Here is a 112,684-nt window from a genome sequence, read left to right on the forward strand (position 1 = left end):
GACTGGCCGGGATTGAGGAATTCGGCCTTTCCCAGGATCGTGCAGCCGGTCTCCTCGGAGGCGCGCTTGAGCTTGATCAGGGGCGTGTTGCCGATGAGATCGATGATCGAGGCATGCATGGAACTGGGGACTCCCGTCTTTGGGCGGAAGGCTAAAGGCGGCCCATCGGCGGGGCAAGGCAATTATGCTGCGCAAACAAGGTGGTTGACGAATTGTTTGCCATGACCAAATGACTATCGAAAACCGCATTCGCCGGTGATCCGGTCCGTGTCTCGTCGCGTAGACGTTTCAGAAATGTGACACTGGGCGGCAGGGACCGCCATTTGGGGATGACCATGTATCAGGGACAGTTCGGCACACTCGATGCGCTGGTAAGCGGATATGTTGCGGGCAGCCTGCCAAGGCCGCTGCATGTTCTGATGGACGCGCATCTGGAGCTTTCGCCGGCCAATCGTCCCATCGTCGCCGGGCTCGAGGGCGTGGCGGGGGATGCGCTCGAACAGCTCGACCCGATGGAACTGGGCGATCGCGACGGCGCGCTGTCGGCGATCTTCGCCAGCACGACATCGGCCGAAACCGACCCGGTCAAGCGGTGCGGGACGATGCCGCGTGCGCTCGCCGACTTCGTCGGCCACTCGGTCGACGACATTCCGTGGAAGACCAAGATGCCCGGTTTCCGCGAGTATGACATGGAAGATGTCGACGGCTGCCATGTCTCGATGTTCTGGATCAAGCCGGGGCGCACGGTTCCCTCGCACACCCATGAAGGCATGGAACTGTCGCTGATCATCGACGGGGCCTTCCGCGACGAGCGCGGCCGTTTCGGGCGCGGCGACATCTCGATCGCCGACCCCTCGGTCGACCACCGTCCGGTGGCGGAAAGGGACGTGCCCTGCATCGGATTTGCGGTGACCGACGCGCCCTTGCGCCTGACCGGCTCGCTGCGCCAGCGCCTGAGCGACATTCTGGCGATCTGACCGCTTCCGCCTCCCGATTTCACAGCACGCAACCAACTCCGGCCCCGGTGCGTACCGCAACCGGGGTCTTTCTTGTCGGCCGGACCGGCCCATATCCAACCGCAAGCCAGAAGAAGGGGTGCATCGATGGACCTTTACAGGATCAAGGCCGGCGACGGGGTCGTCTGGATCACCGGCGCCAGCGCCGGCATCGGGCGCGCGGTCGCACTGAAGTTCGCCGAGAAGGGCTATGACGTCGTCGCCAGCGCGCGCAGCAAGGACAAGCTTGCCGCGCTCGCCGAGGAAAGCGGTCCGATGCTCGGCTCGATCGAGCCGTTCGCATGCGACGTGACCGACCGCGAGGGCATGAAGAAGGCGGTCGCCGAGATCGAGGCGGCGCACGGGCCCATCTGCCTTGCCATCTTCAACGCCGGCAATTACTGGCCGACGCGCGGCGAGGCGCTCGATATCGAGGCCTTCGACAAGACCTTCGGCATCAACTTCTTCGGCGTCCTGAACGGGCTGGTGCCCGCCGTCGAGCGCATGAAGGCGCACGGTAAAGGCCAGATCGTCATGGTCGGCTCGGTTTCGGGCTATTCGGGCCTGCCGGCGGCGGCGGCCTATGGCGCGTCGAAGGCGGCGATCAACAATTTCGGCGAGTCGCTCAAGTTCGACTTCGACAAGCTCAACATTCGCGTCCAGGTGGTCAATCCCGGCTTCATCGACACGCCGCTGACCGAAAAGAACCGGTTCGAGATGCCCGCGCTCATGCCCGTCGACAAGGCCGCGGCCGCGATGGTCGCCGGCATCGAGAATGGCGGTTTCGAGATCACCTTCCCGCGCCGCTTCACCTGGCTGCTGAAGATCATGCGGATGATGCCGCACCCGGTCTATTTCTTCGTGATGAAACGGGCGATGCGCTGGGACAAGCAGGAACTGAAGTTCGGCGATACGACACCGGCCTCCGTGGTCAGGGAAAGCTAGCTTTCAGCCCCGCGCAGGCGCCTCGATCGTGCGGCGCAGCGCGCCCTGTTCGGAGGCGTCGAGCGGGAAGTTCCACATCAGCGCGATGGCGCCCAGCTTCAGTCCGACGGGCACCAGCGAATAGATCACGGCCAGCGCGGTCAGTGCCGTCGCGCTCTGGTCAGGCCCGCCGCCGGTCTCAAAGCCGAACCAGCCGAGCACCGGAAACGCCAGACCGACCGCCAGCGCCAGCGAGAGCTTGGTCGCAAGGCTCCATGCCGCGAAATAGACCCCCGAGCGCTGCTCACCTGAGGCCGCCGTGTCGACATCGATCACGTCCGCCTGGATCGCCGGCGGAATGGCGAGATCGAAACCGACAAGCAGGCCGGTCGCCGCGCAGATGACGGCGAAGGCCGCGATGTCGCCCTCCGACAGCAGCGGCACCGGCGCGAAGATGATGCAGGCGGCGATCATGCCGAGCGACCAGGCGCGGTGCTTGCCGATCCGTTTGGAGGCGAACGCGGCGAGAGGCACGCCGGCGACACCGCACGCGAAGTAGAGGAACAGAAGCGGCCCCTGCAGGTCGGTCGCGCCCAGATAGTCTCCGACGAAGAAGAGGAACAGCGTGGCCGGGATGCCGTTGGCGAGCCCGTTGACGAAGAAGGCCACGATCAACCGCAGGAACGGGCCGTTTTCGCGCAGGTGCCGCAGGCCTTCGCGCCAGCCGACCGGGGCCTTGGTGTGTTCGGCGGGCTCGGGCACGGCGACCACGGCCACCGCGCCGAAGACGGGCAGGGTCGCGGCGATGATCAGGCCGAGCAGCGCCAGCCCGTGAAAGCCCGCCGCGTCGTCGAAGCCCAGCGAGAAGGGCAGGGCGATGGCGATCAGCGTGCCGGTCAGCGTCAACCCCTCGCGCCAGCCGGTGATCGTCGACCGCGCGCCATAGTCGCCGGCCATCTCGGCGCCCCAGGCATAGAACGGGATGATCGCCGCCGTATAGCCGAGCGACAGGGCCATGCCCCATCCTGCCAGATAGAGAGGGCCCGCCCCTTCCGGCGGCCAGAACAGCATGAAGGCGGCCAGGGCGCAGATCGGCAGGGCGAGGGCGAACAGCCGGCGCCTGCGGCCGAACTTGCCGCGCCAGCGGTCGGCGACGATGCCGATGAACGGATCGTTGAAGGCGTCGAACAGGCGAACAGCCAGCAAAGCCGCGCCCGTGGCGCCGAGCGACAGGCCGACCGGGCCCGAATAGAAGGCCGGCAGCAGGATGTAGAGCGGCAGCGTCAGGGCCGCCAGCGGCAGCGCCGGCAGCGCATAGGCGATGATGCGCGACAGGCGGGGCAGGTCGGAACTGGCCGTCGGAAGCGGCGCGCGCATCAGGATGCTTTCGGCTTGAGGGACATGCGCCTTCAATACGCGGGCGCACGGCGAACGGTTCAGCCGACGGGACGCCCGTTCAGCCGTTGCGGGCGAAGGTCAGCTGCCGGACGTCGATGAACTCGGCGCGGAAGCCCGCCTCGCAATAGTATAGGTAGAACTCCCAGAGCCGCTTGAAGCGCTCGTCGAATCCCATCGCGTTGATCTGCGGCCAGGCCTGCCAGAACCGGTCGCGCCATTCCGACAGCGTGCGGGCGTAGTCCTGCGGGAAGATGCGTTCGCCGATCAGCTGGAGCGCGTGGCGGGTGCCAAGATCGTGCAGTGCCGACGGCGGCGGCAGCATGCCGCCGGGGAACACGTAGCGCTGGATGAAGTCGGGCTGCTTGCGATAGATCGGGAAGGCCTTCTCGTCGATCGTGATGATCTGGAGGCCCGCCTTGCCGCCCGGCTTGAGGACGTCGCGGACCTTGGCGAAGTAGGTTTCCCAGTATTCTTCCCCGACCGCCTCGAACATCTCGATCGACACGACCTTGTCGTAGCGCTCGGTCTCGTCGCGATAGTCCTGGAACTTGATCGTGACCTTGTCGTTCAGGCCGGCGAGCCGGATGCGCTCGCGCGCGAAGTCGAACTGCTCGCGGCTGATCGTCAGTCCGGTCACGCGGCAGCCGATCTCGCGGGCGGCGAACTCGGCAAAACCGCCCCAGCCGCACCCGATCTCCAGAACATGGTCGTCCCGGGTGATGCCCGCCGCCTCGGCGAGCGCGCGATACTTGGCCGCCTGGGCGCTTTCGAGGCTGTTGGCGCCGGTCTCGTAGAGCGCCGACGAATAGGTCATCGAGGGGTCGAGCCAGAGCGCGTAGAAATCATTGCCGAGGTCGTAGTGGGCGGCGATGTTCTTCTGGGCGCGCGTCTTGGTGTTGCGATTGAACCAGTGCCGGATGCGCGAGACGAACTTGACCGTCGCGCCCGCCCTTGCCAGCCGTTCCGACAGTTCCTCGTTGACGACGAACAGTTCGAGGAACGTCGTCACGTCCGGGCTCTCCCAGTCGCCGTCCATGTAGCTCTCGGCAACCCCGATCGTGCCGCCGGAGATCGCCTTCCGGGCCAGATTCCAGTTGTGCAGGATCAGGACGCCGTCCGGGCCCGGCGCGTGACCGTCGATGCGGACCGTGCGGCGGTCGGGCAGCCGGATCGTCAGCGATCCCTGCGGCAGGTGCAGCGCCGCGCGCAGCGCCAGCTTTGCCTTGAACGGAAGACCGCGCAGATAGCGGCCGATATTGTTCTTTGTCAGCGGTTCTGCGGCGGCGATCACCTCGCGCACCACGTCGCCCGAACCACGCATCATATTCGTTGAGGCCATCTTACCCGTCCGCCTGCCTGTTCCGGTCCCGGGGCGCGCGGCAGCCATACGCGCCTTGCCGTTTATTCGGCGGGGCCGGGCGCAGCGTCGTCATAGGAGACCGGTTGCGGCGGCTTGCCCCGCGAGATGAATTTTGCGCCCTTGATCCATAATTTCAAGGCTTCCCAATGGATTCCGGCGACAACCTTAAGCGTCATGAAGGGCAGGCGCCCCACCTGACCGGCGAGTGAGGCGCTCGTCAGGGGCCGCGCCGTGCCCGAGAAGGTGGCCGACAGAACCGGGTCGGCGCCTTCGGTTTCGAGGATGCGCAGGCGCACCGTCTCGCCCGGCGGCACGATGCGGAAATGATATCGCATGCCCATCTCGATGAACGGGGAGACGTAGAAGATCTTGGTGCGCTCCTGGCGCAGTCCTGCGGGGCCGAGCTCGCCTCGTTCGACCTTGCACACATAGGTGTGCCGCTCGCCGAACGTGTTGCGAACCTCGTAGATGACCGTCGTCAGCGCCTCGGCACGATCATAGCAGAAATAGACCGACAGCGGGTTGAAGACGAAGCCCATCAGGCGCGGATAGGCCAGCAGCAGGATGCGTTCCGGCCGCCCAGCGCCCGCTTCCTCGGCCAGCCTCGCCGCATGGTCGCGCAGGCGCGCATGCCCGCCATCCGCCGGCAGATGATCGCCCTCGTGAAACGAGACCAGATTGCGCCGGTTGACGGAGAACAGCGCCGAGGCGCGGTCGGCTTCCTCCAGCCGGTCGAGGTCGAACAGGCCGGTGAACACCCGGTACGTGAACCGGTGTCCGAACGGTTTGAGGCGCGCATGCATGACCTTGCCCGGATAGAGCAGGGCGGCCGCGTCCGGCGGCGCGAACAGCGCAACGCCGTCCGTCGCAGGACCATGGCCGGAAACTGTCACATGCGCGGTCATCTCGGCAGCCTACTCCGCCGCCACCGGCAGCGGCAAATCGACCGGCCGTGCGGCCGGCTCTTCGGACCGCCACGGAATGTGCCCGCCCAGGGCCTCCGCCGCCGCAAGACCCGAGCGCAGCCCGTCCTCATGGAAGCCGAAGCCGGTCCAGGCCCCGGCGAACCAGGTGTCGCGGCGCCCCTGGATCAGCGGCAGGCGCGCCTGCGCGGCGAGCGCGCCGGCGTCATATTGCGGGTGGTCGAACGTCCACTCGCCGAAGACGGTCCCCGGCGCGGGCTCGCGGGTCGGATTGAGCGTGACGAAAAGCGGATAGCGCTGGTCGATGTTCTGCAGCCGGTTCATCCAGTAGGTCAGACAGATCTCGCTGTCATCGCCCGTGCCGCTGCTGCGCAGATAGTTCCACGCCGCCCACGCCGCGCGCCGGCAGGGCATGAAGCTGGGGTCGCGATGCAGCACGACCCGGTTGGGCTTGTAGGGAATGGCGGACAGGATGTCCGCTTCGTTGGCATCGGCATCGCCCAGCATGGCGAGCGCCTGGTCCGAGTGGCCGGCGATGACGACGGCGTCGAAATGCTCGCGTCCGTGCGCGGTCTCCACCACCGCGCCGCCCGTTGCGGGCCGCTCGATGCGCGTCACCGGCGCGCCGCAACGGATGTCGCCGATCGGCGCGAGCAGCTTCGCAAGGTAGTTGCGCGAGCCGCCCGAGACCGTGCGCCAAAGCGGCGGGCGGGTTTCCATCAGCCGGTGGTTCTCGAAGAACTGGATGAAGGAGCGGGCGGGAAAGTCGAGCATCTTGACGCGCGGGGTCGACCAGATCGCCGCGGCCATCGGGATCAGATAGTCGTCGCGGAAGCGCTTCGAGAAGCGGCGTTCGGCCAGATAGTCGCCGATCGACAGCCGGTCCAGCATGCCGCTGTCGCGGTCGCGCCGCGCCTGTCGGTTGAACCGCAGGATCTCGCGCAGCATCCACAGAAAGCCCGGCGAGACGAGGTTCCGCTTCTGCGCGAACACGGTCAGGTAGTTCTGGCCGCACCATTCGCGCACGCCGCCGTCGAGCGACATCGAAAAGCTCATGTTGGTCGTCTCGCACGCAATGTCGAGATGATCGAACAGGGCGCACAGTTCGGGATAGTTGCGTTCGTTGAAGACGATGAAGCCCACATCGACCGGAATGTGCCTGCCGTCATAATCGACATCGACCGTGCGCGTATGCCCGCCGGGCCGGTCGTCGGCCTCGTAGAGCGCGACCTGATGTCGGCGGGACAGCGACCAGGCCGCCGATGCGCCCGAAATTCCGCTGCCGATCACGGCCACACGCTTGCTCTGGCCGGACACGGCGAACTGCCCCGGCCCCGGTTTGATGTTCACGCGGCTTGCCCCCTCATCTCGTTGTAGGCGTCGAGCGCACGTTCGCGCGCCCGCTTGTGTTCGACCATAGGTTCCGGATAGGTGCTGCCAAGGCTAACCTTCGCTTTTTCCAGCACTTTTCGCGGCGCTTCCCACGGCTTGTGGATGTACTTGTCCGGCAGATCGGAAAGTTCCGGCACGAACCGGCGCACATATGCGCCGTCCGGATCGAACTTCTCGCCCTGCAGGATCGGATTGAAGATGCGGAAATAGGGCGCCGCATCGGCGCCCGATCCGGCGACCCATTGCCAGCTTGCCGCGTTCGAGGCCGGATCGCCGTCGACGAGCGTGTCCCAGAACCAGTCCTCGCCCCGGCGCCAGTCGATCATCAGATGCTTGATCAGGAACGATGCCGTGATCATCCGCACCCGGTTGTGCATCCACCCCGTCTGCCAGAGTTGGCGCATGCCCGCATCGACGATCGGATAGCCGGTTCGGCCCTTATGCCATGCCTCGAGCGCGTCCTCCGACCCCTCCCAGGGAAAGGCGTCGAACGTGTCGTTGAAATTGGCCGTGCGCAGGTCCGGAAAGTTGACGAGGAGGTGATAGGAGAACTCGCGCCAGGCGAGTTCCTTGTGGAATTTCTCCAGTTGCTTCTTCGCCACGCCCTCGGCCGCCGCGGCCGCGTACCAGATGTCCGATGGCGTGATTTCGCCGAACGCCAGATGTGGCGACAGGCGCGAGGTGCCGTCGACCCCGGGCAGGTCGCGCTTCCTGCCGTAGTCGGCCAGCGCGTCGGCGCAGAACGCCTTCAGCCGTTCATGCGCGCCCTTTTCGCCCGGCGTCCAGGTCGCCGCGATGCCACCCGACCAGTCCGGCCCGGTCGGCAGCAGGTCCCAGTCAGCCAGGTCGTCGCTTTCGATCGTGCCGTCGTAAGCGGTCGCCGTTCCAGGCGCCGGATCAGGCCTGCGCGGCTCGCCTTCGCCGATAAAGGCCCGCCAGAAGGGAGAATAGACCTTGTAATAGCCGCCCGAGCCGGTCTTCAGCTTCGTCGGCTCGTGCATCAGCGCGCCGGCAAAGCTCTTCACTGTCAGGCCGCGATCGGCGAGCGATGCCTTGATCTCGCTGTCGAGTGCGATCGCCTCGGGCCCGTAGCGGCGGTTCCACACCACGCTCTGCGCGCCGGTTCGGTTGATGATGTCGTCGAGCACGGCGCGCGGGTCGCCCCGGCGCAGGATCAGCGTCAGGCCGATACCGCCGAGCGCCGACCCGAGCGCGGTCAGCGAATGATGCAGCCACCAGCGCTGCGCGCCGCCGGGCGGCCGGCCGCTCGCGCCGGTCTCGTCCAGCACGAACAGGGCGATCACCGGCCTGCCCGACGCGGCGGCCGCCGACAACGCGCCATTGTCACGCAGACGCAGGTCGGCGCGAAACCAGACGATGACGGGCGCGTCGGGCAGGTCCGTCGGTCGCGTGCGGTCTTGGTCAGGCATCAAGCGGAAGGAAATCCGGATCGGAATGTGGAATCGTCGGGCGGGTCATCGAACGTGCTACGCCCGCCGCGGGCGTGTGGATCAGCGCCGATGACGATTGCATTACACGGGCCCGGTTGTCGCGACCGCATTCTTGCGCCTTTGGTCGCAGCCTGTAGGCTGCCGGCCTATCGGCAAATCGGGAGCACGAATAATGAAGATCGGTATCGTCGGCACGGGCATGGTGGGCAGTTCGGCGGCTTTCGCCATGGCGCTGCGCGGCACGGCGAGCGAGATCGTTCTGGTCGACCGCAACGCCGACCTTGCCTCCGCCCATGCCCAGGACATCTCGCACGCGGTGCCGTTCGCAAGGGCCGTCACGGTCAGGGCCGGCGACTATGCGGATCTCGCCGGCGCCCGGATCGTCGTGCTGGCCGCCGGTGTCGGCCAGAAGCCCGGCGAGACGCGCCTTGCGCTTCTCGGTCGCAACGCCGCCGTCTTCCGGCAGGTGGTCGAGCAACTCATGCCGGTCGTCCCCGACGCGCTGTTCCTGATCGCCTCCAACCCCGTCGATCTGATGACCTACGCCGTGCGGCGTTTCTCGGGCCTGCCGGCAAGCCGGGTGATCGGCTCGGGCACGATCCTCGACACGGCCCGGTTCCGCGTGCTGGTCGGCGAGCACCTGGGCATCGCGCCGCGCTCGGTGCACGCCTATGTGCTCGGCGAACATGGCGACAGCGAGGTCGCCGTCTGGTCGAGCGCGATGGCCGGCAACGTGCCGCTCGAGGCGTTCGCCGCCCAGACCGGCCGGACGCTCACCGCCGACAAGCGCGCCGAGATCTCTGATGCCGTGCGCAACGCCGCCTACACGATCATCTCGGGCAAGGGCTCGACCTATTACGGCATCGGCGCCGGGCTTGCGCGGATCGCCGAGGCGATCGGTGCCGACGAACGCGCCGTTCTCAGCGTCTCGACCGTTACCGCGGACGTGGAAGGCATCGAGGATGTGCCGCTGTCGCTGCCGCGCATCGTCGGCGCCGAGGGGGTGACGGCCGAACTGCGCCCCGATCTCGATGCGGACGAACGCGCCGCCCTGCGCAAGAGCGCCGAAACGATCGCCGCGCTCAAGCCGGCGATCGACGAGGCGTAAGCCGCCGTGCCCGTGCGGCGATCAGCGTGGCGAATGCGTTGGAAGGATGGCTCCCCAGGCAGGATTCGAACCTGCGACCGATCGATTAACAGTCGAGCGCTCTACCGCTGAGCTACTGGGGAAAACTCGATTGCCGGCGGCCTATAACAGGCCCGGCACCGATTTGAAAAGGGCAAAGATGCCCGAGCGCGGGCCGCGCGCCGTTTTTGTCGTGTGCGCTCTTGAAGTCGTGTCCGCGACCGCTCACGTCAAGGCCGGTGCCCGCGGCGGGCAAGCACGAGACCCCGATGGACAATCGCAGCGACACGACCGGCCGGGTCGACCCGGTCGAAGAGCCCGCATCCGGCCCGTCAAAATCCGGCGAAACGCCGTCCCGCGCGGGTGTCGATGCGGTCTCGCCGGGTCGCCCGGTCTATCGGTTCTTCGGCCGCGAAATCCCCAAGCCGGCCTCGCGCCCGGTGCGGATCGCGCTCGGTATCGTCCTGACGGTGCTCGGCATTTTCGGCTTCCTGCCGATTCTCGGCTTCTGGATGATCCCGCTCGGCCTGCTCGTGCTGTCGCACGAACTGCACCCCTTGCGCCGGCTGCGCCGGCGTCTCGCGGTCCGGCGGGCGCGCAAGGCCGGCAACGGCCGCAACCGGCGCTGACGGGCCCCGTGCGCTTTCCTGCGGCTTTGCCGCAAAGCCTGCTTGTCGCCACAAAAACGCTCTGTTAACAGGGCGCGCGATAGGCACGTGAGCCGGCCTCGTGGCGGAGTGGTTACGCAGAGGACTGCAAATCCTTTTACCCCGGTTCGATTCCGGGCGAGGCCTCCAGCTCACAATGCGCCTTCGGGCACCGGGCAGACCGCCCGGAGGCCCGGCGTGTGCCGGTCTTTCGTGCCAACGGGGCGGATCTCGACATGGGCCAGGATTTCACCGAATTGCGGCGCGCGATGGTCGACAGCCAGGTGCGCACCAGTGACGTGACCGACCTCGCCATCATCGAATCCATGCTGACCGTGCCGCGCGAGGCGTTCGTGCCGTCCGCCATGCGCCCGTTCGCCTACATCGACGACGACATCCTGCTCAACGACGGCGCCGACGAGCCGCGCTTCCTGATGGAGCCGGCGCCGTTCGCGCGCCTGGTGCAGCTTGCCGACGTGCAGCCCTCGGACCTCGTCCTCGATGTCGGCTGCGGCATGGGCTACTCCTCGGCGATCCTGTCGCGGCTGGGCGGCGCGGTGATCGCGCTCGAGAGCGATGACGGTCTCGCCGGCCGCGCCAACGACATTCTCGTGCGGCAGGGCTTTGACAGCGTCGCCGTCGTCAACGGCCCGCTCGACAGGGGGTTGCCCGGCGAGGGACCCTACGACGTGATCTTCATGGGCGGCGCCGTCGACGAGGTGCCGCAGACCATGCTCGACCAGCTCAAGCCCGGCGGCCGGCTGGTCGTCGTCGAGGGGCATGGGCTGACCGGCTTCGCGGTGCTGCACTTGCGCGACGACGAGGGCGTGCTGTCCCGGCGCCGCGCCTTCAATCTCTCCGTCAAGCCATTGCCGGGCTTCGAAAAAGCGCCCGAGTTCGTCTTCTGACGCGACGGCGCGTGCTGCGTTGCCCTTTGGCAACAAAGGCGGCAAAAGCCGGCCGGTCCCGCTGTGGCACCTTGCTGCCCGGAGCCGCCTGTCCTTTATTGCCCGCAGCGTGACGCTCGATCAGCGTCGGCCGGGCCGCACGGTTTCGAACAGCCAGGGGAAAGAGATGCGTTGCGTATTGATGGTGGGTGTTGCGGTCCTGGCCTCGGCCGCAATGCTCGGCTCGCCTGCGGCGGCGGCCGAGACGATCCACGGCGCGCTCGCGCGTGCCTATGAATACAATTCCGAGCTCAATTCCGCCCGCGCCGGCGTGCGTGTGGCCGACGAGCGCGTGCCGCTCGCCAAGTCCGGCTGGCGGCCGCGCGTGACCGGCACTTCCGGCATCGTCAACTCGTCCAACTCGACCGGCGGCGCCGGCACGGGGCTGGGGCGCACCTCGCTGAGCTTCGGCGTCGAGATCAACCAGTCCATCTTCGACGGTTTCCAGACCCGCAACAACGTCCAGGCGGCCGAGGCCGGCGTGCGCGCCGAGCGCCAGAACCTGCGCAACACCGAACAGAACGTGCTGTTCGACACCGCCCAGGCCTACATGGATGTGCTGCAGAACCGGCAGATCGCCAATCTGCGCGCCCGCAACCTTGAGTTTCTCCGCGAGCAGCTGCGCGCCGCGCGGGCCCGCTTCGAGGTCGGCGAGGGCACCCGCACCGACGTCGCCCAGGCCGAGGCGAGCCTTGCCGGCGCCTCCGCCCAGCTTACCGCTGCGCGCGCCGCGGTCGCCTCCTCGGAGGCGGTCTTCCGCCAACTCACCGGCATGGCGCCCGGCGCCCTGCAGCAGGCAAGACCGCTGCAGAAGCTGCTGCCCCACACGATCGATTCGGCCTATGCGATCGCATTTGCCGAGCACCCGGCGATCGCGGTGCGCAACGCGCTGGTCGATTCGAGCCTGTTCAGCGTCAAGGCGGCCGAGGGAGCGTTCCTGCCGCAGGTCGGTCTGAACGCGTCGGTCTCCCAGTCCTCGACCTACACGAGCCGGGGCAACACGTCGGGCACCTCGGCTTCGATCGGCGCCCAGGTCACCGTGCCGATCTATCAGGGCGGTCAGGCGAGCGCGACGGTGCGCCAGCGCAAGGAGGAACTGGGCCAGGCGCGCGTCGACACGGCCGTCGCCCGCGATCAGGTGCGCGCGGCGGTGACGTCGGCCTGGACGCAGCTCGAGGCATCGCGCGCCGCGGTCCGCGCCAACGAGGAATCGGTGCGCGCCTCGCAGCTGGCGCTGAACGGCGTCATTGAGGAACGCAATGTCGGCCAGCGCACCACGCTCGATGTCCTGAACGCGCAGGCGACCGTGCTCAACGCGCAGATCGCGCTTGTCGAGGCGCAGCGGAACCTGGTGGTTTCCTCCTATGCGGTGGTTTCCGCCGTCGGCCGGCTCAGCGCCTCGCGCCTGGGCCTGGGCGTCGAACCCTACGAACCCGAAGAGCATTACGAGGCCGTCAAGGATATGTGGTACGGCCTGCGCACGCCGGACGGACGCTGAACGCCCAATCCTGTGAACCCACGCCGAAACCGGCCGGCCGGGATTCTCATTCCGCCCGTGCTTGGTTAGGGTGGGGCACCGATTCGCAACCGAACCGCAGTACGGACAGACAATGGGCCAGCCCAACCCTTCCAACGATCAGCCCTCGATGGACGAGATCCTGTCCTCGATACGCCGCATCATCGAACGCAGTGACGTCGAGGCGGCGCGCGGGTCGACGCCTGCGGCGAGCCCGCAGGCCTCCGCGCCCGAAGCTCGGGACGATGCCGAGGGCACACCAAGCGGCTTTGAGGGCGACCACGACGGGCCTTCGGCCCATGATGACCGGCCGCCGATGAGCCGTTCGGAACTGGAGACCTTCGCCGAGGCGCTCGACGCGCGCGTTGCGGCCGGAAGCCGCGAGCGCGAGACGGTCTTCGATGCCAACGGCATCCTGACGGCCCGCGCACCGGACCGCGCCCTCGCAGGCCGCTACGAGGGCCGGCTTTCCGAGGACGACAGCCGCGCCTTCGCCGAGGTGGCGAGCGTTCTGTCGGCCACCGCAGGCGATCTGCGCAGCGCCGCCGCCGCGCCGCTGCCGTCTGAACCGGAGCCGGAGCCCGACGCTGCGGAGACCGAGGCCGAGGACACGATCGCCCAATTGTCGCCGCTGGACCTGCCCGCGGCCGAGCCGCCGGCGCACGACGAGCCCTCCGCCGACGACCGGAGGCCCGCACCCGGCCCGGACATGTTGCCCGAACCGCTCGTCTCGCACGATGTCAGCCGGTCGGTGGGCATGTCGTTCGAGGCGCTTTCGGACACGCTGCGTCAGCAGGCCGGCCGCGATCTCGCCGAGGTCACCGAGGAGATGCTGCGCCCGATGCTGGCCGACTGGCTCGACAACAATCTGCCCTCGATGGTCGAGCGTCTCGTCCGCGCCGAGATCGAGCGCATCGCCCGCGGCGAACCGCGCCGGGACTGACCCGGGCCCGAAGGCCGCGCCGGCCGCTTTGTTGACTTCATCGGGTGCATCCGGTTTACAGCGGAACGGCCAATTCCGCCGTCCCGGAACGGATCATTTTCATGCTGGACAAGACCTTTGACGCGGCCCGCGTCGAGCCGCGCATTGCCGAAACGTGGGACGCCGCCAACGCCTTTGCGGCGGGCGCCGGTGCGCGCGAGGGTGCCAAGCCCTATTGCATCGTCATCCCGCCGCCCAACGTCACCGGCTCGCTGCACATGGGCCATGCGCTCAACAACACGCTTCAGGACGTGCTGATCCGGCACCAGAGGATGCTCGGCAACAATGTGCTGTGGCAGCCGGGCATGGACCATGCCGGCATCGCCACGCAAATGGTGGTCGAGCGACAGCTCGCCGAGAGCGGCGAGAACATGACCCGCCGCCAAATGGGACGCGACAAGTTCATCGAGCGCGTCTGGCAGTGGAAGGACGAGTCCGGCGGCCAGATCTTCAACCAGCTCAAGCGGCTGGGCGCTTCGTGCGACTGGTCGCGCGAGCGCTTCACCATGGACGACGGCCTGTCCGAGGCGGTGCTGGAAGTCTTCGTCCGGCTCTACAAGGAAGGGCTGATCTATCGCGGCAAGCGGCTGGTCAACTGGGACCCCAAGTTCGAGACCGCGATTTCCGACCTCGAGGTCGAGAACATCGAGGTCGACGGCCATATGTGGCACTTCAAATATCCGCTCGCGGACGGTGCGACGTACGAATATGTCGAACGGGACGCGGACGGCACGGTCACGCTGCGCGAGACGCGTGATTACATCTCGATCGCCACGACCCGGCCCGAGACGATGCTCGGTGATGGTGCCGTTGCGGTGCATCCGTCCGACGAGCGCTATGCGCCGATCGTCGGCAAGCTGTGCGAGATTCCGGTCGGCCCGAAGGAACATCGTCGCCTGATCCCGATCATCACCGACGACTATCCCGATCCCGACTTCGGTTCCGGTGCGGTGAAGATCACCGGCGCGCACGATTTCAACGACTATGAAGTGGCAAAGCGCGGCTCCATCCCGATGTACCGGCTGATGGACACCAAGGCGGCCATGCGCGACGACGGCGCGCCCTATGCCGAGGCGGCGACGATCGCGCAGGCGGTCGCGCGCGGCGAGCGCACGCTCAACGAGGCCGAAGCCGACGCGCTCAACCTGGTCCCCGACGATCTGCGCGGGCTCGACCGGTTCGAGGCGCGCAAGCGCGTCGTCGAGCAGATCACCGGCGAGGGGCTGGCCGTGATGACGACCGACGATCAGGGCAATGCGATCCCCCTGGTCGAGGCCAAGCGCATCATGCAGCCCTTCGGCGACCGCTCCCACGTGGTCATCGAGCCGATGCTGACCGACCAGTGGTTCGTCGACGCAAAGACCCTGGCCGAACCGGCGATCGCCTCGGTGCGCGAGGGACGCACGCAATTCGTCCCCCGCAACTGGGAGAAGACCTATTTCGAGTGGATGGAGAACATCCAGCCCTGGTGCGTGTCGCGCCAGCTCTGGTGGGGCCACCGGATACCGGCGTGGTACGGGCCGGATGGCACGGTCTTCGTCGCCAAGACCCCCGATGAGGCCGAGGCCGAAGCGCGCGCCCATTATGGCGACGATGTCGACCTGACGCGCGACGAGGACGTCCTCGACACCTGGTTCTCGTCCGCCCTGTGGCCGTTCTCGACGCTCGGCTGGCCCGACAAGACCGAGGCGCTCGACACCTGGTATCCGACCTCGGTGCTGGTCACCGGCTTCGACATCATCTTCTTCTGGGTCGCCCGGATGATGATGATGGGCCTGCACTTCATGAAGGACGATCAGGGCAGGGGCGTCGAGCCCTTCCACACCGTCTACGTGCATGCGCTGGTACGCGACAAGCACGGCGCCAAGATGTCGAAATCCAAGGGCAACGTCATCGATCCGCTCGAACTGATCGACGATTACGGCGCCGACGCCCTGCGCTTCACGCTTGCCATCATGGCTGCCCAGGGGCGCGACGTGAAGCTCGATCCGGCGCGCATCGCCGGCTACCGCAACTTCGGCACGAAACTGTGGAACGCGACGCGTTTCGCGCAGATGAACGGCGTCGCCCACGATGCCGGCTTCCGGCCCGAAGACACGAAGCTCACCATCAACCGCTGGATCCTGACAGAATTTGGCCGCACCGTCACCGAGGTAACCGAAGCGATCGCGGCCTACCGGTTCAACGAGGCCGCCGGCGCGCTCTACAGGTTCGTCTGGAACACATTCTGCGACTGGTATCTGGAACTGCTCAAGCCGGTCTTTGGCGGCGAGGACGAGAGCGCCAAGGCCGAGGCGCGCGCCTGCGCCGCCTTCGCGCTCGACGAGATCTACAAGCTGCTGCACCCGTTCATGCCGTTCATCACCGAGGAACTGTGGGCGCTGACGGGCAAGCGCGAGGGGCTGATCTGCCATGCGGTCTGGCCCGAACCGGTCCTTGCCGACGAGGCCGCCGCCGACGAGATCAACTGGCTGGTCGAGCTCGTTTCCGGCGTGCGCTCGGTGCGTGCCGAGATGAACGTGCCGCCCTCGGCGACCGGACCGCTCGTCGTCGTCGGCGCCGACGAGACGACGACGGCATGGCTGCTGCGCCACGATCCGGCGATCAAGCAGCTTGCCCGCGCCGACGATGTGGTGGTGGCGGGCGAAGCGCCCAGGGGCGCCGCACAGATCGTGGTGCGCGAGGCGACGGTCTGCCTGCCGCTTGGCGGGCTGATCGACATCGCCGCCGAGAAGGCGCGGCTGGAAAAGGCGATCGCGAAGGCGCGCGAGGAGATCGTCCGGCTCGAAAAGAAGCTGGCGAACGACAAGTTCGTCGCCAACGCCAAGCCCGAAGTGGTGCAGGCCGAGCGCGACAAGCTGGCCGAAGCCGTGCCGGCGCTCGAGAAGCTTCAGGCGGCGCACGCGCGAATCGTTGAAATGTGAAGCTTTTCCCCTGCCGTTGACGTTTGCGTTAACCCCGCGTCAGCAAAAAGGGCGAAGTTGTGACGGTTTTGCAACAGTCGCCCTTTTCGGCCGGTTTCGGTCGCGTGCGGCGCGGTTTGACTTGAAAATCCTCGGTTTTTCGACCGCTCGGGCGAGCATCGCAGAGCCCGCCGCGCCACCGCCGCGCGATTGGGTTTTGGCGATGCTTGCGCGTAGCTTGTCGCTCCCCGGCCGGCCCGCAATTGTGCTTGATCTGCGCGCGCCGTTTCGGCGAAAACGGGCTAAGCACACAAGGTGGAGGGGACCCATGACGGGTACATTCAAGGCTCTTATCGCAGGCGTTGCCGGCGCGACCGTTCTGGTCGGCGCGGCCCAGGCCGGCGGCTTCTCGCGCGGCACGGCCGATACCGACATCCTCTTTGAAGAGGGCAATTTCAGCATGCGTGCGGGCGCGACGATCGTCTCGCCGCAGCGTGGCTATGCGACGATCGGCGGCGTGGCGGCGACCGATCCAGACTATACGAACACATACATCGTGCCCAACGCCGCCGTTAAGCTGAACATTACGGACTATGCCCGTTGCGCCGGCACGTACGCCCAACCCTATGGCGCCAGCTCGACCTACGGCCCGCAGGCGATCGCTGCCGGCCTGGTCGACGGCACAGGTCTCGTCCGCCGCCAGTTTTCCACCGACGAATTCGGGCTGACTTGCGCGGCCATGATCAACAATGTCGGCTCGTTCGGCGACATGGGCTCCGGTCGCCTGTCGCTGATCGGCGGCGTGTTCCTTGAAAACTTCAGCTATGCCGAAACGGTCCAGTTCCAGGGCGCCATCATCACCGGCGGCCTTCTGGCGGCCGGACAGCCAGCCCCGGTGGCTGGCGCCGTCGGCGGTACGCTGAACGGCACCCAGGGCACGCTCTCGTTCAATGGCGGTTACAATCCGGGCTACCGCATCGGCATTGCCTATGAGGTTCCCGAGATTGCCGCGCGCGTCCAGCTTCTCTATCGCAGCCAGGTCACTCACACGCCGACCGGCACTTTCGTGACCGCGGCCGACGCGCTGGCCGGTGGAGCCGGCACCACACGCGCAGCCGGCACGTTGCCGCAGTCGGTGGAGCTGCGCGCCCAGACCGGCGTCGCGCCGGGCACGCTGGTGTTCGGCTCGGTCAAGTGGACCGACTGGAGCGTGCTGCAGACGCTGAATTACACGGTCACGGGCGGTCCGCTGCCCGGCGTGCGCAACCTCGAATTCTTCTGGAAGGACGGCTGGACCGTCTCCGGTGGTGTCGGACGGCAGGTGACCGACTGGCTCGCCGCGTCGGCAACGGTCACCTGGGATCAGGGCGTGTCGACCACCGAGGATGTGTTCACCGACACCTGGACGTTTGCCGCGGGCATCGAGATGTCCAACGAGCGCGCATCGCTGCAGCTCGGCGGCGCGATCAGCTACCTGACGGCCGGTTCGGTTGCCGCCGAAGCGGCGGTCGGTGCGGGCGGTCCGGGCGACACCTTCGCCTACACCGTCGGCAGCGACTGGTCCTACGCGCTCGGCGGCCGCTTCTCGGTCGACTGGTAAGCAGAACCCCGGAAATCGGGTCCGGAGACAGACCCCGCGCCCTGGCGCGGGGTTTTTTGTTGGCCGGCCGCTCCGGCTTGCGGCGTGCGCGTTTACTGCGGGTGTTTCCGTGCCACCTCTTCCTGAGCCGCCCTCTTTCACCTCATCCTGAGCCTGTCGAAGGACGAGGTGGAACCGCACCCTTCGACAGGCTCAGGGTGACGTCGGCAGGCTCACGATGAGGGCTTGCGGGGCGCGGGTGCCTCCCTCTCCCCGCATGCGGGGAGAGGGATACGAGACCGCGCGATGCGCCGCGAGCGCTGGTCGCAGTCGGGTGAGGGGGCTTCCACGCCGGGCCCGGCCGCATCGTGCCGATACGCCTCCCGCGCCGTCCCCCTCACCGGTCGCGTCGTCGCAATGCGCCGCCGCGCCCACCTCTCCCCGGCGGGGAGAGGAACCAGCGGGGCCGGCATTGGCGCCCGTCATCTTCCGCTGGCTGAGCGCCGACAAAGGCGCATAAACCACCACCGTCATCCTTGGGTCTGACCCAAGGATCCATTCTGTTCTGGTGGTGAAGACTGCTGGCATCGACGAACGCGACCCGTTCCTCGTCAGCGACCGTGCGCCGCCGCCATCACGGAATGGATCCTCGGCTCAAGGCCGAGGATGGCGGGCGGAGGAGATGGCATCTTTTTGTGCCCCCGAGCCGTTCCGTTGCACTTCATCCTGAGAGCCCCCACCCACCTCACCCTGAGCCTGTCGAAGGACGAGGTGGAACCGCAAGCCCGCCCCTTCGACAGGCTCAGGGTGAGGGCTTGCGGGGTGAGGGGCTTGTCGCCGTGTCCGGCAGCTTGGCGCCGATAACCCACCCCGTGCCGTCATTCCGGGGCTCGACCCCGGAATCCATTCCGTTCTGGCGGTGAAGACTGCCTGCATCGACGAACGCGGCCCGTTCTTCACCGGTGGGCGGATGTCGCTGCCATCACGGAATGGATCCTCGGCTCAAGGCCGAGGATGACGGGGGTGAGGTTGGCGATGCGCCCAGAACAGCGTCGTCATTCAGGGGCTTGGCCCCGGAATCCATTCCTGAGGCCTTGGCCGGCGTGATGCTGGTGAAATCACAGTCGCCAGGCCGGGCCATCACGCTCCGTCCGTCCACATCACGGAATGGATCCCTGTGACAAGCACAGGGATGACGGAGGAGGAGATGCTTTGGCGCCTAAACGGCGGCATCGGCGACGATCCTCTGCGGTTTGGGGATCGGCAGACCGTCCTCGGCGAGTCATTCAATATGGAAGCGGACGGTACGGCGATCTCGGTTTGCGCATCATCCTAGCGTAGAGGCAGATTATGCTAACTTGGGAAATAGCTCCAGCCCAATAAGTGAGCTGAGAAGTTATAGATCAAGATAATTCCAGCGGAAAATCCGGAAAGAAGAGAGACGGGAAAAAAGATAAGCCAAACGCTAATCAAGCCAATCGAGGCGGTTCTTACATTTCTTTGATATGCAAGTGTCATCATTTTTGTTTGATCTATGTATTCGTGTATTCGGGAAAAATCTGTTGGTATGTCCCGATTGGCGAGCTTCTTAACGTGCTGCGCCGCCGCATACTGGAGATATACGATCTGGAATATTTCATACGTAATAAAAGTTAGTATCGAAATCGCAATTAATAGACCCGTTGCAATCTGAGCATTTTCCGGTAAGTAAGATCTTGAAAATGCCCAAACAGCAAAGAAGCCCGCATATCCGACTGAGGTTAGGAGTGTGTAATAGTTCCTTGCATTTTCAAAAATCTTTGCAGACGTCGCGTCAATGCTGTCTTGGCAGTGCTGCAACTCTGATTGCCAATCATGTATAGGCATACCGCGAAGCAGGCTCTGACCACCCAATATCGGCTGTGGAATTGAGCCTTGCTCCCCAGTGTATTTCGGCCCTCCACCCATCAACTACACCCGCTCGTCGCGCCGCACGTGTCACACTTCAGGCACGTCCCGTTCCTCACCATGGTGAAGTTCGAGCATTCGCCGCACATGTCGCCGGTGTAGCCCTGCATCATCGCCTGCATGCGCCGTTCGGCCTCGATCTGCTTGGCGTCGTCCGCGTCGGCCGATGTGTGCGTGGCCGAAGGCGACAGGCCGGTGGCGGCGGCCGCTGCCGCCTGGGCCTCCGCCTGCGCGTCCGCTTCGGCTTCGGTGGCGCTGTCGGCCCGGTTGTCGGCCTGGAAGGCCGCGTTCCGGTCGGCATAGTCGCGGTGGAAGGCCGAGGCTTCTTCCTGCAACTGAAGGACGGGCGCGGTGGCCGCACGGGCCGAACCGCCCGCGCCCGGCGAGATCGCCGTCACGTTCGTGTTGGCCGCGCCCGCCGGCGTGCCAGAGGCGGGGCCGGACGAGGAGACGACCGACAGCTTGTGCCCGCGCGTCCAGCCCGTCGAGACCGGCTGGGTCTTGCCCTCCTCGATGCCGCGGCCAAGCGGGGTCGAGGAGAATTCGGACTGGTCGACATGGGCCAGATCGTGCCGCCCCAGATAGGAGATCGCCAGCTCGCGGAACACATAGTCGAGGATCGAAGTGGCGTTCTTGATCGCGTCGTTGCCCTGCACCATGCCGGCCGGCTCGAACTTGGTGAAGACGAACGCGTCGACATATTCCTCAAGCGGCACGCCCCATTGCAGGCCGAGCGAAACGGAAATGGCGAAATTGTTGATCAGCGCGCGCAGGGTCGAGCCTTCCTTGTTCATGTCCAGGAAGATTTCGCCCAGCCGGCCATCGTCATATTCGCCGGTGCGCAGGAACACGGTATGCCCGCCGATCTTGGCCTTCTGGGTGTAGCCCTTGCGGCGCGTGGGCAGCTTTTCCTGGGCGCGCTCGCGGATCACCTTCTCTATGACGCGCTCGACGATCTTCTCGGAGACCTGGGCGGCGCGCGCGGCGGCCGGGGCCTCGACCAGCGCGTCGAGCGTCTCGTCGTCCTCGTCCTCTTCATCCTCGATGATCGAGGCGTTGAGCGGCTGGCTGAGCTTGGAGCCGTCGCGATAGAGCGCGTTCGCTTTCAGGGCCAGCTTCCAGGACAGCATGTAGGCGTTCTTGCAGTCCTCGACGGTCGCCGCATTGGGCATGTTGATCGTCTTGGAGATGGCGCCCGAGATGAAGGGCTGGGCGGCGGCCATCATGCGGATGTGGCTTTCGACCGAAAGGTAGCGCTTGCCGATCTTGCCGCACGGGTTGGCGCAGTCGAAGACGGGCAGGTGCTCGTCCTTGATGAAGGGCGCGCCTTCCAGCGTCATCGCGCCGCAAATGTGGATGTTGGCGGCCTCGATGTCCTTCTTCGAAAAGCCCAGATGGGCCAGAAGATCGAAGGAGAAATCGGCCATCTGCTCGTCGGTGACGCCGAGCGCATCGCGCAGGAAGTCCTCGCCGAGCGTGAACTTGTTGAAGGCGAACTTGATGTCGAAGGCGCTCTTCAGCGCGGCGTTGACCGTCTCGATCTTTTCGTCGTCGAAGCCCTTTGCCCGCAGGCTTGTCGGGTTGATCGCCGGGGCCTGGTTCAGATTGCCGTGGCCGACCGCATAGGCCTCGATCTCGGCGATCTGGCTTTCCGAATAGCCGAGCGTGCGCAGCGCGGCGGGCACCGAGCGGTTGATGATCTTGAAATAGCCGCCGCCGGCGAGCTTCTTGAACTTGACCAGCGCGAAGTCCGGCTCGATGCCGGTCGTGTCGCAGTCCATGACAAGGCCGATCGTGCCGGTGGGCGCGATGACGGTCGCCTGCGCGTTGCGGTAGCCGTGCTGCTCGCCCAGTTCCAGCGCCCGGTCCCAGGCGGCGCGGGCGTGCTTGATCAGGTCGGCGTCGGGGCACTCGTCCGCCTTCAGCGCGACCGGATTGACCGCCAGATCCTCATAACCCTGGGTTTCGCCATGGGCGGCGCGGCGATGGTTGCGCATCACGCGCAGCATGTTTTTGGCGTTCGGCTTGTAGCCGGGGAAGGGGCCCAGCTCGCCCGCCATCTCCGCCGAGGTGGCGTAGGAAACGCCGGTCATGATCGCGGTCAGCGCGCCGGCGATGGCCCGGCCCTCGTCGGAATCGTAGGGAATGCCCGAGGACATCAGCAGCCCGCCAATGTTGGCGTAGCCAAGGCCCAGCGTGCGGTACTTGTAGGACAGTTCGGCGATCTGTCTCGACGGGAACTGCGCCATCATCACCGAGATTTCGAGCACCACCGTCCACAGCCGCACCGCGTGCTCGTAGGCTGCGATGTCGATCTTGTGGCCGTTGGCCGGATCGGCGAACTGCATCAGGTTGAGCGACGCCAGGTTGCAGGCCGTGTCGTCCAGGAACATGTATTCCGAGCACGGGTTCGAGCCGCGGATGCGGCCGCCGGCGGGGCAGGTGTGCCAGTCGTTCATGGTCGTGTTGAAGTGCAGGCCCGGATCGGCCGAGGCCCAGGCGGCATAGCCGATCTTCTCCCACAGATCGCGGGCCGGCACGGTCTTCGCCACCTTGCCGTCGATGCGGTTGATCAGGTTCCATTCGCCGTCGTTCTCGACGGTGCGGAGGAACTCGTCCGACAGCGAGACGGAGTTGTTGGAGTTCTGGCCCGAAACGGTCAGATAGGCCTCCGAATCCCAGTCCGTGTCGTAGGTCCGGAACTCGAGCTCGGAATAGCCCTGCCGCGCGAACTGGATGACGCGCTGGATGTAGTTCTCCGGCACCATCGCCTTCTTGGCGGCCTTGACCTCGCGCTTGAGGGCCGGGTTCTTGTTCGGGTCGAAGCAGTCCTCGCCATGGCCCTCGCAATTGACGCAGGCGCGCATGATCGCGTTCATGTGCCTGGCGACGGTCTTGGAGCCGGTGACGAGCGCGGCCACCTTCTGCTCCTCGCGCACCTTCCAGTCGATGTACTGCTCGATGTCGGGATGGTCGATGTCGACGACGACCATCTTGGCGGCGCGGCGTGTGGTGCCGCCCGACTTGATGGCGCCGGCCGCGCGGTCGCCGATCTTCAGAAAGCTCATCAGGCCCGACGACTTGCCGCCGCCCGACAGCCGTTCGCCCTCGCCGCGAAGCTGCGAGAAGTTGGTGCCGGTACCCGAGCCGTACTTGAACAGGCGCGCCTCGCGCACCCAAAGGTCCATGATGCCGCCCTCATTGACCAGATCGTCGCCGACCGACTGGATGAAGCAGGCATGCGGCTGGGGATGCTCGTAGGCCGACTTCGATTTCGTCAGCTTGCCAGTGAACGGGTCGACATAGAAATGGCCCTGGCCGGGGCCGTCGATGCCGTAGGCCCAGTAGAGGCCCGTGTTGAACCATTGCGGCGAATTGGGCGCCACGCGCTGGGTGGCGAGCATGAAGGCCAGTTCGTCCATGAAGGCGCGGGCGTCGTCCTCGCTGTCGAAATAGCCGCCCTTCCAGCCCCAGTAGGTCCAGGTGCCGGCGAGCCGCGTGAAGACCTGGCGCGCGTCGGTTTCAGGGCCGTAACGCTCGTCCTCGGGCAATTCGGCCAGAGCGTCCTCGTCGGCGACCGAGCGCCACAGGAAGGGCGGGACGGAGTTTTCCTCGACACGCTTGAGCCGGGCGGGCACGCCGGCCTTGCGGAAATATTTCTGGGCGAGGATGTCGGCCGCGACCTGGCTGAACTGCTCGGGCACGTCGATGTTCTCGAGCCGGAAGACGATCGAACCGTCCGGGTTCCTGATCTCGCTGGTCGCCTGGCGGAACGCGATGTCCGCATAAGGGGATTGGCCGTCCTTGGTGTAGTGGCGCTCGATATGCATGTCGTCCCTTTCGCCCTCTATATATAGTGTCTTATCCACAGGCCGTCACCCGACCCGCACCCTCATGCAACCCGCGCGCGCCGGCCGCTTGCCCGACGCACGCACCGAGCCTGTTCCGCCATGGCGTGACCATGGCCGGCAAAGCTTCGGTCTGACTTGTGAACCTGTTCGACGCCCCGTCCGGGAGTAGTGTCGACCCTGGCGGCCGCCTACCTTATCTAGTGGTTAGCAAGGCTGTAAACCTCTAAATATTGAGTTAACAGCCTGGTCTGATCCCCTCTCGATGATCCCCCGTACCGCACGCAAGACGCAGGAACCCGTGCCCGGATGTGACGGATTGACCGTCAATGCCGCGCTGAAACGCCAACATGAACGCTGAAGTGGACCGGCGATCCGAGCCGCCGGACGTGCGCTCAACGTCGCACAACCGTCATAAAAAGCGACTCGGCGGAGCCGGTCAAGAGCTTGGTTGGCGCAAACGCAAATCCACTATATCTGGTAGGGCCTCTGGCGGGGATAGCGGGGATAGGGCTTAAATTTCGGTAAAGGCCCTTGCGGGAACGAAAGAAGCCAAGCAGCCATGGCGCACATCCCGCAAATCCGGGCCCGCAGGCGCATCGTCGCGGCCGCGATCGCCGTGCCGACCGCGATGTTCGTGCTGCCGATGCCCGATCCGGACGACGCGATCGGGGCGAATCGCCTTTTTTCGGCGTCAACCATGGCTTCCGACGTTTCATCGGGAAAACGGGCCGGTCTGCCCGTCCTGCCGGTCGCCGACGCCCGTACCATCACCGTCGATTCGGACTTCGAGGATCGCTTCGGCTTCCTCGTCCCGCAGCCTTTCTCCCTCGATCTGCCCGATCCCGGCGACGGCGAGATCAAATTGGCCTATCCGGACACCGCTGGCGGGGTCTATCTCCGCATCAGCATCTCGACGCTGGAAGGCGTCGGCATCTATACCCTGTCCGGCACCCACGCCGTGGTGCTGAACGGCACCTATCGGGATCCGCGGGCCGGCGACATCGCCGTGCGCATCTACGGCATCATGCACAAGCGTGGCGTGAACGGTCTGATCTTCTATGAACGCCGTTATGTCGAGCGGGCGCCGGCGTCCGCCCGCTTCAGCGAACAGATCGTCCGCAGCGTGGTGTTCCAATAGGGTCGGGGTCGGCGAGGTTTCGCCGGCGGCTCAGGCGGCCAGCTTCTTCCAGTCCGTGTCGAAAGCTTGAAGCAGCGCCCGCAGTCCGGGCTCGTCGACCCGTTCGGCCGCCTCGGCGGCGGGCAGCCATTGCCGTTCGCGTTCGCCGCGCTCGGGCCAGTCCGCCTGCTGGCGCACCATGGCGAGCGCGTGCACGGTGACGCGGCACGGTTGGATGTGGCCATCATCGACCTTGACGTAATCGTAGCTGCCAAGCGGGCTTTCGCTGACCGTGCCTTCGATCCCGGCCTCTTCCCAGGCTTCGCGGGCCGCGGCCTGGGCGACGTCCTCGCCGCCGTCGAGCCAGCCCTTGGGCAGGACCCAGCGGCCGGTGCCCCGGCTGGTGATCAGCAGTACCTCGACCTTGCCCTTGCCGGCGCGGCGCCAGACCAGCGCCCCCGCCTGCATGCCGACCGACGCGTCTTCCTGTCCGAATGCGCGCTTGAGTTGCCGGATGATGCGGGTAAGCGTGTTGTCGTCGGCCATGGGCGCTCCGTTGTGTTCTTATTGCGCGCGGAGAGTTACGTGCGGATCGTGGCAGATTCGCAACATGAAGGACATGTGCCTTGCTGGGCCGTCATTCAAGCTGTGGATTGCGGGAAAGGCTCACGAAGGGCGCGGAGCGGCACGGATCGTCAAACCGACGGACAGAGCGAACACGAGCGCGCCGCCGATGAACCAGAGCCCCGGCACGTCGACCAGCGGGTCGGGCGCGGAGACGTGGGCCAGCACCAGCGAGGCGAGCAGCGGACCGAAGATGATCGCCAGCGCGTTGATCGCCTGCAGCGTGCCCTGAAGCTGGCCCTGCCGGTCGCCATCGACGCTTTTCGAGCAGATCGCGGTCAGCGCCGGCGAGCCCAGCCCGTTGCCGATGACGTATAGCGCGATCAGCGGGTAGACCATCCAGCCGGTCTCGGCGAGCCCGTAGAGCGCCAGCGACAGGCACGAGACGGCGAAGCCGGCGATCACCGTCGGCCAGTCGCCGATCGCACGGACGATCGGCCCGACCAGAAAGCCCTGCACGATCACATACATGACGCCGACGAAGGCCAGCGACCAGGCCGCCTCGCGCAGGCCCCAGCCGAAGCGGAACTCGGTGTAGAGCACCCATGTACCCTCGAGCCCGCGCTGGGCCGTCGCGGTCAGCAGAAGCGCGACCAGAAGCGGGGTGAGCGCCGGGAACGAGGCGATCTTTCCGAGCGAGGAAAGCGGGTTGGCCTCGCGCCAGTCCGGCGTGCGGCGACGGTTCACCTCGTCGAGCGATTCGGGCAGGAAGGCGAAGGCAAAACCCAGATTGACCGCGCCGAGCACGGCGGCGGCGATGAAGGGCAGGCGGATGTCGATCTCGCCGAGCAGGCCGCCCAGCAGCGGGCCGAGGATGAAGCCGGCGCCGAACGCCGCGCCGATCAGCCCGAAGATGCGGGCCCGCTCGGCCGGTTCGGAAATGTCGGTGACATAGGCGTTCGCCGTGGTCACCGTGGCGCCGAAAATGCCGCCGACGAGACGCGCGAAGGCGAGCCAGACGAGCGTCGGCGCGAGCGCGGCGAAGATGTAGTCGACCGTCAGGCCGGCGAGCGAGACCAGCATGACCGGTCGGCGGCCATACTTGTCGGAGACGATGCCGATCAGTGGCGAGAAGAGGAACTGCGCGACCGCGTAGATCGTGCCGATCACCGCATAGGCCGCGGCCGCGTCGCTGACCGAGCCCGAGCCCATCGTCTGGACAAGCTTGGGCAGGATCGGCCAGGCGAGCCCGACGCCGATCATGTTCATGACGACAGTGCCTAGGATCACCGCCAGCGCGCGCCGCCGTGCCGCCTCGGTCAGGGCCGGCCGGGGCGCGGGCGCGTCCATCGTTCGGTCAGCCCTTGCCGGCGCCGGCGATCGGCTCCTGATAGGTGAAGCCCATGTCCCAGGGGAAGAATATCCAGGTGTCCTGGCTGACCTCGGTGATGAAGGTGTCGACCTGCGGCATGCCCTTGGGCTTGGCGTAGACGGTGGCGAAATGGGCCTTCGGCATCATCGCGCGCACCAGTTCGGCGGTCTTTCCGGTGTCGGTCAGATCGTCGATGATCAGCACGCCCTCGCCATCGTTTTCGAGCAGGGCCGGGCTGATGTCCTTGAGGACCTTGATGTCCCCTTGCATGTCGTAGTCGTGATAGGAGGCGATGCACACGGTCTCGATGACGCGGATTTCCAGTTCGCGGCTGACGATCGCCGCCGGCACCAGCCCGCCGCGCGTGATCGTGACGATCCCGCGCCATTCCTTGGAGACCGAAGCGACGCGCCAGGCCAGCGCCCTCGCATCGCGATGGAACTGGTCCCAGGAGACCGGAAAGGACTTGTCGGGCAGGGCCATGGATCGCTCCGTCGATGCAGGTTGGCGTGCGATAGCGGCGCAGGCCGGCGATGGCAAGACAGGGCCTCGGTGAATGGTGAAGTGGTGAGGTCGTGAAATGGTGCAATGGCGAATGGTGCGAGCCCGCGCGCCTTCCTCAGCGATATCTTAGGATCAGATCAGGGCAAGGCCATCCACCATTTACTGTTCACCATTCACTACTCACCGTGCTTGACCTCCAGTTCCTCCAGCATCGCCCGGACCGCGTCCGCCGCCGCCTCGAGCGCGTCCGCATCGGCCGAGCGCACCACGATCTCGGCCCAGTGCCGGCCGTCCTCGTAGCGTGGATAGGAGCCGATGACGGTCTTTGGGTGATCGTTCTGGATCGCGCCAAGCGGTGCGCCGATCACGCCTTCGCCGAACCGGCAGAAAATCGCCTGCGAAGCCAGCTTGCGCCCGGCGCGCAGGGTCGGCAGCACCTGGTCCAGCATCGCCTGGAAGATCGCCGGTACGCCGGCCATTACATGCACGTTTCCGACGATGAAGCCCGGTGCGGCCGAGATCGGGTTGTCGATCAGGATCGCGCCTTCGGGCACGCGGGCCATCCGCTGGCGCGCCTCGGTGAACGGCTGTCCGCTCTTCTCATAATGCGAAGTCAGGATCTCCATGGCCCGCGCATCCTTGTCGACGGGCAGGCCGAGCGCCACGCCGATCGCATCGGCGGTGATGTCGTCATGGGTCGGGCCGATGCCGCCGGAGGTGAACAGGTAGGTGTTGCGGGCGCGCAGCGCATTGACGGCTTCGACGATCGCCGGCTGGTCGTCGGCGACCACGCGCACCTCGCGCAGATCGATCCCCGCTTCGGTGAGCATGCGCGCCAGATGATGCGCATTGCCCTCACGGGTCCGGCCGGACAGGATCTCGTCGCCGATGACCACCATGGCGGCGGTGATGATGTCTTCGCTCATGCGCGCTGTCCGAAACCTCTGCCTGCTCCATACCGCGCCGCGTCAAGGGCATCAATCGAGACGGCCGGGTGAACACTGTGTCGTGCAATCGCACGCTTACGCCTGCTGCCGCATCCATTAAGTGCGCAGTCGGAATTCAACACGGAGAACACCGATGACCAAGGTGCTGGTGCTTTACTATTCGAGCTGGGGCCACATGGAAGCCATGGCGCAGTCGGCCGCCGAGGGCGCGCGTGCCGCCGGTGCGGACGTGACGATCAAGCGGGTGCCCGAACTGGTGCCCGAGGATGTCGCCAAGGCGTCCGGCTACAAGCTGGATCAGGAAGCCGCGATCGCCGATCCGCTCGAACTGGCCGACTACGACGCGATCATCGTCGGCGTTTCGACGCGCTACGGCATGATGGCTGCGCAGCTGAAGAACTTCTTCGACCAGACCGGTCCGCTCTGGGCCGAAGGCAAGCTGATCAACAAGGTCGCCTCGGTCATGTCCTCGACCGCGACCCAGCACGGCGGCGCCGAACTGGCGATCCTGACGACCCAGGCCGCCCTGCAGCACCACGGCATGATCATCGTGCCGCTGTCCTATGCCTATCAGGGCCAGACCGGCAACGATGTCGTGCGCGGCGGCTCGCCCTACGGCATGACCACCACCTCCAACTCCGACGGCTCGCGCATGCCCTCCGACCAGGAACTGGAAGGCGCCAGGTTCCAGGGCCAGCGGGTCGCGGAGATCGCCGCCAAGCTCGCCGGCTGATCCGGCCGCGTTCACCAAGTCGACGGCCCGCCCGCGTGGCGGGCCGTGTGTTTTTCCGCCAGCCGATGGACTTTGAAGCACGGCTGGTGCATGGCACGGCGACCATTCGCTTTGCCCTTCCCGAAGACCGCCGCCATGTCGTCCCATCAGGACCGCCTCGACTTCGCCCTCGACCTTGCCCGTCAGGCCGGCCAGTTCGCGCTCGGCCACTTCCGGGCGATCGACACGCTCGCCATCGAGAGCAAGGGTCATCAGGATCTTGTCTCCAATGCCGACCGCGACACCGAAACGCTGGTGCGCGATGCCATCGCGGCCCGCTTTCCCGATGACGGCATTGTCGGTGAGGAGCACGGCCGCGTTCATGGCACGTCCGGTTTCGACTGGGTGATCGACCCGATCGACGGCACCGCCAACTTCGTGCGCGGCATCCCGCAATGGTGCGTCGCGCTCGCCTGCGCGCAGGATGGCGAGCCGGTCGTCGGCGTCATCTACGAGCCGGCCTCGGGCGAGATGTTTTCGGCCCTGCGCGGCGGCGGCGCCTTCGTCAACGGCAAGCCGATGCGCGCCAGCACGGCCGCTTCGCTCACCGAAGGCTCGGTCATGGTCGGTGTGTCCGGCCGCACCGATCCGAAGGTCGCCGTCGCTCTCGTCGAGGCGATCGTCAGCCAGGGCGGCATGTTCTTCCGCAACGCCTCGGGCGCGCTGGGGCTCGCCTATGCTGCGTCCGGCCGCCTGCTCGGCTATGTCGAGGAGCACATGAACTCCTGGGACTGTCTCGCCGGCCTGCTGATGGTCGAAGAGGCGGGCGGGGCAACCCTGCCGATCGATCCGGGCACCGCGCTCGACCATGGCACCCGCGTCGTTGCCGGCGGCGCGGCCATCTATCCGGCCCTTTCGGCGATCGCAGAGCACGCGTTCCCGCCACGCTGACCGGCCGGCGTGGACACTGGCGCACGGCTTTCCTACACAGAAGCCGGAGCGGGCGTGATGGAACCGGTAGACATACCGGACTTAAAATCCGGAGGCCTTTGCGCCGTGCGGGTTCGAGTCCCGCCGCCCGCACCACTGCCATGAGACCGACTGCAGGCCGCAACGCAAACGGGCCGCGCGATGGCGGCCCGTCTGGAACGCTCCGTCGTGCACCGGTCAGCTCAGCGGCACGAGCTCGATTTCCACCCGGCGGTTCTGCGCCCGGCCGGCCTCGGTTGAATTGTCGGCGATCGGCCGGCTCTCGCCGAAGCCGCTGACGAGGAACCGCTGCGGGTTGACGCCGCGGCCTCCCAGATAGTTGGCGACCGACTGGGCGCGACGCTGCGAGAGCGCCTGGTTGTAGCTGTCATCGCCGGTCGAATCGGTGTGGCCGTAGACGTTGATCAGCGTCTGGTTGTAGCGCTGCAGCACCAGCGCGACCGAATCGAGGGTCGGGAAAAAGGCCGGCACCACCTGGTCCTGGTCGGTCGCAAACGTGATGTTGGACGGCATGTTGAGGATGATGTTGTTGCCCACGCGCGTCACCGAAACGCCGGTGCCCTGAAGCTGTGCCCGCAGTTCGGCCTGCTGCCGGTCCATGTAGTTGCCGACCGCGCCGCCCGCGATGGCGCCGATGCCCGCGCCGATCAGTGCGTTGCGGCGGTCGTCGCCGCCGGCGAGCAGACCAAGGCCCGCGCCCGCCGCCGCGCCGAGCGCCGCGCCACCTGCGGTGTTGGACACGCGCTGCTGGCCGGTGAACGGATCGGTGGTGGTGCACGCGGCGGTGAAGACGAGCACGCTCGCGAGCGCCGTCAATGTTTTGGCTTTCATTCTGTTTCCCGTCCCTTGTCGATCATGGGGCTCCCTTCGCATCGCGCCTTGAGGCGAAAAAACGGCCAAAATGCGTTGCGTGAGACTACTGCAAGAAGGCGGCAATGCCATAGGCCCGTGCCGTTAACGAATTCTGTCAGCGTGTCGCATCAAGATGTCTGCGCGCCAGATAGAGCGCCAGCACCGCCGCATTGGACACGTTCAGCGAGCGGATCGCGCCGGGCATGTCGAGCCGGGCCAGATCGGCGACCGTCGCGCGTGTCTTCTCGCGCAGCCCCTTGCCTTCGGCGCCGAGCACGATGGCGATGCGATCGCCGTCGAACGCCTGCTCGATCGGGTGCGGCCCTTCCGAATCGAGCCCGATCGTCTGGAAGCCACGATTGTTCAGTTCACCGAGGGCGTTGGCGAGATTGCGCACATGGATCAGCGGAAGGTGTTCGAGCGCGCCCGAGGCAGCCTTGGCGAGCACGCCCGATTCGGCCGGACTGTGGCGCGCCGTCGTGATCAGCGCGTCCGCGGCCATGGCGACCGCCGAGCGCATCAGCGCGCCGACATTGTGCGGATCGGTGACCTGGTCGAGCACGACGACCAGCCGCGCCGCGCCGAGATCCTCGAGCGTCAGCGGGCTCAGCGCGTCCGCTTCGACCAGAACACCCTGATGGACCGCGTCGGCGCCGGTCAGCGCGTCGATCGCCGGCGGGCGCACGATCTCGACCGGAAAAGGCAGGGCGGACGGGTCCGCGATCCCAAGGCGCGACAGCGCGTTCTCGGTCGCCAGCAGCCGGTGGATGGTCCGGCCCGGATTGTCGAGCGCGGCGCGCACCGTATGAAGGCCGTAAAGGTGGACGCGGCCCTCGGGTGGTGCCGCCGGATCGATCGTCTCGCCCCGCGCGCGCTTCCGGTCGCGATGGTCGCGCCTGAGGCGCGCATAATGGGCGTCCTTGCGCCCTGGCTTGTCGTGCTGGCTCATGCCGGCTCTATAGCGGTGCCGAAGCGCCATTGCGACCGCAACGGTTGGCACGGCGGCTTTTCGCACCAATATCAAGTCTGGCGGCTCGGCGCGTGTTGACAGCGCTTTTGGCCCGCCTCATAAGACGCGCCGATGCGGCCGGGCCGTATCGACCGGCACCCGCCGTCATGGAGGAGTGTCCGAGTGGTTAAAGGAGACGGACTGTAAATCCGTTGGCTAAGCCTACGCTGGTTCGAATCCAGCCTCCTCCACCATCGGCGGGCCGGACGGGCAGGGCACAACCCTGCCACGCGGGCATGGTGAAATGGTATCACACGAGCCTTCCAAGCTCTTGGTGCGGGTTCGATTCCCGCTGCCCGCTCCAGCCTTCCGGCATCGTCTCTGACAGAACGCTTCAGTCGCCCAGCTTGCCGATCCGCGCCAGCGCGCGCTTGAGCACCGCCTGTTCCTCTGCGGAGAACGGCGCCATCAGGCGTGCGTCATAGTCGCGGGCCCGCGCGCTCAGATCGGCATAGGCGCGGCTGCCCGCGGGTGTCAGCGCCAGCATCTCCCGACGCCGGTCCGTCTCGACGCGCTCGCGCGTCAGGAACCGCTTCTTCTCGAGCGCGGCCACCGCGCGGCTGATCTTGGTCTTGTGCATCTTGGCGCGCGCGCCGATCTCGTTGGCGGTCATCGCGCCATAGCGGCCCAGATGGAACAGCACCCGCCATTCGGTGCGCAGCATGCCGTAGCGGCCCTTATAGTGATGCTGGAAATCGAGGCTCGCCTCCTCGGCCGCCTGGTTGAGCAGATAGGGCAGGAAGGCACGCAGATCGAAGTCGGGCTGGTCGGTCATGAAACCGACCATGATGGTTGTTAGTTACAAATTCAACTATTACCACCGGCCAAATTCGATGACAGGGAGGCGACCATGAACCGCCAGACATCGACCCGGACCATGCAGTCCGGCGCAACGCCCGTCGGCACGCACGAGGGCTACATGCCCGGTTTCGGCAACGATTTCGAGACCGAGGCGCTGCCCGGCGCGCTGCCGCAGGGCCAGAACTCGCCGCAGAAATGCAATTACGGCCTTTACGCCGAACAGCTTTCGGGCACCGCCTTCACCGCGCCGCGCGGGCAGAACGAGCGCACCTGGTGCTACCGCATCCGGCCCTCGGTCAAGCACACGACGCGCTTTGAAAAGATCGACCTGCCTTACTGGCGCTCGGCCCCGCATGTCGTCGATGACGTGATCTCGCTCGGCCAGTATCGCTGGGACCCGGTGCCGCTGCCGGACGATGGCGAGGCGCTGACCTGGCTGACCGGCATGCGCACGATGACGACGGCCGGCGACGTCAACACCCAGGTCGGCATGGCCAGCCACATCTATCTGATCAACATGTCGATGGAGGACGAGTATTTCTACTCGGCCGATTCGGAGCTGCTCGTCGTGCCGCAGGAGGGCCGGCTGCGCTTTTGCACCGAGCTTGGCGTGATCGACCTCGAGCCCAAGGAGATCGCCATCCTGCCGCGCGGGCTGGTCTACCGGGTCGAACTGATCGAGGGACCGGCGCGGGGGTTCGTCTGCGAGAACTACGGCCAGAAGTTCGATCTGCCGAGCCGCGGGCCGATCGGCGCCAACTGCCTGGCCAATCCGCGCGATTTCAAGTGCCCTGTCGCCGCCTTCGAGGACCGCGAGGTGCCGTCCACGCTGGTGGTCAAGTGGTGTGGCCAGTTCCATCGCACCGAGATCGGCCATTCGCCGCTCGATGTCGTCGCCTGGCACGGCAACTATGCCGCCTACAAATATGATCTCAGGACCTATTCGCCGGTCGGCGCGATCCTGTTCGACCATCCCGATCCGTCGATCTTCACCGTCCTGACCGCGCCGTCGGGCCAGCCGGGAACGGCGAACATCGACTTCGTCCTGTTCCGCGAGCGCTGGATGGTGGCCGAGCACACGTTCCGGCCGCCCTGGTACCACAAGAACATCATGAGCGAACTGATGGGCAACATCTACGGCATCTACGATGCCAAGCCGCAGGGCTTCGTGCCGGGCGGGGTGAGCCTGCACAACATGATGCTGCCGCACGGCCCCGACCGTGACGCGTTCGAGGGCGCCTCAAACGCGGAGCTGAAGGCCGAAAAGCTCGACAACACGATGAGCTTCATGTTCGAGACGCGCTTTCCGCAGCATCTGACCGCCTTCGCCGCCAACGAGATGCCGCTGCAGGACGACTATATCGACTGCTGGTCGGACATCGAGAAGAAGTTCGACGGCACGCCGGGCGAGAAGTAGGCTAAACTCGCGATGATCGATGTCGTCAAGGTATTGTGGGTGCAACCGGCCGGTGCTCGTCGGCTCCGCGTGCGCTTCTCGAATGGCCGCGAGGGCATATGCGATCTGTCGGAGATGATCGGCCGGGACACGCCGATGCTCGCGCCGCTGGCCGATCCCGGCTTCTTTGCTCGCGCCTTCGTGCAGATGGGTACGATCGCCTGGCCGAACGGTTTCGACATCGACGCCATCGCACTGCACGACGAGATGCTGGACGCAGGCCGGCTTGAACCGGCGCTCGGCGGGACTTGAGCTTTCAGGAAGAGTTGGGACACCATGAAACTTGCCACCATCAAGGACGGCACGCGGGACGGACGCCTCGTCGTCGTCTCGGACGATCTGACGCAATGCTCGGACGTGGGCCATATCGCGCGCACGTTGCAGGCCGCACTCGACGATTGGGAGACGGTCGCGCCGCGGCTCGAACGGGTCGCCGAGGGCATTGCCGGCGGCTGGCAGCCGGTGCAGCGCTTTCACGAGCATGAATGCGAAAGCCCGCTGCCGCGCGCCTACCAGTGGGCGGACGGCTCGGCCTACGTCAATCACGTCGAACTCGTGCGCAAGGCGCGCGGCGCCGAAATGCCCGAGAGCTTCTGGCACGATCCGCTGATGTATCAGGGCGGCTCGGACGCCTTTCTCGGCCCGCGCGCGCCGATCCGCTTTCCGAAGAACGCCACCGAATGGGGCATCGACATGGAAGGCGAGGTGGCCGTGATCACCGGTGACGTGCCGATGGGCGCATCGCGCGAGGAAGCGCTCGGCGCGATCCGCCTTGTCATGCTGGTCAACGATGTCAGCCTGCGCGGGCTGATCCCCGGCGAACTGGCCAAGGGCTTCGGCTTCTTCCAGTCCAAGCCGTCAAGCGCGTTCTCGCCGTGCGCGGTCACGCCGGACCAACTCGGTGACGCGTGGAAGGACGGCAGGCTGCACCTGCCGCTCGACGTCGATCTGAACGGCAAGCCCTTCGGCCGGGCCGAGGCGGGCGAAGACATGGTGTTCGATTTCGGCACGCTGATCGCCCATGCCGCAAGGACGCGCGCGCTCACCGCCGGCACCATCATCGGCTCGGGCACGGTCTCCAACAAGGATCCTGACGGCTCGCCCGGCCGGCCCGTATCCGACGGCGGCAGGGGCTATTCCTGCATCGCCGAGATCCGCATGATCGAGACGATCAACGAGGGTTCGCCCAAGACGCCCTTCATGGGCGATGGCGACACGGTGCGCATCGCCATGAAGGACGCATCGGGCCATTCGATCTTCGGCGCGATCGACCAGACCGTGGAGCTTGGCTGATCATGGCCGGCGCGGGCGATACGCTGGTCAAGCAGGGCGAGGGTGCCGATGCGGCGGCCGCCTTCTCGCTGACCGCGCCGCCGGCCGGCTTCGTCGACGATCCGTTCCCCGTCTATCGCGCGCTGCGCGAGAACGCGCCGGTCAAGCCGATCGGCGACAATGCGTGGCTGCTCAGCCACCATGCGGACCTCGAACGCACCTACAAGGACACGACGCTCTTTTCGTCCGACAAGAAGGTCGAGTTCGCGCCCAAGTTCGGCGACGGCTATCTGTTCGAACACCACACCACCAGCCTGGTGTTCAATGATCCGCCGCTGCACACGCGCGTGCGGCGCATCCTTGCCGGCGCGCTCAATCCGCGCGCGGTCTCGGCGCTCGAGCCCGATGTGATCGCGCTGGTCGACCGTCTGCTCGACGCGATGGAACAAAAGGGCGGCACGGTGGACCTGATCGAGGACTTCGCCGCCGCGATCCCGATCGAGGTGATCGGCAATCTGCTCGAGGTGCCGCATGACGAGCGCGGCCCGTTGCGCGACTGGTCGCTGGCGATCCTCGGCGCGCTCGAGCCGGCGCTGACCGAGGCGCAGTTCCGGCGCGGCGAGGAGGCCGTGCGCGATTTCCTCGCCTATCTGGAAACGCTGGTCGCGCGCCGTCGCGCCCGTCCCGGCGATCCGGACAGGGACATGCTGACGCGGCTGATCGCCGGCGAGCGCAACGGCGGCAAGCTCAGCGAAGCCGAACTGCTGCACAATTGCGTCTTCATCCTCAATGCCGGCCACGAGACGACGACCAACCTGATCGGCAACGCGCTCGAACTGCTCGACCGGTTCGAGGACGAGCGCGCCCGGCTGATCGCCGACCCCGCGCTGATCGCCCCCGCCATCGAGGAGGTGCTGCGCTATGAGAGCCCCAATCAGCTCGGCAACCGGCGCACCACCGCGCCCGTCGAGATCGGCGGCGTCGCCATGCCCGAGGGCAGCGGATTGACGCTGTGCATCGGCGCGGCGAATCGCGACCCGGCCGCCTTCGATGATCCCGAGCGGTTCGACATCGCGCGCAAGCCCAACCGGCATCTGGCGTTCGCCTCCGGCCCGCACCAGTGCACCGGCATGAACGTGGCGCGGCTGGAAGGCCGCATCGCCATCGCCCGTTTCCTCGCCCGGTTTCCGCACTACCGGCTTCACGGCGCTGCCACGCGCTCGCAACGCATCCGTTTTCGCGGCTTCACCGCCATTCCCGCACGACTTGAAGGGTAGACCATGACCAAGCAATTCGCCTCCGCCGGCGACATGACCGAAAAGCAGATCTCGTTCTCCGAGATCGGCCGCGACCTGTGGGCCTTCACGGCCGAGGGCGACCCGAATTCAGGCGTCATCATCGGCGAGGACAGCGTCATGGTGATCGAGGCGCAGGCGACGCCGCAACTCGCCCGCAAGGTGATCGAGCGGGTGCGCGCGGTCACCGACAAGCCGATCAGCCATCTGGTGCTGACGCATTATCACGCCGTGCGCGTGCTCGGCGCGTCGGCCTATCAGGCGCCGCAGGTCATCATGTCGGACACCGCCCGCGCCATGGTCGCCGAGCGCGGCGCCGAGGATTGGGCGAGCGAGTTCGAGCGTTTCCCGCGCCTGTTCGACGGCCATGACGAAATCCCCGGCCTGACATGGCCAACGACGACCTTTTCGGACCGGATGACGGTCTATCTGGGCAATCGCCGCGTCGATCTGATGAAGCTCGGCCGCGCCCACACCGCCGGCGATGTCGTCGTCCACGTCCCCGACGAGAACGTCATGTTCACCGGCGACATCGTCGAATACCATTCGGCCTGCTATTGCGGCGACGGCCACTTCAACGACTGGCCGCAAACCCTTGAGAAGATTCGGAGCTTCGACCTCGCCGCCATCGCGCCGGGGCGGGGCGATGCCCTTGTCGGCGCCGAGATGGTCAATGCCGCGCTGACCAACACCGCCGACTTCGTGTGCTCCACCTACGATCCGGTCGCAAGGGTCGCCGCGCGCGGCGGTTCGCTCAAGCAAGCCTGGGACGCCTGCCGGGCGGTCTGCGATCCGAAGTTCGCCGACTACGCCATCTACGAGCACTGCCTGCCGTTCAACGTCGCGCGAGCCTATGACGAGGCGCAGGGCATCGACACGCCGCGCATCTGGACCGCCGCGCGCGACAAGGACATGTGGAACGCCCTTCAGGGCTGACGGGATCGGGGGAGGAGCCCGCCATGAATAAGATCTTTGAAGTCCCGCTCTATCCCTATGCAAGGGTCGCCGATCAGGACGCGCAGACGCCGGTCAAGCACGCGGTGATCGTCATCGGCGCCGGGCCGATCGGCCTTGCGGCGGCGATCGATCTCGCCCAGGCCGGTCACGAGGTCGTCGTGCTCGACGACAATGACAAGGTGAGCTGGGGCAGCCGCGCGGTCTGCTATGCCAAGCGGCCGCTCGAGATCCTCGACCGGCTCGGCTGCGGCGAGCCGATGGTGAAGAAGGGCGTGGTCTGGCAGCGCGGCCGCGTCTTCTACGACGATCGCGAGGTCTATGATTTCGACCTGTTGCCCGAGAAGGGCCACCGCCGTCCCGCCTTCATCAATCTCCAGCAATACTATTTCGAGCGCTACATGGTCGACCGCGTGCGCGAACTCGAGCAGGAGGGGGCGCCGATCGAACTGCGCGGCAGCAACAAGGTGCTGTCTGTCGACGCCGACGACGATGGCGTGACGGTTCAGGTCGAAACGCCCGAGGGCACATACGCCGCCCGCGCCGACTGGCTGATCGCCTGCGACGGCGCGGCCTCGCCGACCCGGGCCATGATGGGCCTCGATTTCGTCGGCCGCGTCTTCGAGGACAATTTCCTGATCGCCGATGTGGTCATGGAGGCCGGCTTTCCGACCGAGCGCTGGTTCTGGTTCGATCCGCCCTTCAACCGGGGCCAGTCGGCGCTTCTGCACAAGCAGCCCGACAATGTCTGGCGCATCGATTTGCAGCTTGGCTGGGACATCGACAAGGACGAGGAGAAAAAGCCCGAAAACGTCATCCCGCGCCTCAAGGCGATGCTCGGTGAGGATGCGCGCTTCGAGCTCGAATGGGTGTCGATCTACACTTTCCAGTGCCGGCGCATGGAGAAGTTCCGCCATGGCCGGGTGCTTTTTGCGGGCGATGCCGCCCACCAGGTCTCGCCGTTCGGCGCGCGCGGGGCCAATTCGGGCCTGCAGGACACCGACAATCTGTGCTGGAAGCTGGCCCTGGTCATGGAGGGCAGGGCGCCCGAAAGCCTGCTCGACAGCTACGATGTCGAGCGCATCCACGGCGCCGACGAGAACATCCTCAATTCGACCCGATCGACCGACTTCATCACGCCGAAGTCGGAGATGAGCCGCATCTTCCGCAATGCGGTGCTCGACCTGTCCGAGCACTACGGGTTCGCAAGGCCGCTGGTCAATTCTGGCCGGCTGTCGGTGCCCTGCGTCTATGACGGCTCGCCGCTGAACACCGCGGACGGGCTCGACGCCGGCCCGGCGCGCACGCGGCCCGGCGCGCCATGTCCGGACGCGCCGCTTGGCGATGGTTTTTTGCTGGACCGGCTCGGCGGGGCGTTCACGCTGCTGACGATCGACGCCGATGCGCCCGAGAGCGTCGAATCCGGGGGCGTTGCGGCCACGCGTCTCGCGCTTTCGGCGGCGGACGATCCGACCGGCGCGCTGGCCGAGCGATATCTGGGCGAAGCGGAGGCGGCCGTCTATCTGATCCGGCCCGATCAGCATGTCGCCGCCCGCTGGCCGAGGTTCGACGCACCGGCCGTTGAGGCGGCGATCGACCGCGCGACGGGGAGGGGATGACAATGACCGGACTGAACACCGCGCCCGCCATCGACGCGCCCGACGACCTTTATGCCGAGCTTCTGGCCATGCACGAAGGGCTTTCCAAGGACGAGAGCGATGCGGTCAATGCGCGGCTGATCCTGATCCTGATGAACCATATCGCCGATCGCGACGTGCTCCGGCAGGCCATGGCGGCCGCCCGTTCGCCCGGCGCCGACAAGGAGGGCTGAGCCCATGTTGAAGATCGAGCAGATCCACCACGTCGCCTACCGCTGCAAGGACGCCAAGCAGACGGTCGAATGGTACCGCGACATGCTGAACATGGATTTCATCCTGGCCATCGCCGAGGATCGCGTGCCCTCGACGCATGAGCCCGACCCCTACATGCACCTGTTCCTCGACGCCGGAAACGGCAACGTCCTGGCCTTCTTCGAACTGCCGACCAAGCCGGAGATGGGCAGGGACCCCAACACCCCCGAATGGGTCCAGCACATTGCCTTCAAGGTCAAGGACCGCGACACGCTGCTCGAATACAAGGCGCATCTGGAGAGCAAGGGCGTGGAAGTGCTCGGCGTCACCGACCACTCGATCTTCCATTCGATCTACTTCTTCGACCCCAGCGGTCACCGCATCGAACTGGCGTGCCCCGATCCGCAGGAGGAGGCGATGCTGGCGCGCCTCGATGCCGTCAAATGGGACATGCTGGAGGAGTGGAGCCGGACCAGGAAGGCGCCCCGGCATGCCGACTGGCTGCACGCCAAGGAATTTCAGGGCGCATGACCGAGGCGGTCCTTTACGACTACTGGCGCTCGTCGGCGAGCTACCGGCTGCGCATCGCGCTCAACCTGGCGGGCGTCGCCTACCGGACCGAACAGGTGGATCTGCGCGCCGGCGAACAGGTGGCCGATGCGCACATGGCCCGCAATCCGCAGGGGTTCGTGCCGGTGCTGGAACTCGACGGGCTGCGCCTGACCCAGTCCATGGCGATCATCGAATATCTCGACGAGACGCGCGGCTGCGGTTTCCTGCCCGACGATGCGCCCGGCCGGACGCGGGTGCGCGCGCTCGCCTATGTGATCGCGATGGACATCCATCCGATCTGCAATCTTTCGGTCGCTAAGCACGTCGTCGATCTGACCGGCGGCGACAAGGCGGTGATGGGCGACTGGATGCGCCATTTCATCCGGCGCGGGCTCGTCGCGTTCGAGGCGCTGCTCGACGATCCGGGCACCGGCGCCTTCTGCCACGGTGACCGGCCGGGACTGGCCGACATCTGCCTGATGCCGCAACTCTACAACGCTGAACGGTGGGGCGTGGAGTTGGCCGATCTCGTCCGCATCGGCGCGATCGCCGAACGCTGTCGCGGAGAGCAGGGCTTTGCGGCGGCGATTCCGGCGCCCCCGCCCGATTGACGAGGACGGCCGGGGCAACGCGGAACGACGCCGTCGACCGGCAAGCGGCGATTGCCGGCTTGTCGGCATTCTTCACATGGTGGTATCGGGCGTTCCGGCATCGACGGTCAGGCCGATCGTCGCCGCCGCCTCGTCCGTGTCGCCCCGGCGATGAACGAAAGCTGGTCCCCGCATGAGCGCCCGACCGATCCTTGGCTACTATCATCAGGTCCGGCCGGAGCAATCCGACCCGGAACTGAACGGTCTCGGTGTGGCGCCGCAATCGGTGGTCGGTCATGCCCGGATGCTGATGAAGGCCGGCTACCGGCTTCGGACCGTCTCCGAGACCGTCGCCGGCGGTGATGCGAATTGCGCTGCGCTGACATTCGATGACGGCTATGCCGACAATCTCGAATACGCCCTGCCGGCTCTTGCCGAGATCGGCGCGGTGGGCACGATCTATGTCGTCGCCTCCGAGATCGGCAGGAACGGCCCGAGCTGGATGGCCGACACGTCAGGCCGGAACCGACTGCTCACCGCCGCGGAACTGTCCGAACTGAGCGCAACCGGATGGGAGATCGGCTCCCACTGCAACACGCACCAGCGCCTGCCCACCCTGTCCGAAAAGGATCAGCGCGAGGAATTACGCGTTTCGAAGGAACGGCTCGAGGACCTGCTCGCCGGACCGGTCAGATCCCTGTCCTATCCGTACGGGTCCTATTCGGAGATCACCGTGCGGCTGGCCGAGGAACTGGGCTACGACAACGCGGTGACCACGGCCAGGCGCGGCGGCAACGGGAGCCGATACGCCATCGTCCGGCTCAGCCTTGGCGGCTACGGATTTCGTGCGGTCAAGCAGAACACCAAGCTGGGCCTTGCCATCGCGCGCCGCCGGTGGCTCGGTTGACCCGGAAGCCGCCTGTGATGACACTTGGGGACCATGCCGGCACGCCGGCGCCCGATCCGGCCCGCACGGGCGATCCCGCCGTCATCATCACCTGTCTGAAGCGACGCCATTCGGGTGTCTCGACCACGATCAGCGCGCTTCTGCCGATCCAGGCCGGTCGACGGGCGATCGGCTATGTCGGCCCCGATCTCCCCGGCGTCGAGCAGGCCCGCGCGGTGGCACCCGACGCTTTCACAAGGCTCACGCTCGCCGAGGCGATCCGGCTTTCGCTTCGTCCGCTGGCCGACGGCCGGCCGCGGATCTGGCATGTCCGCCGCGACGTCGAGATGATGCTGGGCCTCGTTCTCCGCGACGTGTTGCGCCGCCCGATCCGTCTCGTCTTCACCTCGTCGGCGATCCGGAAGCACTCGCCCGCCCTCAATTGGCTGATCGGCCGCATGGACCGGATCGTCGCGACTTCGCCGGCCGCCGCCCGGTTCTTTCCGGGCGCGGACATCATCGGCCACGGCGTGGACGTCGAGCACTTTCGGCCCGCGCGGCAACAGGGCGACCTGGCCGGAGACGCCCCGCCGACCGGCCCGCGCATGATCGGGATCTTCGGCCGTGTGCGCGAGGAAAAGGGGATCCACATCTTCGTCCGCGCGCTGCTGCCGCTTCTGCCGCGCTACCCCGACGTGACGGCGGTTATCGGAGGCCTGTGCCAGAGCGATGACGCGCCCTATGCCGAAGGGCTCAAGCGCGAGATCCGCATGGCGGGCCTCGAAGACCGCTTCGTCTGGGTCGGCGAGATCCCGCCCGGCGAGATGCCCGAGTGGTACCGGCGCGTCGCGATCACCGTCTGCTGCCCGCTCTACGAGGGGTACGGCCTGACCGCGATCGAGGCGATGGCGAGCGGCTGCGCGGTGGTCGCGACCCGGACCGGCGCCTTCGCCTCGATGGTCGAGGAGGGCCGGACCGGATATATCATTCCGAAGGACGACCACCCCGCCCTTTCCGGGGCGCTCGAGAAGCTCCTCACCGATCCGGCCCTGTGCGCGCAGATGGGGCGTTTGGGGCGCGAACGCGCCTGCGCGCTCTTTTCGATCGAGACGGAAGCCGACGGTCTGGAACGGGTCTACGAAAGCGTTTGGCGCGAGCGGGACGCCGCGCGAACCTGACCGGCTTCTGAGGACCCTCCGCACTCCATATACGTCAAGCCGTCACCAGCCCGATGCGTAGACAGCGCGAAACGCCAGGAGCGTATAGGACGGCGGCCCTCCCGCACCGGGAACGGCCGGCACCTCGGCCGTTCCGAGGGGCTCGACGCGCCAGTTGGCATCGCTTTGCCACGGTTCGATGCAGGTCTCGGCCGGCCAGCCGCAGATGACCAGCACGCCCGAGCGCGTCAGTGTCTCGCCTTGCGCCCAAGGCTGCCGGGCGATGTCCGGCCCTTCGAGGAAATGCGGGCGGGAGGGCAGGTAGAAGCTCGCCGCCATCGCGTAGAAGCGGTGGCCCGCGACGAAAGCGATGTCGTCGTTCACGCTCTCGGTCCAAAGCGTGCCCGATGCCTCGGCAAGCGCCCTGAGCGGCAGCGCGTTGTTGGCGTGCGCCCGTTCCAGAATCTGGCCGCGGATCAGGGGCGACAGGGCAAGCATGAGGACCATGAAACCGACCGACAGACCGATCGTCCATCCGCGCATGCGTTCGGCGACGGGCCGCGGCAGCAGCAGCGTGAGAAGGATCGGAACCACCGAGAAGATCGGAAGCGACCAGTTGCTGGTCAGCGGCACCTGAAGGGCCAAGGCCAGTGCCATTGTCAGCGGTACCGTGGCGAGTCCGGCCCAAAGAAGGACCTTGCCGCGCGTCGATCCGAATGCGGCGGCGATCGCCCTGCGGTCGAACCACGGGGCACCGTCGTCCGGCCGGCGCAGCAGGCCCAGAATGGCAAGCCCGGGCAGCGCGTAAAGCGGTTGGGCGATCAGGAACTCGATCTGCGAGCGCATGAGCGCGACGATCGAGGCATCGCCCTGTTTTCTAGTGGCGAACACGACGGACGAAAAGCCGTTGCCGAAGAGCCAGAGCAGATGCGGCCCGACCACAAGGAGGAAGACGATCGCGGCGACAACGGGGATCGGCGTCGCGACAATGGCGCGGGTTTGCCGGTTCGACAGCGCGTGCCCCAGCAGCGCCAGCAGCAGGACGGCCGCGAAATATTTCGACAGGATCGCCGCGCCGGCAAAGGCCCCCAGCAGGGCGGCGTCGGCCATGCGCCGATGTTCGATCACGCGGAGATAGAACAGGATCGTGCCGGCCCAGAACGGCAGCATCGCAGAATTGGCATTGTAGGTGAACGCCAAAAAGCCAAGCGGCGGCATCACCAGCGCTACCATCACGGCGGCCACCTGTTCCGGCGGCGTCAGGAAACGGCGCGCGATCAGCACCATCAGGCCAAGCCCCGCTCCGATGTTCAGAGCGGCAAGCAGCCGGTAGCTGAGGTCGGTGCGGGGAAAGACCTCGAACCACCCGGCCGTCAGCCAGCCGAACAAGGGCGGATGGTTCGGATTTCCCCATTGCCAGCGTATGCCCCAGGCATGGTTCTCCAGCATGTCGATATAGGCATCGAGGTTGAGCTGGGTCAGGTGCGGGTAGACCGTCCAGAAGACGGTCGCGCCGACGACCAGCGCCAGCGCGACAACCGAAATCCGGTGAAGCTCGGCTGGCCCTTCGCGCTGCTGATCCGCCATGATTGCCATGTTCGATGTGCCGAGAGGGTGGATGCCGGGCTCGTAAGAACCGTCCGGACCCGGGCGTTCCGCTTGTTAGTCGGGGGCCCGCCGCGTGTCCAGCGCAGCGCAAAAGGATGGCGAAGAGGGCAGAGGGAGAGGATGGTAGGGCACACGACAGCTCGCCCTGTCGTGGTTGGTCATTTTGGGGCGGGGCGAGCTTGGCTGTTTACCGCGGCAGAGCCAGCCGGTAAGGGGTGTCCGCTCGTTTCTCGATGTGACGTGGATGGCGCGGAAACAACGGTTAAGGCACCTCCACCGACTATCCTCCGACCAGGATCGCGATCATGATCGGCTATTACGTCATCAACCTTGCGCGGTCGGTGGAGCGCTACCGGAGCTTCGCCGCTCTGGCCGCGGACGCCGGTTTGGAGGTGGAACGCGTCGACGCCGTCGATGGCAAGGTGGCGACGCAGGACGGATGGGACGGGCTTGACCTCGACCGTTTCCGCCGGTTCAACGGTCGCGAGCCCTTGCCCGGCGAGTATGGCTGCTATTTCAGCCATATCAAGGCGATGCGGACGTTTCTTGACAGCGGCTATTCGTCGGCCGTCATCATGGAAGACGATGCCGAGCCCCATGCGGCGGTCGGCCCGTTTGCATCCGCCCTTGACGATCGCTTCAGCGACCGAACGCTCCTCGTGCGTCTGACATCGCACCGTCTGCAACTGTTCGAGGCGTTTGAACGTCCGCTCGAAGGTGGCCCCCGCGTGGGCCAGTGCTGGCTCGGGCCGACCGGGAGCGGATCGGCCTATTGGCTGACACGATCTGCAGCCGCGACCCTCGTGGAACGCATGTTGCCCGTCTATTGCCCGTTCGACGTGATGCAGGAGCGGAGCTGGGAGACCGACGTGCGTTTCTGCCAGGTCAAGCCGAATCTGATGCCGGTCCCGAGGCCGCCCGACTCGACGATCGCCGCGTCCGGCCCGACCTACGCCGTCAAATATCCGCCCTATCGCAGGCTGCCCACCTACTGGACGCGCACCGCCCAGTTCTTCCGGCGGCTGGCTGCCTGCGCCCGCACGCGCGGCATCTGAGACACACAATTGACCGTCAGTTCCGCTTACGGGTCTCTTGTGACTCGCTCGGCACGGCCGGCTGCCTGGCGCGCGTAGAAGCAGGCGAAGCCGATCGCAACGAACGCCCACATGAAGGATTCGCCGATCGCCAGGCGGATATGCGAGTTCGTCAGCGACGCGATGAAGAACAGGGCCAGCGCCACGGCGGCCGTCTGCGGCACTTCGCGCGGGACGAGTGCATCGCCCGAAGCCCGGAACATCTGCGCCAGCGCCCAAGCGAGAATGAAGCCGTAGAACGCAAGACCGAACAGGCCATGGCGGACCGCGACCTCCAGCACGCTGTTGTGGAGCAGTCGGTATGGATACTCAAAGTATGTTCGGTTCTGCCAAGCATCCGCCCACTCCGGTCCCCAGCCAAACAGTGGCTTGGCGGCGATCAGGTCGAGACTGTCCAGCGTAAGCTGCAGCCGTACTCTCGCCGACGCGGGGATTGCCGGATCCTCGGCAGACGACCGCAGCAATTCCATCGGTGTCTCAGACCGCACGAGACCGATAAGCAGCGACAACCCTCTTTCTGCAGTTGGCCCGGCCACGGACACGATCCGTTCGTGGCTGAGATAGGCTGCCGCAGAAAGAGCCAGTGCGAAAAACACCGCCACGAAACCGTACACGCGGTCCCGACTTCTGCCGAGCATCCAGACGGTCGACAACAGGACGGGGGGCAATACCAGAAACAGGGCAAGCCATACGCCCTTGGAGTTCAGGACGATGATGTAGAACAGACAGCCGGAGATGTTGAACACGGTCAAAAAAACCAGGAAGGACGTCGTCCAAGCCCACCTGTGCTTGGTCCGGATTATGTGGAGCGCAAAGCCAGCGTGAATGACAAGCAAGAGGGCACACATCAGGGATGCGTGGATCGAGTTATTTGCAAAAAGGACGTCGACGCCTTGCGCCCCGGCGAGCTCGACGGTCGGGAATGCGGCTCCTAGCTTGGCCGTTGTCAGGAAAACCAAGGCAGGGACCAGCCAGCCGAGATGGCGGCGGGCAAGGAAGACAGCGTATCCGCTCGTCGAATAGAGCCCTGCGAACAGATAGATCTCCTCGGCCGATCCCACGACAAGCCGATCCTGAGCGATGGCGTAGATGCCATATCGCAAAGCGACATAGACCGCCCAGCCCATGCAGAGATATGCCGCAAGGCCCAGATGCAAGCGGTCGGGCCTCCGGATCTCGACGCCGAAGAAATGCACAGCCGCAAGGACGCAGGCGACCAGCCAGGCGAAGCGGTACGCATCCGTCTCCACCCACAGTGGCGAGAACGCTACAAGTGCGATGAGTGTGACTGCGGCCGTCATCGCTGCGGACCGCGAGAACCAGAACAACGAATACGCCCCGCCATGCTACGCTTGGGGGAACCCTGATAGCGCCTGCGCCTTCAACGCACCAGCATCGATCTAATGCCTTTCTCGCACATTTTCCGTCGTGCCGGAGATTGCGCACGACGGTCTCGGACCGGTAGCGGGACGTCGCCATTCGTAAGACTCGCCACATTGTCCCAATTGCGCTAAGAGCGCTGCCGTTCAGGCGGGAACAGAACTGTCGATCCAAGGCTGGTTGGCGGCCGCGGCTCCATGAAGACATCGCCCTGAATCAGACAACAATGGCGGGAACTGGCGGTCATGCAGGCTTCGAAACTGGTTGACCCGGCAACATGGCCGCGATCGGTCAAGAAGGCGATCGTCTTTGCGGTGGACGTAACGCTCGTCCCCTTGAGCCTTTTCATCGCCTATGCGCTTCGGCTCAACACGATCGAGCCGCACACCTATGGCCAGGTCTCGCTGCTCTATTTCGCGCTCGTCTCCGCCGCCGGTGTGCCGATCATCCGCCTGCTGCGGCTCAATCGGCTGAAGCTCCACGCATTCGACATGCACGCGATCGGCCGCATCGCGCTTTCTTCGGCCGCCCTCATCCTCGCCGCCGTCCTGATCAGCTACGTCGCTGACCTGTGGGCGCCGCGCTCCGTGCCCTTCATCTTCGGCGTCGTCTTCTTCACCATGGCCGTGTTCGCGCGCCTCGTGGGGCTGCTGCTGTTCGACCTCATGCACCGTCTGACGGGCCGCTCTCGTACGCCGGTGGCGATCTATGGCGCCGGCGCCGCGGGCCTTCAGCTGGCGACCGCGCTGCGCCAGTCGCGCGAGATGCGGCCGGTCGCCTTCGTCGATGACAACCCGGCGCTGCACGGCATCATCGTCGGCGGCACGCGGGTCTTTTCGCCCGACAAGCTCGAGGAACTGGCCGCGTCCGGCCGTATCGAGCGGGTGCTGATCGCCATTCCCTCGCTCACCGCCGGCCAGCGCGAAACGCTCAAGCGCCGGCTCGACACCTTGCCCTGCCTCGTGCAGACCATTCCCTCCTATATCGATCTGATCGCCGGCCGGAACTGGGTCGATGATCTCAAGGCGATCTCGCCGGACCAGCTTCTCGACCGCGCCAATGTCGACCTCGACATCCCGGAGGTGGCCAAGGCCTATGCGGGGCGTTGCGTGATGGTCACCGGGGCGGGCGGATCGATCGGATCGGAGCTCTGCCGGCAGCTGGTCGATTGCGACCCGCGCCGGATCGTCCTGTTCGAGCGAAGCGAGCTGGCCCTTTATGAAATCGAGCGCACGCTGCTGCCGCTTGCGAAGGAAAAGGGCATCGAGATCGCAACCTGTCTGGGATCGGTGATCGACCGGCCGACGGTCGACGCCGTCATCGAACGCGACGATGTCGACATCATCGTCCATGCCGCCGCCTACAAGCATGTGCCGCTGATCGAAGGCAATGAACTCGAGGGCGTGCGAAACAACGTGATCGGCACGCGGATCGTCGCCGAGGCGGCGCGGCTCGCCGGGATCGAGCGGTTCATTCTGGTGTCGACCGACAAGGCCGTGCGGCCGACCAACGTGATGGGCGCCACCAAGCGCCTTGCCGAGATTGTCGCGCACGACGCCCAGCGCAATTCGTCGGGCACGCGCTTTGCCATGGTCCGGTTCGGCAACGTGCTCGGCTCGTCGGGATCGGTGGTGCCGCTGTTCCACGAGCAGATCCGGCGCGGCGGGCCGGTCACCGTCACACATCCCGAAGTGACGCGCTATTTCATGACCATTCCCGAGGCGGCGCGGCTCGTGCTGCTTGCCGGCGCCTATTCGGAGGGCGACGATCTGTTCGTGCTCGACATGGGCGCCCCGGTGAAGATCGTCGAACTGGCCCGCAGGATGATCAAGCTTGCCAACATGACCGTGCGCGACGCCGACAATCCGGGCGGCGATATCGAGATCGTCTTCTGCGGCCTGCGGCCGGGCGAGAAGCTCTACGAGGAACTGCTGATCGACGACGACAGCCTGATCCAGACGCCGCACGAGAAGATCCTGCGGGCGTGCGAGGCGGGCCTTTCGGAGATCGAGGTGGCGGCCATGCTCAAGCAGGTCGGCGAGGCTCTCGACAAGCGCGACACCCACGCTGTCCGCAAGATCCTCCAGCGCTACGTGACGGGGTATGGCACGGTTTCCAGCACGGCGACAGGCTGAGCCGTGATCCTTCGGGAGATTTTCCAATCGGGCGGGTCGATGTGACTGGAGTTGCCAAGCTTCGGCATTCTTCGGAGAGCCCGGGTTGACATTCACGGGACTGCCCTCTCGACGCCGCCCCGTCGAGAGAAGGTGGCGCCTTGCGGCGTGAATGTCGATCAACCGAGGCGCAGGATGACCGGACCGACGGTGCTTCGCCGAGTTTCGCGGCTCGCTGGGTCGAGTGCCACCAGGCCGGAGAGCCTGTCTGCATCATCGACCGCTGGTCGCACCCGCGGCATCGTTCCAACGCGGCTGGTTCAAACTTCATCTATCGCCTTGTCGCCCGATTGCGCCGGCGCGAGACCGGCAAGCACATCGTCATGCACTCGGGTACCTCGTCGACCGGCGACAGCGCCCCGAGCGTGCGTGCTTGTCGTGGCTCAATTGCAATTGACCGGTCGAGTAATCAGGGCTGAGCGGGTCATGGCGGATACTGGCAGTTGCCAGGCGTCACAAGCATTTCGCATGGCTTGGACCGGGTTGGCGCTCAGGCATATCCGGACCACCCCCTACAGATCCGGAACCAACGGCAAACGCACGATACGTCCAGGCCGCGCCCAGGCCGTGGGCCGACGCCCGCCTGCATTGGGCATCGGGAAAACGGCCCGGCGATATGGACCTCATCGACGATTGGCACGGGCCACACGAAGCCCTTCGCCACCCGGGGGCGACGATCGTCGACCCCGGCGCCGGACTGTCCGTGCGGGCTCTCGATCAGGCCGGATAGGACAGGATAGAGGCGATCACGCCGATATCGGGGTCCACCTTGGTCAGGCCCGGTATCATCGCCGGGCAGGCGAGGCGCACCCGGTCGCCGGCGCTCAGCGCGTAGATGTAGAAGACCGACGGATTGTAGCCATAGGAGAGGCGCGGCGGCTGGCTGTCGCGCACCGTCACCGAGACCCAACCCTCGGACGGGTCGATCAGCATGGCATCGGGTTCGGCCACGCCGTTGCGCAGCAGGGTCTGTCCGGCCAGGCGCGGCACCAGCACCGGCGCGTCGATCGCCCGAAGATAGGCGTGGAAGGTCATGGCAGGCATGCGCGGCCGCTGAACACTGAACAGGCACAGCGTATAGGTGTTGCCGGCATGGTCGAACACGCCGGACGCGCCGCTGCCCATGGTGATCTCTGCGATCCAGAACTCGCTGCCCCAGCGCCGGTAGCCCGGTTCGCGAAGCTGCGAGATGAGGGCGTCGACTTCGGGGTCGAGCGCCGCGCCTGGCCCGTCATAGGTCGCGTTGTCCTGCACGAACTTGGCATGGGCGAGCGGCGTGGCGCCGTTATAGACGGTCAGGTAGTCCGGCCATGCGAACCCGCCGATCGTCACGTCGAGGGCGCCGTTGCCCGCGAACCGCCCGCTGTCCTGGAACAGGTTCATGGCAAATCCGGTCAGCAGGCTCGTCTGCGGGAAATCCGGCACGCCCGTCGCCGCGTCGATGGTGATCGCGTCGACGAAGGTGCTGCCGTCGGCGCTGACCTTGAAGGCGAAATCGTCGCCGCCGGTCAGGCCCATCTCGGCGCGGCCGCTCCAGCCGGACTGGAACAGGACCGAAGCCGTGTCCGTGCTTGCCTGCTTGTTGACGGTCATGCGGTGATCGCCGGCCGTATCGTGCGTGAACAGGCTTGCATCGGACGCGACGGCGAGGCGGTTGATGCCGTCGGCGGCGGCGTTGATCCCGAGCTGGCCGACGGAACTGCCCGGCCCTCCCGAACCGGTGACGATATGCCAGTCCGTGCCGTCGAAACCGAGCCAGCCCGCTTCCGCGACGCACCAGGCGGTCCAGCCCGCGGCGGGCGCATAGAAGGCCCACGCGCCGTCCTGGAACGCGGTGATCTCGCCCTCGTGTCCGGCCCAGGCGCCCGTTGCCGTCACGGCGACGATGTGCCGGTCGCCTTCATCGGGCGTGGCGGGCGGCGCGGTTCGCGTCCTGTCGAGGACCGAAAGCTGCGTCAGGCAGTCAAGCCGCCGGATCGCCTCGTTGTGGGTGACATGCGGCTGGGCCTGCGCCGGCATGATGTAGGGCAGGGACAGGTTCGGGCTCGATTGCATCGCGGGCGGTCTCCTTGTCGTGGCGTGCGATGATATGCGGATCCCTGGTCCAGTAGGATAAACTCGATAGGAGTGGATACCAGCGACGGCCTCGATTGACCTGCATGGTTGGCAGGTCTACGAGGGCTAGCCGTTATGATTGAGGGGATTGCGAATGAGCCGTCCGGACCGTCGTGCGGATGATACCGAGACGGTGTTGTCGCTCACCGACATCTTCATGTTTCTGTGGGAGGGCAGGCGGACAATCCTCGCCTGCGCCCTGGCGGGACTGGTCTTCGGTTTCGCAATAGCATTCGTTGCTGGCGGCAGCTACAGAGCAACCGTTCCGATAATCGCTGCCCCCGAGTTGGAAGGTGGCCAGGTCGAGGACCTGAACCAGGCGCTGATCTTCGACCCGATCCTCGTTGATCAGGAGCTGAGTGAGCTCAGTCCGATATTCCAGCGCGAAGTGCCATTGCAACTGACGCCGGCAGTTGTTCTGGGAATGTTTGTCGAGGAGTTGCAGAATCCCGCCATTGTCGCTCAGGCCCTCGCGAGTTCGGGTTTGTCGGGCGACGTGACAGGCCGCGATGGGATCGGTCTGTCTGCAGCCGCCGCAGCAATTGCGGACATGAACTTTTCCACGCCAGACGGTGGAGGAACGGTCGCCCGGCCTTGGATGATGTCTTTGTCTATTGACGGTGCGCCCTCCGAATTGCGTGCATTCGTGGACGCGCTTGTGGAAGGCGCCGTCGCTAGCACGCGCGACGTTGTTGTCCGGCGCGTGGTCGCCGCGGTTGACGAGCGCGAGCAGAGAGAGGCGAGCGCGGTGGAGCACCTCCAAAGCCGCACAAGGTTGAGGGTCGCGCTCCATCAGGCCGACCTGAGAAGGGAGATCGCGATCTTGCAGGAGCAGGCCGATATCGCCCGTCGCCTGGAGATTGAATGGCCATTTTCGGCGTCCGCCGGCGAGCCCGGCAGCGGATCTGGCGGTGACGGCGGAAGTCAACCGGTTGTCGTGATCGTCGGTTCGGATGCGCCTGGCTATTTGCGCGGCTATCGCGCGATCGATGAGGAGATGGAGGCGCTGCGGTCTCGCGTGCAATCGAGGGACCTGGTGCCCGGCTTGCCGATTCTCGATGCGGCGATCAACTCCGTAAGAAGCGATCAATCCGTCGAGCGCGTCCTGGAGAAGCTGGAGGACGGTCCGTTCGGCGAGCAAGGTCTTGCGCTTGTTGTTCTCGAGCCCGGCATGGTGGGCATTCGGCCGCTCATCCCGATGGTCGCGTTTGTCATGTTCGGCCTTGTTTTGGGTCTGGCCGTCGGGGTCGCGGCGATTGCAGTTCGCAAATCGCTCGGTCGGTTTCGAATGACCTGAACTGCACCGTCCCGCGCACTTGCGCCCGTTGCATCAAACCCTTATGTGGCGCGCTCGTGAAAGGGGCGCGCCGATGCGCATCGGCCGTCAGGACAAACAGGACGGAAAATGGCCAAGGAAAAGTTTGAGCGGAACAAGCCGCATGTGAACATCGGCACGATCGGTCACGTCGACCATGGCAAGACGTCGCTGACGGCGGCGATCACCAAGTTCTTCGGTGACTTCAAGGCCTATGACCAGATCGACGCCGCGCCCGAGGAGAAGGCGCGCGGCATCACGATCTCGACGGCGCATGTGGAGTACGAGACCGATGCGCGCCACTATGCGCACGTCGACTGCCCGGGCCACGCCGACTACGTCAAGAACATGATCACGGGCGCCGCGCAGATGGACGGCGCGATCCTTGTGGTCTCGGCCGCTGACGGCCCGATGCCGCAGACCCGCGAGCACATCCTTCTGGCCCGCCAGGTCGGCGTTCCGGCGATCGTGGTGTTCCTGAACAAGGTCGACCAGGTCGACGACGAGGAACTGCTCGAGCTGGTCGAGATGGAAGTGCGCGAGCTTCTGTCGTCCTACGACTTCCCCGGCGACGACATTCCGGTGGTCAAGGGCTCGGCGCTGGCGGCGCTTGAAGACAGCAACGCCGAGATCGGCGAGAAGGCGATCCGCGAGCTGATGGCCGCCGTTGACGAGCACATCCCGACACCCGAGCGTCCGATCGACCAGCCGTTCCTGATGCCGATCGAGGACGTGTTCTCGATCTCGGGCCGCGGCACGGTGGTGACCGGCCGCGTCGAGCGCGGCGTGATCAATGTGGGCGACGAGATCGAGATCGTCGGCATCCGCGACACCAAGAAGACGACCTGCACGGGCGTGGAGATGTTCCGCAAGCTGCTCGACCGCGGCGAGGCGGGCGACAACATCGGCGCGCTGCTGCGCGGTGTCGAGCGCGACGGCGTCGAGCGCGGCCAGGTTCTGGCCAAGCCGGGCTCGGTGACCCCGCACAAGAAGTTCGCCGCCGAGGCCTACATCCTGACCAAGGAAGAGGGTGGCCGCCACACGCCGTTCTTCAACAAGTACCGTCCGCAGTTCTACTTCCGCACGACGGACGTGACCGGCGAGGTGACGCTTCCCGAGGGCACCGAGATGGTGATGCCGGGCGACAATGCGGAGATGAACGTCGAGCTGATCACGCCGATCGCGATGGAAGAGCGCCTGCGCTTCGCCATCCGCGAGGGCGGCCGCACCGTCGGCGCCGGCATCGTCGCAAAGATCATCGAGTGACGCGCGCGGCGCCATCGGGCGCCGGCGTTCGCCCCGCAAACGATTCACCGGATTGTTTGCGGCCGGGCTCACTCGCAAGGATCATCGAGTGACGCCCTCGGCGCCTTCGGGCGCCGCCCCGACCGAATGATGGAAGATGGCCGCGCGAGCGGCCATTTTTCGTTCGGGCCACGTACCGGGTTTCGCCTTGCCGGAACATACCGCGTTCTGCGGCGTTCTTGCGCCGAAGGGGCCTCCGAGGAGATAGCCATGACAAGACGATTGCTCGAGACGACGACGGCCATTGGCCTGTTGACGATGGTGGTGGGCGCCGGCGTTGCTCACGCACAGGACGATGCCGGCATGCAGGAGGGTGTCGGTGCCGAACTCGTCCGCTGCGTTCTGGAACAGCAACCGTGCCCGGACGCGACCGACGCCGACATCAGTGCGGCCGCACAGATGCTCGCCGACCAGACCGGCGCGACGATCGCCGACGCCGAAGCCCGCATTCGCGAGGCCTTGCCCGAAGCCGGCGTGACCGCTGGGGAGCTGGAGACGACCGAGACCGAAACGCCACCGGCCGAGACCGAAGCTGCGGCCGAGGCGGATGCCGATACGGCCGAAACGCCCCCCGTGGAAGACGAGACCGCCGCAGGGCAGGAGACCACGGACGTGGCCGAGCCGTCCGATGCGGTCGACGAAGCGATGGAAGCCGTTGAAGAGGGCGAGCAGGCCGCCGGCGAAGTCGTCGAGAAACCGCAGCCCGAAACCGATGCCGAGGCGGGCGCTGCGGCGGAGGCCGGTGCGGAAGGTGAAGCGCCGCCCGTTGAAACAGCCACTGAAGACGCGGCAAATGAGGGCGAGGAGCAGCAGGCCGAGTCCGAAACGCCTGCGCAGACCGGCGCCGAAGCCGCTGCCGAGGCCGAAACGGAAACCGAGGCCGAGACGACGGCTGTCGACGAGACCGGCCAGGAAACGGGCGATGAACTGCCGGCCGAGCCGACCGGCGACGCCGCCGCGGCCACCGAAGAGACCGATGCGACGGCTGAAGCCGAAGCCGCTGCCGAAACAGCCGAGACCGACGCCGAAGCCGCCGCCCGGGCTGAAGCCGAGGCCGATCAGGTCGCGCCCGAGCCGACACCGGAGCAGCGCGCCGCGCGCGCCGAGCGCCAGGCGCAGAGGCAGGCCGATCGCGGCAACGCGGAGGCACTGCAGGCGGCCGATCAGGAGATCGAGGCCGAAACAGAAGCCGAAAGCCAGGCCGAGGTTCAGGTCGAAACCGTCACCGAGGAGACCGCGCGTCGAAGCGACGAAACGGTCGAGGCCGAAGCGACGGCGCAGCAGGACACGGACCAGCTTCTGCGCAACATTCTGGGCATTGCCGCCGGCGCCACCGTCGGCGCCGTCCTCGGCAACCAGTTCAACGTGGTCGAGCCGGCCGGCGACCGCGTGGTCGTCGAACGCGACGGCGAACTGGTCGTGCTGCGCGACGAGAACGAACTGCTGCGCCGGCCCGGAACGCGGGTGCGCACGCGCACCTTCGCCGACGGCAGCACACGCACCGTGGTGATCCGCGAAAACGACGTCCGGATCGTCACCATCCGCGCGGCCGACGGCACGATCCTCTACCGGGCCCGTGTGGCGCCGGACGGCCAGCGCGTCGTCCTGATCGACGAGCGGCAGTACGAGCCCGAACCGGTCGACATCACCCGGCTGCCGTCTGCGCCGCGCGCCCGCGTGATCGAATATGGCGAGGCCGACGTCGACACGATCCGTTCGGCGCTTGCCGCCGAAGTGCCGCGCCTCGACCGCCGCTATTCGCTGCAGCAGGTGCGAGACGTGCGTGAACTGCGCGCGCTGGTGCCGGGCATCGATCTGGCCGTCAATTTCGCCACCGGCTCGGCGGCGATTCCGCCCAGCGAAGCCGAAGCGCTGACCGCACTCGGCCGGACCGTCGAGCGGATGATCGCCGAGGATCCGGACGAACTCTTCCTCGTCGAGGGCCACACCGACACGGTCGGCGCCGCCGCCTACAATCTGGCCCTGTCCGACCGACGCGCGGAGAGCGTCGCCCTCGCGCTGACCGAGTATTTCGACATTCCGCCCGAAAACCTCGTCACCCAGGGCTATGGCGAGCGGTTCCTGAAGGTGGAACAGGCCGGCGACATCCGCGCCAACCGTCGCGCGGTCGTCCGGCGGATCACGCCGCTGGTCCGCGCTGCCGGAGCGCAGTGACGACCGACCCCCGATCAGCCGGCCGGCGGTCGGCATGGCGATCAAGGCGGGCCGCGGCCCGCCTTTTTCGGTTGAAACGCGCTTCGGCGCGCATTATCAGTCCGGTCACCGATAGGGGTATAGCTCAGTTGGTAGAGCGTCGGTCTCCAAAACCGAAGGTCCACGGTTCGAGCCCGTGTGCCCCTGCCAGAGGTTCGCGGCACGCCGGTCACAGGGCTCCGGGCGGCGCTTGACTTTTTTGCCGTGCGCCCTTGATCTCGCCCCGAATCGCCGCTAGATGATCCCCTGCGCTGGAATTGCCCTTGCGGGCGGGTTGCGCTTTCACCAACACGAACGGGAACTGACATCGACGGCGCATCCCTTTGCGTGTCGACGATCACCCCGTTACGCAGCAGGAAAGGCGGCGCGGGCGCATTTCGCCGCCATGGACCGGACGATCTAGATGGCACGCACCAATCCGTTCACCTTCATTCAGCAGGTGCGCGCGGAAACGGCCAAGGTGACCTGGCCGTCGCGCCGCGAGACGCTGATCTCGACGATCATGGTGCTGATCATGGTGGTGATCGCGGCATTGTTCTTTTTCACGGTCGACCAGATCTATTCCTGGGTCTTCGACCTGATCTTCGGTCCGGCACGATAAACGAAAAACAAGATCACGGGTGGTTCCGACGCTGATGACGGCGCGCTGGTACATTGTTCATGCCTACTCCAACTTCGAAAAGAAGGTGGCCGAGGCGATCGAGGAGAACGCCAAGGCCAAGGGGCTGTGGGACCGGTTCGAGCAGATTCTCGTGCCCGTCGAGAAGGTGATCGAGGTGCGCAAGGGCCGCAAGGTCGATGCCGAGCGCAAGTTCTTTCCCGGTTACGTGATGGTGCGCGCCCATCTGACCGACGATGTCTATCACCTGATCAAGAACACGCCGAAGGTGACCGGCTTTCTGGGCTCCGACAACAAGCCCGTGCCGATCTCCGATCGCGAGGCCGAGCAGATCCTGGGCCAGATCCAGGAAGGCGTCGAGCACCCCAAGCCGTCGGTCTCCTTCGAGGTCGGCGAGAGCGTGCGCGTCACCGAGGGCTCGTTCGCCTCGTTCAACGGCATCGTTCAGGAAGTCGACGAGGAACGTTCGCGCCTGAAGGTGGAAGTGTCGATCTTCGGCCGGGCGACCCCGGTCGATCTGGAATTCGGAATGGTCGAAAAAGGCTAGTCCGAAGTGCCGGCCGGGGCCTTCGTGTTCTCGGTCCGGTCGCAAAGGTGGGAGGCAGGCGCGCCTGAGCCGGGCGTGCCGAAGCCGCACCACCGACGTCTCAACCGCCGGGTGACGCCGGCCTTGGAAGGAAAGACGACAAATGGCCAAGAAGGTTGCAGGCCTGCTCAAGCTGCAGGTCCCCGCAGGAGCCGCCAACCCGTCGCCGCCCATCGGGCCGGCGCTCGGTCAGCGCGGCATCAACATCATGGAATTCTGCAAGGCGTTCAATGCCGCCACGCAGGAAATGGAAAAAGGCGCGCCGATTCCGACGACAATCACCTACTATCAGGACAAGTCGTTCACCTTCAAGACGAAGACGCCGCCCGCCGCGTTCCTGCTCAAGAAGGCCGCGAACCTGAAGTCGGGCTCCAAGGCGCCGGGCAAGGAATCGGCCGGCTCGATCAGCCGCGACAAGGTGCGCGAGATCGCTGAACTGAAGATGAAGGACCTCAACGCAGCCGACATCGAAGGCGCCATGCGCCAGATCGAGGGTTCGGCGCGGGCCATGGGCCTGAAGGTGGAGGGCTGACCATGGCAAAGCTTGGAAAACGCACCCGCGCGCTGCGCGAGGGCATCGACCGCAACGCCGTGCTGCCGCTCGAGGAAGCCGTCGAGATGATCAAGCAGCGGGCCACCGCCAAGTTCGACGAGACGATCGAGCTTGCGATGAACCTGGGCGTCGATCCGCGCCATGCCGACCAGATGGTCCGTGGCGTGGTCAACCTGCCCAACGGCACCGGCCGCGACGTCAAGGTCGCCGTGTTCGCCCGTGGCGACAAGGCCGAGGAAGCCAAGGCCGCCGGTGCCGACATCGTTGGCGCCGAGGACCTGGTGGAGACGGTGCAGAACGGCCAGATCGACTTCGACCGCTGTATCGCGACGCCGGACATGATGCCGCTGGTCGGCCGTCTGGGCAAGGTGCTCGGTCCGCGCGGCCTGATGCCGAACCCCAAGGTCGGCACCGTCACGCCCGACGTGGCCGCCGCGGTGAAGTCCGCCAAGGGCGGCGCCGTTCAGTTCCGCGTCGAAAAGGCCGGCATTGTTCATGCCGGCGTCGGCAAGGCCTCCTTCGATGCCAAGGCGATCGCCGAGAACGTGCGCGCCTTCGCCGATGCGGTGCAAAAGGCCAAGCCGGCCGGCGCCAAGGGCACCTATGTGCGCAAGGTCGCGCTGACCTCGACGATGGGTCCGGGCGTCAAGATCGATCCGGCGAGCCTTTCGGCCGCCGAATGAATCGAATTCGGAGCCGGTCGCGATAAGCGGCTGGTTCCGTTGAAGAATTCCGGCTCCGCCTGGCGGGGCCGGATGGCCGGGAAACCGGTCCCTGTCCGAGATTGCAGGCGGCTCGCCTTAATTCGCATGAGCCTGCATGAGACGGGTGCGGACGTTTCATGCCCGAACCGGCGACGGAACGGGCGGAGAACGGTTCGAACCGTATTGCCTTGTGCCGCAAGGGGCCCGTCGGGCGCCTGAGGCGTAAGGGGGCAGGATCCTCGAGCGTCGCGGCGCGGGGTCCAAACCCGGGGCGCGGCAAAGGCAAACCGCGATGGCAGGCCAAGCCTTCCATCGCACGACGGAGAGACGAAGTGGATAGAGCGGAAAAACGCGAATTCGTCACCCAGCTGAACTCGGTCTTCAAGCAGTCCGGTTCGGTGGTGGTGGCCCACTACACGGGTCTGACCGTCGCGCAGATGGGTGACTTGCGCACCCGGATGCGTGATGCGGGCGGCACCGTGAAGGTTGCGAAGAACCGCCTCGCCAAGATCGCTCTTCAAGGCACGGAAGCCGAGGGCATGTCCGACCTGTTCCAGGGTCAGACGCTGATTGCCTATGCCGAAGATCCGGTAACGGCTCCGAAAGTGGCAAGCGAGTTCGCCAAGACCAACGACAAGCTCGTCGTTCTTGGCGGAGCGCTCGGCCCCACCGTTCTCGATGCGGGTGGCGTGAAGGCTCTGGCCGAACTGCCCTCGCTTGATGAACTGCGGGCCAAGCTCGTCGGCATGATCCAGACGCCGGCGACCCGCCTTGCCCAGGTCACGAGCGCGCCGGCCGGCCAGCTGGCCCGCGTGTTCGGCGCCTATGCCAAGAAGGACGAAGCCGCGTGAGGCTGTCTTTGAACCGTCAAACCAACTGTTCGAACCTGATATCCGAAGGAAGATGAAAAATGGCTGATCTCGCCAAAATCGTAGATGACCTGTCGTCGCTGACCGTGATGGAAGCGGCCGAACTGTCCAAGATGCTTGAAGAGAAGTGGGGCGTTTCCGCCGCCGCTCCGGTTGCCGTCGCGGCCGCCGGTGGCGCCGGTGCCGCCGAAGCTGCTCCGGAAGAGGAAAAGGACGAGTTCGACGTGATCTTGGAGTCGGCAGGCGACAAGAAGATCAACGTCATCAAGGAAGTGCGCACCATCACCGGTCTGGGCCTGAAGGAAGCCAAGGACCTGGTCGAAGGCGCGCCCAAGCCGGTCAAGGAAGCCGTTTCCAAGGGCGAAGCCGAGGAAATCGTCAAGAAGCTCGAGGAAGCCGGCGCCAAGGCGTCGATGAAGTAAGCGTTCAGGGCTCTGGCGGGCGCGTTCGCGCGCCCGCCGCTCACCGATGTGGGCAGGCCTTGTGTTGTGCGTGAACCCTTTTCCTGAAGCCTGAAGGCAGGTTTCCGGAAACGGGTTTTATCCGTTTTGAGGTGGCGGGACCGGGCGCATGGGTTCCGCCCCACCGTTTGGCCGGGCGCGGTGTGGTGACCGCCCGGCATGGACATGACCGCCCGGCCAGGGCGAGATGACGAGGAGCGGCAATGGCTCAGACCATTACTTTCAACGGTCGCAAACGTGTACGCAAGTTCTTCGGCGAGATTCCGGACGTCGCCGAGATGCCCAACCTGATCGAGGTGCAGAAGGCCTCCTACGATCAGTTCCTGATGATGGACGAGCCCGATGGCGGGCGTCCCGACGAGGGTCTTCAGGCCGCGTTCAAGTCGGTCTTCCCGATCAAGGATTTCGCCGGCACGGCACAGCTCGAGTTCGTGCGCTACGACTACGAGGCGCCCAAGTTCGACGTCGAGGAATGCCGCCAGCGCGACCTGACCTATTCGGCGCCGCTGAAGGTGACGCTGCGCCTGATCGTGTTCGATGTCGACGAGGACACCGGCGCCCAGTCGATCAAGGACATCAAGGAGCAGGACGTCTACATGGGCGAAATGCCGCTGATGACGTCCAACGGCACCTTCATCGTCAACGGCACCGAGCGCGTGATCGTCTCCCAGATGCACCGTTCGCCGGGCGTTTTCTTCGATCACGACAAGGGCAAGACTCATTCCTCGGGCAAGCTGCTGTTCGCCGCCCGCGTCATTCCCTATCGCGGTTCGTGGCTCGACATCGAGTTCGACGCCAAGGACATCGTGCACGCGCGCATCGACCGCCGCCGCAAGATTCCGGTGACGTCGCTGCTGATGGCGCTCGGCATGGATCCCGAGGAGATCCTGTCGACCTACTACAACTTCGTCACCTACGAGCGTGACGGAGAGACCTGGCGTATCCCGTTCTCGGCCGAGCGGCTGAAGGGCCAGAAGCCGGCGACCGATCTGGTCGACGCCGATTCCGGCGAGATCGTCATCGAGGCCGGCAAGAAGGTGACCGCCCGCGCGGTCAAGCAGCTCGAGGAAAAGGGCGTCAAGGCGCTCAAGGCCACCGACGAGGACCTTTACGGCTCCTATCTGGCCGAGGACATCGTCAATCCCGAAACGGGCGAGATCTATCTCGAGGCCGGCGACGAGATCGACGAGAAGACGCTCAAGGTGCTCATCGAGAGCGGCCAGACCAGCTTCCCGATCCTCGATATCGACCATGTCAATGTGGGTCCTTACATCCGCAACACGCTGGCCGCCGACAAGAACGAGAGCCGCCAGGACGCGCTGTTCGACATCTACCGGGTGATGCGCCCGGGCGAGCCGCCGACCATGGAAACGGCCGAGGCCATGTTCCATTCGCTGTTCTTCGATTCCGAGCGCTACGACCTTTCGGCCGTCGGCCGGGTCAAGATGAACATGCGCCTTGGTCTTGATGCCGACGACACGGTGCGCGTCGTGCGCAAGGACGACATCATCGAGGTGGTCCGCACGCTGATCGACCTGCGCGACGGCAAGGGCGAAGTCGATGACATCGACAATCTCGGCAACCGGCGCGTGCGCTCGGTGGGCGAGCTGATGGAGAACCAGTACCGCGTCGGCCTTCTGCGCATGGAGCGCGCGATCAAGGAGCGCATGTCCTCGATCGACATCGACACGGTCATGCCGCAGGATCTGATCAACGCCAAGCCGGCGGCCGCCGCCGTGCGCGAGTTCTTCGGCTCGTCGCAGCTCTCGCAGTTCATGGACCAGACCAACCCGCTCAGCGAGATCACCCACAAGCGCCGGCTTTCGGCGCTTGGACCGGGCGGTCTCACCCGTGAGCGGGCGGGCTTCGAGGTGCGCGACGTGCACCCGACGCACTATGGCCGCATCTGCCCGATCGAGACGCCGGAAGGCCCGAACATCGGCCTGATCAACTCGCTCGCCACCTTCGCCCGCGTCAACAAGTACGGCTTCATCGAAAGCCCGTACCGCAAGGTCGTCGACGGCAAGGTGACCGACGAGGTCGTCTACCTGTCGGCGATGGAAGAGGCCAAGCACCACGTGGCCCAGGCCAACGCCGAGATCGGCGACAATGGCGAACTGACCAGCGAGTTCGTCATCGCCCGCCATGCCGGCGACGTGATGATGGCCCCGCGCGAGAACATCGACCTGATGGACGTCTCGCCAAAGCAGCTCGTCTCGGTCGCCGCCGCGCTGATCCCGTTCCTCGAGAACGATGACGCCAACCGCGCGCTGATGGGCTCGAACATGCAGCGTCAGGCCGTGCCGCTGGTGCGCGCCGAGGCGCCCTATGTCGGCACCGGCATGGAGCCGATCGTCGCCCGCGATTCGGGCGCGGCGATCGCCGCGCGCCGGTCGGGCGTGGTCGACCAGGTCGACGCGATGCGTATCGTCATCCGCGCCACCGAGGAACTCGATCCGGGCGAACCGGGCGTCGACATCTACCGGCTGCAGAAGTTCCAGCGTTCGAACCAGTCGACCTGCATCAACCAGCGTCCGCTGGTGAAGGTGGGCGACCGGATCGACAAGGGCGACATCATCGCCGACGGTCCGTCCACCGACCTCGGCGACCTCGCCCTCGGCCGCAACGTGCTCGTCGCGTTCATGCCCTGGAACGGCTACAACTACGAGGATTCGATCCTTCTTTCCGAGCGCGTCGTGCGCGACGACGTCTTCACCTCGATCCACCTCGAGGAATACGAGGTCAACGCCCGCGACACCAAGCTCGGTCCCGAGGAGATCACGCGCGACATCCCGAACGTGTCGGAAGAGGCGCTCAAGAACCTCGACGAGGCCGGCATCGTCTACATCGGTGCCGAGGTCGGCCCCGGTGATATCCTGGTCGGCAAGATCACGCCGAAGGGCGAAAGCCCGATGACGCCGGAGGAAAAGCTCCTGCGCGCCATCTTCGGCGAAAAGGCCTCGGACGTTCGCGACACCTCCATGCGGATGCCTCCCGGCGGCTTCGGAACCGTGGTCGAGGTTCGCGTGTTCAACCGGCATGGCGTCGAAAAGGACGAACGCGCCATGGCGATCGAACGCGAGGAGATCGAACGTCTTGCCAAGGACCGCGACGACGAGCAGTCGATTCTCGACCGCAACACCTACAGCCGTCTGGCCGAGATGCTGACGGGGCAGGAGGCGATCGCCGGTCCCAAGGGCTTCAAGAAGGGCACCAAGATCGATCAGGATGTGCTGGACAGCTACCCGCGCTCGAACTGGTGGCAGTTCGCCGTCGGCGACGAGAAGCGTCAGGACGGTCTCGAACAGTTGCGCAACCAGTACGACGAGACCAAGAAGCAGCTCGAACAGCGCTTCATGGACAAGGTCGAGAAGGTCCAGCGCGGCGACGAGATGCCTCCGGGCGTGATGAAGACCGTCAAGGTCTTCGTCGCGGTCAAGCGCAAGATCCAGCCCGGCGACAAGATGGCCGGCCGCCACGGCAACAAGGGCGTGGTCAGCCGCATCCTGCCCAACGAGGACATGCCGTTCCTCGATGACGGCACCCATGTGGACATCGTGCTCAACCCGCTCGGTGTGCCCTCGCGCATGAATGTCGGCCAGATCCTGGAGACCCATCTGGGTTGGGCCTGCGCCGGCATGGGCAAGAAGATCGGCGAGATGCTGGAGGCCTATCGCGAGGCCGGCGACATCAAGCCGCTTCGCGCCACGCTCGAGGACATCATTCCGGACAACAACCGCAACGAGCCGATCCGGAAGATGGACGATGACAGCCTGGTCAAGGTCGGCGAGCAGTTCGCCAACGGCGTGACGATCGCGACCCCGGTCTTCGACGGTGCGATCGAGCCCGAGATCAACGCCATGCTGGAGAAGGCGGGCCTCAACCAGAGCGGCCAGTCGACCCTTTTCGACGGGCGCACGGGCGAGGCGTTCGACCGGCCGGTGACGGTGGGCTATATCTACATGCTCAAGCTGCACCACCTGGTCGACGACAAGATCCACGCCCGTTCGATCGGTCCGTACTCGCTCGTCACCCAGCAGCCGCTGGGCGGCAAGGCGCAGTTCGGTGGCCAGCGCTTCGGCGAGATGGAGGTCTGGGCGCTCGAAGCCTATGGCGCCGCCTACACGCTGCAGGAGATGCTGACGGTCAAGTCGGACGACGTGGCCGGCCGCACCAAGGTCTACGAGGCGATCGTGCGCGGCGACGACACGTTCGAGGCAGGCATTCCCGAGAGCTTCAACGTGCTCGTCAAGGAGATGCGCTCGCTGGGTCTGAACGTCGAACTGTCCTCGACCCGCCCGCTGGTCGACGATGACGCCGAGATGCTGCCCGACGCGGCCGAATGATCAAGGCGGGGCCGGCTACGCGCCGGCCCGCCGCACCCGTACGTTTCCGGTGGCTGACCTGCCACCATTTGCAAAGGGCGCTATGCCCACAAGGAGAACGGCATGAACCAAGAGATCGCCAATCTCTTCAATCCTCAGGCCACTTCGCAGAATTTCGACTCCATCCGGATCTCCATCGCGAGCCCGGAAAAGATCATGTCCTGGTCGTTCGGCGAGATCAAAAAGCCCGAAACGATCAACTACCGCACGTTCAAGCCCGAGCGTGACGGCCTGTTCTGCGCGCGCATCTTCGGTCCGATCAAGGACTATGAGTGCCTGTGCGGCAAGTACAAGCGGATGAAGTACAAGGGCATCATCTGCGAGAAGTGCGGCGTCGAGGTCACCTTGTCGCGCGTGCGCCGCGAGCGCATGGGCCACATCGAACTGGCCGCGCCTGTCGCGCACATCTGGTTCCTGAAATCGCTGCCGAGCCGCATCGCCACGCTGCTCGACATGACGCTCAAGGACATCGAGCGGGTTCTGTATTTCGAGAACTACATCGTCACCGAACCGGGCCTGACCCCGCTCAAGGAGCACCAGCTCCTGAGCGAGGAGGAGTACATGCTCGCGGCCGAGGAATATGGCGAGGACCAGTTCACCGCCATGATCGGCGCCGAGGCGATCCAGGAAATCCTGCGCACGCTCGACCTGCCAAAGACGGCGGTCGATCTGCGCGAGGAACTGGATGCCACGTCGTCCGAGCTGAAGACCAAGAAGCTGATGAAGCGGCTCAAGGTCGTCGAGAACTTCATCGATTCGGGCAACCGTCCCGAATGGATGATCATGAGCATCATCCCGGTGATCCCGCCCGACCTGCGGCCGCTGGTGCCGCTCGACGGCGGCCGCTTCGCGACCTCGGACCTCAACGATCTCTACCGCCGCGTCATCAACCGCAACAACCGCCTCAAGCGGCTTATGGAACTGCGCGCGCCGGGTATCATCATCCGCAACGAGAAGCGGATGCTGCAGGAGTCCGTCGACGCGCTGTTCGACAACGGCCGGCGCGGCCGCGTCATCACCGGCGCCAACAAGCGTCCGCTGAAGTCGCTCAGCGACATGCTCAAGGGCAAGCAGGGCCGGTTCCGCCAGAACCTGCTCGGCAAGCGCGTGGACTATTCGGGCCGTTCGGTCATCGTGACCGGCCCCGAACTGAAGCTGCACCAGTGCGGCCTGCCCAAGAAGATGGCGCTCGAACTGTTCAAGCCGTTCATTTATGCGCGGCTCGACGCCAAGGGCTATTCGTCCACCGTCAAGCAGGCCAAGAAGCTGGTCGAGAAGGAAAAGCCGGAAGTCTGGGACATCCTCGACGAGGTGATCCGCGAGCATCCGGTGCTGCTCAACCGCGCGCCGACGCTGCACCGGCTGGGCATCCAGGCGTTCGAGCCGGTCCTCATCGAAGGCAAGGCGATCCAGCTTCACCCGCTGGTCTGCACCGCGTTCAACGCCGACTTCGACGGCGACCAGATGGCGGTGCACGTTCCGCTGTCGCTGGAAGCGCAGCTCGAGGCGCGCGTCTTGATGATGTCGACCAACAACATCCTGCACCCGGCCAACGGACAGCCGATCATCGTGCCGTCCCAGGACATGGTGCTGGGCCTGTATTACCTGTCGATCGTCGCCGAGAACGAGCCGGGCGAGGGCATGGTGTTCTCCGACATGGGCGAACTGCACCACGCGCTCGAGAACAAGGTCGTCACCCTGCACACCAAGATCAAGGGCCGGTTCAAGACCGTCGACGAGGACGGCAACCCGGTCTGGCAGCTGCACGAGACGACGCCGGGCCGGATGATCATCGGCGAGCTTCTGCCGCGCAACGCGCGCGTGCCGTTCGACATCTGCAACACCGAGATGACCAAGAAGAACATCTCGGCGATGATCGACACGGTCTACCGCCACTGCGGCCAGAAGGAGACGGTGATCTTCGCCGACCGGATCATGGATCTGGGCTTCCGCCATGCCTGCACGGCTGGCATCTCGTTCGGCAAGGACGACATGGTCATCCCGGCCTCCAAGGCCAAGGTGGTCGAGGAGACCGACAAGATCGTCAAGGAGTACGAGCAGCAGTACAATGACGGCCTGATCACCTTCGGCGAGAAGTACAACAAGGTGGTTGACGCCTGGGCGCGTTGCGACGACCGGCTCACCGAGGAGACGATGGCCGGCATTCAGGCCGTCGAGTTCGCCGAGAACGGCCGCCAGAAGCCGATGAACTCGATCTGGATGATGGCCCGGTCGGGCGCGCGTGGCTCGACCCGCCAGATGAAGCAGCTCGCGGGCATGCGCGGCCTGATGGCCAAGCCGTCCGGCGAGATCATCGAGACGCCGATCATCTCCAACTTCAAGGAAGGCCTGACCGTGAACGAGTACTTCAACTCGACCCACGGTGCCCGCAAGGGTCTCGCAGACACCGCCCTGAAGACGGCCAACTCGGGCTATCTGACCCGCCGCCTCGTCGACGTGGCGCAGGACTGCATCATCACCGCCGAGGATTGCGGCACCGACAAGGGCCTGACCATGACGCCGATCGTCGATGCCGGCCAGGTCGTCGCCTCGCTCGGTCAGCGGGTGCTCGGCCGCACGGTGCTCGAGGACGTGGTCAATTTGAAGACCGACGAGATCCTCGTGCCGGCCGGCACGATGGTCGAGGAGGCCCATGTCGAAAAGATCGAGGAAGCCGGCATCCAGTCGGTGAAGATTCGCTCGGCGCTGACCTGCGAGATGCAGTCGGGCGTGTGCGCGGTCTGCTACGGTCGCGACCTGGCTCGCGGAACCCCGGTCAACCATGGCGAGGCGGTCGGCGTGATCGCCGCCCAGTCGATCGGCGAACCGGGAACGCAGCTGACCATGCGGACCTTCCACATGGGCGGCACGGCGCAGGTGGTCGACACCTCCTTCGTCGAAGCGTCCTATGACGGCGTGGTCGAGATCAAGAACCGCAACGTGGTGCGCGACTCCACCGGCAACCTTGTTGCCATGGGCCGCAACATGGCGGTGATCATCCGCGACGAGAAGGGCGAGGAACGGGCCACCCACAAGCTGACCTACGGCGCCAAGCTGATGGTCGACGATGGCGACCAGATCAAGCGCGGCCAGCGTCTCGCCGAGTGGGACCCCTACACCCGCCCGATCATGACCGAGGTCGAGGGCACGGTCTCGTTCGAGGATCTGGTCGACGGCATCTCGATCCAGGAATCGGCGGACGAGAACACCGGCATCACCAAGCGCGAGGTGATCGACTGGCGGTCCAACCCGCGCGGCGCCGAGCTCAAGCCGGCGATCACCGTGATGGGCAAGGACGGCGAGGTCGCCAAGCTCTCGCGCGGCGGCGATGCCCGCTTCATGCTGTCGGTCGACGCGGTGCTCTCGGTCGAGCCGGGTGCCAAGGTCAAGCCCGGCGACGTGATCGCGCGTATCCCGATGGAGAGCGCCAAGACCAAGGACATCACCGGCGGTCTGCCGCGTGTTGCCGAACTGTTCGAGGCCCGTCGCCCGAAGGATCACGCAGTCATCGCCGAGATCGACGGCACGATCCGCTTCGGCCGCGACTACAAGAACAAGCGGCGCATCTCCATCGAGCCGGCCGAGGAGGGCGTCGAGCCTGCGGAATACCTCATTCCGAAGTCCCGGCCTTTCCACCTTCAGGATGGCGACCCGATCGAGAAGGGCGACTACATCCTCGACGGCAACCCGGCCCCGCACGACATTCTTGCGGTCAAGGGCGTGGAGGCGCTGGCATCCTATCTCGTCAACGAGATCCAGGAGGTCTACCGGCTGCAGGGCGTGGTGATCAACGACAAGCACATCGAGGTGATCGTTCGCCAGATGCTGCAGAAGGTCGAGATCACCGAACCGGGTGACTCGGGCTACATCGCCGGCGACAGCGTCGACCGGATCGAGCTCGAGGACGTCAACGAACGCCTCGTCGAGGAAGGCAAGCAGCCCGCCAGCGGCGAGCCGGTCCTGCTCGGCATCACCAAGGCTTCGCTGCAGACCCCGTCCTTCATCTCGGCGGCGTCGTTCCAGGAGACCACCAAGGTGCTCACCGAGGCCTCGGTCGCCGGCAAGATCGACACGCTGCAGGGCCTGAAGGAAAACGTCATCGTCGGGCGTCTCATCCCGGCCGGCACGGGCGGCGCGATGAACCAGATCCGGCGCATCGCCACCTCCCGCGACGATCTGATCCTCGATCAGCGCCGCGCCGAGGCGGAGGCCGAAGCGGCCGATGCCATGCTGGAGGACATGCGCGAGGACGAGAACGCACCGGCCGAGTAAGGCCTTTCGGCCGGCCGGCGCGCAAGCGTCATCGCTAGGAGGAAGAACGGGCCGGGGCAGGGAACTGCCCCGGCTCTTTTTTGCACGGACCGGACGCCGCTCCGAGCCTGCCCGGCACACCTGACGGGCGGCCATCCGCCTCCACCGGCGCCTCATCTTGACGTTGCGTCCGCCTGCCACACATCCATGGGTGGAGCAGCGTGGAGCGTGAGCGATCCCGGATCGCCGTCCGGTTCGGAGCCGAACCGGAAGGGCCGACCGGATCGCGTCCTGACCGAGATGACGGACCTGAAGCTGGATTTGAGGGGCGCGGACCCCGCCCTTCAGCGTGAGTACTGGCAGGGCGTGGCCCCGACCGCCTACGCGGTGCGGAACCTTGGCGACCGGCTGGTCCCGCTCGACGTGCGCCTGTCGATCTGGCGGCACGGCGGCATTGCCGCGTCCCGTTTTTCGAGCCGCTCCTACGTCGTTGCGCGCCCGGACGAGAACGTCGCCCGCCACGCCGCACGGTTCGTCAAGATCAAGCTTTTCCTGCGCGGCGGCGCCGTTCTTTTCGAGGGCGGCCGCAGCCATCAGCTCGACGGCCGCGCCGTCTACATGATCGATCAGTCGCGGAGCTGGAACATCGCCTATGGCGATCACGAGCAGCTTTCCGTCTTCGTGCCGCACGGGCTGATCGGCTACGACCCCCACCGGTTTCCCGTCTGCATGCGCTTTTCGACCGGCGGCGGCGTGGGCCGGTTTCTGCACGCCGGCCTGACGGCCTTTCTCCAGCAGGTGCATGGGACCGACGACAGCGACGCCGAAACGCTCGAGGCGAGTTTTGTCGGAATGATCAGGGGCGCGCTCGAAGGCGCGACGATGACCGCACGATCCGACGAAATCCGCGGGTCGCGGCTCAAGGCGATGTGTGCCTTCATCGAGGCACGCCTTGCCGACGCCGAGCTCAGCCCGGCGACGCTCGAACGCGAGTTCGGCGTTTCGCGCGCGACCCTGTTCAGGGATTTCCACCACCTTGGCGGGGTGATGAACTACATCAGGACCCGCCGGCTCCAGCATGCCTATAACGAGCTTGCCGGCAGCGACGGCCGCCGCGGCATCGTCGCCCTGACGGCGGACCGTTGGCATTTCGGCTCGGCCAGCCAGTTCAGCGACGCGTTCCTTCGCCAGTTCGGCGCGCGACCGGGCGAGATCGTCGGCATGCAGCGATCGCTTCGGGGCGTCGGCGCGGGAGCGCAGCCGGCAGCGGGTCGTTCCGACGATGCGCCGGCCGGACTGGAACTCACCCAGGCCCGCCTGAAGCGGCTCTATGAAAGCTTTACCGAATAGGCCGGATCGGCCGATTGAGACCGTGGCGCATCAAAGCTTGAGATTGGACAGGATCGACAGGGTCGGTTTCGCGCCGCACAACTGCGGGTCTACGCGGTGCGGCATCCGGTGACCGAACGCCATCCGGCAGCATTGCCATCAGGCCGTCCGAACATCGAACGCCGGGCGATATTGCGCGGCGGTCGGCAAGATGGGGCGCGGACGGTCTGAATGTATCGTATCGTTACAATGCCGGGCAGGCAAGTTGTTTTGAAGATGAATGTCCCGATACCGAACAAATTAGTGTCTGAATACGGTTCGGTAGCGAATTGATCAGGTCTGGGAGGTGATCGGTATGCTTACGCGACGTTCTTTTCTGGCGGGAGGCACAGGCATCGTGGCGCTCACGGCCGCGCCGAATGCGCTTTCAAGACAGGTCTACAAGGACGCGACCGAGCTTCAGCCGGGCGAATTCACCTGGGAGCCCGATCTGTCTCCCAGTGGCGCGGTCGCCGTCATCGTCTCGCTGCCCGAGCAGCTCGTTCACGTCTACCGCAATGGTGTCCGCATCGCCGTGTCGACCTGCTCGACGGGCAAGCCCGGCCATTCGACGCCGACCGGCGTCTTCACCGTCCTACAGAAGGACGCCGACCACCGTTCGTCGACCTACAACAATACGCCGATGCCGAACATGAACCGGCTGACCTGGTCGTCGAGGTCTTCAACACCGCCAACGGCGCCCAGTCCTTCAACGTCATCTTCGGCATCCAGTGACGGTGCGGCGCCGTCAGGCGTTCATCATGGAGAGGAGGGAGCCAACATGACCCGACTTCTTGTTGCACCGGTGGCGTGGGCCGGTGTGCTCGTCGCCCTGCCGGCCGCCGCCCAGGACGAAACAGCACAGGCCGTCGGCATGGCGGTCGGCGGCATCATCGGGATCGTCCTGATGATCGTGATCGGCGCCGTCGTCGGCTGGCTGGCGAGCATGATCGTCAAGGGCAGCGGCTCGGGACTGATCGGCGACATTCTCTTCGGCATCGGCGGCTCCATTCTCGCCGGCTATCTGCTGCCGCTCATGGGCATTTCGATCGGCGGCGCGTTCGGCAGCTTTCTTGCGGCGCTGCTGGGCGCGGTGATCCTGATCGTGATCGTGCGGCTGATCCGCAAGGCGGCCGCTTGAATGGAGCCTGTCAGGACCAGAACCGAACCAGGGACGAACTGGACGGTCGCACCGTTGGCAGCGCTGCCCGCGTCACCGGTCGGGCGCTGGCGCCAGAGGAATTCACCACCAAACGGATCATCAAAGGGAGTATGGTACCGATGAGACACACGATCACTGCCGCGGCCGCAGGCCTTGCGAGCCTGGCTCTTGCCGGCTGCGTCGAGCAGCCGGCGATGACCGAGACCCAGTCGCCGATGCAGCCCGCGCCGGGCGGCCCGCCTTTCATCCAGACGATCGATCCATCCGTGAGTTCGGCCGCGATCGAATCGTGCCGCACCACGCTGGCCGCGCAGACCCAGGGCGGCGTGCAGGTCGTCGGCGCCGAGACATCCCGGGCGGCCACGGCCATCTACATGCGCGTGGGCGCCAACGGCGCGCCATGGCGCTGCCTCGTATCGGCGGACGGCAGCAACCCGTCGGTGATGTTCATGGGCAGCGAAGGCGCGTTGTGACCGGCGGAAAGCCTGACAACATCCGGGCGGCGGGGCGATGACGCTCTGCCGCCTGGTCGTCGGCGCGCTGGTCGTCCTCTGGGCGTTCGCGCTTTTCATACTGGCGGTCGGCACGTTCGGCTGGTTCGGCCAGGAGCGCGACCCGCTTTCGGGCATCTTCCTGGTCGTTCTGGGTCAGCCCTGGGTGATGGCGATCGATGCGCTGCCCGGCCCGCTGCGTCCATGGGCCGCCGCGCTCGCGCCGCTGATCAACATCGCGCTCGTCGCCGCGCTGTGCAGCGCGCTCGGGCGCCGCAGCAGATCGTCAGGCTAGAAGGGTAGGGAGCCCGTGCCATGACCTTCGACATTCCCCACATGCTCGCCACGGGCCTGATCGTCTTCGCGGTGATCTGGCTCGTCGATCACACCGGCGCGTTCGAGAACGCGTCCAAGGGACGCAAGACGCTGTTCAAGGTGATCGGCGTCTTCGTTGCGATCGTCATCCTGAACATCGTCTGGCCGTACGGGTCGACGGCGTGGACGGGCGCCTGACGGGCGGCGCGTGGTCGGGCTGGCAACACGCGGCAATGGACGGGGCGGTCGGCTGACCTGCCTTGCCCTCTCTCGGCACGCCCAAAAGGTCACGACGGAGCCGCCACAGGCCTTTCAATCTTCCTCGTTGAAGTGAGGAAGACCGATGTGTGATCCGCAATCGCGAACGCGCTTGGTTGCGTGTGCGAGAGCGGGGGCAATTCCATGTCTGCGGATCAATCCAATCGCATAATTGGAGCAGTTGGGTTCCTGTGGACATGAGAAGCTGCCGGGCAACAGCCGTGTAGCGATTTGATAGGCGACGATCATGAACACGGGTAGCAGTTTATGCGGCTTGGCAAGCCAATACTGATCCGGCGTTGGGAAGCGAATTCCGTCGAACTCGTGCAAATCGGGGTCCCAAGCCCAACGAACACTAAGATCGGAATACCGGCCTCTTTGGATCGTTGCCGACCTCATAGTCCACCAACGGTAGGCACCGATGAAGGTGACTACCAATACGTAGCTTGCAACGAGCCCGCCAAACGTAGCCATCGCTAGTTGGATGTTGATATCTTCTTGTTTATCAACTGCCGCGCATCCCGCAATTCGTCCGAAGCATCTTCCGAGGCAATGATGCGGAACGACTCGCCGGCTCGAATGACAAATCCATCCTTCATCACTGTGTAATTGGTTTCCGTGCCGCCACCGCAGCCGGGGCTGACGACCCTGTAAATCTCTTCGTTGTGATAGGCGCCAACCGTCGTGATCTTGTTGAAGTATATCTCTTCGAGCGTGAAATTGGTTCCGCCGGTGTAGAATATGGTTCCGTTGCCTCCACAGCCGGGCTCCGTAATGGCGAAACGGTACTTCGTATTGAACAGGATCAGCGATCGATCCTTCAGATATAGAAGGGTGACGTCGGCTTCGGACCGAAAGGCAACCTTTGTCGTAGCAATGTAGTCGGTGCCGCCACCGATGATTCGCGCCCGCTTGGGCGTCCAGATAAACTCGAACTTCGTGAAGCCATCGTCGGGAAGTTCGAACGTTGAGGCGACAATGGAGTTGAAGCGTTGCCGTTGCTGAGAGCAGAAGTGCCTGATTTCGGCATCGAGATCCTCGGAAGGATCGCGGCGTCGCGTAATGATGAAGCCTGACTTGAGCCTTATGGCCCGTAGTTTCGAGTATTCAATAACGCCCGTCTTCTCGTTCGACATGATCCCCCACCACCGTACGATCGACGAGATGCTATCCGACCTGATGCTATTGTCTAGCCTTCGCCCTTCCAGCCTTTCAGCGCTTCGAACGGATGCACGTTGTCGGCCGCCTCGCCGTCGATGCCATCCTCCATCGGCCCTTCCTCCTCGACGAAAGTGACGATCGCGACCTCGCCCTCCATCGCGCCCTGATAGGCCGAGGCGTGCGGCTCCTCGTCGGGGGCGCCGGTCAGCGTGCCGATCTGGTCGAACTCGGCCTCCTCGTAGCCGTCCTCGGCGAGCGCGTTCAGCGCCTCGCGGATGGCGGTGTCGTCGTCGGGTGCCCGCAGCAGGATGTGGACCGGAATTTCCGGCCCGTTCTGGTCGGCCCAGACGCGGCCGAGCAGGATGTAGATGGCGGCGTCCGCCAGCGGATCGTCGGTCGGAGTGTCGGACATGGGCTGGGCCTTCGCTTGCGCAGGGCGGGGTGGCGTTTGGTGCCTCCTCGCACGGCCATCGGGCTCCGGTAAACCCTTGCGGGCCGATCCGGTTGCCAACGGCGCAAAAAACGCCAAAAACCGGGCGTCGGCCTGTTGACGGGGCGTCGCGCCGACAGTACATACGCCGCCAACGAGTCGATGTGGAGCATCGGCGTCGGCGCTCGCTTGCGCCAGACATGTGGCTCCAAACAAGACTCATCATACGGCGCAAACCGAACCGAACACACGAAGCCTCCGGCTTCCTCTGTATCGCACGGGCAATCCGCGAAAGGGCGGGATTGCCCTTCGTTGTTTGCACGCATGTGAGCAATTGTGCGCCACGGCGCAGGATGAAGAAGGACGGCTTTATGCCCACAGTCAACCAGTTGATCCGGAAGCCGCGCGTGGCGCCGGTCAAGCGCAACAAGGTTCCGGCCCTGCAGGCCAACCCGCAGAAGCGCGGCGTGTGCACGCGCGTCTACACCACGACGCCGAAGAAGCCGAACTCGGCGCTGCGCAAGGTCGCCAAGGTTCGCCTGACCAACGGGTTCGAGGTGATCGGCTACATTCCGGGCGAGGGCCACAATCTGCAGGAGCACTCGGTCGTCATGATCCGCGGCGGCCGCGTCAAGGACCTGCCGGGTGTCCGCTACCACATCCTGCGCGGCGTGCTCGACACGCAGGGCGTCAAGAACCGCAAGCAGCGTCGCTCCAAGTACGGCGCCAAGCGGCCGAAATAAGGTGAGATCCGGACATGTCCCGTCGTCACAGTGCTGAAAAACGCGAAATCAACCCCGATCCCAAGTTCGGCGATCTGGTGGTGTCGAAGTTCATGAACGCCATCATGTACCACGGCAAGAAGTCCGTGGCCGAACGGATCGTCTACGGCGCGTTCGATGCGATCGCCGAGAAGACCAGCCAGGAGCCGGTCGAGGTCTTCCACGCCGCGCTCGACAATGTCGCGCCGCATGTCGAGGTCCGCTCGCGCCGTGTCGGTGGCGCCACCTACCAGGTTCCCGTCGACGTGCGTCCCGAGCGGCGCCAGGCGCTCGCCATCCGCTGGATGATCGCCGCCGCCCGCAAGCGCAACGAGACCACGATGATCGACCGGCTGTCCGGCGAACTGATGGACGCGGCCAACAACCGCGGCAGCGCTGTCAAGAAGCGCGAAGACACGCACAAGATGGCCGAAGCCAACCGCGCCTTCTCGCATTACCGCTGGTAACCGCAAGACACCCGCTAACGAGGCATCCTTCCCATGGCCCGCGACTACGAACTCAAGGACTACCGAAATTTCGGCATCATGGCCCACATCGATGCCGGCAAGACCACGACCACCGAGCGCATCCTGTTCTACACGGGCAAGTCGCACAAGATCGGTGAAGTCCATGACGGCGCCGCCACCATGGACTGGATGGAGCAGGAGCAGGAACGCGGCATCACGATCACGTCGGCCGCCACGACCACCTTCTGGGAAGGCCGCGACGGCAAGAAGCGCCGCTTCAACATCATCGACACGCCTGGCCACGTCGACTTCACCATCGAGGTCGAGCGTTCGCTGCGCGTGCTCGACGGCGCGATTGCGCTGCTCGACGCCAATGCCGGTGTCGAGCCGCAGACCGAGACCGTCTGGCGCCAGGCCAACAAGTACAACGTCCCGCGCATGATCTTCGTCAACAAGATGGACAAGCTCGGCGCCGACTTCTTCCGTTGTGTCACGATGATCGAGGAGCGCCTCGGCGCCAAGCCGGTCGTCATGCAGCTGCCGATCGGCGCCGAGAACGATTTCGCCGGCGTCATCGACCTGATCGAGATGAAGGCGCTGATCTGGAAGTCCGAGAACCTGGGCGCCGAGTGGGACATCCACGAGATCCCCGCCGATCTGGCCGACCAGGCCGCCGAATATCGCGAGAAGCTGATCGAGACCGTCGTCGAGATGGATGACGACGCGATGGAAGCCTATCTCGAGGGCACCGAGCCGGACAACGACACGATCCGCAAGCTGATCCGCAAGGGCACCTGTGGCGTCGAGTTCTTCCCGGTTTTCTGCGGTTCGGCCTTCAAGAACAAGGGTGTGCAGCCGCTTCTTGATGCAGTGGTTGATTTCCTGCCGAGCCCGATCGAGGTCGCCTCGATCCGCGGTATCGACGCCAAGACCGGCGAGGAAACCACCCGCAAATCGTCCGACGACGAGCCGCTGTCCATGCTCGCCTTCAAGATCATGAACGACCCGTTCGTCGGCTCGCTCACCTTCTGCCGCATCTATTCGGGCAAGCTCGAAACCGGTTCGTCGCTGATGAACACGGTCAAGGAGAAGCGCGAGCGCATCGGCCGCATGCTACAGATGCACTCCAACTCGCGCGAGGACATCAAGGAAGCTTTCGCCGGCGACATCGTCGCGATCGCGGGCCTGAAGGAAACCACCACGGGCGACACGCTGTGCGATCCGCTCAAGCCGGTGATCCTGGAGCGCATGGAGTTCCCCGATCCGGTGATCTCGATCGCCGTCGAGCCCAAGACCAAGGGCGACCAGGAGAAGATGGGCCTGGCGCTGAACCGGCTGGCCGCCGAGGATCCGTCCTTCCGCGTCAAGTCGGACGAGGAATCGGGCCAGACGATCATCTCGGGCATGGGCGAATTGCACCTCGACATCATCGTCGACCGCATGAAGCGCGAGTTCAAGGTCGAGGCCAATGTCGGCGCGCCGCAGGTCGCCTACCGCGAGACGATCACCCGCGAGACCGAGATCGACTACACCCACAAGAAGCAGTCGGGTGGTTCGGGCCAGTTCGCGCGCGTCAAGATCAAGTTCGAGCCGAACCCCGATGGCGACGATTTCGTGTTCGAAAGCGTCGTGGTCGGCGGCAACGTGCCCAAGGAATACATTCCGGGCGTCGAAAAGGGCATCAATTCGGTGCTCGACTCCGGTCCGGTCGCCGGCTTCCCGATGCTCGGCGTCAAGGCGACGCTGCTGGACGGCGCCTACCACGACGTCGACTCCTCGGTCCTGGCCTTCGAGATCGCCGCTCGCGCGGCTTTCCGCGAAGGCGCGCAGAAGGCCGGTGCACAGCTGCTCGAGCCGATCATGAAGGTCGAGGTCGTCACCCCCGAAGACTACATGGGCGACGTAATCGGCGACTTGAACTCGCGGCGCGGCCAGATCGCCGGTACCGAGACGCGCGGCGTCGACACGGTGATCAGCGCCATGGTGCCGCTCGCCAACATGTTCGGCTACGTCAACTCGCTGCGCTCGATGAGCCAGGGGCGGGCGCAGTACACCATGCACTTCGACCATTATGACCCGGTGCCGCAGGCCGTGGCCCAGGAAATCCAGGCGAAATACGCCTGACCGCAACCTGCCGCTCGCCGGCGCGAAACGAACCAGTATCGGCCCGCAAGGGTCCAGATGGAGTAGAAAATGGCCAAGGAAAAGTTTGAGCGGAACAAGCCGCATGTGAACATCGGCACGATCGGTCACGTCGACCATGGCAAGACGTCGCTGACGGCGGCGATCACCAAGTTCTTCGGTGACTTCAAGGCCTATGACCAGATCGACGCCGCGCCCGAGGAGAAGGCGCGCGGCATCACGATCTCGACGGCGCATGTGGAGTACGAGACCGATGCGCGCCACTATGCGCACGTCGACTGCCCGGGCCACGCCGACTACGTCAAGAACATGATCACGGGCGCCGCGCAGATGGACGGCGCGATCCTTGTGGTCTCGGCCGCTGACGGCCCGATGCCGCAGACCCGCGAGCACATCCTTCTGGCCCGCCAGGTCGGCGTTCCGGCGATCGTGGTGTTCCTGAACAAGGTCGACCAGGTCGACGACGAGGAACTGCTCGAGCTGGTCGAGATGGAAGTGCGCGAGCTTCTGTCGTCCTACGACTTCCCCGGCGACGACATTCCGGTGGTCAAGGGCTCGGCGCTGGCGGCGCTTGAAGACAGCAACGCCGAGATCGGCGAGAAGGCGATCCGCGAGCTGATGGCCGCCGTTGACGAGCACATCCCGACACCCGAGCGTCCGATCGACCAGCCGTTCCTGATGCCGATCGAGGACGTGTTCTCGATCTCGGGCCGCGGCACGGTGGTGACCGGCCGCGTCGAGCGCGGCGTGATCAATGTGGGCGACGAGATCGAGATCGTCGGCATCCGCGACACCAAGAAGACGACCTGCACGGGCGTGGAGATGTTCCGCAAGCTGCTCGACCGCGGCGAGGCGGGCGACAACATCGGCGCGCTGCTGCGCGGTGTCGAGCGCGACGGCGTCGAGCGCGGCCAGGTTCTGGCCAAGCCGGGCTCGGTGACCCCGCACAAGAAGTTCGCCGCCGAGGCCTACATCCTGACCAAGGAAGAGGGTGGCCGCCACACGCCGTTCTTCAACAAGTACCGTCCGCAGTTCTACTTCCGCACGACGGACGTGACCGGCGAGGTGACGCTTCCCGAGGGCACCGAGATGGTGATGCCGGGCGACAATGCGGAGATGAACGTCGAGCTGATCACGCCGATCGCGATGGAAGAGCGCCTGCGCTTCGCCATCCGCGAGGGCGGCCGCACCGTCGGCGCCGGCATCGTCGCAAAGATCATCGAGTGACGCCGCACCACACGCTTTGGGGGCGCGGCACGAAGCTGCCGCGCTCTTTGATTTGAACGAGGAATTGGTCCCATGAACGGCCAGAACATTCGCATCCGCCTGAAGGCCTTCGACCATCGCGTGCTGGATGCGTCGACCCGCGAGATCGTTTCGACCGCCAAGCGCACCGGCGCAGGCGTGCGTGGCCCCGTGCCGCTGCCCACCCGCATCGAGAAGTTCACGGTCAACCGGTCGCCGCACATCGACAAGAAGAGCCGCGAGCAGTTCGAGATGCGCACGCACAAGCGCCTGCTCGACATCGTCGACCCGACCCCGCAGACCGTCGACGCGCTGATGAAGCTCGACCTCGCCGCGGGCGTGGATGTGGAAATCAAGTTGTAGGGAGTGGGTCGCAGTCCGTTGTCCGCCGGTCGTCCCGATCGCGCACAGACCCGGACCGCATGTTCGAATGACGAATAACGACCGACGACCGACGAATGAGGAATGAACCGATGCGTTCAGGAGTGATTGCACAAAAGCTCGGCATGACGCGCGTCTACACCGACGAGGGCGTCAACCTGCCGGTGACCGTGCTCCGGCTGGAGAACTGCCAGGTCGTGGCGCAGCGCACCGCCGACACGCATGGCTATGACGCCGTGCAGCTCGGCGTGGGCTTTGCCAAGCCCAAGAACGTCTCCCGTGCCATGCGCGGCCATTTCGCCAAGGCCAATGTCGAGCCCAAGCGCAAGCTCGCCGAGTTCCGCGTGTCGGCCGACAACATGCTCGACGTCGGCGCCGAACTGGTTGCCAGCCACTTCGTGCCCGGTCAGAAGGTTGACGTCACCGGCGTCAGCCAGGGCAAGGGCTTTGCCGGTGTCATGAAGCGCCACAATTTCGGTGGTGGTCGTGCCACGCACGGCAACTCGATCTCGCACCGGTCGCACGGTTCGACCGGCCAGTGCCAGGACCCCGGCAAGGTGTTCAAGGGCAAGAAGATGGCCGGCCATATGGGCGCCAAGCGCGTGACCACGCAGAACCTCGAGATCGTCTCGACCGACGACGACCGTGGCCTGATCCTGGTCAAGGGCGCGATCCCTGGCTCCAAGGGCGCCTGGATCCTCGTCCGCGACGCGGTCAAGCAGCCGGTTCCGTCCGAGGCGCCGATGCCGGCCGCCCTGCGCGCCGCCGCTGCCGCCGAAGCCCCCGCCCAGGAGGGAGCCGAATAATGGAACTCGCAGTCACCACGCTCGCCGGCAAGTCGGCCGGCAAGATCACGCTGAAGGACGACGTGTTCGGTCTCGAGCCGCGCGCCGACATCCTGCAGCGCATGGTGCAGTACCAGCTCGCCAAGAAGCGCGCCGGCACGCACAAGACCAAGGGCCGTTCGGAAATCGCCAAGACCGGCGCCAAGATGTACCGCCAGAAGGGCACCGGCCGGGCACGGCATTCGTCGGCGCGCGCGCCGCAGTTCCGTGGCGGCGGCAAGGCGCACGGCCCGGTCGTTCGCGACCACGCCATCGACCTTCCCAAGAAGGTGCGCGCGCTGGCCCTGCGCCACGCGCTGTCGGCCAAGGCGAAGGATGGCGGCCTGATCATCGTCGACGAACTGGCCGCCAAGGACGCCAAGACCAAGTCGCTCGCCAAGATGTTCGAGGGTCTGGGTCTTGCCAACGCGCTGGTCATCGGCGGTGCCGAACTGGACGACGGCTTCCGCAAGGCGGCCGCCAACATCGCCAATGTCGACGTGCTGCCGATCGCCGGCATCAATGTCTATGACATTTTGCGCCGCCACACGCTGGTCCTTTCCAAGGACGCCGTGGCGGCTCTCGAGGAGCGCTTCCAATGACTGATCTTCGCCATTACGACGTGCTCGTCTCGCCGGTGATCACCGAAAAGTCGACGCTCGTTTCCGACAACAACCAGGTTGTCTTCAACGTCGCGCGCGATGCGTCCAAGCCCGAGATCAAGGCGGCCGTCGAGGCGCTGTTCTCGGTCAAGGTCACCGCGGTCAACACGCTGATCCGCAAGGGCAAGACCAAGCGCTTCCGCGGCATCAAGGGACGTCAGTCCGACAAGAAGATGGCGGTCGTGACGCTGGCCGAGGGCCAGTCGATCGACGTCGCAACGGGCCTGTGAGCGGGTTCGGGGAGTTAGCAAGATGGCACTGAAGAAATTCAAACCCTCGACCCCGGGCCAGCGCCAACTGGTCATCGTCGACCGGTCGGGCCTGCACAAGGGCGCGCCGGTCAAGACGCTGACCGAGGGGCTGACCAAGTCGGGCGGTCGCAACAATGCCGGCCGGATGACCACCCGCCACATCGGCGGCGGTCACAAGCGGACCTATCGGCGCGTCGACTTCAAGCGGCGCAAGCACGACATGTCGGCGACGGTCGAGCGGCTCGAATACGATCCCAACCGCACCGCCTTCATCGCGCTGATCAAGTATGACGATGGCGAGCTGAGCTACATCCTTGCGCCGCAACGCCTGCAGCCGGGCGACAAGGTCGTCGCCGGCCAGCGCGTCGACGTCAAGCCGGGCAATGCGATGCCGCTGAGCGCGATGCCGGTCGGAACGATCGTGCACAATGTCGAGCTCAAGCCCGGCAAGGGTGGCCAGATGGCACGGTCCGCCGGCGCCTATGCGCAGCTCGTCGGCCGCGACCAAGGCATGGCGATCCTGCGCCTGAACTCGGGCGAGCAGCGCCTCGTGCAGCAATCGTGCTTCGGCACGGTCGGCGCGGTCTCCAATCCGGACCACGCCAACACCAATCTGGGCAAGGCCGGCCGCAAGCGCTGGCTCGGCCGCCGTCCGCATGTGCGCGGCGTCGTCATGAACCCGGTCGACCACCCCCATGGCGGCGGCGAAGGCCGCACCTCGGGCGGTCGCCACCCGGTCACCCCCTGGGGCAAGCCGACCAAGGGCAAGCGGACGCGCTCGAACAAGCAGACCGACAAGTTCATCATGCGCTCGCGCCACCAGCGCAAGAAGTAAAGGTAGTACCCCATGGCCCGTTCAGTCTGGAAAGGCCCGTTCGTCGACGGTTACCTGCTCAAGAAGGCCGAGAAGGCCCGCGAGAGCGGCCGCAACGACGTCATCAAGATCTGGAGCCGGCGCTCGACGATCATGCCGCAGTTCGTCGGCCTGACCTTCGGCGTCTACAACGGCCAGAAGCACATTCCGGTCTCCGTGTCCGAGGACATGGTCGGCCACAAGTTCGGCGAGTTCGCGCCGACGCGCACCTATTTCGGCCATGGCGCGGACAAGAAGGCGAGAAGGAAGTAACGATGGGCAAGCCGAAGGCAGAACGGCGGCTGGCGGACAACGAAGCCCGCGCTGTGGCGCGGATGGTCCGCGTCAGCCCGCAGAAACTCAATCTGGTCGCCCAGATGATCCGCGGCAAGAAGGTCGACGCGGCGCTGGCCGATCTCGAATTCTCGCGCAAGCGCATTGCCGGCACCGTCCGCAAGACGCTGGAATCGGCGATCGCCAATGCCGAGAACAATCACGATCTCGACGTCGACGCGCTCGTCGTCTCGGAAGCCTATGTGGGCAAGTCGATCGTCATGAAGCGCTTCCATGCGCGCGGTCGCGGCCGGGCGAGCCGGATCATGAAACCGTTCTCGCACCTGACGATCGTGGTGCGTGAAGTCCAAGAGGAGGTCGCCTGATGGGCCAGAAGATCAATCCGGTCGGGTTCCGCCTCGGCGTCAACCGCACCTGGGATTCGCGCTGGTACGCCAACACCGGCGAATACGGCCAGCTGCTGCACGAGGATCTGAAGATCCGCGAATATCTGGAGAAGGAGCTCAAGCAGGCTGCCGTCTCCAAGATCGTGATCGAGCGTCCGCACAAGAAGTGCCGCGTGACCATCCACTCGGCGCGTCCGGGCCTGATCATCGGCAAGAAGGGCGCCGACATCGAGAAGCTGCGCCGCAAGCTGGCCCAGTTCACCGATGCCGAGACCGTGCTGAACATCGTCGAGGTCCGCAAGCCGGAGATCGACGCGACGCTGGTCGCCCAGTCGATCGCCCAGCAGCTCGAGCGCCGGGTCGCCTTCCGCCGCGCCATGAAGCGCGCCGTGCAGTCGGCCATGCGCCTTGGCGCCCAGGGCATCCGGATCAACTCGGCAGGCCGTCTTGGCGGCGCCGAGATCGCCCGCACCGAATGGTATCGCGAAGGCCGGGTGCCGCTGCACACGCTGCGCGCCGATGTCGACTACGGCACGGCCGAAGCGGAAACCGCGTACGGCATCATCGGCATCAAGGTGTGGATCTTCAAGGGCGAGATCCTCGAGCACGACCCGATGGCGTCCGAACGCCGCGCCACCGAGCAGGACGGTCCGGGTTCCGGCCCGCGCCGCCGCGAGAACGCCTGATCGCGGGCAGGAGTGAAGTAGATGTTGCAACCCAAACGGACAAAGTTCCGCAAGCAGTTCAAGGGCAAGATCCGCGGGATCGCCAAGGGCGGCACCGAGCTGAACTTCGGCGCCTACGGCCTGAAGGCGCTCGAGCCCAACCGCGTCAACGCCCGCGAGATCGAGGCCGCCCGCCGCGCCATCACGCGTCACATGAAGCGTGCCGGCCGCGTGTGGATCCGCATCTTCCCGGACGTGCCGGTCACCTCCAAGCCGACCGAGGTGCGCATGGGCAAGGGCAAGGGTTCGGTCGACTACTGGGCCGCCCGCGTCAAGCCGGGCCGTGTGATGTTCGAGATCGACGGCGTGCCCGAGGATATCGCGCGCGAAGCGCTGCGCCTTGGTGCGGCCAAACTGTCGGTCAAGACGCGCTTCATCCAGCGCATCGCCGAATAGGAGTGGAGCCGATGAAATCCGCAGACGTCCGGGCGATGACCGCCGACGAACTGGCCGACAAGCTGGCCGAACTGAAGAAGGAGCAGTTCTCGTTGCGCTTCCAGGCGGCGACGGGACAGCTCGAGAACTCGGCGCGCGTGCGCCAGGTGCGTCGCGACATCGCGCGCATCAAGACGATTGCCGCCGAAAAGGCCAACGGCGCCAAGGCGCAGGGATAAACGACAATGCCGAAACGAATTTTGCAGGGTGTCGTGGTCAGCGACAAGAACGACAAGACGGTCGTCGTGCGCGTCGAGCGTCGCTTCGCACACCCCTTGATGAAGAAGACGGTGCGCCGCACCAAGCGGTACCAGGCCCATGACGAGAACAACCAGTTCAAGGTGGGCGACATGGTGCGGATCATCGAGTGCGCGCCGGTCTCGCGGAACAAGCGCTGGGCGGTGGTGACCGACCAGGCTGCGGCCGAGGCCTAGGAAGATCGCGCCCGGCTCGTCCGGGCAAGGTAGGGGCGCTGCGGCGTCGGTATGCAGGAAGGACGTCACGGACCTGGGTCCGTCGTCCGAGCTGCGGCAAACGAGGATGAGGCGGCCACGCAATGGCGTGATCGCCAGAAAAGAACAACAAGGGCATCGCGTCATGATTCAGATGCAGACAAATCTCGATGTCGCCGACAATTCCGGCGCGCGCCGCGTCCAGTGCATCAAGGTGCTGGGCGGCTCCAAGCGAAAGTACGCCTCGGTGGGCGACATCATCGTCGTCTCGGTCAAGGAGGCGATCCCGCGTGGCCGCGTCAAGAAGGGCGATGTCATGAAGGCGGTCGTCGTGCGCACCGCCAAGGACATTCGTCGCCAGGACGGCAGCGTGATCCGCTTCGACGGAAACGCCGCCGTGCTCGTCAACAACAACCGGGAACCGGTCGGCACCCGCATCTTCGGTCCTGTGCCGCGCGAACTGCGCGCCAAACAGCACATGAAGATCATCTCGCTGGCCCCCGAAGTGCTGTAAGGACAGGTCCGATGCAGAAGATCAAGAAGGGCGACGAAGTCGTCGTGCTCGCCGGCAAGGACAAGGGCCGCAAGGGCAGCGTCATCCAGGTCATGCCGAAGGACGGCAAGGCGCTGGTGTCGGGCATCAACATGGTCAAGCGCCACCAGAGCCAGACGCCCTCGCGCGAGGCCGGCATCATCGCCAAGGAAGCGCCGATCGACCTGTCGAACCTGGCGATCGCCGACCCCAAGGACGGCAAGCCGACCCGCGTCGGCTTCCGCGTCGAAGATGGAAAGAAAGTGCGCTTCGCCAAGCGCTCCGGAGAACTGATCGATGGCTGATACCGCTTACGAGCCCCGGCTGAAGGCCCAATATCGGGACGCCATTCGCGGCCAGATGCGCGAGCGTTTCGACTACGCCAACGTCATGGAAATCCCGACGGTCACCAAGATCGTCGTGAACATGGGCGTCGGCGACGCCGTGACCGATTCCAAGCGGCCGACAACGGCGGCGGACGAATTGTCGCTGATCACCGGTCAGCGCGCCGTCGTCACGCGCGCCCGCAACTCGATCGCCGGCTTCAAGGTGCGCGAGGGCATGCCGCTCGGCGCCAAGGTGACGCTGCGTGGCAACCGCATGTTCGAGTTCATGGACCGGCTGATCAACATCGCGCTGCCGCGCGTGCGCGACTTCCGGGGCCTGAACCCCAAGAGCTTCGATGGCCGCGGCAACTTCGCCATGGGCCTCAAGGAGCACATCGTCTTCCCCGAGATCAACTACGACAAGGTCGAGAAGGTCCGGGGTATGGACATCATCGTTTGTACGAGTGCCAAGACGGACGACGAAGCACGCGAACTCCTGCGTGCCTTCAACTTCCCGTTCGCCCAGCAGCACTAACGGCAGGCGTAGAAAGGAAAGCCAGATGGCAAAAGTCAGTGCAATCGAAAAGAACAAGCATCGCCGCAAGCTTGCCGACCGGTATGCCGGCAAGCGCGCCGAGCTGAAGGCGATCGTGATGGACCGTTCGCGCCCGATCGAGGAGCGCTTCCGCGCAACGCTCAAGCTGAGCGAACTGCCGCGCAACTCGGCGCCCTCGCGTATCCGCAACCGTTGCGAGGTGTCGGGCCGTCCGCGCGGCTACTATCGCAAGCTGAAGATGTCGCGCATCGCGCTTCGCGAACTCGGTTCGCTCGGCAAGGTGCCGGGCGTCGTCAAGTCGAGCTGGTAAGGGGAGGCTGCAATGTCGGTTTCTGATCCCGTCGGCGATATGCTGACCCGCATCCGCAATGGCCTTCATCGGCACAAGAATTCGATCTCGACGCCGGCCTCCAAGCTGCGCGCGCGCATCCTCGACGTGCTGCAGTCCGAAGGCTACATCCGCGGCTACAGCCAGGTCGAGTTCGACAGCGGCAAGTCGGAATTCGAGATCGAGCTCAAGTACTACGAGGGCGATCCGGTGATCCGCAAGATCGAGCGCGTTTCCAAGCCCGGTCGCCGGGTCTATGTCGGCGCCAAGTCGATCGAACATGTCGCCAACGGTCTGGGCATCGCCATCCTGTCGACGCCGCAGGGCGTGATGGCTGACCATGAGGCGCGCGAGAAGAACGTCGGCGGGGAGTATCTGTGCCGGGTCTTCTAGGCCCGCACATATCCTCAACCGAACTGTAAGAACGGACGGATAAGACCATGTCTCGTATCGGAAAGAAGCCGGTCGCCATTCCCGACGGCGTGACCGCCTCGGTGGACGGGCAGACCGTGACCGCCAAGGGTCCGAAGGGCGAACTGACCTATGTCGTCAACGACGAGGTGCTGGTCGCCATGGAAGAAGGCGCGATCACCGTCGAGCCGCGCCAGCAGAGCAAGGACGCGCGCTCCAAATGGGGCATGTCGCGCACCATGCTGCAGAACATCATGACCGGCGTGAAGGACGGTTTCGAGCGCAAGCTCGAGATCAACGGCGTCGGCTATCGCGCGGCGATGCAGGGCAGCAAGCTGCAGCTCGCGCTCGGTTACAGCCATGACGTGATCTACGAACTGCCGCAGGGCGTTTCGGCGGCCACGCCCAAGCCGACCGAGATCGTGCTGAACGGCATCGACAAGCAGCAGCTTGGCCAGGTCGCAGCCGAGATCCGCGAATTCCGGCCGCCCGAGCCCTACAAGGGCAAGGGTGTCAAGTACGCCGAGGAAACGATTGTCCGCAAGGAAGGCAAGAAGAAGTAAGGAACCGCACCCATGCCAGCTTCCAAACAGGCCCTGGTCAAGCGCGCCGGCCGCGTGCGGCGCCAGATCAAGAAGGTCGCAAACGGCCGGCCGCGGCTTTCCGTGTTCCGGTCGTCCAAGAACATCTATGCGCAGGTCATCGACGACAGCGCCGGCCGCACCCTGGCCGCCGCTTCGACGCTCGATGCCGATCTGAAGAAGGCGCTCAAGACCGGCGCCGATTCAGACGCCGCCGCCGCGGTCGGCAAGCTCGTCGCCGAGCGTGCCACCAAGGCCGGCGTGACCGAGGTCATCTTCGACCGCGGCGCCTATCTCTATCATGGCCGCGTCAAGGCGCTGGCCGATGCCGCCCGCGAGGGTGGCCTGAGCTTCTGATCACCGGCGCCGGACGGGCAGGGGACACCGATCCCCGTCCGGCCGTCGCTCCATGACAACCAACCGCCAGTAACCGGAAAAGAACAAAGGACAAGGACATGGCACAGCAGCCACAGGAGCGCGGCGGACGCGGACGTGACCGCCGGCGTGACCGCGAGGAAGCCGACAGCGAATTCGTCGACAAGCTCGTCCACATCAACCGCGTCGCCAAGGTTGTCAAGGGCGGCCGTCGCTTCGGCTTTGCCGCGCTCGTCGTCGTCGGCGACCAGAAGGGCCGGGTCGGCTTCGGCCACGGCAAGGCGCGCGAAGTGCCCGAGGCGATCCGCAAGGCGACCGAGAGCGCCAAGCGCGACATGATCTTCGTGCCGCTGCGTTCGGGCCGGACGCTTCACCATGACGTCGAGGGCCGCCACGGCGCGGGCAAGGTGCTGCTGCGCGCCGCACCGGCCGGTACCGGCATCATCGCCGGCGGCCCGATGCGCGCCGTGTTCGAGACCGTGGGCATGCAGGACGTCGTCGCCAAGTCGACCGGCACCTCCAACCCCTACAACATGATCCGCGCCACCTTCGACGCGCTCAAGCGCCAGATGCACCCCAAGGACATCGCGGCCCAGCGCGGCATCAAGCATTCCACGCTCCAGGCACGTCGCCGCGAGCTGATCGGCGCCGAGGAATAAGACCATGGCCGATGCGAAGAAGACCCTCACCGTCGAGCAGATCGGTTCGCCGATCCGCCGCCCGGCCGACCAGCGCCAGACGCTGATCGGGCTTGGCCTGAACAAGATGCACCGCCGCCGCACGCTGGAAGACACCCCTGCCGTGCGCGGCATGATCCACAAGGTGCGCCATCTGGTGCGCATCGTGGACGAACAATAAGTTCCGGAGTGAACCGATGAAACTCAACGAACTGAGCGACAATGAAGGCGCCCGCACACGCCGCGTGCGCGTCGGCCGCGGCATCGGCTCGGGCAAGGGCAAGACCTCGGGCCGTGGCGTCAAGGGTCAGAAGTCGCGTTCGGGCGTCGCGCTGAAGGGCTTCGAGGGCGGCCAGAACCCGCTCTACCGGCGCCTGCCCAAGCGTGGCTTCACGGCCCCGTTCGCCACCGACTACAACATCGTCTCGATCGCCCGGCTCGAACAGGCCGTCGAAGCCGGCAAGCTGGACGCCAAGAAGCCGGTCACGGCCGAGGCGCTCGTCGAGGCTGGCGTGCTGCGCCGGGTCAAGGACGGCGTCCGCGTGCTCGCCGATGGCGATGCCAAGACGAAGTTCGATCTGCAGGTCGCCGGGGCATCCAGGTCGGCCGTCGAGAAGATCGAGAAGGCCGGCGGCAAGGTCACCATCCTTGCGCCGAAGGCCGCCTCGGACGCCGGCAAGGCCGAAAACTGATCGCGTGATCGTGTGAGCCCGGCATCGCGCCGGGCTCACTTACCGCTTGCGCCCCTCCGGGCCAGCGCCTATCTGCGACCGGACCGCACGCGCGCCGGAACGAGCCGACCGGCGCCGGCGCGCCCCAAGACGGAGACCGTTCATGGCATCTGCTGCGGAACAGCTCGCTTCCAATCTCAATTTCGGCGCTTTCGCCAAGGCCACCGAGCTCAAGCAGCGCATCTGGTTCACGCTGGGCGTCCTGCTGGTCTACCGGCTCGGAACCTACATCCCGATTCCGGGCCTGAACATGGATGCCTACGCCCAGGCTTTCGCCAATCAGGAAGGCGGGATCCTGGGCATGTTCAACATGTTCACGGGCGGCGCGGTCGAGCGCATGGCCGTCTTCGCGCTCGGCATCATGCCCTACATCTCCGCGGCGATCGCCGTGCAGCTGATGACCTCGGTGATCCCGACGCTCGAGCAGCTCAAGAAGGAAGGCGAGCAGGGCCGCAAGGTCATCAACCAGTACACGCGCTATCTGACCGTGCTGCTGGCGACGCTGCAGTCCTACGGCATTGCCGTAGGCCTTGAGAGCGGCGCCAACATCGTCGCCGATCCGGGCTGGTTCTTCCGCATTTCGACGGTCATCACGCTCGTCGGCGGCACCATGTTCCTCCTGTGGCTCGGCGAGCAGATCACCGCGCGCGGCATCGGCAACGGCGTCTCGCTGATCATCTTCGCGGGCATCGTGGCGGGTCTGCCGGGCGCGGTTGCCGGCACGCTCGAACTGGGCCGCACCGGCGCCATGTCGACGCCCTTCATCATCACCATCATCGTCCTGGCGATCGCCGTGATCGCGCTGATCGTCTTCGTCGAGCGCGCCCAGAGGCGATTGCTGATCCAGTATCCGAAGCGCCAGGTCGGCAACCGGATGTTCCAGGGCGACACCTCGCACCTGCCGCTCAAGCTGAACACGGCCGGCGTCATTCCGCCGATCTTCGCCTCATCGCTGCTGCTGCTGCCGGCGACGCTCGCGGGCTTTTCCGACACCCAGACGCTGCCCGACTGGGCGACGACGGTGCTTGCGGCGCTCGGGCACGGCCAGCCGCTCTACATGCTGTTCTATGCGGGGATGATCGCGTTCTTCGCCTTCTTCTACACCGCGATCGTCTTCAATCCGCAGGACACGGCGGACAATCTGAAGAACCATTCCGGCTTCATTCCCGGCATTCGGCCCGGCCAGCGCACCGCCGAATATATCGACTATGTGCTCACCCGGATCACGGTCGTCGGCGCGATCTATCTGGTGCTGGTCTGCCTGTTACCCGAATTTCTCATTGCGGGCACCGGGGTGCCGTTTTATCTCGGCGGCACGTCGCTGCTGATCGTCGTCAGCGTGACGCTCGATACGGTGGCGCAGGTGCAGGGACATCTCATCGCCCACCAGTATGAAGGCTTGATCAAGAAGTCCAAGCTGCGTGGGGGGAAAAGGCGCCGATGAGATTGATTCTGCTGGGTCCGCCGGGAGCGGGCAAGGGCACCCAGGCTCAGATCCTGGTCGACCGCTATTCGATTCCGCAGCTTTCGACCGGTGACATGCTCCGCGCCGCGGTGGCCGCCGGCACCGAGGTCGGCCAGCGCGCCAAGGCGATCATGGATGCGGGCGAACTCGTGTCCGACGACATCGTCAACGCGATCGTCTCCGAGCGGATCGACGCGCCCGACTGCGCGGACGGCTTCATCCTCGACGGCTATCCGCGCACGCTGGCCCAGGCCGACGCGACCGAGAAGATGCTGGCCGACAAGGGGCTCGAACTGGACGCGGTGATCGAATTGACCGTCGACGACAAGGCGCTCGTCGGCCGCATCGTCAAGCGCGCAGAGGATGCCGCCGCCGCCGGCCAACCGGTGCGCAAGGACGACAACCCCGAAGTCTTCGACGAGCGCCTGCGCGAATACTACAAGAAGACCGCCCCGCTGGTCGGCTATTATCACGCCAAGGGCAAGCTGCGGCCGGTCGACGGCATGGCCTCGATCGAGGGCGTGACCGAACAGATTCAGGGTGTGCTCGACGGGCTTTGACCGGCCATCTCGCGCACGCAAAAACATCCACCCGGGGAGTTGACATTGGACCGCGATTCCCCGATATGCACGCTGATCACGCCAGCGTAATGACAAAGGTCGGCTGCGGCACCCCGCTCCGGTCTTTTTGTTTTGGTCGCTGGTGTCATGGAACATCCCGGATCCCCGGAAGAAAGACGAGACCCGGTGCTGCCGGGCATGAGAGGAGAAGCCGCGTGGCTCGTATCGCTGGCGTCAACATCCCGACCGGTAAGCGCGTTGTGATCGCGTTGCAGTATATTCACGGGATTGGCTCGAAATATGCAAACGACATCGTCGCCCGGAACAATATCGATCCGGCGCGCCGTGTTCACGAACTGACCGACGCCGAGGTGCTGGCGATCCGCGAGACCATCGACCGCGAATACCAGGTCGAGGGCGATCTGCGCCGCGAGACCTCGATGAACGTCAAGCGCCTTATGGACCTTGGCTGCTATCGCGGTCTGCGCCATCGCCGCTCGCTTCCGGTGCGCGGCCAGCGCACCCACACCAACGCCCGCACCCGCAAGGGCCCGGCCAAGCCGATCGCAGGCAAGAAGAAGTAACTTGGTGAATGGTCGATGGTGAATAGTGAATGGTGCCTTCAACCATTCACCACTTCACCATTCACTGTTCACTTCCAGGTGGAGCCGCTGGCATTACGGCGGTGTAGAGATCGAAGGACGAAAAATGGCAAGAGAAGCCGCACGCGTTCGCCGTCGTGAACGCAAGAACATCACGTCGGGCATCGCCCACGTCAACTCGACGTTCAACAACACCATGATCACCATCACCGACGCGCAGGGCAATGCGATCGCCTGGTCGTCGGCGGGCATGCAGGGCTTCAAGGGCTCGCGCAAGTCGACCCCCTTCGCCGCCCAGGTCGCGGCCGAGGATTGCGCCCGCAAGGCCCAGGATCATGGCATGAAGTCGCTCGAGGTCGAGGTTTGCGGTCCCGGTTCGGGACGCGAATCCGCGCTGCGCGCGCTGCAGGCGGCCGGGTTCACGATCACCTCGATCCGTGATGTCACCCCCATTCCGCACAATGGCTGCCGGCCGCGCAAGCGCCGCCGCGTCTGACGCGCCATTGTCCGTCCGGGCAGCGCCAATCCTCCGCTGACCCGCATAAAGCTGTTGCCACGAATGGATGGTGGCAGGCTAGCTGAAGGAAGACGCCGTGATACAGAAGAACTGGCAGGAGCTGATCAAGCCAAACAAGGTCGAGTTCAAGGGCTCGGGCAACAAGATTTCGCTGGTCGTCGAGCCGCTCGAGCGTGGCTTCGGCCTGACTCTCGGCAACGCGCTGCGCCGCGTCCTGCTGTCGTCGCTGCGCGGTGCGGCCGTCACCGCCGTTCAGATCGACGGTGTGCTGCATGAATTCTCCTCGATCGCCGGTGTGCGCGAGGACGTCACCGACATCATCCTGAACATCAAGGAAATCGCCATTCGCATGGAAGGCGACGGCCCCAAGCGCATGGTCGTGCGCAAGCAGGGTCCGGGCACCGTGACCGCCGGCGACATCCAGACCGTCGGCGACGTCGAGGTGCTCAATCCCGACCATGTGCTGTGCACGCTCGACGAGGGCGCCGAGATCCGGATGGAGTTCACGGTTGACGCGGGCAAGGGCTATGTCGCCGCCGACCGCAACCGGGCCGAGGACGCGCCGATCGGGCTGATCCCGGTCGACAGCCTCTATTCGCCGGTGCGCAAGGTCTCCTACAAGGTCGAGAACACCCGCGAGGGCCAGGTCCTCGACTATGACAAGCTGACCATGAACGTCGAGACCGACGGAACGATCTCGGGCGAGGACGCGGTCGCGTTCGCCGCGCGCATCCTGCAGGATCAGCTCGGCGTGTTCGTCAACTTCGAAGAGCCCGAGCGCGAGGCCGCCGAGGAGCAGGTTCAGGAACTGGCCTTCAACCCGGCGCTTCTGAAGAAGGTCGACGAATTGGAGCTTTCGGTTCGCTCGGCCAACTGCCTGAAGAACGACAATATCGTCTACATCGGGGACCTGATCCAGAAGACCGAGGGCGAGATGCTGCGCACGCCGAACTTCGGCCGCAAGTCGCTCAACGAGATCAAGGAAGTGCTGGCCTCGATGGGCCTGCACCTCGGTATGGAAGTGCCCGCCTGGCCGCCGGAAAACATCGAAGATCTGGCCAAGCGTTACGAAGATCACTACTAACCACAGTGCCGGCGCGACTGGCCGGAACATCCAAGGAGAAGGCTGATGCGCCATCGCAAGGCAGGCCGCAAGCTGAACCGCACCTCGAGCCACCGCAAGGCCATGTTCGCCAACATGGCCGCATCGCTGATCGAGCACGAGCAGATCGTCACCACGCTGCCCAAGGCCAAGGAACTGCGGCCGATCGTCGAAAAACTCGTCACGCTGGGCAAGCGCGGCGATCTGCATGCGCGCCGGCAGGTGGCCAGCCAGATCCAGGACGAGACCCAGACGCGCAAGCTGTTCGCCGACATCGCGCCGCGCTATGCGGACCGCAACGGCGGCTATCTGCGCATCATGAAGGCCGGCTTCCGGCACGGTGATTCCGCGCCGATGGCGGTGATCGAATTCGTCGACCGCGACGTCGACGCCAAGGGCGCGGCCGACCGGGCGCGCCTCGAGGCCGAGGAAGCCGCCGAGGCGGAAGCGGCCGCGTAAGCTTTCAAAACGATGGCGTCGCTGCGATGATCGGCACGCCACATCAGTCGACTGTCTCTGGGCCGGCCCTTCGGGGCGGGCCCTTTTCTTTGGGAGGGGCGGTGAACGAATGGAGGTACCGGTGGGCCTCCGGAGGCAAGCGCGCATTGGCGCAAGGCCTGCCGGGCTCTCCCAAATTCAGCCGCGATTGTGATAGCAAGGTCGCATCGCGACTCACCGGTTCTGGCATGACGAGGCGCAATAGATGACACGCTTGCTGCGATCGCTCTCCGCCGTCTTCCTTCTTCTGGCACTTGCCCTGACCGTGGCCGCGGCGCAGGAGGCGGGCGGCCTGCGCGGCCTGCTCGAGGACCTGCGCGGCGGCCTTGGCGGCACACAGGACGAGACAAGGCCCGCCCCGGCGCCCGAACCGCAGGCACCCGCCGCCCGGCGCGTGCCGCTCGGCGAGGCGGAGGTCCAGCTCTCGTTCGCACCGTTGGTGCAGCGGACGGCGCCGTCGGTCGTCAACGTCTATGCCGCCCGCACGGTGCGCCAGCGCTCGCCCTTTGCCGGCGATCCGTTCTTCGAACAGTTCTTCGGCAACCAGTTTTCCGGCCCGCCGCGCGTGCAGTCCTCGCTCGGCTCCGGCGTGATCGTTGACGAGGCGGGTCTGGTCGTCACCAACAACCACGTCATTTCGGGCGCCGACGAGATCCGCGTCGCGCTGGCCGACGGGCGCGAGTTCGACAGCGAGGTGATCCTGCGCGACGAGCGCGCCGATCTCGCCGTTCTGCGCCTCGACACGGACGAGACCTTTCCGGCCCTTCCGTTCGGCAATTCCGATGAGCTTCTGACCGGCGATCTCGTGCTGGCGATCGGCAATCCGTTCGGCGTCGGCCAGACGATCACTTCGGGCATCGTCTCGGCGCTGGCGCGCACGCGCGTCGGCGTCGCCGATTTCGGCTTCTTCATCCAGACCGACGCGGCGATCAATCCGGGCAATTCGGGTGGCGCGCTGATCGACATGCAGGGGCGGCTGGTCGGCATCAACACCGCGATCTTCTCGCGCTCGGGCGGATCGAACGGCATCGGGTTCGCCATCCCCTCCAACATGGTGTCCGCCGTGGTCCGCCAGGCGCAGGGTGGCTCGGACGCCTTCGAACGGCCCTGGCTCGGCGCCAGCTTCCAGCCCGTCACGCCGCAGATCGCCGAGAGTCTCGGGCTCGACCGGCCGCGCGGCGCGCTGGTGCGCGACGTCGACGACGAAGGGCCCTCGGCCGAGGCCGGGCTGCGCGCCGGCGACGTGGTTCTGGCGATCGACGGCGCAACGGTGGAGCATCCCGACGCGCTCGGCTACCGGCTGGCGACGATCGGGCCGGGCAAGACGGTGACGCTGCGCGTTCTGGCACGCGGCCGCGAACGCGACATCGATGTGGTGCTGGCCCGGCCGCCAGAGCCGCGGCCCGCCCAGGAAACGCTGATCGAAGGCGCCTCGCCGTTCGCCGGTGCGGTCGTGGCGAACCTGTCGCCGCGTCTCAGGCAGCGCATGAACCTTCCCGGCCGGAACGACGGCGTCGTCATCACGCAGATCCAGCGCGGCGCGCCGGCGATGCGGGCGGGCCTCAGGCCCGGCGACATCATCGAGGCCATCAACGGGGAGCGGATCGAGACCGTCGACGACGTCGTCCGTTTCGCCGATGGCGGCGGCCGCAACTGGCGCCTGACGATCGATCGGCAGGGGCGGACGATCAACCAGTTCCTGCGTTTCTGATCGTGAGCCTTTTCGACCAGATCTCCGAGGAGACGACCAGCCGTCCGCTGGCGGACCGGCTGCGCCCGAAGACGCTCGGCGAGATCGTCGGGCAGGAGCATCTGACCGGTCCCGACGGCGCCGTCACCCGCATGCTCGCATCCGGTTCGCTGGGCAGCCTGATCCTGTGGGGTCCGCCCGGCACCGGCAAGACGACGCTCGCCCGGCTGATCGCCGCCGAGGCCGACCAGCACTTCGAGCAGATTTCGGCGATCTTCTCGGGCGTGGCGGAACTGAGAAAGGTGTTCGACGCCGCGCGCGCCCGCCGCCGCGACGGCGTCATGACGCTGTTGTTCGTCGACGAGATCCACCGCTTCAACCGCGCCCAGCAGGACAGCTTCCTGCCCGTCATGGAAGACGGCACGATCACGCTGATCGGCGCGACCACGGAGAACCCGTCGTTCGAACTGAACGCCGCGCTTTTGTCGCGCGCCCGCGTGCTGACGCTCAAACGGCTCGAGGACGACGCGCTTGCCGCGCTGCTCGACCGGGCCGAGCGCGAGACCGGACAGACCTTGCCCGTCGACGACGAAGCGCGGGCCTTGCTCGTCGGCATGGCGGACGGCGATGGCCGCGCGATCCTGACGCTGGCCGAGGAGGTCTGGCGCGTGGCGCGGCCGGGTGACAGCTTCGATGCCGACGGTCTGCGCGCGGTCCTGCAGCGCCGCGCGCCGGTCTACGACAAGAGCCAGGACGGCCACTATAATCTGATCTCGGCCCTGCACAAGGCGGTGCGCGGCTCCGATCCCGATGCGGCGCTCTACTATCTGGCGCGCATGCTCGATGCCGGCGAGGACCCGCTCTATCTGGGCCGACGCCTGGTGCGCATGGCGTCCGAGGATATCGGTCTGGCCGATCCGCAGGCGCTGACGATCGCGCTCGCGGCCAAGGACGCGTTCGACTATCTCGGCTCGCCCGAGGGCGAACTGGCGCTGGCCGAGGCCTGCGTCTATCTGGCGACCGCGCCCAAGTCGAACGCGCTCTATACCGCCATGAAAGGCGCGATGCGGGCGGCCAGGGAACACGGTTCTTTGCTGCCGCCCAAGCACATCCTCAACGCGCCGACGAAGCTGATGGGCGCCGAAGGCTACGGCGAGGGCTACCAGTACGATCACGATCAGCCCGACGCCTTTTCCGGACAGGACTATTTCCCGCCCGAAATGGGCCGCCGGCGTTTCTATGAGCCGGTCGAGCGCGGCTTCGAGCGCGAGATCGCAAGGCGGCTCGACTATTGGGCCCGCCTGCGCGCCGACCGGGCCGGGCAGGGGAGCGACGGCGATGGCTGAGCGGCGCGTCGTCGACCATCGCGGCCGCACGGTCGTTCTGATCGATTCGGTGGCGCAGGTGACGGGCGAGGATGCCGGCCGGATCGTCGTCACCGGGTCTCACGGCGGCGTATCGGCGGCGGATTATGCCAAGGCCGTGCGTGCCGCGCTCTACGTCTTCAACGATGCCGGGATCGGCCGTGACGAGGCCGGAGTTGCCGGGCTCGCGATGCTGGACGCGGCGGGCATCGCCGCATGCGCGGTCGGCCATACCACGGCGCGGATCGGCGATGCCGCCGACGCGCTCGAGAACGGCATCGTCTCGCGCGCCAACGCGCTGGCCACGGCGGCCGGGTTCGTCCCCGGCGTCGCGCTCGGCACGGCGATCGCCCACGCCTTGGTCGGGTGAGTCGCGCTGGCGCGGTCCGCTTGACGAAGGTCAAACCGGTCGCCCCGCCGAAGCCCTAGGATGACCCGGTCATGCCGCACCGGCAATGGAGGACATCATGCGCGTTCTGCTAATCTTTGCGACGATCGAGGGCCAGACGCGGGAGATCGCCGACCATATCGGCCGTTACCTGAAGGATAACGGCCACGAGGCGGTCACCATCGATGCCACCCATCCGCCCAAATCCCTGTCGGTCGACGATGTCGACGCGGTGATCTGCGCGGGCCCGGTGCATATCGGCACGTTTCCGGCTCCCTTGCGCCGCTACGTCCATGCCCATGTGCGTGAACTGATGGCGCGGCCCGGCGCGTTCGTCACCGTGTCGCTCACGGCGGCCGGCGACGACCAGTCCGAATGGGAGGAACTGCGCGAGATCGCCGCCCGGTTCAGCGAGGAAACCGGCTGGTGGCCCGTCACCGTCCACCACGCCGCCGGCGCGCTCAAATACACCGAGTACGACTTCTTCCGCAAATGGATGCTGCGCCGCATCGCCGACAAGAAGGACGCACCGACCGACACCGCCCACGACTACGAGTTCACCGACTGGGGCGCGCTCGACATGTTCCTCGACGGCTTCCTGAAGGACGCACCCGCGGTCGCCGGCAAGGTCTGATTTGCGCTTTGCCGGGCAGCGATGATCGCGTAGACGACGGGCCATGTTGGCCAACCTCGTCCTTGTCGCGCTCGGCGGCGCCGTCGGCGCGTCGCTGCGCTATCTGACCTATCTGGGCGTCGGCCGCGCGGTCGGTGGCGGCTACCCTTGGGCGACGATGACCGTCAACGTCGCCGGCTCGCTGCTGATGGGCCTGCTCGTCGGCTGGCTTGTGCGCCGGGGCGGAACGGGCGAGGGCCTGCGCCTGTTCATCGGCGTCGGCCTGCTGGGCGGCTTCACCACCTTTTCGGCCTTCTCGCTCGATTTCGCGCTTTTATGGCAGCGCGGCGAGGCCGCCGGCGCCATCTTCTACGCGCTGATCTCGATGGCCGCCTCCATCGCCGCGCTGTTCGCCGGCCTTGCGATCATGCGCGCGGGGGTGTGAGGCGATGGCCGGCGTCGAGCAGAGGACCGTCGACGGCGACGAGGCCGGCATGCGCCTCGACCGCTGGTTCAAGACGCACTATCCCGGGCTCGGCTTCGGCGCCCTGCAGAAGCTCTTGCGCACCGGCCAGGTGCGCGTCGACGGCAGGCGCGCAAAGGCCGACACGCGGCTTCAGCCGGGCCAGAGCGTGCGCGTGCCGCCGCAGGCGACCGGACCCGACGACGGTCCGGTGACGGCCAAGACGATCCGCAACCAGGGCGACGCCGACGCGCTGCGCAAGATGCTGCTCTACGAGGACGACAAGGTGTTCGTCTTCAACAAGCCCGCCGGGCTCGCAACCCAGGGCGGTTCGGGCGTGACGCGCCACATCGACGGCATGCTCGACGCGCTGCGCAACAAGAAGGGCGAAAAGCCGCGGCTTGTGCACCGGCTCGACCGCGACACGTCCGGCGTTCTGGCTGTGGCGCGCACGCGCGGCGCGGCCCAGAAGCTGACCGCCGCGTTCCGCACGCGCGATACCGAGAAGATCTACTGGGCGCTTCTCAAGGGCACGCCGAAAAAGCCCGAAGGGCGCATCTCCACCTGGCTCGCACGGGAGCAGACGCCCGACGGCGACCGCATGCGCGTGGTCAGGCACGGCGAGATCGATGCAGACCATGCCGTGTCGCGCTACCGGCTGATCGAGACGGCGGGCCAGCGTCTGTCCTGGGTCGAGTTCGAGCCCGAGACCGGCCGCACCCACCAGCTTCGCGTCCACGCGCTGCATATGGGCTGCCCGATCATCGGCGATCCGAAATATTTCGACGACGATCCGAACTGGGATTTTCCCGGCGGCATCCAGAAGAAGCTGCACCTGCACGCCCGCCGGCTGCGCATTCCGCACCCCGATCGCGGCGTCATCAACGTCACCGCGCCCCTGCCGCCGCACATGGTGCAGAGCTGGAACCTGCTTGGCTTCGACGAGGCCGAGGGCGCCGAGGAATAGCGGTCATCGCTCGGACTCTACCTCTCACGCCTCGCCCGACGTCTTCAGGCTTACGGCTTCGGAGGAGGTAGCTTCGCATCGGGCCACGCCGACAAGCTCCTCATCCTGAGGTGCGAGCGCAGCGAGCCTCGAAGGACGAGGGCTTTGTCGGCATGGTGTCGCGCCGAGGGCCGAGCGCTCTACAAGGCCCCCTGCAACCGCTTGATCACCGACCGCCGTTCGGCGTCGCTGTCCGCACTGTTCAGCCGCTTGGTCAGCGCGACGATGAAGGCGGCGTAGTCGTTGTTCCAGTCGGTCAGCAACGCGTCCTGCGGGATGCGCGCGGCGACGCGGCCCTTCGAACGGGCATCGCCCGCGACCAGCTCGAAGCTCTCGTCGAACTGCGGCATGTGGATCTTGCCCGCATCGATGCCGCGATCGGCCAGCATCCGCGCCAGTACCTCGCGCGCGTCATCGTCGCCATGATTGAGGAAGATGCCGCCCGCCACCGGCCCGCGATCGGCGATCCACTCGATCAGTTCGCCCTGGTCGGCATGCGCCGAGTAGTTGCCCAGCTTCCGGACCTCGGCCTTGACCACATATTCCTTGCCGTGGATGCGCACCATGTCCGCCCCCGACGTGATGACATGGCCGAGCGTGCCGGGCGCCTGGTAACCGACGAACAGGATCGTCGCGTCCCGCTTCCAGATGTTGTTCTTGATGTGATGCTGGATGCGGCCGGCATCGGCCATGCCCGACGCCGAGATGATCACCGCGCCGCCCTTGATGCGGTTGATCGCCTTTGATTCCTCGACGCTCTCGACGATCTTGAACTTCGGACTGCGGAACAGGTCGGCATTGTCGATGGCAACGTCCGACAGCGTCGCGGCGTGCTTGATGAACACGCCCGTCACCTTGCGGGCGAGCGGGGAATCCAGAAAGACGGTCGCATCGGGGATGTCGCCCTCGGCGAGCAGCACGCCGATATCGTGCAGCAGTTCCTGGCTGCGTTCGACCGCGAACGCCGGAATGACGACATTGCCGCCGGCCGAAAGTCCCCGCACCAGTTCCTTGCGCAGATTGTCGCGGCGCCGCTCCAGCGTGTAGTCGTCGCGCTCGCGGTCGCCATAGGTGGATTCGCAGACGATATAGTCAAAGCCCTTCTCGGCGTCCGGCTCGGGATGGAAGACCTTCTCCTCCGGCCCGATGTCGCCGGAGAACAGCAGCCGCATCGTGTTGCCGCTGTCGGCGTCGGGAAACTTCACCTCGGCCGAGGCCGAGCCCAGAATATGTCCCGCGTTCCAGAAGCGCACATGCACGCCCGGCGCCGGTTCGAACCATTCCTCGTAGCCGCCGACGGGCCGCAGCAGCTTGAGCGTGTTCTCCGCGTCGGTGTCTGTGTAGAGCGGCTCGACTGGCTCGAGCCCCTGACGCTTGCGCTTGCGGTTCCAGCGCTCGGCGTTCGACATCTGGATTTTGGCGGAGTCGCGCAGCATGAATTCGAGCAGGTCGCAGGTCGGCTCGGTGGCGTGGATCGGGCCGGAGAAGCCGTACTTGACCAGCTTGGGCAGCAGGCCCGAATGGTCGATATGGGCGTGGGTCAGGATCAGGAATTCCGCCGAGGCGGGGTCGAAGACGAAATCGTCGTCGTTGAGCTTGCGGATCGTCTTGTTGCCCTGAAACAGGCCGCAATCGACCAGAAAGCGCGTCGTGCCCGTGTCGAGCATCGAGCACGAACCCGTGACGGTGCCCGCGGCGCCGTAGAAGGTCAGCGTTGCCATGATCGTCTCCCCATCGTCGTGGCCGAGATGTGGCAGATTTGCCGGGGCAGGGGAAGGCCGGCGCGACGCCTTGCGCGGGTCATGCCAGGCGGGTCGTCTCGACCTCGGCGATGAAGGCCTCCGTGGTCGCGCGCTCGCACAGCGCGGTGCCCGGCGTGACGACGGCCGAGGCGGCCGCCGCTGTGCCATGCGCGATCGCGGTTTCGAACGCAAGTCCGCGCGCGAGCGCCAGCACCATCGCGCCGACGAAACTGTCGCCGGCGCCGACCGCGCTGAGCGGCTTTTCGACCGGCCGGCTGCACAGGATCTTTTCGGCCGCCGAAACGCCGACCGAACCACGCGCGCCAAGGCCGATGACGATGTGGTCGGCGACGCCCGCCGAGACCAGTTCGGCGCCATAGGCGGCGAAGTCGGACGGCGTGCTCAACGTCCTGCCGGAGACGGTCAACGCCTCGTCGCGGTCCATCCGCAACAGGTGCAGCGGCTGGCCGGATCGGGCGCACAGCGCCGTCAGCACCGGACCGGACGTGTCCGCGACGAGTGCCGCGCCGGCCTTCTCGCATGCCGCCTCGATCCGCTCGACGATCTCGGCGCCCGCTCCCGGCGGCAGACTGCCCGACAGGACAGCCAGCGTTCCCGGCGCGAGCAGCGTCGCGAGCGCCTCGAACAGGGCGTCGTCCGCCGCCCGCGTCCACTCGGGACCGGGCAGGACGAAGCGGTAGAGATGGCCGCTTGAGGTCTCCCTTGCGGTGAAGGATTGCCGGGTCTGGCCACCCGTGTCGACGGCGATCGTATCGATCGCCTCGCCGGCGAGCATGGTGGCGAGCATGTCTCCGGTCGCGCCGCCGACGGCGATCAACGCCCGCGCACGCCCGCCCAGCTTGGTGATCGCGCGCGCCACGTTGATGCCGCCTCCGCCCGGATCGAACTGCGGCGCTTTGCAGCGCAGCTTGACGTCGGGGCGCACCGTTTCGACATCGGCGGCGATGTCGACGGCCGGATTGAGCGTAATCGTCACGACGGGCTGATGGTCCATGGCGGGCCTTGGCGTCCTATCGTCTCGGTCGGGTCGTGCTTTTTCGGGGATATCGGTGGCGGCGCGCCTGTTGTAGCAGGGCCGCAGCGGCAGGCAAGCCGCCCCAACCCGTCAAGGAGACCCTGATGCCCTGGATCTATCTGACCATCGCGATCGTCGGCGAGGTGATCGGGACGACCGCGCTCAAGGCGACCGAAGGGTTCACGCGGCTGGGGCCGTCGATCGCGACCGTGGCCGCCTACGGCACGGCGTTCTTCTTCCTCGGGCTGACGCTCAAGACGATTCCGGTCGGCATCGCCTATGCGATCTGGGCGGGCGCGGGGATCGTGCTGATTGCGCTGATCGGCCTGATCGCGTTCGGTCAGACGCTCGACTGGGCGGCGATCGTCGGCATCGGGCTGATCCTTGCCGGCGTGATCATCATCAACACGCTGTCGGGCAGCGTCTCCCACTGAGCGCAGCGGTCATCGGCGCGCCAGCGCGTCCCGCAGCGCATGCCAGCTCGCCTTGGGCGTGCGCTCAAGCGTGTCATAGTCGACATGGACGATGCCGAAGCGCTTTCCGTAGCCGAGCGCCCACTCGTAATTGTCCAGCAGCGACCAGACCGTGTAACCTTTGATCGGCACGCCTTCCTCGATCACGCCCTTCATCGCGTCGATGTGGGCCTGCAGATAGGCGATGCGGGCGGCGTCGTCGACGCGCCCGTCCGCGAGTGTATCGGGATTGGCCATGCCGTTCTCGCTGACGATCAGCGGCAGGTCGCCGGTGTGGCTTTCCGCGATCCAGCTCAGAAGCCAGGCGAAGCTCTCCGGTGAGATTTCCCAGCCCATGTCGGTCTTCGGAAGCGGCCCGGGCACTTCTTCCAGCGAGGGCCACGGCGCGTCGGCAGCGCGGGCGACCAGCTTGCGCGTGTAGTTGTTGATGCCCAGCCAGTCGATCGGCCGTGCGATCAGCTCCATGTCGTCGCGCCAGCCCTCCGGCAGGTGCGGCTCGAGGCCGGCGAGCGCCCGGCGCGGATAGCGCTTCTTGAACAGCGCGCCGAGGAACCATTCATTGTAGATCGCGTGGTAGGTCAACGCCGCCTCGGCGTCGCCGTCGTCGCCGTTCGCCGGTTCGGCCGGCTCGAAGTTCAGATAGATGCCGACATTGTCCTGACCGGCGGCGCGCAGAACGTCGACGGCCTTGCCGTGCGCGACGAGCACGTGATGCATTGCCCGTGCCGTCGCGCGGATATCGCGCAATCCCGGCGCGTGCTGGCCGAGGAAGTGGCTCAGCCAGCCGATGCACCAGGGTTCGTTGAAGGTACCGGAGGCGAACATGCGGTCGCCGATGCGGTCGATCACATGGCCCGCGAACGTGGCGAAATGGTCGGTGATCGCCCGGTTGCGCCAGCCGCCCTCGTCGGCGAGCGCCGCCGGCATGTCCCAATGGTGCAGCGTCAGCATCGGCTTGATGCCGCGTTCGAGCATGGCGTCGGTCAGCCGGTCGTAGAAGTCCAGACCCTCGGGGTTCACCGTGCGACCGTCCGGCATCACGCGCGCCCAGGAGGTCGAGAAGCGGTAGGTGTCCAGATTGGCACCGGCGATCAGGTCCAGATCGGTTTCGTAGCGATGATAGTGATCGCAGGCGACCGCGCCGTCCTCGGCGTTCTTGGTATTGCCGGGCGTGGCGGCGAACGTGTCCCAATGCGATGGCCCGGCGCCGCCGAACGACGCGCCCTCGATCTGGTAGGCCGAGGTCGCCACGCCGAACAGGAAATCATCGGCGAAATCGGAACGTCGGAAGCTGAAACCGTTGGCCATGCGCGCGCCCCTGCATCAAGCGTGTCGGGCACCATAGCCCAAAGCGCTTTGACCGCCAGTCCCGAATTATCGGGGCCCGGCGCTGTCGAAATGTCTGGAAAATGACGAAAAAAGGGCCGCTTGAGGCGGCCCTTCCGATGTCCGGTCCTCAGACCGAATAGTACATGTCGAACTCGACCGGGTGCGGCGTGTGCTCGTAGCGGATGTTCTCTTCTTCCTTCAGCTCGAGATAGGCCTCGATCTGGTCGTCGTCGAAGACGCCGCCGGCCTTCAGGAAGTCGTTGTCCGCGCGCAGCGATTCGATCGCCTCGCGCAGCGAGCCGCACACCGTCGGAATGCCTTCGAGTTCCTCGGGCGGCAGGTCGTAGAGGTCCTTGTCCATCGCGTCGCCGGGATGGATCTTGTTCTTGACCCCGTCGAGACCGGCCATGAGCATGGCCGCGAACGCCAGATAGGGGTTGGCGGTCGGATCGGGGAAGCGGACCTCGACGCGCTTGCCCTTGGGCGAGCCCGAGAACGGGATACGGCAGGAGGCCGAGCGGTTGCGCGCCGAGTAGGCGAGCAGGACCGGCGCCTCGAAGCCCGGAACCAGACGCTTGTAGGAGTTGGTCGAAGCGTTGGTGAACGCGTTCAGCGCCTTGGCGTGCTTGATGATGCCGCCGATGTAGAACAGCGCCATCTCCGACAGGCCGGCATATTCGTCACCGGCCATCAGCGGCTTGCCGTCGCCCCAGACCGACTGGTGCACGTGCATGCCGGTGCCGTTGTCGCCATAAACCGGCTTGGGCATGAAGGTCGCCGTCTTGCCGTAGGCGTGCGCGACATTGTGCACGACGTACTTGTAGAGCTGCACCTCGTCTGCCTTGCGCGTCAGCGTGTTGAACAGCATCGACAGTTCGCTCTGCGCCGCGCCCACCTCGTGGTGGTGCTTCTCGGTGGCGATGCCCATCTCGCTCATCACGGTGAGCATTTCCGAGCGGATATCCTGGGCGCTGTCGACCGGGTTGACCGGGAAGTAGCCGCCCTTGGTGCGCGGCCGGTGCCCCATGTTGCCGGTTTCGTACTCGGTGCCCATGTTGGACGGCAGCTCGACGCTGTCGAGCATGAAGCCGGTGTCATAGGGCTCGCTGGAAAAGCGCACATCGTCGAAGATGAAGAACTCCGGCTCCGGACCGAAATAGGCCGTGTCACCGAACCCGCCCGACTTGACGTAGGCCTCGGCGCGCTTGGCGGTCATGCGCGGGTCGCGGTTGTAGCCTTCGCCGGAGATCGGATCAAGGATGTCGCAGAAGATGGCCATCGTCGACTGCGCATAGAACGGGTCCATGTGCGCGGTCTCGGTGTCGGGCATCAGCGTCATGTCGGATTCGTTGATCGCCTTCCATCCGGCGATCGAGGAGCCGTCGAACATCACGCCATCGGCGAAGAAGTCCTCGTCGACGACGCCGCAGTCGATGGTGACGTGCTGCATCTTGCCGCGCGGATCGCTGAAACGCAGATCGATGAATTTGACGTCGTTGTCCTTGATCTGCTTGAGAATGTCACTTGCACTCATCGTGGTCCCTTTTTTCCTTTCAAGTGGCATGTTGGGGTTTGAGTTCGAGCGCTCAGACTGCGTCTGCGCCCGTTTCGCCGGTGCGGATGCGCACCACCTCTTCGATCGGCGAGACGAAGATCTTTCCGTCACCGATCCGGCCGGTCTGGGCCGCATTCCTGATCGCCTCCATGGCGCGCTCGACCGTCTCGTCGGGCACCACGATCTCGATCTTCACCTTGGGCAGGAAGTCGACCACATATTCGGCGCCGCGATAGAGTTCGGTATGGCCCTTCTGCCGGCCAAATCCCTTGGCTTCGGTCACCGTGATCCCCTGCAGGCCCACCTCCTGCAGCGCTTCCTTGACCTCATCAAGCTTGAAGGGCTTGATGATCGCCTCAATCTTTTTCATCGTTGCGATGCCTCCGACCGGTTGAGTTGACCTTCCTCATGCAGATGCCATGCCAAGTTGCGCGCCGGCGACGCGACCACCGAAAACGCCGAAAAAGCGGGCGATCGGTGCCGGAACGGCAGCAGCTTTCCACCGATGGCGGCAAACGAAGCACGGTTCTGCACGATTATTGGGCAATATGCACAATCGATAGGCAGATTGCCATGCTAATGCGGCAGGCGCGCCATGGCTGACATTGCGGCAGATGCAATCCTGTCCAACGCCGAGATGGCCGCGGCGGACCGTGCGACGATCGACAGCGGCGCGTTTTCGGGACCCGCGCTGATGGAAAACGCCGGCGCCGCCGTCGCCGCCGCGGCGCTGGCCCGGTTCGCCGGTGCGGCGCGCGTGCATGTCCTGTGCGGTCCTGGCAACAATGGCGGGGACGGCTATGTCGCCGCGCGCATCCTGGCCGAGCGCGGCGTCGTCGTGTGCGTTTACGCGCTCAAACCGCCCCGGCCGGACTCGGACGCCGAACAGGCCGCGCGGCGCTGGGCCGGAGCGGTCGAAACGCTCGACGCGCTGGTTCCCCATGCCGGCGACCTCGTCATCGACGCGCTGTTCGGCGCCGGCTTTTCGGGCGGATTGCCCGACCCGGTGAAGACGGCGCTTGTTCGGTGCCGCGATGCCGGCTGCCCCGTTCTGGCCGTTGACCTGCCGTCCGGCGTCAACGGCGACACCGGCGAGGGCGAGGACGCCGTCCAATGCGCCGCGACCGTCACCTTCTACCGCAAGAGGCCCGGGCACCTGCTGTTTCCCGGGCGGACGCTCTGCGGGACGATCGAGACGGTCGACATCGACGTGCGCGCGGCCGAGCCGCCCCGGACCTGGCAGAACGGCCCGGCGCTTTGGACCCTGCCGCGTCATCGCGCCGACACGCACAAATATGCACGCGGCGCCGTGGCCGTCCTTTCCGGGCCGCGCCATGGGACGGGCGCGGCACGCCTGTCGGCGATGGGCGCGCAGCGGTCCGGTCCCGGCGCGGCGACCATCCTCGGCCATCCGGACGCGCTCGACATCCATGCCGCGCACATCACCTCGATCATGCTGCGGCCGCTCGGCGACGATCCGCTCGCCGCGTTGCAGGCGCTCAAGGGGCTGGGCGCGGTCGTGCTCGGCCCGGGTCTCGGCGATTTCGCCCTGGCGCGGCGACTTGCACCCGCGATCCTGATTGAGACCGAGGCGATGCTGGTGCTCGATGCCGACGCCATCACGGCCTTTGCCGACGACCCTTCGCCGCTGTTCGAGGCGGCCCGCACGGGTGGCGCCGAGCGCTTGGTCCTGACGCCGCATGCGGGCGAATTCGCGCGGTTGTTTCCGGATATCGCCGACGGCGATGGCGGCAAGCTGGCAAAGGCTCGCCAGGCGGCGGACCGGTCGGGGGGCATCGTTCTGTTCAAGGGCGCCGACACCGTGGTCGCCGCCCCGGACGGGCGCGCGGCGATCAACGCCAATGCCACGGCGGCCCTCGCCACCGCCGGCTCTGGCGACGTGCTGGCCGGCATCATCGCGGGACTGGCCGCCCAGTCCATGCCGGCCTTCGAAGCGGCCTGCGCCGCCGCCTGGCTGCACGGCGAGGCGGGCCGGCGGGCGGGAAGCCATGCCATCGCCGAGGACATCGCCGACGCGTTGCCGGCGGTGTTCGGTGAAATCGGGGGCTAACCCGGCGCGCCCGATCCGTGATCGCCTTTCAGCCGCCGACCTTTATCTTGCGCTGGGCGGTCCTGGCTTCGTCCTTCTTCGGCATCGTCACCACCAGCACGCCGCGATCGAATTTCGCCGTGATCGCGTCCGCGTCGACCCGGTCGGGCAGCGGGAACGATCGCTGGAAGCTGCCATAGGACCGCTCGACGACATGCACGTCGTCCCGGTCGGAATCGTGCTCGATCTTCTTTTCTCCCTTCAGGATCAGCGCGCCGTCGCGCACCGTCAGATCGACCTCGTCCTCGTCCATGCCGGGCAGTTCGGCGGTCATCGTGATCGCCGTGTCGTTCTCGGCGATGTCGATGGCCGGCCGGATCGCGCCGCTCATCGAAAGGGACGGCAATCCCGTTCGGGCCGCGGCGCTGGCGCGGTCGCCGAAGAAGCCTTCGAACACATTGTCCATTTCCTTGCGGAAGTCGTCGAAAACGCTGGACGACCACAGCGAGGGAACGCCTGCAGGTTTCTTGTCAGCCATGTTCAACACTCCATTGTTCCGCCGTCGCGATGACAGCATGGAAGAAGTCTGCCGCCGCCTTCCGGCGATGCCTTGACGCCGATCAATATCGCGCCGATTCGCGCCTGGTTTGCGCGACCGGAAAGATGCGGTTAACCATGGACGCCTATGGTTGCGGCCATGGCGTGGGACGATTGCGGGACGGGCGATTGATGGAACGGCCGGATCAGTGCGGACCGGGTTCGCCGGCCGGGGCGATGCGCCGGCTGGCCGCTTTGCTGTGCGCGGCGCTCGTCAGCCTCGCCCTGTCGACGATGGCGGCCCTTGCCGCGTTCGACGCGCCGGTCGCGATCGATGTCCGGGCCGCCGGCGACGATGAGGCCTCACGCCTGATCATCAGCTTCGACCGGCCGGTCTCGGTCGACCACAAGCTGCTCGGCCATCCCTATCGTCTTGTCCTCGATTTCGAGCGGATCGGCTACGGCTTCGACCCCGACGCGCTGTCGTTCAACGGCCTGGTTTCGACCATGCGCTATGGTGACATGAGCGAGGATGCCTCGCGCATCATCTTTGAACTCGACAAGCCCTTCGAGGTGGTCGAACTGTCCACCGGCTCAGCCGACGGCCTCTACAGGCTGATCATCGACGTGCGGCGCGCCGACCAGGAGACCTTCCAGGCCGCCATGCTCGACACGATGGCGACCAGTTCCATCGTCGCGCGCAGCACCAAATCCGACCGTCTCGGCGCGATCCCGCTCGCCACCAGCACGGGCGACGGCCCCTTCACGATCGTGCTCGACGCCGGCCATGGCGGCATCGACAGCGGCGCCGTCGGTGTCGGCGGCACGCGCGAAAAGGATGTGGTCCTCAAGTTCGCCCGCCAGATGCGCGCCGAGCTCGAGGAAGTGCCGGGCGTGCGCGTTGTGATGACGCGCGAGGACGATATCTTCATCCCGCTCGACGAGCGCGTCCGCTTTGCGCGTCAGCACAGCGCCGACCTGTTCGTGTCGCTCCATGCGGATTCGGTGCGCCAGTCCTATGTGCGCGGCGCCACCGTCTACACGATATCCGATCGCGCCTCGGATTCGGTGGCCGCCGAGATCGCCGAATCGGAGAACCTGTCCGATTCGATCGCCGGTATCGTGCGCGAGGACGAACGCAGCCCCGTCACCGATATCCTGGTGGATCTTGCCCGGCAGGAAACGCTGGGCTTTTCCGTGCAGTTCGCGCGGCTCGCCGTCTCGCACATCTCGCGCACCTCGCGCATCATCAACAATCCGCACCGGTTCGCCGGTTTCCGCGTCCTGCGTGCGCCCGACGTGCCTTCGGTGCTGGTCGAACTTGGCTATCTGTCCAATCGCGAAGACGAAAAGCTGCTCAACCGGCCCGAATGGCGTGCCGCGCTTGCCGAGGAACTTGCCGCCGCGGTGACCGAATTCGCCGAACTTTCCGGCCGGCGGCTGGTCGCGGGTACCGACGCGCCGGCGGAGTGATCGCGGGTTCCGGCCTGATGGGTGCGGCGCGTAACCGTTACGCGGGATTTCGGCGCCGCTCACGCGCCAATGCGCTGAAATCTCTGCTATGATGGCGACTGCCATGTTGATGTCGCATTGTGCCCGCAGCGCTAGCGGCAAGGGGGCGTATCGGTGCCTCGCAAGGGCATCGCAACGGGATAGACAGACACGATGATTCGACTGTTGGGATATTTCTTCGGGATCGGCCTGGCCGCCTTTCTGCTCGTGGCGGCCGGCGTGATCATCTATATCGGCGATCTCGCCGAGGAATTGCCCGACTACGAGGTTCTGGCGCGTTACGAGCCGCCTGTCACCACGCGGATGTATTCCGTCGACGGCCAGCTGATGGGCGAATTCGCCCGCCAGCGCCGGCTGTTCCTGCCGATCCAGGCCGTGCCCGACCGCGTCAAGGCGGCGTTCCTGTCGGCCGAGGACAAGAACTTCTACAACCATTCCGGCGTCGATTTTCTTGCACTGGCGCGCGCCATGGCGACCAACGCGGAGATCGTGTTCACCGGCGGCGACCGCCGGCTCGTGGGCGGCTCGACCATCACCCAGCAGGTGGCCAAGAACTTCCTTCTGTCGTCGGACCGGACGATCGACCGCAAGGTCAAGGAAGCTCTGCTGTCGTTCCGGATCGAGCAGGCCTATTCGAAGGACCGTATCCTCGAACTCTATCTGAACGAGATCTTCTTCGGCGCCGGCTCCTACGGCATCGCCGGCGCCGCGCTGACCTATTTCGGCAAGGCGGTCAACGAACTCGACCTGCACGAGGCGGCCTATCTGGCCGCGCTGCCCAAGGCGCCGTCCAACTATCATCCGTTCGACGACACCGAAGCCGCGCTGGCCCGCCGCAACTGGATCATCGATCGCATGGTCGAGAACGGCTATGTCGAGCTGGAAGCGGCCGAGATCGCCAAGGACCAGCCGCTGGGCGTCAATTTCCGCCGCTCGGGTGACTTCGTCTTCGCGTCCGAATATTTCACCGAGGAAGTGCGCCAGCAGATCATCGAGCGCTACGGCACCGATGCGCTCTACGAGGGCGGCCTGTCGGTCCGCACCACGCTCGATCCGGACATGCAGGACGAGGCGCGCAAGGCGTTGCAGGATGCGCTGGTCGACTTCGACCGCGACTGGGGCTGGCGCGGCGCGGTCGGCCAGATCGACATCTCCGGCGACTGGGGCCCTGCGCTGGGCGAGTTCGACCTGCTGCGCGACGTGCCCGACTGGACCCTCGCGGTCGTCCTCGCCACCGGCGAGGAGGGCGTGCAGATCGGCCTTCGGCCCGACCGCAAGCTCGAGGGCGGTGTCGTCGACGATCGCGCCGTCGGCACCATTCCGGCCGGCGATTTCGAATGGGCCTACCGGCTGCGCGACGATGACGGAACCCGCCGCGCCGAAAGCATGGACGAGGTGATCTCGCCCGGAGACGTCGTCTACGTGTCCGCGCGGACCGGCGAAGATGCGGCCGAAGGGACCTATTCGCTGCAGCAGGTGCCGGAGGTTTCTGGCGCGCTCGTCGCCATGGATCCCAACACGGGCCGCGTGCTCGCCATGGCCGGCGGCTTCTCCTTCTATGAGAGCCAGTTCAACCGCGCCACGCAGGCCTACCGGCAGCCCGGCTCGTCGTTCAAGCCGTTCGTCTACGCGGCCGCGCTCGACAATGGCTACACGCCCGCCTCGGTGATCATGGACGCGCCGATCTCGATCGTTTCGGGCGGCGAGGTGTGGGAGCCGAAGAACTATGACGGCTCGGTCGCGGGGCCTTCGACGCTGCGCCTGGGGATCGAACGCTCGCGCAACCTGATGACGGTGCGGCTCGCCCAGGACATGGGCATGCAGCTCGTCTCCGAATATGCCGAGCAGTTCGGTGTGTATGACGACCTGTCGCCGGTCCTGGCGATGGCGCTCGGCGCCGGCGAGACGACCGTGCTGCGCATGGTCTCTGCCTATGCCGTGCTCGCCAATGGCGGCCGGCAGATCCAGCCCTCGATGATCGACCGCATCCAGGACCGCTACGGCAAGACCGTCTACAAGCAGGACAGCCGCCAGTGCGAGGGGTGCGACGCCAACCAGTGGCTCGGCCAGGACGAACCGCAACTGGTCGACACGCGCGACATCGTGCTCGATCCGATGACCGCCTATCAGATGACCTCCATGATGGAAGGCGTCGTTCAGCGCGGCACCGCGACGATCCTGCGCGAACTGGGCCGGCCGATCGCCGGCAAGACCGGCACCACCAATGACTACAAGGATGCCTGGTTCATCGGCTACACGCCCAATCTCGTCACCGGCGTCTTCATCGGCTTCGACCAGCCGACGCCGATGGGCCGGGGCGCGACCGGCGGTGGGCTTGCCGCGCCGGTCTTCAAGACCTTCATGGCGTCGGTTCTCGAGGACCGGCCGATGACGGACTTCAAGATTCCCGAGGGCATGACGCAGATCCAGATTGACCGGAAGACCGGCATGCGCGCCGAGGGCGGCGACCTGATCGTCGAGGCCTTCAAGCCCGGCACCGGACCCGCCGACAGCTACTTCGTGATCGGCGCGGACCAGGTGGCGATCCAGGCCCAGCAGGCCGAACGCCAGCGCGAGATCTCGCCGACGGCCCAGCAGGCGATCCAGAGCGGCTCCGGCGGCCTGTTCTGACCGCCGGGCTTTACAGCGTCGGCCGGCACCCCTAAGTGTCGGCCGTTGCGCCGTAACGGCGGCAGCCATCCAACCATCGGTACGAGGCATCACGCATCCCATGCGCGCTGAAATCGCGACCCTGACCGACAGCATCAGGCAGGCCATAGCCCTGCTGAGGAGGCATCTTTGACTGGGATGCCTCCGTCAAGCGGCTCGAATATCTGAACGCGCGCGCCGAAGATCCCGAACTGTGGAACGACCCGGCCGAGGCGCAGAAGATGATGCAGGAGCGCCAGCGCCTCGAGGAGATGATCACCGCGATCCGCGGCTTCGACCAGGCGCTCGAGGACAATGTCGAACTGATCGAACTCGGTGAGGAGGAAGGCGACGACGAAACCGTCGCCGAGGCCGAAAAGGCCATTCGCGATCTCGAGGGCCAGATCGAAGAGCGCCAGATCGAGGCGCTGCTGTCCGGCGAGATGGACGCCAACGACACGTTCGTCGAAATCCATTCCGGGGCAGGGGGCACCGAGAGCCAGGACTGGGCCAACATGCTCTTGCGCATGTACACCCGGTGGGCGGAGAGCCACGGCTTCAAGGTCGAGCTTCAGGAATATTCGGCGGGCGAGGAAGCCGGCATCAAGTCGGCGACGCTTCTCGTCAAGGGGCACAACGCCCATGGCTGGCTTAAGACCGAGACCGGCGTGCACCGGCTCGTGCGCATCAGCCCCTATGATTCGAATGCGCGCCGCCACACCTCGTTCTCGTCGGTCGGCGTCTACCCGGTCATCGACGACAACATCGAGATCGACATCCAGGACAAGGACATCCGTGTCGACACGTACCGCTCGTCGGGCGCGGGTGGCCAGCACGTCAACACGACCGACTCGGCCGTGCGCATCACCCACCTGCCGACCGGCATCGTCGTGACGTCCTCGGAAAAGTCGCAGCATCAGAACCGCGCCAACGCGATGAAGGCGCTGCGCGCCCGTCTCTATGATCTTGAGATGAAAAAGCGCGAGGAAGCGGCACAGTCCGAGTTCGATTCCAAGACCGAGATCGGCTGGGGCCACCAGATCCGGTCCTACGTCCTGCAGCCCTATCAGCTCGTCAAGGACCTGCGCACCGGCGTCGAATCCACCGCGCCCTCGGACGTGCTCGACGGCGCGCTCGATCCGTTCATGGAGGCCGCGCTCGCCCACCGCGTCTCGGGCGAGCAAGTCGAAGTGGAAGACGTCGAGTAGCGCGGGGTCGGATGAGGGGCCATCACCAGAGCCATGCCGAGCCTGCTGGCGGCACCGGATCGAGGCTTTGCGCTCCTCTTTCAACCCGCTGAAGAAGAACCGAGACCTGTAATCGGTCGCCCCTCACCCAACTGCGAGAAGTGCGCGCTTCACACGCGCGGTCTCGTATCCCACTTCCCGCCAGCGGGGAGAGGGAGGGCTGGATTGACGCCTACCGATATCCCGCCATGTGCATCATCTTCAGATGCGCCACGGCGGCGAGCAGCGCCAGCGGCATGGCCTTGGCGTTGC

Annotated in this window: 110 protein-coding genes, 6 tRNA genes and 1 pseudogene (2 of these 117 cut by a window edge); 88 read left to right on the plus strand and 29 right to left on the minus strand. The window is 65.8% G+C overall.

All coding sequences use genetic code 11. The features are described 5' to 3' along the window. A protein-coding gene (locus E0E05_RS07940; protein WP_131616228.1) for a cysteine synthase A crosses the window boundary here: on the minus strand, positions 1 to 119 show its 5' end (the start). 916 nt of this gene lie to the left of the window's left edge; only the first 119 of its 1,035 coding nucleotides appear in the window; the start codon lies at positions 117 to 119; the stop codon falls past the left edge of the window. Positions 120 to 335: 216 nt separating this feature from the next. On the opposite strand from E0E05_RS07940, the gene E0E05_RS07945 reads away from it, so the two are divergent. Continuing rightward, a complete protein-coding gene (locus tag E0E05_RS07945; protein ID WP_210215774.1) occupies positions 336 to 977 on the plus strand; it encodes a ChrR family anti-sigma-E factor in 642 nt (213 codons plus the stop codon). 126 nt (positions 978 to 1,103) lie between these two features. Beyond that, positions 1,104 to 1,940 carry an SDR family NAD(P)-dependent oxidoreductase gene (locus E0E05_RS07950; RefSeq protein ID WP_131616229.1) on the plus strand — a complete coding sequence of 279 codons (837 nt, stop codon included), beginning with the start codon at positions 1,104 to 1,106 and terminating at the stop codon, positions 1,938 to 1,940. Between the two features lie 3 nt (positions 1,941 to 1,943). Here the strand turns inward: E0E05_RS07950 and E0E05_RS07955 are convergent, their stop codons facing one another. From E0E05_RS07955 to E0E05_RS07975, 5 genes are all read right to left on the minus strand, one after another. Then, positions 1,944 to 3,296: an MFS transporter gene (locus tag E0E05_RS07955; RefSeq protein WP_131616230.1), complete on the minus strand. Its 1,353-nt coding sequence runs from the start codon at positions 3,294 to 3,296 to the stop codon at positions 1,944 to 1,946. A gap of 79 nt (positions 3,297 to 3,375) precedes the next feature. Next, a complete protein-coding gene (locus E0E05_RS07960; protein ID WP_244598006.1) occupies positions 3,376 to 4,656 on the minus strand; it encodes an SAM-dependent methyltransferase in 1,281 nt (426 codons plus the stop codon). A gap of 62 nt (positions 4,657 to 4,718) precedes the next feature. Then, complete coding sequence (locus E0E05_RS07965) at positions 4,719 to 5,582, minus strand: DUF1365 domain-containing protein (RefSeq protein WP_131616231.1); 864 nt, start codon at positions 5,580 to 5,582, stop codon at positions 4,719 to 4,721. A 9-nt stretch (positions 5,583 to 5,591) separates the two neighbouring features. Further along, positions 5,592 to 6,950 carry an NAD(P)/FAD-dependent oxidoreductase gene (locus E0E05_RS07970; RefSeq protein WP_244598009.1) on the minus strand — a complete coding sequence of 453 codons (1,359 nt, stop codon included), beginning with the start codon at positions 6,948 to 6,950 and terminating at the stop codon, positions 5,592 to 5,594. Beyond that, complete coding sequence (locus E0E05_RS07975) at positions 6,947 to 8,422, minus strand: cryptochrome/photolyase family protein (protein WP_131616232.1); 1,476 nt, start codon at positions 8,420 to 8,422, stop codon at positions 6,947 to 6,949. The genes E0E05_RS07970 and E0E05_RS07975 overlap by 4 nt, the downstream gene beginning before the upstream one ends. Positions 8,423 to 8,615: 193 nt before the next feature. On the opposite strand from E0E05_RS07975, the gene E0E05_RS07980 reads away from it, so the two are divergent. Then, positions 8,616 to 9,551, plus strand: a complete 936-nt coding sequence (locus tag E0E05_RS07980) for an L-lactate dehydrogenase (protein ID WP_131616233.1) — start codon at positions 8,616 to 8,618, stop codon at positions 9,549 to 9,551. A gap of 47 nt (positions 9,552 to 9,598) precedes the next feature. On the opposite strand, the gene E0E05_RS07985 is transcribed toward E0E05_RS07980, so the two are convergent. Beyond that, positions 9,599 to 9,673, minus strand: a tRNA-Asn gene (locus E0E05_RS07985). Positions 9,674 to 9,838: 165 nt separating this feature from the next. Here E0E05_RS07985 and E0E05_RS17840 point away from each other — a divergent pair. The 7 genes from E0E05_RS17840 to E0E05_RS08020 all read left to right on the plus strand — a co-directional run bounded on the left by E0E05_RS17840 (position 9,839) and on the right by E0E05_RS08020 (position 18,164). Further along, positions 9,839 to 10,198 (plus strand): PGPGW domain-containing protein, encoded by a 360-nt coding sequence (locus E0E05_RS17840; RefSeq protein ID WP_131616234.1) that lies wholly within the window; start codon positions 9,839 to 9,841, stop codon positions 10,196 to 10,198. 94 nt (positions 10,199 to 10,292) lie between these two features. Beyond that, a tRNA-Cys gene (locus E0E05_RS07995) sits at positions 10,293 to 10,366 on the plus strand. Positions 10,367 to 10,452: 86 nt separating this feature from the next. Further along, a complete protein-coding gene (locus tag E0E05_RS08000) occupies positions 10,453 to 11,124 on the plus strand; it encodes a protein-L-isoaspartate O-methyltransferase family protein (RefSeq protein WP_131616235.1) in 672 nt (223 codons plus the stop codon). Positions 11,125 to 11,290: 166 nt separating this feature from the next. Continuing rightward, a complete protein-coding gene (locus E0E05_RS08005) occupies positions 11,291 to 12,661 on the plus strand; it encodes a TolC family outer membrane protein (RefSeq protein WP_244598011.1) in 1,371 nt (456 codons plus the stop codon). A 112-nt stretch (positions 12,662 to 12,773) separates the two neighbouring features. Next, positions 12,774 to 13,622 carry a PopZ family protein gene (locus tag E0E05_RS17785; protein ID WP_131616236.1) on the plus strand — a complete coding sequence of 283 codons (849 nt, stop codon included), beginning with the start codon at positions 12,774 to 12,776 and terminating at the stop codon, positions 13,620 to 13,622. Positions 13,623 to 13,723: 101 nt separating this feature from the next. After that, a complete protein-coding gene (locus E0E05_RS08015; RefSeq protein ID WP_131616237.1) occupies positions 13,724 to 16,585 on the plus strand; it encodes a valine--tRNA ligase in 2,862 nt (953 codons plus the stop codon). A 307-nt stretch (positions 16,586 to 16,892) separates the two neighbouring features. After that, the gene (locus tag E0E05_RS08020; RefSeq protein WP_131616238.1) at positions 16,893 to 18,164 is read left to right on the plus strand and encodes an outer membrane protein transport protein; all 1,272 of its coding nucleotides are present in this window, start codon (positions 16,893 to 16,895) and stop codon (positions 18,162 to 18,164) included. 1,332 nt (positions 18,165 to 19,496) lie between these two features. On the opposite strand, the gene E0E05_RS08025 is transcribed toward E0E05_RS08020, so the two are convergent. Both E0E05_RS08025 and E0E05_RS08030 read right to left on the minus strand, forming a co-directional pair. Beyond that, entirely contained in the window at positions 19,497 to 20,090 is a 594-nt protein-coding gene (locus tag E0E05_RS08025) for a hypothetical protein (RefSeq protein WP_131616239.1), read from the minus strand. Next, a complete protein-coding gene (locus E0E05_RS08030) occupies positions 20,090 to 23,920 on the minus strand; it encodes a vitamin B12-dependent ribonucleotide reductase (RefSeq protein WP_131617953.1) in 3,831 nt (1,276 codons plus the stop codon). The genes E0E05_RS08025 and E0E05_RS08030 overlap by 1 nt, the downstream gene beginning before the upstream one ends. Before the next feature lie 580 nt (positions 23,921 to 24,500). On the opposite strand from E0E05_RS08030, the gene E0E05_RS08035 reads away from it, so the two are divergent. Beyond that, positions 24,501 to 25,079 (plus strand): hypothetical protein, encoded by a 579-nt coding sequence (locus E0E05_RS08035; protein WP_131616240.1) that lies wholly within the window; start codon positions 24,501 to 24,503, stop codon positions 25,077 to 25,079. A 30-nt stretch (positions 25,080 to 25,109) separates the two neighbouring features. On the opposite strand, the gene E0E05_RS08040 is transcribed toward E0E05_RS08035, so the two are convergent. The 4 genes from E0E05_RS08040 to E0E05_RS08055 form a co-directional block, all read right to left on the minus strand. Next, complete coding sequence (locus tag E0E05_RS08040; RefSeq protein WP_244598013.1) at positions 25,110 to 25,604, minus strand: NUDIX hydrolase; 495 nt, start codon at positions 25,602 to 25,604, stop codon at positions 25,110 to 25,112. 120 nt (positions 25,605 to 25,724) lie between these two features. Continuing rightward, positions 25,725 to 26,972, minus strand: coding sequence for an MFS transporter (locus E0E05_RS08045; RefSeq protein WP_131616241.1), 1,248 nt, complete (start codon positions 26,970 to 26,972; stop codon positions 25,725 to 25,727). Between the two features lie 7 nt (positions 26,973 to 26,979). Continuing rightward, positions 26,980 to 27,477 carry a xanthine phosphoribosyltransferase gene (gene gpt, locus E0E05_RS08050; RefSeq protein WP_131616242.1) on the minus strand — a complete coding sequence of 166 codons (498 nt, stop codon included), beginning with the start codon at positions 27,475 to 27,477 and terminating at the stop codon, positions 26,980 to 26,982. A 197-nt stretch (positions 27,478 to 27,674) separates the two neighbouring features. Further along, the gene (locus E0E05_RS08055) at positions 27,675 to 28,424 is read right to left on the minus strand and encodes a competence/damage-inducible protein A (RefSeq protein ID WP_131616243.1); all 750 of its coding nucleotides are present in this window, start codon (positions 28,422 to 28,424) and stop codon (positions 27,675 to 27,677) included. Between the two features lie 154 nt (positions 28,425 to 28,578). On the opposite strand from E0E05_RS08055, the gene wrbA reads away from it, so the two are divergent. From wrbA to E0E05_RS08070, 3 genes are all read left to right on the plus strand, one after another. Continuing rightward, entirely contained in the window at positions 28,579 to 29,178 is a 600-nt protein-coding gene (wrbA, locus tag E0E05_RS08060; protein WP_131616244.1) for an NAD(P)H:quinone oxidoreductase, read from the plus strand. A 135-nt stretch (positions 29,179 to 29,313) separates the two neighbouring features. Then, positions 29,314 to 30,108 carry an inositol monophosphatase family protein gene (locus E0E05_RS08065; protein WP_131616245.1) on the plus strand — a complete coding sequence of 265 codons (795 nt, stop codon included), beginning with the start codon at positions 29,314 to 29,316 and terminating at the stop codon, positions 30,106 to 30,108. A 48-nt stretch (positions 30,109 to 30,156) separates the two neighbouring features. After that, positions 30,157 to 30,243 (plus strand) — tRNA-Leu (locus tag E0E05_RS08070). 81 nt (positions 30,244 to 30,324) lie between these two features. Here the strand turns inward: E0E05_RS08070 and E0E05_RS08075 are convergent. Together E0E05_RS08075 and E0E05_RS08080 are read right to left on the minus strand one after the other, a co-directional pair. Beyond that, the gene (locus E0E05_RS08075) at positions 30,325 to 30,978 is read right to left on the minus strand and encodes a YiaD family glycine zipper/OmpA-like lipoprotein (RefSeq protein ID WP_131616246.1); all 654 of its coding nucleotides are present in this window, start codon (positions 30,976 to 30,978) and stop codon (positions 30,325 to 30,327) included. A 136-nt stretch (positions 30,979 to 31,114) separates the two neighbouring features. Beyond that, positions 31,115 to 31,948: a TrmH family RNA methyltransferase gene (locus E0E05_RS08080; RefSeq protein ID WP_131616247.1), complete on the minus strand. Its 834-nt coding sequence runs from the start codon at positions 31,946 to 31,948 to the stop codon at positions 31,115 to 31,117. 169 nt (positions 31,949 to 32,117) lie between these two features. Between E0E05_RS08080 and E0E05_RS08085 the strand changes: the two genes are divergently transcribed. Next, positions 32,118 to 32,202, plus strand: a tRNA-Tyr gene (locus E0E05_RS08085). Between the two features lie 36 nt (positions 32,203 to 32,238). Beyond that, a tRNA-Gly gene (locus tag E0E05_RS08090) sits at positions 32,239 to 32,312 on the plus strand. Between the two features lie 30 nt (positions 32,313 to 32,342). On the opposite strand, the gene E0E05_RS08095 is transcribed toward E0E05_RS08090, so the two are convergent. Continuing rightward, positions 32,343 to 32,783 (minus strand): MarR family winged helix-turn-helix transcriptional regulator, encoded by a 441-nt coding sequence (locus tag E0E05_RS08095; protein WP_131616248.1) that lies wholly within the window; start codon positions 32,781 to 32,783, stop codon positions 32,343 to 32,345. A 75-nt stretch (positions 32,784 to 32,858) separates the two neighbouring features. Here E0E05_RS08095 and hmgA point away from each other — a divergent pair, with 75 nt between their 5' ends. The 11 genes from hmgA (at position 32,859) to E0E05_RS08150 (ending at position 42,842) form a co-directional block, all read left to right on the plus strand. After that, positions 32,859 to 34,226 carry a homogentisate 1,2-dioxygenase gene (gene hmgA / locus E0E05_RS08100; protein WP_131616249.1) on the plus strand — a complete coding sequence of 456 codons (1,368 nt, stop codon included), beginning with the start codon at positions 32,859 to 32,861 and terminating at the stop codon, positions 34,224 to 34,226. A 12-nt stretch (positions 34,227 to 34,238) separates the two neighbouring features. Then, positions 34,239 to 34,517: a DUF2442 domain-containing protein gene (locus E0E05_RS08105; RefSeq protein ID WP_131616250.1), complete on the plus strand. Its 279-nt coding sequence runs from the start codon at positions 34,239 to 34,241 to the stop codon at positions 34,515 to 34,517. Positions 34,518 to 34,541: 24 nt separating this feature from the next. Then, on the plus strand, positions 34,542 to 35,558 hold the full coding sequence (locus tag E0E05_RS08110; protein ID WP_131616251.1) for a fumarylacetoacetate hydrolase family protein: 1,017 nt from the start codon (positions 34,542 to 34,544) through the stop codon (positions 35,556 to 35,558). A gap of 2 nt (positions 35,559 to 35,560) precedes the next feature. Further along, positions 35,561 to 36,814, plus strand: coding sequence for a cytochrome P450 (locus E0E05_RS08115; protein WP_131616252.1), 1,254 nt, complete (start codon positions 35,561 to 35,563; stop codon positions 36,812 to 36,814). Positions 36,815 to 36,817: 3 nt separating this feature from the next. Next, positions 36,818 to 37,768, plus strand: coding sequence for an MBL fold metallo-hydrolase (locus E0E05_RS08120; protein WP_131616253.1), 951 nt, complete (start codon positions 36,818 to 36,820; stop codon positions 37,766 to 37,768). A gap of 23 nt (positions 37,769 to 37,791) precedes the next feature. Beyond that, positions 37,792 to 39,405, plus strand: a complete 1,614-nt coding sequence (locus E0E05_RS08125) for an FAD-dependent oxidoreductase (protein WP_131616254.1) — start codon at positions 37,792 to 37,794, stop codon at positions 39,403 to 39,405. 2 nt (positions 39,406 to 39,407) lie between these two features. After that, on the plus strand, positions 39,408 to 39,617 hold the full coding sequence (locus tag E0E05_RS08130) for a DUF2783 domain-containing protein (RefSeq protein WP_131616255.1): 210 nt from the start codon (positions 39,408 to 39,410) through the stop codon (positions 39,615 to 39,617). A gap of 7 nt (positions 39,618 to 39,624) precedes the next feature. Next, positions 39,625 to 40,167, plus strand: a complete 543-nt coding sequence (locus tag E0E05_RS08135; RefSeq protein ID WP_131617955.1) for a VOC family protein — start codon at positions 39,625 to 39,627, stop codon at positions 40,165 to 40,167. Beyond that, complete coding sequence (gene maiA / locus E0E05_RS08140) at positions 40,164 to 40,799, plus strand: maleylacetoacetate isomerase (protein ID WP_131616256.1); 636 nt, start codon at positions 40,164 to 40,166, stop codon at positions 40,797 to 40,799. Before E0E05_RS08135 ends, maiA begins: the two co-directional genes overlap by 4 nt. Positions 40,800 to 40,971: 172 nt before the next feature. Beyond that, positions 40,972 to 41,685, plus strand: a complete 714-nt coding sequence (locus E0E05_RS08145) for a polysaccharide deacetylase family protein (protein ID WP_131616257.1) — start codon at positions 40,972 to 40,974, stop codon at positions 41,683 to 41,685. A 17-nt stretch (positions 41,686 to 41,702) separates the two neighbouring features. Then, a complete protein-coding gene (locus tag E0E05_RS08150) occupies positions 41,703 to 42,842 on the plus strand; it encodes a glycosyltransferase family 4 protein (protein ID WP_131616258.1) in 1,140 nt (379 codons plus the stop codon). Positions 42,843 to 42,884: 42 nt separating this feature from the next. On the opposite strand, the gene E0E05_RS08155 is transcribed toward E0E05_RS08150, so the two are convergent. Continuing rightward, positions 42,885 to 44,408 carry a glycosyltransferase family 39 protein gene (locus tag E0E05_RS08155; protein WP_158629305.1) on the minus strand — a complete coding sequence of 508 codons (1,524 nt, stop codon included), beginning with the start codon at positions 44,406 to 44,408 and terminating at the stop codon, positions 42,885 to 42,887. A gap of 326 nt (positions 44,409 to 44,734) precedes the next feature. Between E0E05_RS08155 and E0E05_RS08160 the strand changes: the two genes are divergently transcribed. After that, a complete protein-coding gene (locus tag E0E05_RS08160; RefSeq protein ID WP_131616260.1) occupies positions 44,735 to 45,484 on the plus strand; it encodes a glycosyltransferase family 25 protein in 750 nt (249 codons plus the stop codon). A 26-nt stretch (positions 45,485 to 45,510) separates the two neighbouring features. On the opposite strand, the gene E0E05_RS08165 is transcribed toward E0E05_RS08160, so the two are convergent. After that, a complete protein-coding gene (locus tag E0E05_RS08165) occupies positions 45,511 to 46,824 on the minus strand; it encodes an O-antigen ligase family protein (protein ID WP_131616261.1) in 1,314 nt (437 codons plus the stop codon). A gap of 324 nt (positions 46,825 to 47,148) precedes the next feature. On the opposite strand from E0E05_RS08165, the gene E0E05_RS08170 reads away from it, so the two are divergent. Then, a complete protein-coding gene (locus E0E05_RS08170) occupies positions 47,149 to 49,038 on the plus strand; it encodes a polysaccharide biosynthesis protein (RefSeq protein WP_131616262.1) in 1,890 nt (629 codons plus the stop codon). Positions 49,039 to 49,794: 756 nt separating this feature from the next. Here the strand turns inward: E0E05_RS08170 and E0E05_RS08175 are convergent. Beyond that, positions 49,795 to 51,132 (minus strand): DUF2793 domain-containing protein, encoded by a 1,338-nt coding sequence (locus tag E0E05_RS08175; protein ID WP_131616263.1) that lies wholly within the window; start codon positions 51,130 to 51,132, stop codon positions 49,795 to 49,797. A gap of 154 nt (positions 51,133 to 51,286) precedes the next feature. Between E0E05_RS08175 and E0E05_RS08180 the strand changes: the two genes are divergently transcribed. The 17 genes from E0E05_RS08180 to E0E05_RS08260 all read left to right on the plus strand — a co-directional run bounded on the left by E0E05_RS08180 (position 51,287) and on the right by E0E05_RS08260 (position 71,988). Then, complete coding sequence (locus E0E05_RS08180) at positions 51,287 to 52,489, plus strand: Wzz/FepE/Etk N-terminal domain-containing protein (protein WP_131616264.1); 1,203 nt, start codon at positions 51,287 to 51,289, stop codon at positions 52,487 to 52,489. Positions 52,490 to 52,597: 108 nt separating this feature from the next. Beyond that, complete coding sequence (tuf, locus tag E0E05_RS08185) at positions 52,598 to 53,773, plus strand: elongation factor Tu (RefSeq protein WP_131616265.1); 1,176 nt, start codon at positions 52,598 to 52,600, stop codon at positions 53,771 to 53,773. Between the two features lie 249 nt (positions 53,774 to 54,022). After that, positions 54,023 to 55,987: an OmpA family protein gene (locus tag E0E05_RS08190; RefSeq protein WP_131616266.1), complete on the plus strand. Its 1,965-nt coding sequence runs from the start codon at positions 54,023 to 54,025 to the stop codon at positions 55,985 to 55,987. A 113-nt stretch (positions 55,988 to 56,100) separates the two neighbouring features. Continuing rightward, positions 56,101 to 56,176, plus strand: a tRNA-Trp gene (locus E0E05_RS08195). A gap of 253 nt (positions 56,177 to 56,429) precedes the next feature. Continuing rightward, a complete protein-coding gene (gene secE, locus E0E05_RS08200; protein WP_109769379.1) occupies positions 56,430 to 56,627 on the plus strand; it encodes a preprotein translocase subunit SecE in 198 nt (65 codons plus the stop codon). Positions 56,628 to 56,661: 34 nt separating this feature from the next. Then, entirely contained in the window at positions 56,662 to 57,192 is a 531-nt protein-coding gene (gene nusG, locus E0E05_RS08205; protein WP_131617956.1) for a transcription termination/antitermination protein NusG, read from the plus strand. A gap of 142 nt (positions 57,193 to 57,334) precedes the next feature. Next, positions 57,335 to 57,763, plus strand: a complete 429-nt coding sequence (rplK, locus tag E0E05_RS08210; RefSeq protein WP_131616267.1) for a 50S ribosomal protein L11 — start codon at positions 57,335 to 57,337, stop codon at positions 57,761 to 57,763. A gap of 2 nt (positions 57,764 to 57,765) precedes the next feature. Continuing rightward, complete coding sequence (gene rplA, locus E0E05_RS08215) at positions 57,766 to 58,467, plus strand: 50S ribosomal protein L1 (RefSeq protein WP_131616268.1); 702 nt, start codon at positions 57,766 to 57,768, stop codon at positions 58,465 to 58,467. Between the two features lie 353 nt (positions 58,468 to 58,820). Further along, positions 58,821 to 59,339 (plus strand): 50S ribosomal protein L10, encoded by a 519-nt coding sequence (gene rplJ, locus E0E05_RS08220; protein WP_131617957.1) that lies wholly within the window; start codon positions 58,821 to 58,823, stop codon positions 59,337 to 59,339. Positions 59,340 to 59,398: 59 nt separating this feature from the next. Then, positions 59,399 to 59,779, plus strand: a complete 381-nt coding sequence (gene rplL, locus E0E05_RS08225) for a 50S ribosomal protein L7/L12 (RefSeq protein ID WP_131616269.1) — start codon at positions 59,399 to 59,401, stop codon at positions 59,777 to 59,779. Positions 59,780 to 60,021: 242 nt separating this feature from the next. Further along, positions 60,022 to 64,164, plus strand: coding sequence for a DNA-directed RNA polymerase subunit beta (gene rpoB / locus E0E05_RS08230; protein ID WP_131616270.1), 4,143 nt, complete (start codon positions 60,022 to 60,024; stop codon positions 64,162 to 64,164). Between the two features lie 102 nt (positions 64,165 to 64,266). Continuing rightward, a complete protein-coding gene (gene rpoC, locus E0E05_RS08235; protein WP_131616271.1) occupies positions 64,267 to 68,475 on the plus strand; it encodes a DNA-directed RNA polymerase subunit beta' in 4,209 nt (1,402 codons plus the stop codon). A gap of 207 nt (positions 68,476 to 68,682) precedes the next feature. Continuing rightward, positions 68,683 to 69,804, plus strand: a complete 1,122-nt coding sequence (locus E0E05_RS08240; RefSeq protein ID WP_158629307.1) for a helix-turn-helix domain-containing protein — start codon at positions 68,683 to 68,685, stop codon at positions 69,802 to 69,804. Between the two features lie 376 nt (positions 69,805 to 70,180). Further along, positions 70,181 to 70,963 (plus strand): L,D-transpeptidase family protein, encoded by a 783-nt coding sequence (locus tag E0E05_RS17665; protein WP_244598015.1) that lies wholly within the window; start codon positions 70,181 to 70,183, stop codon positions 70,961 to 70,963. A 215-nt stretch (positions 70,964 to 71,178) separates the two neighbouring features. Next, positions 71,179 to 71,457 (plus strand): hypothetical protein, encoded by a 279-nt coding sequence (locus E0E05_RS08250; protein ID WP_210215775.1) that lies wholly within the window; start codon positions 71,179 to 71,181, stop codon positions 71,455 to 71,457. A gap of 37 nt (positions 71,458 to 71,494) precedes the next feature. Continuing rightward, a complete protein-coding gene (locus E0E05_RS08255; RefSeq protein WP_131616275.1) occupies positions 71,495 to 71,770 on the plus strand; it encodes a hypothetical protein in 276 nt (91 codons plus the stop codon). Between the two features lie 20 nt (positions 71,771 to 71,790). Next, positions 71,791 to 71,988, plus strand: coding sequence for a hypothetical protein (locus E0E05_RS08260; protein ID WP_131616276.1), 198 nt, complete (start codon positions 71,791 to 71,793; stop codon positions 71,986 to 71,988). Between the two features lie 114 nt (positions 71,989 to 72,102). Here E0E05_RS08260 and yidD read toward each other — a convergent pair whose 3' ends face one another. The 3 genes and pseudogenes from yidD to E0E05_RS08275 all read right to left on the minus strand — a co-directional run. Continuing rightward, positions 72,103 to 72,378, minus strand: a complete 276-nt coding sequence (gene yidD / locus E0E05_RS08265; RefSeq protein WP_158629308.1) for a membrane protein insertion efficiency factor YidD — start codon at positions 72,376 to 72,378, stop codon at positions 72,103 to 72,105. Between the two features lie 146 nt (positions 72,379 to 72,524). After that, the gene (locus E0E05_RS08270) at positions 72,525 to 73,184 is read right to left on the minus strand and encodes a hypothetical protein (RefSeq protein ID WP_131616278.1); all 660 of its coding nucleotides are present in this window, start codon (positions 73,182 to 73,184) and stop codon (positions 72,525 to 72,527) included. A 152-nt stretch (positions 73,185 to 73,336) separates the two neighbouring features. Further along, positions 73,337 to 73,621 (minus strand): annotated as a pseudogene (locus E0E05_RS08275) (transcriptional regulator); the annotation flags it as partial. Between the two features lie 389 nt (positions 73,622 to 74,010). Here E0E05_RS08275 and rpsL point away from each other — a divergent pair. From rpsL to E0E05_RS08460, 37 genes are all read left to right on the plus strand, one after another. Further along, positions 74,011 to 74,382, plus strand: coding sequence for a 30S ribosomal protein S12 (rpsL, locus tag E0E05_RS08280; RefSeq protein ID WP_026479049.1), 372 nt, complete (start codon positions 74,011 to 74,013; stop codon positions 74,380 to 74,382). Between the two features lie 14 nt (positions 74,383 to 74,396). After that, positions 74,397 to 74,867: a 30S ribosomal protein S7 gene (gene rpsG, locus E0E05_RS08285; RefSeq protein ID WP_131616279.1), complete on the plus strand. Its 471-nt coding sequence runs from the start codon at positions 74,397 to 74,399 to the stop codon at positions 74,865 to 74,867. A gap of 33 nt (positions 74,868 to 74,900) precedes the next feature. After that, positions 74,901 to 76,991 (plus strand): elongation factor G, encoded by a 2,091-nt coding sequence (gene fusA, locus E0E05_RS08290; protein WP_131616280.1) that lies wholly within the window; start codon positions 74,901 to 74,903, stop codon positions 76,989 to 76,991. Between the two features lie 69 nt (positions 76,992 to 77,060). Next, a complete protein-coding gene (tuf, locus tag E0E05_RS08295; RefSeq protein WP_131616265.1) occupies positions 77,061 to 78,236 on the plus strand; it encodes an elongation factor Tu in 1,176 nt (391 codons plus the stop codon). A 72-nt stretch (positions 78,237 to 78,308) separates the two neighbouring features. Next, entirely contained in the window at positions 78,309 to 78,617 is a 309-nt protein-coding gene (gene rpsJ, locus E0E05_RS08300; RefSeq protein ID WP_026481640.1) for a 30S ribosomal protein S10, read from the plus strand. A 110-nt stretch (positions 78,618 to 78,727) separates the two neighbouring features. Then, positions 78,728 to 79,441 carry a 50S ribosomal protein L3 gene (rplC, locus tag E0E05_RS08305; protein ID WP_131616281.1) on the plus strand — a complete coding sequence of 238 codons (714 nt, stop codon included), beginning with the start codon at positions 78,728 to 78,730 and terminating at the stop codon, positions 79,439 to 79,441. Continuing rightward, positions 79,441 to 80,061: a 50S ribosomal protein L4 gene (gene rplD / locus E0E05_RS08310; RefSeq protein ID WP_131616282.1), complete on the plus strand. Its 621-nt coding sequence runs from the start codon at positions 79,441 to 79,443 to the stop codon at positions 80,059 to 80,061. The genes rplC and rplD overlap by 1 nt, the downstream gene beginning before the upstream one ends. Further along, positions 80,058 to 80,351 carry a 50S ribosomal protein L23 gene (locus E0E05_RS08315; RefSeq protein ID WP_131616283.1) on the plus strand — a complete coding sequence of 98 codons (294 nt, stop codon included), beginning with the start codon at positions 80,058 to 80,060 and terminating at the stop codon, positions 80,349 to 80,351. The genes rplD and E0E05_RS08315 overlap by 4 nt, the downstream gene beginning before the upstream one ends. Before the next feature lie 22 nt (positions 80,352 to 80,373). Beyond that, a complete protein-coding gene (rplB, locus tag E0E05_RS08320) occupies positions 80,374 to 81,207 on the plus strand; it encodes a 50S ribosomal protein L2 (RefSeq protein ID WP_131616284.1) in 834 nt (277 codons plus the stop codon). 12 nt (positions 81,208 to 81,219) lie between these two features. Then, positions 81,220 to 81,498 (plus strand): 30S ribosomal protein S19, encoded by a 279-nt coding sequence (gene rpsS, locus E0E05_RS08325; protein WP_131616285.1) that lies wholly within the window; start codon positions 81,220 to 81,222, stop codon positions 81,496 to 81,498. A 2-nt stretch (positions 81,499 to 81,500) separates the two neighbouring features. After that, positions 81,501 to 81,884: a 50S ribosomal protein L22 gene (rplV, locus tag E0E05_RS08330; protein WP_131616286.1), complete on the plus strand. Its 384-nt coding sequence runs from the start codon at positions 81,501 to 81,503 to the stop codon at positions 81,882 to 81,884. Continuing rightward, positions 81,884 to 82,591 carry a 30S ribosomal protein S3 gene (gene rpsC / locus E0E05_RS08335; RefSeq protein ID WP_131616287.1) on the plus strand — a complete coding sequence of 236 codons (708 nt, stop codon included), beginning with the start codon at positions 81,884 to 81,886 and terminating at the stop codon, positions 82,589 to 82,591. The genes rplV and rpsC overlap by 1 nt, the downstream gene beginning before the upstream one ends. A gap of 21 nt (positions 82,592 to 82,612) precedes the next feature. Continuing rightward, on the plus strand, positions 82,613 to 83,026 hold the full coding sequence (gene rplP, locus E0E05_RS08340) for a 50S ribosomal protein L16 (RefSeq protein WP_131616288.1): 414 nt from the start codon (positions 82,613 to 82,615) through the stop codon (positions 83,024 to 83,026). A gap of 11 nt (positions 83,027 to 83,037) precedes the next feature. After that, positions 83,038 to 83,244, plus strand: coding sequence for a 50S ribosomal protein L29 (gene rpmC / locus E0E05_RS08345; protein WP_131616289.1), 207 nt, complete (start codon positions 83,038 to 83,040; stop codon positions 83,242 to 83,244). Positions 83,245 to 83,250: 6 nt separating this feature from the next. Beyond that, positions 83,251 to 83,499 carry a 30S ribosomal protein S17 gene (gene rpsQ, locus E0E05_RS08350; RefSeq protein WP_131616290.1) on the plus strand — a complete coding sequence of 83 codons (249 nt, stop codon included), beginning with the start codon at positions 83,251 to 83,253 and terminating at the stop codon, positions 83,497 to 83,499. Positions 83,500 to 83,662: 163 nt separating this feature from the next. After that, positions 83,663 to 84,031 carry a 50S ribosomal protein L14 gene (gene rplN, locus E0E05_RS08355; RefSeq protein WP_131616291.1) on the plus strand — a complete coding sequence of 123 codons (369 nt, stop codon included), beginning with the start codon at positions 83,663 to 83,665 and terminating at the stop codon, positions 84,029 to 84,031. Between the two features lie 11 nt (positions 84,032 to 84,042). Next, complete coding sequence (gene rplX, locus E0E05_RS08360) at positions 84,043 to 84,354, plus strand: 50S ribosomal protein L24 (RefSeq protein ID WP_131616292.1); 312 nt, start codon at positions 84,043 to 84,045, stop codon at positions 84,352 to 84,354. Then, positions 84,347 to 84,910, plus strand: coding sequence for a 50S ribosomal protein L5 (rplE, locus tag E0E05_RS08365; RefSeq protein ID WP_131616293.1), 564 nt, complete (start codon positions 84,347 to 84,349; stop codon positions 84,908 to 84,910). The genes rplX and rplE overlap by 8 nt, the downstream gene beginning before the upstream one ends. Positions 84,911 to 84,935: 25 nt before the next feature. Continuing rightward, complete coding sequence (rpsN, locus tag E0E05_RS08370; protein WP_131616294.1) at positions 84,936 to 85,241, plus strand: 30S ribosomal protein S14; 306 nt, start codon at positions 84,936 to 84,938, stop codon at positions 85,239 to 85,241. A gap of 12 nt (positions 85,242 to 85,253) precedes the next feature. After that, a complete protein-coding gene (gene rpsH / locus E0E05_RS08375; protein ID WP_131616295.1) occupies positions 85,254 to 85,652 on the plus strand; it encodes a 30S ribosomal protein S8 in 399 nt (132 codons plus the stop codon). Positions 85,653 to 85,699: 47 nt separating this feature from the next. Beyond that, on the plus strand, positions 85,700 to 86,233 hold the full coding sequence (gene rplF, locus E0E05_RS08380; protein WP_131616296.1) for a 50S ribosomal protein L6: 534 nt from the start codon (positions 85,700 to 85,702) through the stop codon (positions 86,231 to 86,233). 12 nt (positions 86,234 to 86,245) lie between these two features. Next, positions 86,246 to 86,608, plus strand: coding sequence for a 50S ribosomal protein L18 (rplR, locus tag E0E05_RS08385; RefSeq protein WP_131616297.1), 363 nt, complete (start codon positions 86,246 to 86,248; stop codon positions 86,606 to 86,608). A gap of 98 nt (positions 86,609 to 86,706) precedes the next feature. Further along, positions 86,707 to 87,285 carry a 30S ribosomal protein S5 gene (gene rpsE / locus E0E05_RS08390; RefSeq protein WP_131616298.1) on the plus strand — a complete coding sequence of 193 codons (579 nt, stop codon included), beginning with the start codon at positions 86,707 to 86,709 and terminating at the stop codon, positions 87,283 to 87,285. A gap of 4 nt (positions 87,286 to 87,289) precedes the next feature. After that, positions 87,290 to 87,484 (plus strand): 50S ribosomal protein L30, encoded by a 195-nt coding sequence (rpmD, locus tag E0E05_RS08395; protein WP_131616299.1) that lies wholly within the window; start codon positions 87,290 to 87,292, stop codon positions 87,482 to 87,484. Positions 87,485 to 87,500: 16 nt separating this feature from the next. After that, the gene (rplO, locus tag E0E05_RS08400) at positions 87,501 to 87,995 is read left to right on the plus strand and encodes a 50S ribosomal protein L15 (protein WP_131616300.1); all 495 of its coding nucleotides are present in this window, start codon (positions 87,501 to 87,503) and stop codon (positions 87,993 to 87,995) included. A gap of 142 nt (positions 87,996 to 88,137) precedes the next feature. Next, positions 88,138 to 89,478, plus strand: coding sequence for a preprotein translocase subunit SecY (gene secY / locus E0E05_RS08405; RefSeq protein WP_131616301.1), 1,341 nt, complete (start codon positions 88,138 to 88,140; stop codon positions 89,476 to 89,478). After that, a complete protein-coding gene (locus E0E05_RS08410) occupies positions 89,475 to 90,059 on the plus strand; it encodes an adenylate kinase (RefSeq protein ID WP_131616302.1) in 585 nt (194 codons plus the stop codon). The genes secY and E0E05_RS08410 overlap by 4 nt, the downstream gene beginning before the upstream one ends. A 215-nt stretch (positions 90,060 to 90,274) precedes the next feature. Then, the gene (gene rpsM, locus E0E05_RS08415) at positions 90,275 to 90,643 is read left to right on the plus strand and encodes a 30S ribosomal protein S13 (protein ID WP_131616303.1); all 369 of its coding nucleotides are present in this window, start codon (positions 90,275 to 90,277) and stop codon (positions 90,641 to 90,643) included. A gap of 124 nt (positions 90,644 to 90,767) precedes the next feature. Continuing rightward, a complete protein-coding gene (rpsK, locus tag E0E05_RS08420) occupies positions 90,768 to 91,157 on the plus strand; it encodes a 30S ribosomal protein S11 (RefSeq protein WP_131616304.1) in 390 nt (129 codons plus the stop codon). Between the two features lie 97 nt (positions 91,158 to 91,254). After that, positions 91,255 to 92,262: a DNA-directed RNA polymerase subunit alpha gene (locus E0E05_RS08425; protein WP_131616305.1), complete on the plus strand. Its 1,008-nt coding sequence runs from the start codon at positions 91,255 to 91,257 to the stop codon at positions 92,260 to 92,262. A 45-nt stretch (positions 92,263 to 92,307) separates the two neighbouring features. Continuing rightward, positions 92,308 to 92,739, plus strand: coding sequence for a 50S ribosomal protein L17 (gene rplQ / locus E0E05_RS08430; RefSeq protein ID WP_131616306.1), 432 nt, complete (start codon positions 92,308 to 92,310; stop codon positions 92,737 to 92,739). A 244-nt stretch (positions 92,740 to 92,983) separates the two neighbouring features. Beyond that, positions 92,984 to 94,489, plus strand: coding sequence for a DegQ family serine endoprotease (locus E0E05_RS08435; RefSeq protein WP_131616307.1), 1,506 nt, complete (start codon positions 92,984 to 92,986; stop codon positions 94,487 to 94,489). Next, positions 94,489 to 95,814 carry a replication-associated recombination protein A gene (locus tag E0E05_RS08440; RefSeq protein WP_192900471.1) on the plus strand — a complete coding sequence of 442 codons (1,326 nt, stop codon included), beginning with the start codon at positions 94,489 to 94,491 and terminating at the stop codon, positions 95,812 to 95,814. The genes E0E05_RS08435 and E0E05_RS08440 overlap by 1 nt, the downstream gene beginning before the upstream one ends. Then, entirely contained in the window at positions 95,807 to 96,202 is a 396-nt protein-coding gene (locus E0E05_RS08445; protein WP_131616309.1) for a hypothetical protein, read from the plus strand. Before E0E05_RS08440 ends, E0E05_RS08445 begins: the two co-directional genes overlap by 8 nt. 97 nt (positions 96,203 to 96,299) lie before the next feature. Next, on the plus strand, positions 96,300 to 96,854 hold the full coding sequence (locus E0E05_RS08450; protein WP_158629309.1) for a flavodoxin domain-containing protein: 555 nt from the start codon (positions 96,300 to 96,302) through the stop codon (positions 96,852 to 96,854). Positions 96,855 to 96,900: 46 nt separating this feature from the next. Next, on the plus strand, positions 96,901 to 97,278 hold the full coding sequence (gene crcB / locus E0E05_RS08455) for a fluoride efflux transporter CrcB (protein ID WP_131617958.1): 378 nt from the start codon (positions 96,901 to 96,903) through the stop codon (positions 97,276 to 97,278). A 4-nt stretch (positions 97,279 to 97,282) separates the two neighbouring features. Beyond that, positions 97,283 to 98,263, plus strand: coding sequence for an RluA family pseudouridine synthase (locus tag E0E05_RS08460; RefSeq protein WP_131616311.1), 981 nt, complete (start codon positions 97,283 to 97,285; stop codon positions 98,261 to 98,263). A gap of 179 nt (positions 98,264 to 98,442) precedes the next feature. On the opposite strand, the gene E0E05_RS08465 is transcribed toward E0E05_RS08460, so the two are convergent. Then, a complete protein-coding gene (locus E0E05_RS08465; protein ID WP_131616312.1) occupies positions 98,443 to 100,023 on the minus strand; it encodes an MBL fold metallo-hydrolase RNA specificity domain-containing protein in 1,581 nt (526 codons plus the stop codon). A gap of 79 nt (positions 100,024 to 100,102) precedes the next feature. After that, positions 100,103 to 101,059, minus strand: a complete 957-nt coding sequence (locus tag E0E05_RS08470) for a 1-phosphofructokinase family hexose kinase (protein WP_131616313.1) — start codon at positions 101,057 to 101,059, stop codon at positions 100,103 to 100,105. 122 nt (positions 101,060 to 101,181) lie between these two features. Between E0E05_RS08470 and E0E05_RS08475 the strand changes: the two genes are divergently transcribed. After that, complete coding sequence (locus E0E05_RS08475; RefSeq protein WP_428977602.1) at positions 101,182 to 101,514, plus strand: SMR family transporter; 333 nt, start codon at positions 101,182 to 101,184, stop codon at positions 101,512 to 101,514. Between the two features lie 9 nt (positions 101,515 to 101,523). Here the strand turns inward: E0E05_RS08475 and E0E05_RS08480 are convergent, their stop codons facing one another. From E0E05_RS08480 to E0E05_RS08490, 3 genes are all read right to left on the minus strand, one after another. Continuing rightward, positions 101,524 to 102,861 (minus strand): GH1 family beta-glucosidase, encoded by a 1,338-nt coding sequence (locus tag E0E05_RS08480; protein ID WP_131616315.1) that lies wholly within the window; start codon positions 102,859 to 102,861, stop codon positions 101,524 to 101,526. Positions 102,862 to 103,009: 148 nt separating this feature from the next. Next, positions 103,010 to 104,416, minus strand: a complete 1,407-nt coding sequence (gene glnA, locus E0E05_RS08485) for a type I glutamate--ammonia ligase (RefSeq protein ID WP_131616316.1) — start codon at positions 104,414 to 104,416, stop codon at positions 103,010 to 103,012. Between the two features lie 52 nt (positions 104,417 to 104,468). Next, the gene (locus tag E0E05_RS08490; RefSeq protein ID WP_131616317.1) at positions 104,469 to 104,807 is read right to left on the minus strand and encodes a P-II family nitrogen regulator; all 339 of its coding nucleotides are present in this window, start codon (positions 104,805 to 104,807) and stop codon (positions 104,469 to 104,471) included. Positions 104,808 to 105,032: 225 nt separating this feature from the next. Between E0E05_RS08490 and E0E05_RS08495 the strand changes: the two genes are divergently transcribed. Then, a complete protein-coding gene (locus E0E05_RS08495; RefSeq protein ID WP_131616318.1) occupies positions 105,033 to 106,508 on the plus strand; it encodes an NAD(P)H-hydrate dehydratase in 1,476 nt (491 codons plus the stop codon). A gap of 28 nt (positions 106,509 to 106,536) precedes the next feature. Here E0E05_RS08495 and E0E05_RS08500 read toward each other — a convergent pair whose 3' ends face one another. Further along, entirely contained in the window at positions 106,537 to 107,025 is a 489-nt protein-coding gene (locus E0E05_RS08500; RefSeq protein WP_158629310.1) for an Hsp20/alpha crystallin family protein, read from the minus strand. A 191-nt stretch (positions 107,026 to 107,216) separates the two neighbouring features. Between E0E05_RS08500 and E0E05_RS08505 the strand changes: the two genes are divergently transcribed. From E0E05_RS08505 to prfB, 3 genes are all read left to right on the plus strand, one after another. Next, entirely contained in the window at positions 107,217 to 108,497 is a 1,281-nt protein-coding gene (locus E0E05_RS08505; RefSeq protein ID WP_158629311.1) for an N-acetylmuramoyl-L-alanine amidase, read from the plus strand. Between the two features lie 192 nt (positions 108,498 to 108,689). After that, positions 108,690 to 111,167 carry a penicillin-binding protein 1A gene (locus tag E0E05_RS08510; RefSeq protein WP_131616321.1) on the plus strand — a complete coding sequence of 826 codons (2,478 nt, stop codon included), beginning with the start codon at positions 108,690 to 108,692 and terminating at the stop codon, positions 111,165 to 111,167. Positions 111,168 to 111,267: 100 nt separating this feature from the next. Next, positions 111,268 to 112,393, plus strand: a protein-coding gene (gene prfB, locus E0E05_RS08515) for a peptide chain release factor 2 (RefSeq protein WP_131616322.1) whose coding sequence is annotated in 2 segments (ribosomal slippage) — positions 111,268 to 111,336 and positions 111,338 to 112,393 — 1,125 coding nt in all. Because the reading frame shifts where the segments join, the coding sequence is not laid out codon by codon here. A 211-nt stretch (positions 112,394 to 112,604) separates the two neighbouring features. Here prfB and E0E05_RS08520 read toward each other — a convergent pair. Next, a protein-coding gene (locus E0E05_RS08520) for a hypothetical protein (protein WP_131616323.1) crosses the window boundary here: on the minus strand, positions 112,605 to 112,684 show its 3' end. It continues 301 nt past the right edge of the window; the window shows 80 of its 381 coding nt (coding positions 302-381); its start codon lies off the right edge, out of view; its stop codon occupies positions 112,605 to 112,607.

This window comes from Roseitalea porphyridii, from assembly GCF_004331955.1.
Classification (GTDB): Bacteria; Pseudomonadota; Alphaproteobacteria; order Rhizobiales; family Rhizobiaceae; genus Roseitalea; species Roseitalea porphyridii.

Coding starts and splice junctions, on each gene's coding strand:
- E0E05_RS07945 (WP_210215774.1), top strand. CDS start 336: ATGTATCAGGGACAGTTCGGCACACTCGATGCGCTGGTAAGCGGATAT.
- E0E05_RS07950 (WP_131616229.1), top strand. CDS start 1,104: ATGGACCTTTACAGGATCAAGGCCGGCGACGGGGTCGTCTGGATCACC.
- E0E05_RS07955 (WP_131616230.1), bottom strand. CDS start 3,296: ATGCGCGCGCCGCTTCCGACGGCCAGTTCCGACCTGCCCCGCCTGTCG.
- E0E05_RS07960 (WP_244598006.1), bottom strand. CDS start 4,656: ATGGCCTCAACGAATATGATGCGTGGTTCGGGCGACGTGGTGCGCGAG.
- E0E05_RS07965 (WP_131616231.1), bottom strand. CDS start 5,582: ATGACCGCGCATGTGACAGTTTCCGGCCATGGTCCTGCGACGGACGGC.
- E0E05_RS07975 (WP_131616232.1), bottom strand. CDS start 8,422: ATGCCTGACCAAGACCGCACGCGACCGACGGACCTGCCCGACGCGCCC.
- E0E05_RS07980 (WP_131616233.1), top strand. CDS start 8,616: ATGAAGATCGGTATCGTCGGCACGGGCATGGTGGGCAGTTCGGCGGCT.
- E0E05_RS17840 (WP_131616234.1), top strand. CDS start 9,839: ATGGACAATCGCAGCGACACGACCGGCCGGGTCGACCCGGTCGAAGAG.
- E0E05_RS08000 (WP_131616235.1), top strand. CDS start 10,453: ATGGGCCAGGATTTCACCGAATTGCGGCGCGCGATGGTCGACAGCCAG.
- E0E05_RS08005 (WP_244598011.1), top strand. CDS start 11,291: ATGCGTTGCGTATTGATGGTGGGTGTTGCGGTCCTGGCCTCGGCCGCA.
- E0E05_RS17785 (WP_131616236.1), top strand. CDS start 12,774: ATGGGCCAGCCCAACCCTTCCAACGATCAGCCCTCGATGGACGAGATC.
- E0E05_RS08015 (WP_131616237.1), top strand. CDS start 13,724: ATGCTGGACAAGACCTTTGACGCGGCCCGCGTCGAGCCGCGCATTGCC.
- E0E05_RS08020 (WP_131616238.1), top strand. CDS start 16,893: ATGACGGGTACATTCAAGGCTCTTATCGCAGGCGTTGCCGGCGCGACC.
- E0E05_RS08025 (WP_131616239.1), bottom strand. CDS start 20,090: ATGGGTGGAGGGCCGAAATACACTGGGGAGCAAGGCTCAATTCCACAG.
- E0E05_RS08030 (WP_131617953.1), bottom strand. CDS start 23,920: ATGCATATCGAGCGCCACTACACCAAGGACGGCCAATCCCCTTATGCG.
- E0E05_RS08035 (WP_131616240.1), top strand. CDS start 24,501: ATGGCGCACATCCCGCAAATCCGGGCCCGCAGGCGCATCGTCGCGGCC.
- E0E05_RS08040 (WP_244598013.1), bottom strand. CDS start 25,604: ATGGCCGACGACAACACGCTTACCCGCATCATCCGGCAACTCAAGCGC.
- E0E05_RS08045 (WP_131616241.1), bottom strand. CDS start 26,972: ATGGACGCGCCCGCGCCCCGGCCGGCCCTGACCGAGGCGGCACGGCGG.
- gpt (WP_131616242.1), bottom strand. CDS start 27,477: ATGGCCCTGCCCGACAAGTCCTTTCCGGTCTCCTGGGACCAGTTCCAT.
- E0E05_RS08055 (WP_131616243.1), bottom strand. CDS start 28,424: ATGAGCGAAGACATCATCACCGCCGCCATGGTGGTCATCGGCGACGAG.
- wrbA (WP_131616244.1), top strand. CDS start 28,579: ATGACCAAGGTGCTGGTGCTTTACTATTCGAGCTGGGGCCACATGGAA.
- E0E05_RS08065 (WP_131616245.1), top strand. CDS start 29,314: ATGTCGTCCCATCAGGACCGCCTCGACTTCGCCCTCGACCTTGCCCGT.
- E0E05_RS08075 (WP_131616246.1), bottom strand. CDS start 30,978: ATGAAAGCCAAAACATTGACGGCGCTCGCGAGCGTGCTCGTCTTCACC.
- E0E05_RS08080 (WP_131616247.1), bottom strand. CDS start 31,948: ATGAGCCAGCACGACAAGCCAGGGCGCAAGGACGCCCATTATGCGCGC.
- E0E05_RS08095 (WP_131616248.1), bottom strand. CDS start 32,783: ATGACCGACCAGCCCGACTTCGATCTGCGTGCCTTCCTGCCCTATCTG.
- hmgA (WP_131616249.1), top strand. CDS start 32,859: ATGAACCGCCAGACATCGACCCGGACCATGCAGTCCGGCGCAACGCCC.
- E0E05_RS08105 (WP_131616250.1), top strand. CDS start 34,239: ATGATCGATGTCGTCAAGGTATTGTGGGTGCAACCGGCCGGTGCTCGT.
- E0E05_RS08110 (WP_131616251.1), top strand. CDS start 34,542: ATGAAACTTGCCACCATCAAGGACGGCACGCGGGACGGACGCCTCGTC.
- E0E05_RS08115 (WP_131616252.1), top strand. CDS start 35,561: ATGGCCGGCGCGGGCGATACGCTGGTCAAGCAGGGCGAGGGTGCCGAT.
- E0E05_RS08120 (WP_131616253.1), top strand. CDS start 36,818: ATGACCAAGCAATTCGCCTCCGCCGGCGACATGACCGAAAAGCAGATC.
- E0E05_RS08125 (WP_131616254.1), top strand. CDS start 37,792: ATGAATAAGATCTTTGAAGTCCCGCTCTATCCCTATGCAAGGGTCGCC.
- E0E05_RS08130 (WP_131616255.1), top strand. CDS start 39,408: ATGACCGGACTGAACACCGCGCCCGCCATCGACGCGCCCGACGACCTT.
- maiA (WP_131616256.1), top strand. CDS start 40,164: ATGACCGAGGCGGTCCTTTACGACTACTGGCGCTCGTCGGCGAGCTAC.
- E0E05_RS08145 (WP_131616257.1), top strand. CDS start 40,972: ATGAGCGCCCGACCGATCCTTGGCTACTATCATCAGGTCCGGCCGGAG.
- E0E05_RS08150 (WP_131616258.1), top strand. CDS start 41,703: ATGACACTTGGGGACCATGCCGGCACGCCGGCGCCCGATCCGGCCCGC.
- E0E05_RS08155 (WP_158629305.1), bottom strand. CDS start 44,408: ATGGCGGATCAGCAGCGCGAAGGGCCAGCCGAGCTTCACCGGATTTCG.
- E0E05_RS08160 (WP_131616260.1), top strand. CDS start 44,735: ATGATCGGCTATTACGTCATCAACCTTGCGCGGTCGGTGGAGCGCTAC.
- E0E05_RS08165 (WP_131616261.1), bottom strand. CDS start 46,824: ATGACGGCCGCAGTCACACTCATCGCACTTGTAGCGTTCTCGCCACTG.
- E0E05_RS08170 (WP_131616262.1), top strand. CDS start 47,149: ATGCAGGCTTCGAAACTGGTTGACCCGGCAACATGGCCGCGATCGGTC.
- E0E05_RS08175 (WP_131616263.1), bottom strand. CDS start 51,132: ATGCAATCGAGCCCGAACCTGTCCCTGCCCTACATCATGCCGGCGCAG.
- E0E05_RS08180 (WP_131616264.1), top strand. CDS start 51,287: ATGAGCCGTCCGGACCGTCGTGCGGATGATACCGAGACGGTGTTGTCG.
- tuf (WP_131616265.1), top strand. CDS start 52,598: ATGGCCAAGGAAAAGTTTGAGCGGAACAAGCCGCATGTGAACATCGGC.
- E0E05_RS08190 (WP_131616266.1), top strand. CDS start 54,023: ATGACAAGACGATTGCTCGAGACGACGACGGCCATTGGCCTGTTGACG.
- secE (WP_109769379.1), top strand. CDS start 56,430: ATGGCACGCACCAATCCGTTCACCTTCATTCAGCAGGTGCGCGCGGAA.
- nusG (WP_131617956.1), top strand. CDS start 56,662: ATGACGGCGCGCTGGTACATTGTTCATGCCTACTCCAACTTCGAAAAG.
- rplK (WP_131616267.1), top strand. CDS start 57,335: ATGGCCAAGAAGGTTGCAGGCCTGCTCAAGCTGCAGGTCCCCGCAGGA.
- rplA (WP_131616268.1), top strand. CDS start 57,766: ATGGCAAAGCTTGGAAAACGCACCCGCGCGCTGCGCGAGGGCATCGAC.
- rplL (WP_131616269.1), top strand. CDS start 59,399: ATGGCTGATCTCGCCAAAATCGTAGATGACCTGTCGTCGCTGACCGTG.
- rpoB (WP_131616270.1), top strand. CDS start 60,022: ATGGCTCAGACCATTACTTTCAACGGTCGCAAACGTGTACGCAAGTTC.
- rpoC (WP_131616271.1), top strand. CDS start 64,267: ATGAACCAAGAGATCGCCAATCTCTTCAATCCTCAGGCCACTTCGCAG.
- E0E05_RS08250 (WP_210215775.1), top strand. CDS start 71,179: ATGACCGAGACCCAGTCGCCGATGCAGCCCGCGCCGGGCGGCCCGCCT.
- E0E05_RS08255 (WP_131616275.1), top strand. CDS start 71,495: ATGACGCTCTGCCGCCTGGTCGTCGGCGCGCTGGTCGTCCTCTGGGCG.
- E0E05_RS08260 (WP_131616276.1), top strand. CDS start 71,791: ATGACCTTCGACATTCCCCACATGCTCGCCACGGGCCTGATCGTCTTC.
- E0E05_RS08270 (WP_131616278.1), bottom strand. CDS start 73,184: ATGTCGAACGAGAAGACGGGCGTTATTGAATACTCGAAACTACGGGCC.
- rpsL (WP_026479049.1), top strand. CDS start 74,011: ATGCCCACAGTCAACCAGTTGATCCGGAAGCCGCGCGTGGCGCCGGTC.
- rpsG (WP_131616279.1), top strand. CDS start 74,397: ATGTCCCGTCGTCACAGTGCTGAAAAACGCGAAATCAACCCCGATCCC.
- fusA (WP_131616280.1), top strand. CDS start 74,901: ATGGCCCGCGACTACGAACTCAAGGACTACCGAAATTTCGGCATCATG.
- tuf (WP_131616265.1), top strand. CDS start 77,061: ATGGCCAAGGAAAAGTTTGAGCGGAACAAGCCGCATGTGAACATCGGC.
- rpsJ (WP_026481640.1), top strand. CDS start 78,309: ATGAACGGCCAGAACATTCGCATCCGCCTGAAGGCCTTCGACCATCGC.
- rplC (WP_131616281.1), top strand. CDS start 78,728: ATGCGTTCAGGAGTGATTGCACAAAAGCTCGGCATGACGCGCGTCTAC.
- rplD (WP_131616282.1), top strand. CDS start 79,441: ATGGAACTCGCAGTCACCACGCTCGCCGGCAAGTCGGCCGGCAAGATC.
- E0E05_RS08315 (WP_131616283.1), top strand. CDS start 80,058: ATGACTGATCTTCGCCATTACGACGTGCTCGTCTCGCCGGTGATCACC.
- rplB (WP_131616284.1), top strand. CDS start 80,374: ATGGCACTGAAGAAATTCAAACCCTCGACCCCGGGCCAGCGCCAACTG.
- rpsS (WP_131616285.1), top strand. CDS start 81,220: ATGGCCCGTTCAGTCTGGAAAGGCCCGTTCGTCGACGGTTACCTGCTC.
- rplV (WP_131616286.1), top strand. CDS start 81,501: ATGGGCAAGCCGAAGGCAGAACGGCGGCTGGCGGACAACGAAGCCCGC.
- rpsC (WP_131616287.1), top strand. CDS start 81,884: ATGGGCCAGAAGATCAATCCGGTCGGGTTCCGCCTCGGCGTCAACCGC.
- rplP (WP_131616288.1), top strand. CDS start 82,613: ATGTTGCAACCCAAACGGACAAAGTTCCGCAAGCAGTTCAAGGGCAAG.
- rpmC (WP_131616289.1), top strand. CDS start 83,038: ATGAAATCCGCAGACGTCCGGGCGATGACCGCCGACGAACTGGCCGAC.
- rpsQ (WP_131616290.1), top strand. CDS start 83,251: ATGCCGAAACGAATTTTGCAGGGTGTCGTGGTCAGCGACAAGAACGAC.
- rplN (WP_131616291.1), top strand. CDS start 83,663: ATGATTCAGATGCAGACAAATCTCGATGTCGCCGACAATTCCGGCGCG.
- rplX (WP_131616292.1), top strand. CDS start 84,043: ATGCAGAAGATCAAGAAGGGCGACGAAGTCGTCGTGCTCGCCGGCAAG.
- rplE (WP_131616293.1), top strand. CDS start 84,347: ATGGCTGATACCGCTTACGAGCCCCGGCTGAAGGCCCAATATCGGGAC.
- rpsN (WP_131616294.1), top strand. CDS start 84,936: ATGGCAAAAGTCAGTGCAATCGAAAAGAACAAGCATCGCCGCAAGCTT.
- rpsH (WP_131616295.1), top strand. CDS start 85,254: ATGTCGGTTTCTGATCCCGTCGGCGATATGCTGACCCGCATCCGCAAT.
- rplF (WP_131616296.1), top strand. CDS start 85,700: ATGTCTCGTATCGGAAAGAAGCCGGTCGCCATTCCCGACGGCGTGACC.
- rplR (WP_131616297.1), top strand. CDS start 86,246: ATGCCAGCTTCCAAACAGGCCCTGGTCAAGCGCGCCGGCCGCGTGCGG.
- rpsE (WP_131616298.1), top strand. CDS start 86,707: ATGGCACAGCAGCCACAGGAGCGCGGCGGACGCGGACGTGACCGCCGG.
- rpmD (WP_131616299.1), top strand. CDS start 87,290: ATGGCCGATGCGAAGAAGACCCTCACCGTCGAGCAGATCGGTTCGCCG.
- rplO (WP_131616300.1), top strand. CDS start 87,501: ATGAAACTCAACGAACTGAGCGACAATGAAGGCGCCCGCACACGCCGC.
- secY (WP_131616301.1), top strand. CDS start 88,138: ATGGCATCTGCTGCGGAACAGCTCGCTTCCAATCTCAATTTCGGCGCT.
- E0E05_RS08410 (WP_131616302.1), top strand. CDS start 89,475: ATGAGATTGATTCTGCTGGGTCCGCCGGGAGCGGGCAAGGGCACCCAG.
- rpsK (WP_131616304.1), top strand. CDS start 90,768: ATGGCAAGAGAAGCCGCACGCGTTCGCCGTCGTGAACGCAAGAACATC.
- rplQ (WP_131616306.1), top strand. CDS start 92,308: ATGCGCCATCGCAAGGCAGGCCGCAAGCTGAACCGCACCTCGAGCCAC.
- E0E05_RS08435 (WP_131616307.1), top strand. CDS start 92,984: ATGACACGCTTGCTGCGATCGCTCTCCGCCGTCTTCCTTCTTCTGGCA.
- E0E05_RS08445 (WP_131616309.1), top strand. CDS start 95,807: ATGGCTGAGCGGCGCGTCGTCGACCATCGCGGCCGCACGGTCGTTCTG.
- E0E05_RS08450 (WP_158629309.1), top strand. CDS start 96,300: ATGCGCGTTCTGCTAATCTTTGCGACGATCGAGGGCCAGACGCGGGAG.
- E0E05_RS08460 (WP_131616311.1), top strand. CDS start 97,283: ATGGCCGGCGTCGAGCAGAGGACCGTCGACGGCGACGAGGCCGGCATG.
- E0E05_RS08465 (WP_131616312.1), bottom strand. CDS start 100,023: ATGGCAACGCTGACCTTCTACGGCGCCGCGGGCACCGTCACGGGTTCG.
- E0E05_RS08470 (WP_131616313.1), bottom strand. CDS start 101,059: ATGGACCATCAGCCCGTCGTGACGATTACGCTCAATCCGGCCGTCGAC.
- E0E05_RS08480 (WP_131616315.1), bottom strand. CDS start 102,861: ATGGCCAACGGTTTCAGCTTCCGACGTTCCGATTTCGCCGATGATTTC.
- glnA (WP_131616316.1), bottom strand. CDS start 104,416: ATGAGTGCAAGTGACATTCTCAAGCAGATCAAGGACAACGACGTCAAA.
- E0E05_RS08490 (WP_131616317.1), bottom strand. CDS start 104,807: ATGAAAAAGATTGAGGCGATCATCAAGCCCTTCAAGCTTGATGAGGTC.
- E0E05_RS08495 (WP_131616318.1), top strand. CDS start 105,033: ATGGCTGACATTGCGGCAGATGCAATCCTGTCCAACGCCGAGATGGCC.
- E0E05_RS08500 (WP_158629310.1), bottom strand. CDS start 107,025: ATGGCTGACAAGAAACCTGCAGGCGTTCCCTCGCTGTGGTCGTCCAGC.
- E0E05_RS08505 (WP_158629311.1), top strand. CDS start 107,217: ATGGAACGGCCGGATCAGTGCGGACCGGGTTCGCCGGCCGGGGCGATG.
- E0E05_RS08510 (WP_131616321.1), top strand. CDS start 108,690: ATGATTCGACTGTTGGGATATTTCTTCGGGATCGGCCTGGCCGCCTTT.